General features: G+C 39.8%; 38 protein-coding genes and 3 pseudogenes (2 of these 41 running past the window's edge). 33 read left to right on the forward strand and 8 right to left on the reverse strand.

The window, feature by feature from the left end; all coding sequences use genetic code 11:
• The 20 genes and pseudogenes from AC6ER9_RS04770 to AC6ER9_RS04865 all read left to right on the forward strand — a co-directional run.
• Nucleotides 1-1930, forward strand: partial view of a Vomp family autotransporter gene (locus AC6ER9_RS04770; RefSeq protein ID WP_497075221.1) — the 3' end only. It extends 5171 nt beyond the left edge of the window; the window shows 1930 of its 7101 coding nt (coding positions 5172-7101); its start codon lies off the left edge, out of view; it ends in the stop codon at nt 1928-1930.
• An 841-nt stretch (nt 1931-2771) separates the two neighbouring features.
• Nucleotides 2772-16271 carry a Vomp family autotransporter gene (locus tag AC6ER9_RS04775; protein WP_497075222.1) on the forward strand — a complete coding sequence of 4500 codons (13500 nt, stop codon included), beginning with the start codon at nt 2772-2774 and terminating at the stop codon, nt 16269-16271.
• Between the two features lie 829 nt (nt 16272-17100).
• Complete coding sequence (locus AC6ER9_RS04780; RefSeq protein ID WP_497075223.1) at nt 17101-49620, forward strand: Vomp family autotransporter; 32520 nt, start codon at nt 17101-17103, stop codon at nt 49618-49620.
• A 1991-nt stretch (nt 49621-51611) separates the two neighbouring features.
• A pseudogene (locus AC6ER9_RS04785) lies at nt 51612-69215 on the forward strand (hypothetical protein); the annotation flags it as partial.
• A 144-nt stretch (nt 69216-69359) separates the two neighbouring features.
• Nucleotides 69360-70529 (forward strand): annotated as a pseudogene (locus AC6ER9_RS04790) (Vomp family autotransporter); the annotation flags it as partial.
• A gap of 17 nt (nt 70530-70546) precedes the next feature.
• A complete protein-coding gene (locus AC6ER9_RS04795) occupies nt 70547-71101 on the forward strand; it encodes an invasion associated locus B family protein (RefSeq protein WP_497075280.1) in 555 nt (184 codons plus the stop codon).
• A gap of 917 nt (nt 71102-72018) precedes the next feature.
• Nucleotides 72019-73326, forward strand: coding sequence for a Ppx/GppA phosphatase family protein (locus tag AC6ER9_RS04800; RefSeq protein ID WP_497075224.1), 1308 nt, complete (start codon nt 72019-72021; stop codon nt 73324-73326).
• Between the two features lie 29 nt (nt 73327-73355).
• Nucleotides 73356-74084: an RlmE family RNA methyltransferase gene (locus tag AC6ER9_RS04805; protein ID WP_497075225.1), complete on the forward strand. Its 729-nt coding sequence runs from the start codon at nt 73356-73358 to the stop codon at nt 74082-74084.
• Between the two features lie 171 nt (nt 74085-74255).
• Nucleotides 74256-75281: a GTPase ObgE gene (gene obgE / locus AC6ER9_RS04810; protein ID WP_497075226.1), complete on the forward strand. Its 1026-nt coding sequence runs from the start codon at nt 74256-74258 to the stop codon at nt 75279-75281.
• A gap of 1 nt (nt 75282) precedes the next feature.
• Nucleotides 75283-76422, forward strand: coding sequence for a glutamate 5-kinase (gene proB / locus AC6ER9_RS04815; RefSeq protein ID WP_497075281.1), 1140 nt, complete (start codon nt 75283-75285; stop codon nt 76420-76422).
• 45 nt (nt 76423-76467) lie between these two features.
• Complete coding sequence (locus AC6ER9_RS04820) at nt 76468-77724, forward strand: glutamate-5-semialdehyde dehydrogenase (protein ID WP_497075227.1); 1257 nt, start codon at nt 76468-76470, stop codon at nt 77722-77724.
• A gap of 29 nt (nt 77725-77753) precedes the next feature.
• A complete protein-coding gene (locus tag AC6ER9_RS04825; protein ID WP_497075228.1) occupies nt 77754-78347 on the forward strand; it encodes a nicotinate-nucleotide adenylyltransferase in 594 nt (197 codons plus the stop codon).
• Between the two features lie 110 nt (nt 78348-78457).
• On the forward strand, nt 78458-78847 hold the full coding sequence (gene rsfS, locus AC6ER9_RS04830) for a ribosome silencing factor (protein ID WP_497075229.1): 390 nt from the start codon (nt 78458-78460) through the stop codon (nt 78845-78847).
• Between the two features lies 1 nt (nt 78848).
• Nucleotides 78849-79331, forward strand: coding sequence for a 23S rRNA (pseudouridine(1915)-N(3))-methyltransferase RlmH (rlmH, locus tag AC6ER9_RS04835; protein ID WP_497075230.1), 483 nt, complete (start codon nt 78849-78851; stop codon nt 79329-79331).
• Nucleotides 79332-79427: 96 nt separating this feature from the next.
• Nucleotides 79428-80708 carry a murein hydrolase activator EnvC family protein gene (locus AC6ER9_RS04840; protein WP_497075231.1) on the forward strand — a complete coding sequence of 427 codons (1281 nt, stop codon included), beginning with the start codon at nt 79428-79430 and terminating at the stop codon, nt 80706-80708.
• Complete coding sequence (locus tag AC6ER9_RS04845) at nt 80698-82008, forward strand: S41 family peptidase (protein ID WP_497075232.1); 1311 nt, start codon at nt 80698-80700, stop codon at nt 82006-82008. The genes AC6ER9_RS04840 and AC6ER9_RS04845 overlap by 11 nt, the downstream gene beginning before the upstream one ends.
• A 39-nt stretch (nt 82009-82047) precedes the next feature.
• On the forward strand, nt 82048-82569 hold the full coding sequence (locus AC6ER9_RS04850; RefSeq protein WP_497075233.1) for an RNA pyrophosphohydrolase: 522 nt from the start codon (nt 82048-82050) through the stop codon (nt 82567-82569).
• A 98-nt stretch (nt 82570-82667) separates the two neighbouring features.
• Entirely contained in the window at nt 82668-83228 is a 561-nt protein-coding gene (locus AC6ER9_RS04855) for an invasion associated locus B family protein (protein ID WP_497075234.1), read from the forward strand.
• A gap of 336 nt (nt 83229-83564) precedes the next feature.
• Nucleotides 83565-83858: a YggT family protein gene (locus AC6ER9_RS04860; protein ID WP_497075235.1), complete on the forward strand. Its 294-nt coding sequence runs from the start codon at nt 83565-83567 to the stop codon at nt 83856-83858.
• 22 nt (nt 83859-83880) lie between these two features.
• On the forward strand, nt 83881-84195 hold the full coding sequence (locus AC6ER9_RS04865) for a DUF167 domain-containing protein (RefSeq protein WP_497075236.1): 315 nt from the start codon (nt 83881-83883) through the stop codon (nt 84193-84195).
• A 53-nt stretch (nt 84196-84248) separates the two neighbouring features.
• Here the strand turns inward: AC6ER9_RS04865 and ppa are convergent, their stop codons facing one another.
• The 3 genes from ppa to mgtE form a co-directional block, all read right to left on the reverse strand.
• Entirely contained in the window at nt 84249-84779 is a 531-nt protein-coding gene (gene ppa, locus AC6ER9_RS04870; RefSeq protein WP_497075237.1) for an inorganic diphosphatase, read from the reverse strand.
• Nucleotides 84780-84855: 76 nt separating this feature from the next.
• On the reverse strand, nt 84856-86676 hold the full coding sequence (gene typA / locus AC6ER9_RS04875; RefSeq protein ID WP_497075238.1) for a translational GTPase TypA: 1821 nt from the start codon (nt 86674-86676) through the stop codon (nt 84856-84858).
• Nucleotides 86677-87823: 1147 nt separating this feature from the next.
• A complete protein-coding gene (mgtE, locus tag AC6ER9_RS04880) occupies nt 87824-89200 on the reverse strand; it encodes a magnesium transporter (RefSeq protein WP_497075239.1) in 1377 nt (458 codons plus the stop codon).
• 990 nt (nt 89201-90190) lie between these two features.
• Between mgtE and AC6ER9_RS04885 the strand changes: the two genes are divergently transcribed.
• Complete coding sequence (locus AC6ER9_RS04885) at nt 90191-92215, forward strand: M3 family metallopeptidase (protein ID WP_497075240.1); 2025 nt, start codon at nt 90191-90193, stop codon at nt 92213-92215.
• Nucleotides 92216-92596: 381 nt separating this feature from the next.
• On the opposite strand, the gene AC6ER9_RS04890 is transcribed toward AC6ER9_RS04885, so the two are convergent.
• Nucleotides 92597-93673: an SGNH/GDSL hydrolase family protein gene (locus tag AC6ER9_RS04890; protein ID WP_497073698.1), complete on the reverse strand. Its 1077-nt coding sequence runs from the start codon at nt 93671-93673 to the stop codon at nt 92597-92599.
• Between the two features lie 15 nt (nt 93674-93688).
• A complete protein-coding gene (locus tag AC6ER9_RS04895; protein WP_497073699.1) occupies nt 93689-94945 on the reverse strand; it encodes a lytic murein transglycosylase in 1257 nt (418 codons plus the stop codon).
• A 264-nt stretch (nt 94946-95209) separates the two neighbouring features.
• Between AC6ER9_RS04895 and AC6ER9_RS04900 the strand changes: the two genes are divergently transcribed.
• Together AC6ER9_RS04900 and AC6ER9_RS04905 are read left to right on the forward strand one after the other, a co-directional pair.
• Nucleotides 95210-96100, forward strand: a complete 891-nt coding sequence (locus AC6ER9_RS04900) for a UTP--glucose-1-phosphate uridylyltransferase (RefSeq protein ID WP_497073700.1) — start codon at nt 95210-95212, stop codon at nt 96098-96100.
• Between the two features lie 39 nt (nt 96101-96139).
• Nucleotides 96140-97129 (forward strand): KpsF/GutQ family sugar-phosphate isomerase, encoded by a 990-nt coding sequence (locus AC6ER9_RS04905; RefSeq protein ID WP_497073701.1) that lies wholly within the window; start codon nt 96140-96142, stop codon nt 97127-97129.
• A gap of 295 nt (nt 97130-97424) precedes the next feature.
• Here AC6ER9_RS04905 and omp10 read toward each other — a convergent pair whose 3' ends face one another.
• On the reverse strand, nt 97425-97784 hold the full coding sequence (gene omp10, locus AC6ER9_RS04910; RefSeq protein WP_497073702.1) for an outer membrane lipoprotein Omp10: 360 nt from the start codon (nt 97782-97784) through the stop codon (nt 97425-97427).
• A gap of 266 nt (nt 97785-98050) precedes the next feature.
• Here omp10 and AC6ER9_RS04915 point away from each other — a divergent pair, with 266 nt between their 5' ends.
• The 3 genes and pseudogenes from AC6ER9_RS04915 (at nt 98051) to guaB (ending at nt 103056) form a co-directional block, all read left to right on the forward strand.
• The gene (locus AC6ER9_RS04915) at nt 98051-99436 is read left to right on the forward strand and encodes a sigma-54-dependent transcriptional regulator (RefSeq protein WP_497073703.1); all 1386 of its coding nucleotides are present in this window, start codon (nt 98051-98053) and stop codon (nt 99434-99436) included.
• Between the two features lie 389 nt (nt 99437-99825).
• A pseudogene (locus tag AC6ER9_RS04920) lies at nt 99826-101396 on the forward strand (phospholipase D family protein).
• Between the two features lie 160 nt (nt 101397-101556).
• Nucleotides 101557-103056, forward strand: a complete 1500-nt coding sequence (gene guaB, locus AC6ER9_RS04925) for an IMP dehydrogenase (RefSeq protein WP_497073704.1) — start codon at nt 101557-101559, stop codon at nt 103054-103056.
• Between the two features lie 176 nt (nt 103057-103232).
• On the opposite strand, the gene AC6ER9_RS04930 is transcribed toward guaB, so the two are convergent.
• Nucleotides 103233-103385, reverse strand: coding sequence for a hypothetical protein (locus tag AC6ER9_RS04930; RefSeq protein ID WP_497073705.1), 153 nt, complete (start codon nt 103383-103385; stop codon nt 103233-103235).
• Between the two features lie 536 nt (nt 103386-103921).
• Between AC6ER9_RS04930 and AC6ER9_RS04935 the strand changes: the two genes are divergently transcribed.
• The 7 genes from AC6ER9_RS04935 (at nt 103922) to AC6ER9_RS04965 (ending at nt 113142) form a co-directional block, all read left to right on the forward strand.
• On the forward strand, nt 103922-105208 hold the full coding sequence (locus tag AC6ER9_RS04935; protein WP_497073706.1) for an RsmB/NOP family class I SAM-dependent RNA methyltransferase: 1287 nt from the start codon (nt 103922-103924) through the stop codon (nt 105206-105208).
• A 134-nt stretch (nt 105209-105342) separates the two neighbouring features.
• Nucleotides 105343-106899: a glutamine-hydrolyzing GMP synthase gene (gene guaA / locus AC6ER9_RS04940; protein WP_497073707.1), complete on the forward strand. Its 1557-nt coding sequence runs from the start codon at nt 105343-105345 to the stop codon at nt 106897-106899.
• A 201-nt stretch (nt 106900-107100) separates the two neighbouring features.
• A complete protein-coding gene (locus AC6ER9_RS04945; protein WP_497073708.1) occupies nt 107101-107823 on the forward strand; it encodes a glycerophosphodiester phosphodiesterase in 723 nt (240 codons plus the stop codon).
• 1092 nt (nt 107824-108915) lie between these two features.
• On the forward strand, nt 108916-110250 hold the full coding sequence (gene ugpB, locus AC6ER9_RS04950) for a sn-glycerol-3-phosphate ABC transporter substrate-binding protein UgpB (protein ID WP_497073709.1): 1335 nt from the start codon (nt 108916-108918) through the stop codon (nt 110248-110250).
• 95 nt (nt 110251-110345) lie between these two features.
• Nucleotides 110346-111230, forward strand: a complete 885-nt coding sequence (gene ugpA, locus AC6ER9_RS04955; protein WP_497073710.1) for a sn-glycerol-3-phosphate ABC transporter permease UgpA — start codon at nt 110346-110348, stop codon at nt 111228-111230.
• 11 nt (nt 111231-111241) lie between these two features.
• The gene (gene ugpE / locus AC6ER9_RS04960; protein ID WP_497073711.1) at nt 111242-112093 is read left to right on the forward strand and encodes a sn-glycerol-3-phosphate ABC transporter permease UgpE; all 852 of its coding nucleotides are present in this window, start codon (nt 111242-111244) and stop codon (nt 112091-112093) included.
• Nucleotides 112094-112095: 2 nt separating this feature from the next.
• Complete coding sequence (locus tag AC6ER9_RS04965) at nt 112096-113142, forward strand: sn-glycerol-3-phosphate import ATP-binding protein UgpC (protein ID WP_497073712.1); 1047 nt, start codon at nt 112096-112098, stop codon at nt 113140-113142.
• A 1930-nt stretch (nt 113143-115072) separates the two neighbouring features.
• Here AC6ER9_RS04965 and AC6ER9_RS04970 read toward each other — a convergent pair.
• Nucleotides 115073-115343, reverse strand: partial view of a metal ABC transporter solute-binding protein, Zn/Mn family gene (locus AC6ER9_RS04970; protein ID WP_497073713.1) — the 3' end only. It continues 647 nt past the right edge of the window; 271 of the gene's 918 nt are visible here — the last part of the coding sequence; its start codon lies off the right edge, out of view — the gene reads right to left on this strand; it ends in the stop codon at nt 115073-115075.

Genomic DNA, 115343 nt, shown 5'->3' on the forward strand with positions numbered 1-115343 from the left:
ATCTTTAGGGGATAGCGCTAGCTATGAAAATGGTGAATGGAAAGCCCCAACATTTAAAGTTAAAAGAGTTAAAACTGATGGCACAGAAGAAGAGCAAAGCTATACGAGTGTCGCAGAAGCTTTTAAAGGTGTTGGAACCATTTTCACAAATATAAAAAATGAAATTATCAAACAGATTAATAATGTAGTTACCAAAATAGAGGATGAGAGTTTTATTCAGCAGGATAAGCAAACCAATCGCCTTACTATTGGTGCTAAAACAGAAGGTACAGAAATCAATATTGCCAACAAAAGTGGTGCAAATCGAATAATTTCTGGCGTAGATGATGCAAAGAGTAAAAATGATGCTGTTAACAAAGGTCAGCTTGATAGTGGCATCAAGAAGGTGACTGACCAAATAACAAATATTACAGAGAAAGTTCAAGGTGATGCCTTATTGTGGAGCGAAAGTGACGGTGCATTTTCTGCACAGCATGGCGCAGAAAAGAGCAAGAGTAAGATCACCTTTCTTGCGGATGGTAACATTACGAAAGACTCCACCGATGCGGTCACAGGCTCACAGCTTTATTCGATGAGTAATCAGCTTGCTGGATATTTGGAGAGTGGCGCAGGCTATGATGAGAATGGAGAATGGAAAAAGCCCATCTTTATGCTTAACACAGTTAAAGGTGATGGTACAGAAAGTGAAGAAAGTTATGATACTGTAGCGGATGCCTTTTCTGCTGTTGGTACATCTTTCAAGAATATTCAGAACAAAATCACCAATGAAATCACCAACGAGATTAATAAAACAAAAGGCGATGCTTTATTGTGGAATAATGAAAAAGAAGCTTTTGTTGCTCAGCATGGTGAAGAAAAAGCAAGAAGCAAGATCACCTTTCTTGCCGATGGTGACATTACGAAAGAATCGACCGATGCAATCAATGGTTCTCAGCTTTATTCAGTAATTGATTCCCTTTCCAAGTACTTTGGTGGTGAGGCAGGCTATCAGAATGGGCAATGGAAAGATCCCAAATTCGAGGTTGCACAATTCAATAAGGATGGTAATAACAAGAAAAGCTATAATAATGTTGCTGATGCGTTTGAAGGTGTTAATCAAAGCATGGAAAACATTAACGAGCGTATTAATAATGTGACTCAAAATGTCGCATCGAGTGGTTTAAATTGGAACGATAAAGAAAAAGCTTTCGACGCTAATCATGAAGAAACACCAAGTAGGATCACACATGTAGCGGATGGTGACGTATCTGAACATTCAACAGATGCTGTTAATGGTAGCCAACTTTATAAGACAAATCAGAGGGTTGAAAAGGTTGAAGAGCGTGTAGACAATATTAATCAACAGGTCAAAGATATTGAAAATACGGTTACGAATGATGCAGTGAAGTATGATAAAGGTGAAGATGGCAAGAAAAACGGTAAAATCACATTAGTGGGTGCAAATGAAAGTGATCCGGTTTTGATAGGCAATGTAGCAAGTGGTGAGGTATCGGAATTTTCCAAAGAAGCTGTTAATGGTAGTCAACTTTATCAGACAAAGAAACAGGTAGAGACAGTTCTTGATGATGCAAAAAAATATACGGATGAACGTTTTAATAGCATTATCAATGACACGATAGGTGATGTTATTCACGAAGCAAAATCTTACACGGATATAAAATTTGAAGCATTAAAGTACGATATTAAGACAGTTCAGAAAGAGGCAAGGCAGGCAGCGGCGATAGGTTTGGCAGTATCAAACTTGAGTTATTTTGATACACCAGGCGCTTTAAGTGTTTCGTTTGGTACGGGTCTATGGCGTAATGAAACAGCTTTAGCGATTGGAGCTGGCTATATGTCAGAAGATGGCAAGATCCGTTCTAATATATCTGCCGCGAACTCTGGTGGACATTGGGGAATAGGTGCGGGCTTAAGACTCAAGCTAAATTGATGGTAGAAAAGAACGTGTTATGAAGAAAAATATTCGCCTTGTCCCCACATGAATGAGGGCGAATACTCCACAGATACAAACATTACAATACAAATATTATTGTTTGTTAAATAATGTTTGTATCTGTCAATAATCATAGTCTTAATGATGCGGCCAACTTCAAAATTTTATTAAAAGCACTTCGCTTCCTTTATGGCAGAAATATTGTAAAAATATCACACTAGAATCCATAATGATTATTTTGATTGAAAATAATCATTTTTTTGTTGCCATTCTATTATAGAGTGGATATTGCTACATAAAGTATATTAGTAAGACTCATTTCGATTGAATAAATTTTCAAAGGGGGGGTAAGTAGTGCGTAAAGATAAAATATACACCAAAAGAGTGTATATACTTCCAGATATGTCTCATTGCATAACAATTAAAACAAAAATTTAGATAGAGAACATAATATCTGGAGAATATATATCCCTGTAATTAATATAATCCATTTTACTTCACTTATTATTAAGCAAATAGTGCTTTCTAATAAAACTAAAGTCTATAAACAGAAAAACATGCACTAAAAAACTTTATAAAGCATTTTATAGTAAAAACGACAAAGTAAAAAACAGTATTAATACAAAAAAATCTCTTTTCACGTTAGGTAGCTAAACAACATACGAACGATCAACAAACTAGGTTTCAGTATAAAAACACACAAAACAAAAAGACAAAAGACTCAAAATGTACACATTATAAACAATCGCTCCATCTCTCATCTCTCAAGCGAGAAACTAATGCTGAAATGTGTCTTTTTTATGTTTTGGAGGCGTTTTTCTTACTTGGAGAATTTATTATGAAGAAAATATATGCCACACGAACAGCAAACAAATTAAAAGATTCTCATTTTTCTTTTGTTAAAGTTCTGTCGTTGGCTACAGCAGCGACATTTTTATCAAATTTTTCTCCTGTTTTTGCAGCAAATACTGATTTTAGAAACACCTTTCTTGAAGGTGTTAACAGTGCTGTTATGTCTTATCCACAAAGCATCATCGCTGGTGCTGGTTTGAATACTTCTTCTGATAAATCAAAAGAAAATTATGTAACGGCGTTGAATGCAGCGCTAGCAGCAAAAGTGGCAGCAAAAGCGAATGCTTCTAATGACTATGTGAATTTTCTTACCAACACTCTTTTAAAGAGCAATAATGCTAAATCTATCGAGAATGTTTCAACAGCAGAAAACCGTGATCTGTCTCAAAGAATGGTAAATATCGCGGATAAAAATAAAAGACCTCTCCCTAATCCACAATGGTCTGTTGATAACAACTTTCCTCCCCAACTATTTAATCAGAATAGAGAAGATGCCGCGGTTATTGATGTTTCTAATAACTCGCGGAATGATTCATCTACAGGGTTAGGGAACGCTAGAATGGCACGCAGTGGTATCATGCCACGGGCAGCAAGTAATGATCTAATAGATAAGTCATTTAATGTTATGATAGTGGATCAAATGGTTTCGGTGGAGGCGGAAAGATCTGTTGTTATTGGTGTGGGAGCTATTGCAGGCAATGCGAGTCAAGTAGGATCAAGTGCAAGCGGGTCTTACACTGAACATTCTGTTATTATTGGTTATCGTGCAGAAGGCAGATTTAAAGAATCTGTTTCTGTTGGTTCAGAAGCAAAAACAGGGGGGAAATATGGGGTTGCAATGGGTAAAAAGGCACTCGCCTTGTCAGAAGGATCGATTGCTATAGGTTATAGGTCATGGACAGGTGGTGCCGGTAACTTTCAGGGTTTTTCAGGGCCATACAGCACGGCGTTGGGGTTTCAGGCTAAGGCTACGGTTGATTCCGCTGTTGCTCTAGGGGCGAATTCTTTTGTTGATACTGTTGCTAATGTTGATGGTTATATTCCTTTCGGAAAAGATATTAAAGGCGATAAAGGGTATATATGGAAAAGCACGCTAGGTGCTGTTAGTGTTGGTAATGTTCCAGATAGTAAAACACGACAAATTATCGGAGTAGCGGCTGGTACTAAGGACACGGATGCCGTCAACGTTGCGCAGCTGAAAGCAGTAGAAAGTACCGTAGGAAATTGGCAAGTTTCTGCTAATGGCAAAAACACCACAGTTGTGAGTACAGGCAAAGTAGTAGACTTTTCTGCCGGCAGTAGCAACCTTAACATTACCAAAGGCGATAAAAACAATAATGTAAAATTTGATTTAGCTCAAGACCTCACTTTAAATAGCATAAAAATACCCGCTACAGAGAAAGCTGGAAAATCTGGTTTATCCATAGAAGGCAGAGGAATAACTATGGGGGGGCTTACTTTTGATGATGATGGTTTTAGGATTGAGAATGGTCCCAAATTTACCACGAATGGTATTGACGTTGCAAATCAAAAAATCACGGGAGTAGCAACGGGTACCAACGACACCGATGCAGTTAACGTTGCCCAGTTAAAAGAAGCCGTATCTCAGTCTAAAGACAGCCTTTCTGATTGGTCTAAAGACAGGGTGAGAATAGGTGCTGGTGAAGCACTTAGTAAACCAGGAAGTGTTGTAATGGGAGCAGGCTGGTCGGATTACGTGGCTGGTCCTGGTTCTGGTGCTACTATATACCACGCTCCACAGGTATCCGCAGACTTTGGCATAGCTATAGGTACAGATGCTAAAGTTCGAAAGAATTCTAAAGGAGCAATTGCTCTTGGTTATTATGCGAGCGTGGAGGATAATGTTGAGGGAGCCATTGCTTTAGGCAAAAACTCTCAGGCTTTAGTTGCGGGGAAGATTGCAGGCTATGATCCGAAGACTGGAAAAGCTTCAACATCAAACAATATTGAATGGAAATCTGGTAGTTTTGGTGCGTTGAGTATTGGTAAATCTGGCATTTTTACACGGCAGATTGTGGGGGTTGCAGCTGGTACCAACGACACTGATGCCGTTAACGTTGCACAGCTAAAAGCGCTACGAGATTCTGTAAACGTAAATTGGGAGCTCTCTATTGACGGCAAAAACAAGACGAATGTTAATGCAACCAGCCCAATGGATTTAGCAGCTGGCAGTAGCAACCTTAGCATCACAAAAGGCGAGAAAGACAATAAGGTCAAATTTGATCTTGCAAAGGAAATTACACTCGATAAGGTTACAGCAGGGAAAAATGTCTTTGATGCCACGGGATTAGTCATTCAGAATGGTCCCCAAATAACCACCGATGGCATTAACGCCGCAAATAAAAAAATCACGGGAGTAGCAGCTGGTACCGATGACACCGATGCCGTTAACTTTTCACAGCTAAAAGCAGCCCAAGCGGCAGCAGCTATAAGAGGTTTAAAAATTAACGACACGAACAACGACCTTTCGTTTAAAGATCCTGAAGCTAAGGGAGAAGAGGCAATTGCCATCGGAAACGGCGCAAAAGCCAACGGATATGATGCAATTGCCCTTGGATACCGTGCAGAAGCCAGTTATACAAAATCGTTCGCCCTTGGGGATCAAGCAAAAGCTAGCGAAGATTATGCAGCTGCCTTCGGTACCTTAGCAAAGGCCAGTGGACGCAATGCAATTGCCTTTGGACACGGTGCAGAGGCCAGCAAAACCGATGCAGTTGCCTTAGGTTCAAGTTCTATCGCTGATGTTGATGCTGGTGTTGCGGGATATGATCCTAGGATTAGAGCAAATTCAAATGAACAGGACAAGGCTTGGAAATCCAGTTATGGCGCACTCAGCATTGGTAATACTGAGCAAGGTAAAACCAGACAGATTATAAATGTTGCTGCTGGTACCAACGACACTGATGCCGTCAACGTTGCACAGCTAAAAGCGCTACAAAACTCTATAAATCCGAGTTGGGATCTCTCAGTTAATGGTAAAAATAAAACGAATGTTAATTCAACCAGCTCAATGGATTTAGCAGCTGCTAGTGACAACCTTAGTATCACAAAAGGCGAAGACGACAATAATGTCAAATTTGATCTCGCAAAGAATATTACACTAGAGAGCATAAAAGCAGGCGAGAATACTTTAAACGCCACGGGTTTAATCATTGCAAGTGGTCCCCAAATAACCACCGATGGCATTAACGCCGCAAATAAAAAAATCACAGGAGTAGCAGAAGGTACCAACGACACCGACGCTGTAAATTTTTCACAACTGGAGAAAGTCAAAGAACAAGTGGCCGCCAGTAGCTTTGTGAAACAAAATCCTGACACGAAAGATATCACCATTGGTAAAGAAACAGGTGGTGATAAAATCGATATTGCCAACAATGAAAATGGTAAACGTACTCTTACAGGCATAAAAGATGCTATACTCTCAGCAGATTCAAGTGATGCCGTAAATGGTTCGCAGCTTTATGCTCTTGGTGATAATGTTGCCAAATATTTTGGTGGTGGTGCTAGTTATGAGGGTGGCACATGGAGTGCACCACAATTTAAATTTCAAAAGATTGACGCTGATGGAGAAATAGAAGATGGCAACTATGATAATGTAACAACAGCCTTTTCTGGTGTTGGTACAAGCTTTGAGAATATTGTTAACAATTTTGATAAAAAACTTGAAGCAGCGACACAACAAGTTGAAAACAATATCACCCAAATTACAGAGCAAGTCCAAGGCGATGCGTTATTGTGGAGCGATACCGATAGAGCTTTTGTAGCTAAGCATGTCAAAAATGGAGAAGATGACACAAAGGTTGCCAGCAAGGTCACATCTCTTGCAGAAGGCAATATTTCTGAAGGTTCTACAGATGCGATAACTGGTTCTCAGCTTTATGAAACGAATAGCAAGATTGCACAATATTTAGGTGGAGGAGCTGGTTATAAAGAGAGCACATGGAGTAATCCAACTTTTAAAGTGAAAATTGTTGATGCTGATGGTCAGGAAAAGGATGAAGACTATCAGAATGTCGCTGCAGCTTTTGAAGGAGTTGGTACATCCTTCACCAATATCAAAAAAGAGATAACCAAACAGGTTAACAACCTTCAGTCAGATGATTCAGCGGTTGTTCACTATGATAAGAAGAAGGATGAATCTGGAAGCATTGATTATACGAATGTCACCTTGGGTAAAGGTGCGAATGCTCCTGCTGTTGCGCTTCATAATATTGCAGACGGTCAGATTTCTCAGGATTCCCACGATGCAATCAATGGTTCTCAACTTTATGCTCTTGGTGATAATGTTGCTCAATTTCTTGGTGGTAGTGCTAGCTATAAAGATGGCTCATGGACTGCTCCGACATTTGCATTTAAAACTGTTGGTGAAGATGGTAAAACAGAAGAAGGCAGCTATGCTAATGTAACAACAGCTTTTTCTGGTGTTGGTACAAGCTTTGAGAATATTGTTAACAATTTTGATAAAAAAATTAAAGAAACGACACAAAAAATTGAAAATAATATCACGGAAATTACAGAGCATGTTCAAGGCGATGCCTTATTGTGGAGTGATACCGATGGAGCTTTTGTAGCCAAGCATAAAAAGGTTGGAACTGAAGAAGAACAGGAAAAAACCGCAAGTAAGATTACGTATCTTGCGAATGGTACGATCGCTCAAGACTCCACCGATGCGATAACTGGCTTCCAGCTTTATAGTCTGGGTAGCAATGTTGCCAAATATTTTGGTGGTGACGCTAGCTATGAAAATGGCGAATGGGTTGCACCACCATTTAAATTTCAAAAGGTTGACGCTGATGGTAAAACAGAAGAAGTCAGCTATAATAATGTAGCATCTGCATTTACCGGCGTTGGAGAGAGTTTCAAGAACGTTGTTGAAAAAATTAATAACAAAGTAGAACATATAACAGAGCAAGTCCAAGGCGATGCGTTATTGTGGAGCGATACCGATGAAGCTTTTGTCGCCAAGCATAGCAAGGCTGGAGAAGAAGGAAAAGAGAAGGTCGCAAGTAAGATCAAATCTCTTGCGAATGGTACGATCGCTCAAGACTCCACAGATGCAATAACTGGTTCTCAGCTTTATGCCCTTGGTGATAATGTTGCGCAGTCTTTAGGTGGTAGCGCTAGCTATAAAGATGGCACATGGACTGCTCCCAATTTCAAGCTCAAGATTGTTGATGTTGGTGATCAAGAAGGTGAGGAGAAGACATATCATGATGTTGCTTCTGCATTTTCTGGTGTTGATACAAGTATTCATAACGTTGTTAACAAGTTTGATGCTAAAATAGCAGATGTTACGAAATACATTCAGGATAATACTTTATTGTGGGACAAAAATGCCAATGCCTTTATTGCACAGCATGGTGAGGAAAAAAGCAACAGCAAGATCACATCCCTTGCCGATGGTTCTATTGTAGCAGGTTCAAGCGATGCGGTTACGGGTGGTCAGATTAATAGGATTGTTTCTGGTGTTACAAGTGCATTAGGTGGCGACGCATCATTGAGTCCCGATGGTACTTTTAAAGGACCTACCTATGGCTTATCGACGGTTTCTAAAGCAGGTGAGGTAACAAGTAAATCGTATGAAGGTGTTGAAAAAGCCTTTGAAGGACTTGATGATAATATCAAGACTGTGAACGATCGCATTAAGGAAGTCTCAGAGGGCGTTGCACAGGATTCTTTAAACTGGAGTGATGCTGATGGTGCTTTTGTTGCACAACATAAAGCGGAAGAAGGTAAAAAGGAAAACAGTAAGATAAAATTCCTTGCGGATGGAGATATTAAGGAAAACTCTACAGAAGCTGTAACTGGTGGACAGCTTTATAGCTTGAATCAGACGCTTGCAAAGTATTTTGGTGGTAGTGCTAGCTATAAAGATGGCGCATGGACTGCCCCGACATTTACATTTAAAACTGTTAACGCTGATGGTAAAACAACAGAAGGCAACTATGATAATGTAACAGCAGCCTTTTCTGGTGTTGGTACAGGCTTTGAGAATATTGTTAACAACTTTGATCAAAAACTTGAAGCAGCGACACAACAAGTTGAAAACAATATCACCAAAATTACAGAGCATGTCCAGGGCGATGCTTTATTGTGGGATAAAGAGCAGAACGCTTTTGTTGCACAACATGAGGAAGAAGGTAGCAAAGAAAAAGGTATTAAGAGCAACAGTCGGATCACCTTTCTTCAGGCAGGCAAAATATCAAGTGATTCCACAGATGCAATTAACGGTTCGCAGCTTTATGCTCTTGGTGATAATGTTGCTCAATCTCTGGGTGGTAGTGCTAGCTATAAAGATGGCACATGGGTTGCACCACAATTTAAATTTCAAAAGGTTAACGCTGATGGAAAAACAGAAGAAGGAAGCTATGATAATGTAGCATCTGCGTTTACTGGCGTTGGAGAGAGTTTTGATAATGTTGTTAAGCAACTTGATGACAAAGTAGAACATGTTACGCAAACAGTTCAAGGCGATGCCTTATTGTGGAGTGATTCTGATAAAGCATTTGTAGCGACACATGGTGAAGGTAAAGATAAAAGTAATCGCAAGATTACATCTCTTGCGGTAGGAAGTATTGTTGAAGGTTCCACGGATGCGATCACAGGTTCTCAGCTTTATGAAACAAATAGCAAGCTCGCACAATATTTAGGGGGAGGAGCTGGTTATACAGAGAGCACATGGCGTAATCCAACTTTTAAAGTGAAAACTGTTGACGCTGATGGTCAGGAAAAGGATGAAGACTATCAGAATGTTGCTGCAGCTTTTGAAGGAGTTGGTACATCTTTCACCAATATCAAAAAAGAGATAACCAAACAGGTTAACAATCTTCAGTCAGATGATTCAGCGGTTGTTCACTATGATAAGCAGAAGGATGAATCTGGAAGCATTGATTATACGAACATCACCTTGGGTAAAGGTGCAAATGCTCCTGCTGTTGCACTTCATAATATTGCCGATGGTAACATTGCAAAAGATTCAAAAGACGCAATTAACGGTTCGCAGCTTTATGATCTTGGTAGCAAAGTTGCGCAGTATTTTGGTGGTGATGCTAGCTATGAGGGTGGTACATGGGTTGCACCACCATTTAAATTTCAAAAGGTTGATAATGATGGTAAAACAACAGAAGGCAGCTATGCTAATGTAACAACAGCTTTTTCTGGTGTTGGTACAAGCTTTGAGAATATTGTTAACAATTTTGATAAAAAAATTAAAGAAACGACACAAAAAATTGAAAACAATATCACTGAAATTACAGAGCATGTTCAAGGTGATGCTTTATTGTGGAATAAAGAGCAGAAAGCTTTTGTTGCACAACATGAGGAAGAAGGTAGCAAAGAAGAAGATGTTAAGAGCAACAGTCGGATCACCTTTCTTCAGGAAGGCAAAATATCAAGTGACTCCACGGACGCAATTAACGGTTCTCAACTTTATGAAACGAATAGCAAACTTGCACAATATTTAGGTGGAGGAGCTGATTATACAGATAGAACATGGAGTAATCCAACTTTTAAATTTCAAAAGGTTAACGCTGAAGGTTATACAGAAGAAGCAAGTTACGATAATGTAGCATCTGCTTTTACTGGCGTTGGAGAGAGTTTTAAGAACGTTGTTGAAAAAATTAATAACAAAGTAGAACATATAACAGAACAAGTTCAAGGCGACGCCTTGTTGTGGAGCGATGCTGATAAAGCTTTTGTGGCCAAGCATAAAAAGGTTGGCGCTGAAGAAGAACAGGAAAAAACCGCAAGCAAGATTACGTATCTTGCGAATGGTGCGATCACTCAAGACTCCACCGATGCGATAACCGGTTCCCAACTTTATGAAACAAATAGCAAGCTTGCACAATATTTAGGTGGTGATGCTAGCTATAAAGATGGCACATGGATTGCACCAAGCTTTAAGGTTAAAACCATTAAAGGTGACGGCAATACTGGAGAAGAGGATTATACGAGTGTATCTGAAGCATTTGCCGGTGTAGGGACTTCTTTCACCAATCTTCATAATGAGCTTAACAAAGAGATTAGCCAAGTCGTCAGTGATAGTCTTGTTAAGCAAGAGAAAGAGGGTGATCCTATTACTATCGGTAAGGAAACAGAGGGTAGTATAATTAGCTTTCAAAATAAGAATAAAGAAAACCGAACTCTTTCCGGTTTGATAGGTGGAACAATCTCTAAAGATTCAGATGAAGCGGTCAATGGTTCCCAGCTTTATGATCTTGGTAGCAAAGTTTCTCAATCTCTTGGTGGTGATGCTAGCTATGAGAATGGCGCATGGAGAGCCCCAAGCTTTAAGGTTAAGACTATCAATGAGGATGGTACTAAAGTTGAAGATAAGGATTATACGAGTGTATCTGAAGCATTGGCTGGTGTAGGGACTTCTTTTGAGAATCTTCACAAAGAGTTTACCCAAAGCAATACAGAAGTTACTGAAAACATTAAACAGAATGCATTGTTGTGGAGCGATGAGAGCAATGCCTTTGTCGCTCAGCACGGGAAAGATGAAGCTGCAAAAACGAATAGCAAGATTACATTTCTTGCCGATGGTAATATTGCAAAGGATTCAAGTGATGCCATAAATGGTTCGCAGCTTTATGATCTTGGTAGCAGTGTTGCCAAATATTTTGGTGGTGACGCTGGTTATGAGGGTGGCAAATGGGTTGTATCACCATTTAAATTTCAAAAGGTTGACGCTGGTGGTGAAATAGAAGATGGCAACTATGATAATGTAACAACAGCCTTTTCTGGTGTTGGTAACAGCTTTGAGAATATTGTTAACAACTTTGATAAAAAACTTGAAGAAACGACACAACAAGTTGAAAACAAGATCACTAACATTACAGAGCATGTTCAAGGCGATGCTTTATTGTGGGATAAAGAGCAGAAGGCTTTCGTTGCCCAACATGTCCAAAAATCCACAGATGATAATGAAGAAGATGTTAAGAGCAACAGTAAGATCACGTCTCTTTTGAATGGAGATATTTCTGCCACCTCCACAGACGCAATTAACGGTTCCCAGCTTTATCAACTTGGTAGCAATGTTGCTCAATCTCTTGGTGGTAGTGCTAGCTATAAAGATGGTGCATGGACTGCTCCGGAATTTACATTTAAAACTGTTGGTGCTGATGGTAAAATAGAAGAAGGAAGCTATGATAATGTAGCATCTGCGTTTACTGGCGTTGGAGAGAGTTTTGATAATGTTGTTAAGAAACTTGATGACAAAGTAGAACATATAACAGAGCAAGTCCAAGGTGATGCTTTATTATGGGATAAAGAGCAAAAAGCCTTTGTAGCGCAGCATGGAGAAGGCGATAATAGAAAAGCAAGCAAGATCATGTTCCTTGCGGATGGAGATATTAAAGAAAACTCCATGGAAGCGATTAACGGTGGTCAGATCTATGATTTAAAGAAACAGTTTGCTGGGTACTTTGGCAATGGTGCTGGTTATAATGAGAAAGGCGAATGGAAAAATCCTGACTTCCAAATTCAGGCTTTCAATAATGATGGCACGAAAGGTGATAAAAAAAGCAGTGATAATGTTGCAAGTGCGTTTAATGACATTAATGACAGCATGAGCGCTATCAACAATCGCATTAAGGAAGTTTCAGAAGGCGTTGCACAGGATTCTTTAAATTGGAGTGATACTGAAGGTGCTTTTGTAGCGCGGCATGGTGAACAAGAAAAAACGAATAGCAAAATTAAATTTCTTGCTGATGGTGACATTACGAAAGAATCGACAGAAGCTATAACTGGTGGACAAATTCATACACTCACTCATGATGTATCAAAGATTTTAGGTGGAGGTGTTGAGTTTACAAATGGCCAATTGAGCAAAGATAAATTCACAGTTAAGGCTTTCAATTCAGAAAAGAATGAATCTGAAGATACAAGTTATGATAGTGTAGCAGAAGCGTTTGCTGGTGTAGGAAGTTCTTTTGAGAATGTGGTTAATGATTTTACTAAAAAAGTAGATGGTATTACTGAACATGTTCAGGGCGATGCATTGTTGTGGAGCGATAAGAGTAATGCCTTTGTTGCACAGCATGGTGAGGCAAAAAGCAATAGTAAGATCACATCTCTCGCAGCAGGAAGTATTTCTGAAGGTTCCACGGATGCGGTAATTGGTGGACAACTTTATGAAACGAATAGCAAGCTTGCACAATATTTAGGTGGTGGAGCTGGTTATAAAGATAGCACATGGAGTGCTCCAAGCTTCAAGGTTACAACCGTAAAGGAAGATGGGAGTGATGTTGAAGAGCAGAGCTATGCGAGTGTATCGGAAGCGTTTGCTGGTGTAGGCACTTCTTTCAAGAATATTCATCAAGAGCTTAAGAATGAGATTAATCAAGTTGTGGGGGATAGTCTTGTTAAACAAGAGAAAGAGGGTGATCCTATTACTATCGGTAAGGAAACAGAGGGTAGTATAATTAGCTTTCAAAATAAGAATAAAGAAAACCGAACCCTTTCCGGTTTGATAGGTGGAACAATCTCTAAAGATTCAGATGAAGCGGTCAATGGTTCTCAGCTTTATGAGACCAATGATAAGGTTGCAACCTATTTAGGGGGTGGTGCGCGTTATGAGAATGGCACATGGACTGCCCCAAGCTTCAAGTTTAAGACTGTCAATGAGGATGGTACTAAAGTTGAAGATAAGGATTATGCGAGTGTATCTGAAGCATTGGCTGGTGTGGGAAATTCTTTTGAGAATCTTCACAAAGAGTTTACCCAAAGCAATACAGAGGTTACTGAAAACATTAAACAGAATGCATTGTTGTGGAGTGATGAGAGCAATGCCTTTGTCGCTCAGCACGGGAAAGATGATGCAGCAAAAACAAATAGTAAGATTACGTTTCTTGCAAATGGTATGATTACTCAAGACTCCACAGATGCTGTAAATGGTTCCCAGCTTTATAGTTTGGGGAGCAGTGTTGCGAAGTCTTTAGGGGGTGGTGCGCATTATGAGAATGGTGCGTGGACTGCTCCAAACTTCAAGGTAAAAACCATTAAAGATGATGGTCATTCTGGAGAAGAGGATTATACGAGTGTATCTGAAGCATTTGCTGGTGTAGGGACTTCTTTTATCAATATTAAGAATGAATTTAACAAAGAGATTAGCCAAGTGGTTAGTGATAGTCTTGTTAAGCAGGATGCTGATACGAAAGTCATCAAGATAGGAGCAGAAAAAGGCGGCAGCACCATTAGTATTGCCAATAGTGGCGATGCACCACGGACGCTTTCAGGTGTGAAAGCAGGAGCACTTTCGGCAGAATCGAATGATGCGGTCAATGGTTCCCAGCTTTATTCAATGAGTAATACACTAGCGACCTATTTTGGTGGAGGTGCTGGCTATAAGAATGGAGAATGGAGCCAACCCAACTTCAAGGTTACCACAGTCAAGGAAGACGGCAGAGGTGTTGAAGAGCAAAGCTATGCGAGTGTATCTGAGGCGCTTTCTGGTGTAGGGACTTCTTTCACCAATCTTCATAATGAGCTCAAGAATGAGATTAAGCAAGTTGTGGGTGATAGTCTTGTTAAGCAAGATGCTCAGACACATGTTATTAGTGTAGGAGGAGAAAAGAGCGGTACTGAAGTTAACTTTGCCAATATTGATGGTGCCTCACGGACGCTTTCAGGTGTGAAGGCAGGAGCACTTTCGGCAGAATCGAGAGATGCAGTTAATGGTTCACAGCTTTTTGCCACCAATCAACATGTGAATGCTGTATCTGATGATTTACAAACAGCAGCCATGGATATAGCGAAATCGCTTGGTGGTGGTGCTGAATATAAAGAAGGTCAATGGAAAGCGCCAAGCTTTAGAGTTAAAATCATTAAGGATGATGGTCATTCTGGAGAAGAGGATTATGAGAGTGTATCTGAAGCGTTTGCTGGTGTAGGTACTTCTTTCACCAATCTTCATAATGAGCTTAAGAATGAGATTAACCAAGTTGTCAGTGATAGTCTTGTTAAGCAGGATTCAGACAGTAAGGTTATCCGCATTGGTTCAGAGAAAGAGGGTACAGAAATCAGCATTGCCAACAGTGCAGGTGCAGTGCGTAGTCTTTCTGGCGTAAAAGCGGCAACAGTTTCAGAAGGCTCGACAGAGGCAGTGAATGGTGGTCAGCTTTATTCTTTAAATCAGACGTTAGCGACGTATTTTGGAGGTGGAGCTCGTTATGAAGAAGGTCAATGGACCGCACCTACATTCACATTAACCAGCTTCAATTCTGATGGGAGTTCAGAAGAGAAGAGCTATAATAATGTTGCAGCAGCCTTTGCCGGTATGAATAGTTCCTTCACGCAGCTTCATGATACTATTTCTGACAATATTGAGCAGAATGCGTTGTTGTGGAGTGATGAAGATCAAGCTTTTGTAGCGCTTCATGGGAAAGGATCTCAAAGAAGCAAGAGCAAATTGAAGTCACTTTTAGATGGTGACATTTCAGAAGGTTCTACAGAAGCGATCACGGGAAATCAGCTTTATTCACTCAATCAGACGTTAGCGCTGTATTTAGGAGGAGGAGCGAGCTATGAAGGAGGGCATTGGACAGCACCCGAATTCAAGGTTGCACAATTCAATAGCGATGGCGGTTCGTCAGATAAGAAGGTTTATAATGATGTTGCTGGTGCCTTTGAAGGTGTTAGTGAGGGTATGACGAGTATCAACGATCGTATTACGGAGGTTGCGAACAATCTTGATACGAATGGCTTGAATTGGAATGAAGACAAGGGTGCGTATGATGCTGGTCATAAAGGAGAATCGAGTAAGATAACGAATGTTTCCGATGGTGCGGTAGAGGAAGGCTCGAAAGATGTTGTAAATGGCGGTCAGCTTTGGGATACGAATAATAGGGTTAGCAAGGTTGAAGACCGTGTAGATACGATAGATCAACATGTAAAAGATATTGAAACGGCCGTAACTGATGGCGCAGTTAACTATGATAAAGGAGCGGATGGTAAGAAGAGCAATAGCATCACGTTGGTCGGGGGAGATGAAAGTGCTCCGGTATTAATAGACAATGTGGGTGATGGTAAGATTGAGAAAGGTTCTCATGAAGCAGTTAATGGCGGTCAGTTGCATGATTATACGGAAGAGCAGATGAAGATTGTTCTTGATGATGCGAAGAAATATACGGATGAACAAGTAAGTAGTTTTGTCAACAATGGCATTAGCGAGGCTAAATCCTATACGGATATGAAGTTTGATACGTTGAGTTATGCGATTGAGGATGTTCGCAAAGAGGCAAGAAAAGCGGCAGCTATAGGTTTGGCAGTGGCAAATTTACGCTACAATGATACACCTGGAAAATTAAGTGTCGCAATTGGTAGTGGTATATGGGAGAATCAATCCGCTTTTGCTATTGGTGCTGGATATACATCACAGAATGGAGATATTCGGTCTAGTTTGTCTATAACCAGTGCGGGAGGTCGCTGGGGCATTGGTGCTGGATTTAGTATGACATTGAATTGATAATAAAAACACATTAGGAAAAACTATATTCACCTCTTCGGATTAGAGAGAGGTGAATCGTTTTTCGTAGGCAAAAAACGTTTATATGACCAACAGATGGGCACGTTTAATTATCAAATACTGTAGTAAAAACAATATAGAAAGACACACTTCATTTCTCATGAACAGTAATAATTTTTCCTCTACATAAAAGAAAATCTTAATAAATATCTAAAAAGACTCACTTTTTTCTTGCTATTCCCTTTAAAAGCTTATATTGGTACAAAAGGTACATTATTAAGACTCATTTTGTTTGAAAGAGATTTCTCTTGATTCGCGGGGAGATTTCTAAACATCTCAAAGGGGACTCACAATGCATTTAAATCAAGAGCGCAGCGCGTTAGCACATTTTTATTATAACGTCGCACTCAAACCCCTTCTGAGTAAAGAACGGGGCTTGTAAAGTATCTTGTTTCTAAAATAATGGCACCCCCACTTAGATGCTGCTAAGGTTTTAATTTACTAAAATTCAGTTAAAAAATTACATCTATCAATTGTTTAAGCGGTTTTGACACGTCGAAGTAAGCTTAACTCAGTGCAAAAACAGCATCTCAAAAGAGAAAAACCTCCATTATACAAACAATCCCTTATCTTTGCGATAAAAAGCAAAAAGGGAAAAGACTCAAAACGTTACTGCTTTCATTAAAGTATAACTCATAACCATAAATTCATTACAGCCTGAAAAAACATGTCAAAAACAACTCAAAACCTCATAGCTGGTAGATCCCTAATGTCAAAATATGTCTTTTTTATGTCGTTAGTTCGTTTTTTTCGTGGGGGAGATGATAAGATGAAAAAAATATCAACGATGCTTGTCGGCAGAAATTTAAATACGATTGGTTTATCTTATCAACGACCTTTTGTGAAAGTGCTTTTGGGGGCTTTAGTAGTTGTATTTTTCTCACATGTTTTTCCCAGTTTTGCGGAAAATATTGTTTCAAAAGAAATGTTTTTGGCAAGCGCTGAAAAATCTCAAATAGCTTATTCACAAAGCGGCATTGTTACGGATGGTGATGATGGCAGTACTCTAGATGTTTTGAGTTTATCAAAGAAAAATTATTTAACTATTTTGAATGCATCGTTAACACCAAAAGTTAATGCTTCTAATGGCTATGTGAATGTTTTTACGAATACTTTTGGGGATGAAAGCAATACTAGATCTATCGTGAATGTTTTAACAACAGACAGTCGTGGTTTATCGATTAGTGCTGGTGATAAAGCAGGGCTACAGAAGCCAGAGATGCAGAATCTTAAGAATGTTCCGTTGTTAAAAGAGCCCACAGTTAAGTTTGCTGATAACTCTTTAGCGGTAGGTTCAAATACAGTTCCTTTAAGTAGGGCTCTGAATAATGTGGCTGGTTTAGCTCGGGCTATACCAACATCATCATCAACCAAGCCGATTTTGCTCGGTGTTGGGGCGACTGGTGAGGGAAATTCTCCGATTGCTATAGGTAATGATGCCTCATCTAAACACCGGGCGGTTTCTATAGGTGAAATGGCGCACTCTTTCGCGAATAATGCAGTTGCTATAGGTCCAAACGCTAACGTTATGGCGACTGCTGATGCTGGTGTTGCTATTGGTTATCTGTCTAAAAGCAAGTATGTGGCGAATGTTCGTGGTGTGTATATTCCTTTCGGAAATAATATGAGTATGCCAGGATATGTGTGGACACCCAAATATGGTTCTGTTGCTGTTGGTGATCCGGGCGCAGGAATTACACGACGAATTACTGGAGTAGCGGCTGGTGGTCATGATACTGATGCGGTCAATGTTGCACAGCTGAAAGCTGTAGAAAAGGCTATAAGAGATCGTCTTGGTGGTAGCGGTGGCGGTGGTAGCAGTGGCGGTGGTAGCAGTGGCGGTGGTAGCAGTGGCGGTGGCGGCTGGAGGCTTGTTACTACAGCGGATGGTAGCAACCTTCAAATAACACAAGTTGATTCCAAACACGATTTATACTTTGAAAAAGGTGCTAATATCACGATTAGTAAAACAGGTCAGGGCGTAAGGTTTGATTTAGATAAGACCATTCAAGTAGATAACGTATATTTAGGAGGTTCTTTATTATCAGACAACGGTTTAATGATTGGAGATGGTCCAAGTGTAACGACAGATGGTATTAATGCTGCTGATAAAAAGATAACAAACGTATTAGCTGGGACTAAGGATACTGATGCCGTCAACTTTGCGCAGCTAAAAGCAGCAATAGGGGGAGGGCAAGGGGTCGGTGGAGCTCTAAAGGGTTTAGTTATTGACACATCGGATACAGCATTTACAGATCCTGTAGCCGAATCTCAAAATTCCGCTGCTCTTGGTTCATTCGCTAAGGTTGCTAAAGGGTCGCCTTATTCACTTGTCTTTGGTCCATTCGCCGAGATTGGTGCAGAGTCCCAGTTGTCGCTTGCCATTGGTTCGTTCTCCAAAGTTGGTCTCAACGCCGTTCAATCATCTGTCCTTGGTTATTCAGCCATAGTTGGTGATAACAGCAGTAATGGATTGTCCATTGGTTCGTTTGCCAAAGTTGGTCATTATGCCGGTCAATCGTCCGCCTTTGGTTATAAAGCCACTGTTGGTGATACCGCCAGTAATGCGTTGGCCTTTGGTTCTGAAGCCGTAGTTGGTGACAATGCCAACTATGCGATGGCTCTTGGTAGTGGGAGCAACGTGTCAGTTGAGGGTGGTATCGCATTAGGTTCACATTCTATCGCTGATGTTAGCGCTGGTATTGCAGGGTATGATCCAATCACCAAAACAGGCTCAACAAACGCAGATAAGGCATGGAAATCTGATTATGCTGCACTCAGCATTGGGAATATTAAGGAAGGCAAAACACGACAAATTACCGGATTAGCAGCAGGTACTCAAGATACTGATGCCGTCAACGTTGCACAGCTGAAAGCTGTAGCAAAGGCTGCAGGTGGAAGCTGGAAGTTCGTAGGTGTAAATAGTGATGGTGATTCCACAGTAATAGATGTTAATTCAGATAACAATCTAACCCTTGAGGCTGGTTCTAATGTAACGCTTAGCAAAGCATCCAAAGGAATAAAAATTGACTTGAGTGATATTCTCACAGTAAAGGGCATAAATTTAGGAAAAACGACACTAACAGAGAATGGTTTAATATTTGAAAATGGTCCACAAATAACCAACACTGGCATTAATGCTGGAGGGAAAATAATCACAGCTGTGACGCCTGGTAATATTTCTGAAAATTCCACAGAAGCAGTGACGGGTTCTCAGCTTTATGCAACGAATGAAACCGTTAAGGGAGTTCAAGGTGAACTTCAAACAGCTGCTGAGAATACTTCGAAATATTTAGGAGGTGGAGCCGATATCGTAAAAGGCGTTGCGCCAACTTATAAGGTGGATGATAAGGAATATCATGATATCTCAGGTGCTTTTGGTGGTGTTGATGAAGGCTTCAAAGACCTTAAAGACAAGGTTGCCAAGAACGAGACTGAGGTTTCTGATCGTCTGAAAGATGCGTTGTTGTGGGATAAGAGTAAAGATGCGTTTGTTGCACAGCATGGTGATGATAAGACCAACAGTAAGATCACATCTCTTGCAGCAGGAACAGTTTCGAAAGATTCAAGTGATGCGGTAACGGGTTCTCAACTTTATTCCATGAATGAACAGTTGGCTCAATACTTAGGGGGCGGTGCGGGCTATGATGGTTCAGGGAAGTTTAAAGGCCCTCAATTTAAGGTCAAAAGCTTTAAAGACGATGGCAGTGAGGAAACACAAAGCTATGATAATGTAGCGGCTGCATTTGATGGTGTTAATGTTGCATTCACAGGCTTTGAGAAAAAAGTTAGCCATGAGATTACCGAAAAGGTTAATAATGTCATTGGAGATAAGGTTGACGATATTGTTGGAGATAAGATTGATGAGGCTGTTGCTAAAGCCAATAAAAACGGCCTTGTTCAGCAAGATGAGAAGACACATCGTATCACGATTGGTTCATCGGTTGCCGGCAGTGAAGTCAATATAGCCAATAATTCAGGTGAAAACCGTGTTCTTTCCGGCCTCAAAGATGGCTCGCTTAAAGACGGTTCCACAGAAGCAGTAACGGGTTCTCAGCTTTATGCAACGAATGAAACCGTTAAGGGAGTTCAAGGTGAACTTAAAACAGCTGCTGAGAATACTTCGAAATATTTAGGAGGTGGAGCCGATATCGTAAAAGGCGTTGCGCCAACTTATAAGGTCGATGATAAGGAATATCATGATATCTCAGGTGCTTTTGGAGGTGTTGATGAAGGCTTCAAAGACCTTAAAGACAAGGTTGCCAAGAACGAAACTGAGGTTTCTGATCGTCTGAAAGATGCGTTGTTGTGGGATAAGAGTAAAGATGCGTTTGTTGCACAGCATGGTGATGATAAGACCAACAGTAAGATCACGTCTCTTGCAGCAGGAACAGTTTCGAAAGATTCAAGTGATGCAGTTACGGGTTCTCAACTTTACGGTTTGGGTAGTCATGTTGCACATTCTTTAGGTGGGGGTGCCCATTATGAGAATGGCGTATGGACAGATCCTCGCTTTACGTTCACAACAGTGAATGCAGATGGTCATGCAGAAGACAAGACCTATAATGATGTCGCAGTTGCCTTTGCTGGTGTTGGTAAGAGTTTTGATAATGTTATTAAGAGTTTTGATGAGAAACTCAAAGATATCACTTCTCCTGGCCAAGGCGATGGGTTGTTGTGGAGTGATGATGCTGGAGCATTTGTTGCGCAGCATAAACAAGGTGGTATTGTTAAAAACAGCAGAATAACCGCGCTTGAAGCCGGTAAGGTTACAAAAGATTCAAGTGATGCGGTAACGGGTTCTCAACTTTATTCCATGAATGAACAGTTGGCTCAATACTTAGGGGGCGGTGCAGGCTATGATGGTTCAGGGCAGTTTAAAGGCCCTCAATTTAAGGTCAAAAGCTTTAAAGACGATGGCAGTGAAGAAACACAAAGCTATGATAATGTAGCGGCTGCATTTGATGGTGTTAATGTTGCATTCACGGGCTTTGAGCAAAAAGTTAGCCATGAGATTACCGAAAAGGTTAATAATGTCATTGGAGATAAGGTTGACGATATTGTTGGAGATAAGATTGATGAGGCTGTTGCTAAAGCCAATAAAAACGGCCTTGTTCAGCAAGATGAGAAGACACATCGTATCACGATTGGTTCATCGGTTGCCGGCAGTGAAGTCAATATAGCCAATAATTCAGGTGAAAACCGTGTTCTTTCCGGCCTCAAAGATGGCTCGCTTAAAGACGGTTCCACAGAAGCAGTAACGGGTTCTCAGCTTTATGCAACGAATGAAACCGTTAAGGGAGTTCAAGGTGAACTTAAAACAGCTGCTGAGAATGCTTCGAAATATTTAGGAGGTGGAGCCGATATCGTAAAAGGCGTTGCGCCAACTTATAAGGTCGATGATAAGGAATATCATGATATCTCAGGTGCTTTTGGTGGTGTTGATGAAGGCTTCAAAGACCTTAAAGACAAGGTTGCCAAGAACGAGACTGAGGTTTCTGATCGTCTGAAAGATGCGTTGTTGTGGGATAAGAGTAAAGATGCGTTTGTCGCACAGCATGGTGATGATAAGACCAACAGTAAGATCACGTCTCTTGCAGCAGGAACAGTTTCGAAAGATTCAAGCGATGCGGTGACGGGCTCTCAACTTTACGGTTTGGGTAGTCATGTTGCACATTCTTTAGGTGGGGGTGCCCATTATGAGAATGGCGTATGGACAGATCCTCGCTTTACGTTCACAACAGTGAATGCAGATGGTCATGCAGAAGACAAGACCTATAATGATGTCGCAGTTGCCTTTGCTGGTGTTGGTAAGAGTTTTGATAATGTTATTAAGAGTTTTGATGAGAAACTCAAAGATATCACTTCTCCTGGCCAAGGCGATGGGTTGTTGTGGAGTGATGATGCTGGAGCATTTGTTGCGCAGCATAAACAAGGTGGTATTGTTAAAAACAGCAGAATAACCGCGCTTGAAGCCGGTAAGGTTACAAAAGATTCAAGTGATGCGGTGACGGGCTCTCAACTTTATTCCATGAATGAGCAGTTGGCTCAATACTTAGGGGGCGGTGCAGGCTATGATGGTTCAGGGAAATTTAAAGGCCCTCAATTTAAGGTCAAAAGCTTTAAAGACGATGGCAGTGAGGAAACACAAAGCTATGATAATGTAGCGGCTGCATTTGATGGTGTTAATGTTGCATTCACAGGCTTTGAGCAAAAAGTCACCCATGAGATTACCGAAAAGGTTAATAATGTCATTGGAGATAAGGTTGACGATATTGTTGGAGATAAGATTGATGAAGCTGTTGCCAAAGCCAATAAAAACGGCCTTGTTCAGCAAGATGAGAAGACACATCGTATCACGATTGGTTCATCGGTTGCCGGCAGTGAAGTCAATATAGCCAATAATTCAGGTGAAAACCGTGTTCTTTCCGGCCTCAAAGATGGCTCGCTTAAAGACGGTTCCACAGAAGCAGTAACGGGTTCTCAGCTTTATGCAACGAATGAAACCGTTAAGGGAGTTCAAGGTGAACTTAAAACAGCTGCTGAGAATACTTCGAAATATTTAGGAGGTGGAGCCGATATCGTAAAAGGCGTTGCGCCAACTTATAAGGTCGATGATAAGGAATATCATGATATCTCAGGTGCTTTTGGAGGTGTTGATGAAGGCTTCAAAGACCTTAAAGACAAGGTTGCCAAGAACGAAACTGAGGTTTCTGATCGTCTGAAAGATGCGTTGTTGTGGGATAAGAGTAAAGATGCGTTTGTTGCACAGCATGGTGATGATAAGACCAACAGTAAGATCACATCTCTTGCAGCAGGAACAGTTTCGAAAGATTCAAGTGATGCAGTTACGGGTTCTCAACTTTATTCCATGAATGAACAGTTGGCTCAATACTTAGGGGGTGGTGCAGGCTATGATGGTTCAGGGAAATTTAAAGGCCCTCAATTTAAGGTCAAAAGCTTTAAAGACGATGGCAGTGAGGAAACACAAAGCTATGATAATGTAGCGGCTGCATTTGATGGTGTTAATGTTGCATTCACAGGCTTTGAGCAAAAAGTTAGCCATGAGATTACCGAAAAGGTTAATAATGTCATTGGAGATAAGGTTGACGATATTGTTGGAGATAAGATTGATGAAGCTGTTGCCAAAGCCAATAAAAACGGCCTTGTTCAGCAAGATGAGAAGACACATCGTATCACGATTGGTTCATCGGTTGCCGGCAGTGAAGTCAATATAGCCAATAATTCAGGTGAAAACCGTGTTCTTTCCGGCCTCAAAGATGGCTCGCTTAAAGACGGTTCCACAGAAGCAGTAACGGGTTCTCAGCTTTATGCAACGAATGAAACCGTTAAGGGAGTTCAAGGTGAACTTAAAACAGCTGCTGAGAATACTTCGAAATATTTAGGAGGTGGAGCCGATATCGTAAAAGGCGTTGCGCCAACTTATAAGGTCGATGATAAGGAATATCATGATATCTCAGGTGCTTTTGGAGGTGTTGATGAAGGCTTCAAAGACCTTAAAGACAAGGTTGCCAAGAACGAAACTGAGGTTTCTGATCGTCTGAAAGATGCGTTGTTGTGGGATAAGAGTAAAGATGCGTTTGTTGCACAGCATGGTGATGATAAGACCAACAGTAAGATCACATCTCTTGCAGCAGGAACAGTTTCGAAAGATTCAAGTGATGCAGTTACGGGTTCTCAACTTTATTCCATGAATGAACAGTTGGCTCAATACTTAGGGGGTGGTGCAGGCTATGATGGTTCAGGGAAATTTAAAGGCCCTCAATTTAAGGTCAAAAGCTTTAAAGACGATGGCAGTGAGGAAACACAAAGCTATGATAATGTAGCGGCTGCATTTGATGGTGTTAATGTTGCATTCACAGGCTTTGAGCAAAAAGTCACCCATGAGATTACCGAAAAGGTTAATAATGTCATTGGAGATAAGGTTGACGATATTGTTGGAGATAAGATTGATGAGGCTGTTGCTAAAGCCAATAAAAACGGCCTTGTTCAGCAAGATGAGAAGACACATCGTATCACGATTGGTTCATCGGTTGCCGGCAGTGAAGTCAATATAGCCAATAATTCAGGTGAAAACCGTGTTCTTTCCGGCCTCAAAGATGGCTCGCTTAAAGACGGTTCCACAGAAGCAGTAACGGGTTCTCAGCTTTATGCAACGAATGAAACCGTTAAGGGAGTTCAAGGTGAACTTCAAACAGCTGCTGAGAATACTTCGAAATATTTAGGAGGTGGAGCCGATATCGTAAAAGGCGTTGCGCCAACTTATAAGGTCGATGATAAGGAATATCATGATATCTCAGGTGCTTTTGGTGGTGTTGATGAAGGCTTCAAAGACCTTAAAGACAAGGTTGCCAAGAACGAGACTGAGGTTTCTGATCGTCTGAAAGATGCGTTGTTGTGGGATAAGAGTAAAGATGCGTTTGTTGCACAGCATGGTGATGATAAGACCAACAGTAAGATCACATCTCTTGCAGCAGGAACAGTTTCGAAAGATTCAAGCGATGCGGTAACGGGTTCTCAACTTTATTCCATGAATGAACAGTTGGCTCAATACTTAGGGGGTGGTGCAGGCTATGATGGTTCAGGGCAGTTTAAAGGCCCTCAATTTAAGGTCAAAAGCTTTAAAGACGATGGCAGTGAAGAAACACAAAGCTATGATAATGTAGCGGCTGCATTTGATGGTGTTAATGTTGCATTCACAGGCTTTGAGCAAAAAGTTAGCCATGAGATTACCGAAAAGGTTAATAATGTCATTGGAGATAAGGTTGACGATATTGTTGGAGATAAGATTGATGAGGCTGTTGCTAAAGCCAATAAAAACGGCCTTGTTCAGCAAGATGAGAAGACACATCGTATCACGATTGGTTCATCGGTTGCCGGCAGTGAAGTCAATATAGCCAATAATTCAGGTGAAAACCGTGTTCTTTCCGGCCTCAAAGATGGCTCGCTTAAAGACGGTTCCACAGAAGCAGTAACGGGTTCTCAGCTTTATGCAACGAATGAAACCGTTAAGGGAGTTCAAGGTGAACTTAAAACAGCTGCTGAGAATGCTTCGAAATATTTAGGAGGTGGAGCCGATATCGTAAAAGGCGTTGCGCCAACTTATAAGGTCGATGATAAGGAATATCATGATATCTCAGGTGCTTTTGGTGGTGTTGATGAAGGCTTCAAAGACCTTAAAGACAAGGTTGCCAAGAACGAGACTGAGGTTTCTGATCGTCTGAAAGATGCGTTGTTGTGGGATAAGAGTAAAGATGCGTTTGTCGCACAGCATGGTGATGATAAGACCAACAGTAAGATCACGTCTCTTGCAGCAGGAACAGTTTCGAAAGATTCAAGCGATGCGGTGACGGGCTCTCAACTTTACGGTTTGGGTAGTCATGTTGCACATTCTTTAGGTGGGGGTGCCCATTATGAGAATGGCGTATGGACAGATCCTCGCTTTACGTTCACAACAGTGAATGCAGATGGTCATGCAGAAGACAAGACCTATAATGATGTCGCAGTTGCCTTTGCTGGTGTTGGTAAGAGTTTTGATAATGTTATTAAGAGTTTTGATGAGAAACTCAAAGATATCACTTCTCCTGGCCAAGGCGATGGGTTGTTGTGGAGTGATGATGCTGGAGCATTTGTTGCGCAGCATAAACAAGGTGGTATTGTTAAAAACAGCAGAATAACCGCGCTTGAAGCCGGTAAGGTTACAAAAGATTCAAGTGATGCGGTGACGGGCTCTCAACTTTATTCCATGAATGAGCAGTTGGCTCAATACTTAGGGGGCGGTGCAGGCTATGATGGTTCAGGGAAGTTTAAAGGCCCTCAATTTAAGGTCAAAAGCTTTAAAGACGATGGCAGTGAGGAAACACAAAGCTATGATAATGTAGCGGCTGCATTTGATGGTGTTAATGTTGCATTCACAGGCTTTGAGCAAAAAGTTAGCCATGAGATTACCGAAAAGGTTAATAATGTCATTGGAGATAAGGTTGACGATATTGTTGGAGATAAGATTGATGAAGCTGTTGCCAAAGCCAATAAAAACGGCCTTGTTCAGCAAGATGAGAAGACACATCGTATCACGATTGGTTCATCGGTTGCCGGCAGTGAAGTCAATATAGCCAATAATTCAGGTGAAAACCGTGTTCTTTCCGGCCTCAAAGATGGCTCGCTTAAAGACGGTTCCACAGAAGCAGTAACGGGTTCTCAGCTTTATGCAACGAATGAAACCGTTAAGGGAGTTCAAGGTGAACTTAAAACAGCTGCTGAGAATACTTCGAAATATTTAGGAGGTGGAGCCGATATCGTAAAAGGCGTTGCGCCAACTTATAAAGTGGATGATAAGGAATATCATGATATCTCAGGTGCTTTTGGTGGTGTTGATGAAGGTTTCAAAGACCTTAAAGACAAGGTTGCCAAGAACGAAACTGAGGTTTCTGATCGTCTGAAAGATGCGTTGTTGTGGGATAAGAGTAAAGATGCGTTTGTTGCACAGCATGGTGATGATAAGACCAACAGTAAGATCACATCTCTTGCAGCAGGAACAGTTTCGAAAGATTCAAGTGATGCGGTAACGGGTTCTCAACTTTATTCCATGAATGAACAGTTGGCTCAATACTTAGGGGGCGGTGCAGGCTATGATGGTTCAGGGAAATTTAAAGGCCCTCAATTTAAGGTCAAAAGCTTTAAAGACGATGGCAGTGAAGAAACACAAAGCTATGATAATGTAGCGGCTGCATTTGATGGTGTTAATGTTGCATTCACAGGCTTTGAGCAAAAAGTCACCCATGAGATTACTGAAAAGGTTAATAATGTCATTGGAGATAAGGTTGACGATATTGTTGGAGATAAGATTGATGAGGCTGTTGCTAAAGCCAATAAAAACGGCCTTGTTCAGCAAGATGAGAAGACACATCGTATCACGATTGGTTCATCGGTTGCCGGCAGTGAAGTCAATATAGCCAATAATTCAGGTGAAAACCGTGTTCTTTCCGGCCTCAAAGATGGCTCGCTTAAAGACGGTTCCACAGAAGCAGTAACGGGTTCTCAGCTTTATGCAACGAATGAAACCGTTAAGGGAGTTCAAGGTGAACTTCAAACAGCTGCTGAGAATACTTCGAAATATTTAGGAGGTGGAGCCGATATCGTAAAAGGCGTTGCGCCAACTTATAAGGTCGATGATAAGGAATATCATGATATCTCAGGTGCTTTTGGAGGTGTTGATGAAGGCTTCAAAGACCTTAAAGACAAGGTTGCCAAGAACGAGACTGAGGTTTCTGATCGTCTGAAAGATGCGTTGTTGTGGGATAAGAGTAAAGATGCGTTTGTTGCACAGCATGGTGATGATAAGACCAACAGTAAGATCACATCTCTTGCAGCAGGAACAGTTTCGAAAGATTCAAGCGATGCGGTAACGGGTTCTCAACTTTATTCCATGAATGAACAGTTGGCTCAATACTTAGGGGGTGGTGCAGGCTATGATGGTTCAGGGCAGTTTAAAGGCCCTCAATTTAAGGTCAAAAGCTTTAAAGACGATGGCAGTGAAGAAACACAAAGCTATGATAATGTAGCGGCTGCATTTGATGGTGTTAATGTTGCATTCACGGGCTTTGAGCAAAAAGTTAGCCATGAGATTACCGAAAAGGTTAATAATGTCATTGGAGATAAGGTTGACGATATTGTTGGAGATAAGATTGATGAGGCTGTTGCTAAAGCCAATAAAAACGGCCTTGTTCAGCAAGATGAGAAGACACATCGTATCACGATTGGTTCATCGGTTGCCGGCAGTGAAGTCAATATAGCCAATAATTCAGGTGAAAACCGTGTTCTTTCCGGCCTCAAAGATGGCTCGCTTAAAGACGGTTCCACAGAAGCAGTAACGGGTTCTCAGCTTTATGCAACGAATGAAACCGTTAAGGGAGTTCAAGGTGAACTTCAAACAGCTGCTGAGAATGCTTCGAAATATTTAGGAGGTGGAGCCGATATCGTAAAAGGCGTTGCGCCAACTTATAAGGTCGATGATAAGGAATATCATGATATCTCAGGTGCTTTTGGTGGTGTTGATGAAGGCTTCAAAGACCTTAAAGACAAGGTTGCCAAGAACGAGACTGAGGTTTCTGATCGTCTGAAAGATGCGTTGTTGTGGGATAAGAGTAAAGATGCGTTTGTCGCACAGCATGGTGATGATAAGACCAACAGTAAGATCACGTCTCTTGCAGCAGGAACAGTTTCGAAAGATTCAAGCGATGCGGTGACGGGCTCTCAACTTTACGGTTTGGGTAGTCATGTTGCACATTCTTTAGGTGGGGGTGCCCATTATGAGAATGGCGTATGGACAGATCCTCGCTTTACGTTCACAACAGTGAATGCAGATGGTCATGCAGAAGACAAGACCTATAATGATGTCGCAGTTGCCTTTGCTGGTGTTGGTAAGAGTTTTGATAATGTTATTAAGAGTTTTGATGAGAAACTCAAAGATATCACTTCTCCTGGCCAAGGCGATGGGTTGTTGTGGAGTGATGATGCTGGAGCATTTGTTGCGCAGCATAAACAAGGTGGTATTGTTAAAAACAGCAGAATAACCGCGCTTGAAGCCGGTAAGGTTACAAAAGATTCAAGTGATGCGGTGACGGGCTCTCAACTTTATTCCATGAATGAGCAGTTGGCTCAATACTTAGGGGGCGGTGCAGGCTATGATGGTTCAGGGAAGTTTAAAGGCCCTCAATTTAAGGTCAAAAGCTTTAAAGACGATGGCAGTGAGGAAACACAAAGCTATGATAATGTAGCGGCTGCATTTGATGGTGTTAATGTTGCATTCACAGGCTTTGAGCAAAAAGTCACCCATGAGATTACCGAAAAGGTTAATAATGTCATTGGAGATAAGGTTGACGATATTGTTGGAGATAAGATTGATGAAGCTGTTGCCAAAGCCAATAAAAACGGCCTTGTTCAGCAAGATGAGAAGACACATCGTATCACGATTGGTTCATCGGTTGCCGGCAGTGAAGTCAATATAGCCAATAATTCAGGTGAAAACCGTGTTCTTTCCGGCCTCAAAGATGGCTCGCTTAAAGACGGTTCCACAGAAGCAGTAACGGGTTCTCAGCTTTATGCAACGAATGAAACCGTTAAGGGAGTTCAAGGTGAACTTAAAACAGCTGCTGAGAATACTTCGAAATATTTAGGAGGTGGAGCCGATATCGTAAAAGGCGTTGCGCCAACTTATAAGGTCGATGATAAGGAATATCATGATATCTCAGGTGCTTTTGGTGGTGTTGATGAAGGTTTCAAAGACCTTAAAGACAAGGTTGCCAAGAACGAAACTGAGGTTTCTGATCGTCTGAAAGATGCGTTGTTGTGGGATAAGAGTAAAGATGCGTTTGTTGCACAGCATGGTGATGATAAGACCAACAGTAAGATCACATCTCTTGCAGCAGGAACAGTTTCGAAAGATTCAAGTGATGCGGTAACGGGTTCTCAACTTTATTCCATGAATGAACAGTTGGCTCAATACTTAGGGGGCGGTGCAGGCTATGATGGTTCAGGGAAATTTAAAGGCCCTCAATTTAAGGTCAAAAGCTTTAAAGACGATGGCAGTGAAGAAACACAAAGCTATGATAATGTAGCGGCTGCATTTGATGGTGTTAATGTTGCATTCACAGGCTTTGAGCAAAAAGTCACCCATGAGATTACTGAAAAGGTTAATAATGTCATTGGAGATAAGGTTGACGATATTGTTGGAGATAAGATTGATGAGGCTGTTGCTAAAGCCAATAAAAACGGCCTTGTTCAGCAAGATGAGAAGACACATCGTATCACGATTGGTTCATCGGTTGCCGGCAGTGAAGTCAATATAGCCAATAATTCAGGTGAAAACCGTGTTCTTTCCGGCCTCAAAGATGGCTCGCTTAAAGACGGTTCCACAGAAGCAGTAACGGGTTCTCAGCTTTATGCAACGAATGAAACCGTTAAGGGAGTTCAAGGTGAACTTCAAACAGCTGCTGAGAATACTTCGAAATATTTAGGAGGTGGAGCCGATATCGTAAAAGGCGTTGCGCCAACTTATAAGGTCGATGATAAGGAATATCATGATATCTCAGGTGCTTTTGGAGGTGTTGATGAAGGCTTCAAAGACCTTAAAGACAAGGTTGCCAAGAACGAGACTGAGGTTTCTGATCGTCTGAAAGATGCGTTGTTGTGGGATAAGAGTAAAGATGCGTTTGTTGCACAGCATGGTGATGATAAGACCAACAGTAAGATCACATCTCTTGCAGCAGGAACAGTTTCGAAAGATTCAAGCGATGCGGTAACGGGTTCTCAACTTTATTCCATGAATGAACAGTTGGCTCAATACTTAGGGGGTGGTGCAGGCTATGATGGTTCAGGGCAGTTTAAAGGCCCTCAATTTAAGGTCAAAAGCTTTAAAGACGATGGCAGTGAAGAAACACAAAGCTATGATAATGTAGCGGCTGCATTTGATGGTGTTAATGTTGCATTCACGGGCTTTGAGCAAAAAGTTAGCCATGAGATTACCGAAAAGGTTAATAATGTCATTGGAGATAAGGTTGACGATATTGTTGGAGATAAGATTGATGAGGCTGTTGCTAAAGCCAATAAAAACGGCCTTGTTCAGCAAGATGAGAAGACACATCGTATCACGATTGGTTCATCGGTTGCCGGCAGTGAAGTCAATATAGCCAATAATTCAGGTGAAAACCGTGTTCTTTCCGGCCTCAAAGATGGCTCGCTTAAAGACGGTTCCACAGAAGCAGTAACGGGTTCTCAGCTTTATGCAACGAATGAAACCGTTAAGGGAGTTCAAGGTGAACTTAAAACAGCTGCTGAGAATACTTCGAAATATTTAGGAGGTGGAGCCGATATCGTAAAAGGCGTTGCGCCAACTTATAAGGTCGATGATAAGGAATATCATGATATCTCAGGTGCTTTTGGAGGTGTTGATGAAGGCTTCAAAGACCTTAAAGACAAGGTTGCCAAGAACGAGACTGAGGTTTCTGATCGTCTGAAAGATGCGTTGTTGTGGGATAAGAGTAAAGATGCGTTTGTTGCACAGCATGGTGATGATAAGACCAACAGTAAGATCACATCTCTTGCAGCAGGAACAGTTTCGAAAGATTCAAGCGATGCGGTAACGGGTTCTCAACTTTATTCCATGAATGAACAGTTGGCTCAATACTTAGGGGGTGGTGCAGGCTATGATGGTTCAGGGCAGTTTAAAGGCCCTCAATTTAAGGTCAAAAGCTTTAAAGACGATGGCAGTGAAGAAACACAAAGCTATGATAATGTAGCGGCTGCATTTGATGGTGTTAATGTTGCATTCACGGGCTTTGAGCAAAAAGTTAGCCATGAGATTACCGAAAAGGTTAATAATGTCATTGGAGATAAGGTTGACGATATTGTTGGAGATAAGATTGATGAGGCTGTTGCTAAAGCCAATAAAAACGGCCTTGTTCAGCAAGATGAGAAGACACATCGTATCACGATTGGTTCATCGGTTGCCGGCAGTGAAGTCAATATAGCCAATAATTCAGGTGAAAACCGTGTTCTTTCCGGCCTCAAAGATGGCTCGCTTAAAGACGGTTCCACAGAAGCAGTAACGGGTTCTCAGCTTTATGCAACGAATGAAACCGTTAAGGGAGTTCAAGGTGAACTTCAAACAGCTGCTGAGAATGCTTCGAAATATTTAGGAGGTGGAGCCGATATCGTAAAAGGCGTTGCGCCAACTTATAAGGTCGATGATAAGGAATATCATGATATCTCAGGTGCTTTTGGTGGTGTTGATGAAGGCTTCAAAGACCTTAAAGACAAGGTTGCCAAGAACGAGACTGAGGTTTCTGATCGTCTGAAAGATGCGTTGTTGTGGGATAAGAGTAAAGATGCGTTTGTCGCACAGCATGGTGATGATAAGACCAACAGTAAGATCACGTCTCTTGCAGCAGGAACAGTTTCGAAAGATTCAAGCGATGCGGTGACGGGCTCTCAACTTTACGGTTTGGGTAGTCATGTTGCACATTCTTTAGGTGGGGGTGCCCATTATGAGAATGGCGTATGGACAGATCCTCGCTTTACGTTCACAACAGTGAATGCAGATGGTCATGCAGAAGACAAGACCTATAATGATGTCGCAGTTGCCTTTGCTGGTGTTGGTAAGAGTTTTGATAATGTTATTAAGAGTTTTGATGAGAAACTCAAAGATATCACTTCTCCTGGCCAAGGCGATGGGTTGTTGTGGAGTGATGATGCTGGAGCATTTGTTGCGCAGCATAAACAAGGTGGTATTGTTAAAAACAGCAGAATAACCGCGCTTGAAGCCGGTAAGGTTACAAAAGATTCAAGTGATGCGGTGACGGGCTCTCAACTTTATTCCATGAATGAGCAGTTGGCTCAATACTTAGGGGGCGGTGCAGGCTATGATGGTTCAGGGAAATTTAAAGGCCCTCAATTTAAGGTCAAAAGCTTTAAAGACGATGGCAGTGAGGAAACACAAAGCTATGATAATGTAGCGGCTGCATTTGATGGTGTTAATGTTGCATTCACAGGCTTTGAGCAAAAAGTTAGCCATGAGATTACCGAAAAGGTTAATAATGTCATTGGAGATAAGGTTGACGATATTGTTGGAGATAAGATTGATGAAGCTGTTGCCAAAGCCAATAAAAACGGCCTTGTTCAGCAAGATGAGAAGACACATCGTATCACGATTGGTTCATCGGTTGCCGGCAGTGAAGTCAATATAGCCAATAATTCAGGTGAAAACCGTGTTCTTTCCGGCCTCAAAGATGGCTCGCTTAAAGACGGTTCCACAGAAGCAGTAACGGGTTCTCAGCTTTATGCAACGAATGAAACCGTTAAGGGAGTTCAAGGTGAACTTAAAACAGCTGCTGAGAATACTTCGAAATATTTAGGAGGTGGAGCCGATATCGTAAAAGGCGTTGCGCCAACTTATAAGGTCGATGATAAGGAATATCATGATATCTCAGGTGCTTTTGGAGGTGTTGATGAAGGCTTCAAAGACCTTAAAGACAAGGTTGCCAAGAACGAAACTGAGGTTTCTGATCGTCTGAAAGATGCGTTGTTGTGGGATAAGAGTAAAGATGCGTTTGTTGCACAGCATGGTGATGATAAGACCAACAGTAAGATCACATCTCTTGCAGCAGGAACAGTTTCGAAAGATTCAAGTGATGCAGTTACGGGTTCTCAACTTTATTCCATGAATGAACAGTTGGCTCAATACTTAGGGGGTGGTGCAGGCTATGATGGTTCAGGGAAATTTAAAGGCCCTCAATTTAAGGTCAAAAGCTTTAAAGACGATGGCAGTGAGGAAACACAAAGCTATGATAATGTAGCGGCTGCATTTGATGGTGTTAATGTTGCATTCACAGGCTTTGAGCAAAAAGTCACCCATGAGATTACCGAAAAGGTTAATAATGTCATTGGAGATAAGGTTGACGATATTGTTGGAGATAAGATTGATGAGGCTGTTGCTAAAGCCAATAAAAACGGCCTTGTTCAGCAAGATGAGAAGACACATCGTATCACGATTGGTTCATCGGTTGCCGGCAGTGAAGTCAATATAGCCAATAATTCAGGTGAAAACCGTGTTCTTTCCGGCCTCAAAGATGGCTCGCTTAAAGACGGTTCCACAGAAGCAGTAACGGGTTCTCAGCTTTATGCAACGAATGAAACCGTTAAGGGAGTTCAAGGTGAACTTCAAACAGCTGCTGAGAATACTTCGAAATATTTAGGAGGTGGAGCCGATATCGTAAAAGGCGTTGCGCCAACTTATAAGGTCGATGATAAGGAATATCATGATATCTCAGGTGCTTTTGGTGGTGTTGATGAAGGCTTCAAAGACCTTAAAGACAAGGTTGCCAAGAACGAGACTGAGGTTTCTGATCGTCTGAAAGATGCGTTGTTGTGGGATAAGAGTAAAGATGCGTTTGTTGCACAGCATGGTGATGATAAGACCAACAGTAAGATCACATCTCTTGCAGCAGGAACAGTTTCGAAAGATTCAAGCGATGCGGTAACGGGTTCTCAACTTTATTCCATGAATGAACAGTTGGCTCAATACTTAGGGGGTGGTGCAGGCTATGATGGTTCAGGGCAGTTTAAAGGCCCTCAATTTAAGGTCAAAAGCTTTAAAGACGATGGCAGTGAAGAAACACAAAGCTATGATAATGTAGCGGCTGCATTTGATGGTGTTAATGTTGCATTCACAGGCTTTGAGCAAAAAGTTAGCCATGAGATTACCGAAAAGGTTAATAATGTCATTGGAGATAAGGTTGACGATATTGTTGGAGATAAGATTGATGAGGCTGTTGCTAAAGCCAATAAAAACGGCCTTGTTCAGCAAGATGAGAAGACACATCGTATCACGATTGGTTCATCGGTTGCCGGCAGTGAAGTCAATATAGCCAATAATTCAGGTGAAAACCGTGTTCTTTCCGGCCTCAAAGATGGCTCGCTTAAAGACGGTTCCACAGAAGCAGTAACGGGTTCTCAGCTTTATGCAACGAATGAAACCGTTAAGGGAGTTCAAGGTGAACTTAAAACAGCTGCTGAGAATACTTCGAAATATTTAGGAGGTGGAGCCGATATCGTAAAAGGCGTTGCGCCAACTTATAAGGTCGATGATAAGGAATATCATGATATCTCAGGTGCTTTTGGAGGTGTTGATGAAGGCTTCAAAGACCTTAAAGACAAGGTTGCCAAGAACGAGACTGAGGTTTCTGATCGTCTGAAAGATGCGTTGTTGTGGGATAAGAGTAAAGATGCGTTTGTTGCACAGCATGGTGATGATAAGACCAACAGTAAGATCACATCTCTTGCAGCAGGAACAGTTTCGAAAGATTCAAGCGATGCGGTAACGGGTTCTCAACTTTATTCCATGAATGAACAGTTGGCTCAATACTTAGGGGGTGGTGCAGGCTATGATGGTTCAGGGCAGTTTAAAGGCCCTCAATTTAAGGTCAAAAGCTTTAAAGACGATGGCAGTGAAGAAACACAAAGCTATGATAATGTAGCGGCTGCATTTGATGGTGTTAATGTTGCATTCACGGGCTTTGAGCAAAAAGTTAGCCATGAGATTACCGAAAAGGTTAATAATGTCATTGGAGATAAGGTTGACGATATTGTTGGAGATAAGATTGATGAGGCTGTTGCTAAAGCCAATAAAAACGGCCTTGTTCAGCAAGATGAGAAGACACATCGTATCACGATTGGTTCATCGGTTGCCGGCAGTGAAGTCAATATAGCCAATAATTCAGGTGAAAACCGTGTTCTTTCCGGCCTCAAAGATGGCTCGCTTAAAGACGGTTCCACAGAAGCAGTAACGGGTTCTCAGCTTTATGCAACGAATGAAACCGTTAAGGGAGTTCAAGGTGAACTTCAAACAGCTGCTGAGAATGCTTCGAAATATTTAGGAGGTGGAGCCGATATCGTAAAAGGCGTTGCGCCAACTTATAAGGTCGATGATAAGGAATATCATGATATCTCAGGTGCTTTTGGTGGTGTTGATGAAGGCTTCAAAGACCTTAAAGACAAGGTTGCCAAGAACGAGACTGAGGTTTCTGATCGTCTGAAAGATGCGTTGTTGTGGGATAAGAGTAAAGATGCGTTTGTCGCACAGCATGGTGATGATAAGACCAACAGTAAGATCACGTCTCTTGCAGCAGGAACAGTTTCGAAAGATTCAAGCGATGCGGTGACGGGCTCTCAACTTTACGGTTTGGGTAGTCATGTTGCACATTCTTTAGGTGGGGGTGCCCATTATGAGAATGGCGTATGGACAGATCCTCGCTTTACGTTCACAACAGTGAATGCAGATGGTCATGCAGAAGACAAGACCTATAATGATGTCGCAGTTGCCTTTGCTGGTGTTGGTAAGAGTTTTGATAATGTTATTAAGAGTTTTGATGAGAAACTCAAAGATATCACTTCTCCTGGCCAAGGCGATGGGTTGTTGTGGAGTGATGATGCTGGAGCATTTGTTGCGCAGCATAAACAAGGTGGTATTGTTAAAAACAGCAGAATAACCGCGCTTGAAGCCGGTAAGGTTACAAAAGATTCAAGTGATGCAGTTACGGGTTCTCAACTTTATTCCATGAATGAACAGTTGGCTCAATACTTAGGGGGCGGTGCAGGCTATGATGGTTCAGGGAAATTTAAAGGCCCTCAATTTAAGGTCAAAAGCTTTAAAGACGATGGCAGTGAAGAAACACAAAGCTATGATAATGTAGCGGCTGCATTTGATGGTGTTAATGTTGCATTCACAGGCTTTGAGCAAAAAGTCACCCATGAGATTACTGAAAAGGTTAATAATGTCATTGGAGATAAGGTTGACGATATTGTTGGAGATAAGATTGATGAGGCTGTTGCTAAAGCCAATAAAAACGGCCTTGTTCAGCAAGATGAGAAGACACATCGTATCACGATTGGTTCATCGGTTGCCGGCAGTGAAGTCAATATAGCCAATAATTCAGGTGAAAACCGTGTTCTTTCCGGCCTCAAAGATGGCTCGCTTAAAGACGGTTCCACAGAAGCAGTAACGGGTTCTCAGCTTTATGCAACGAATGAAACCGTTAAGGGAGTTCAAGGTGAACTTAAAACAGCTGCTGAGAATACTTCGAAATATTTAGGAGGTGGAGCCGATATCGTAAAAGGCGTTGCGCCAACTTATAAAGTGGATGATAAGGAATATCATGATATCTCAGGTGCTTTTGGTGGTGTTGATGAAGGTTTCAAAGACCTTAAAGACAAGGTTGCCAAGAACGAAACTGAGGTTTCTGATCGTCTGAAAGATGCGTTGTTGTGGGATAAGAGTAAAGATGCGTTTGTTGCACAGCATGGTGATGATAAGACCAACAGTAAGATCACATCTCTTGCAGCAGGAACAGTTTCGAAAGATTCAAGTGATGCGGTAACGGGTTCTCAACTTTATTCCATGAATGAACAGTTGGCTCAATACTTAGGGGGCGGTGCAGGCTATGATGGTTCAGGGAAATTTAAAGGCCCTCAATTTAAGGTCAAAAGCTTTAAAGACGATGGCAGTGAAGAAACACAAAGCTATGATAATGTAGCGGCTGCATTTGATGGTGTTAATGTTGCATTCACAGGCTTTGAGCAAAAAGTCACCCATGAGATTACCGAAAAGGTTAATAATGTCATTGGAGATAAGGTTGACGATATTGTTGGAGATAAGATTGATGAGGCTGTTGCTAAAGCCAATAAAAACGGCCTTGTTCAGCAAGATGAGAAGACACATCGTATCACGATTGGTTCATCGGTTGCCGGCAGTGAAGTCAATATAGCCAATAATTCAGGTGAAAACCGTGTTCTTTCCGGCCTCAAAGATGGCTCGCTTAAAGACGGTTCCACAGAAGCAGTAACGGGTTCTCAGCTTTATGCAACGAATGAAACCGTTAAGGGAGTTCAAGGTGAACTTAAAACAGCTGCTGAGAATACTTCGAAATATTTAGGAGGTGGAGCCGATATCGTAAAAGGCGTTGCGCCAACTTATAAGGTCGATGATAAGGAATATCATGATATCTCAGGTGCTTTTGGAGGTGTTGATGAAGGCTTCAAAGACCTTAAAGACAAGGTTGCCAAGAACGAGACTGAGGTTTCTGATCGTCTGAAAGATGCGTTGTTGTGGGATAAGAGTAAAGATGCGTTTGTTGCACAGCATGGTGATGATAAGACCAACAGTAAGATCACATCTCTTGCAGCAGGAACAGTTTCGAAAGATTCAAGCGATGCGGTAACGGGTTCTCAACTTTATTCCATGAATGAACAGTTGGCTCAATACTTAGGGGGTGGTGCAGGCTATGATGGTTCAGGGCAGTTTAAAGGCCCTCAATTTAAGGTCAAAAGCTTTAAAGACGATGGCAGTGAAGAAACACAAAGCTATGATAATGTAGCGGCTGCATTTGATGGTGTTAATGTTGCATTCACGGGCTTTGAGCAAAAAGTTAGCCATGAGATTACCGAAAAGGTTAATAATGTCATTGGAGATAAGGTTGACGATATTGTTGGAGATAAGATTGATGAGGCTGTTGCTAAAGCCAATAAAAACGGCCTTGTTCAGCAAGATGAGAAGACACATCGTATCACGATTGGTTCATCGGTTGCCGGCAGTGAAGTCAATATAGCCAATAATTCAGGTGAAAACCGTGTTCTTTCCGGCCTCAAAGATGGCTCGCTTAAAGACGGTTCCACAGAAGCAGTAACGGGTTCTCAGCTTTATGCAACGAATGAAACCGTTAAGGGAGTTCAAGGTGAACTTCAAACAGCTGCTGAGAATGCTTCGAAATATTTAGGAGGTGGAGCCGATATCGTAAAAGGCGTTGCGCCAACTTATAAGGTCGATGATAAGGAATATCATGATATCTCAGGTGCTTTTGGTGGTGTTGATGAAGGCTTCAAAGACCTTAAAGACAAGGTTGCCAAGAACGAGACTGAGGTTTCTGATCGTCTGAAAGATGCGTTGTTGTGGGATAAGAGTAAAGATGCGTTTGTTGCACAGCATGGTGATGATAAGACCAACAGTAAGATCACGTCTCTTGCAGCAGGAACAGTTTCGAAAGATTCAAGTGATGCAGTTACGGGTTCTCAACTTTACGGTTTGGGTAGTCATGTTGCACATTCTTTAGGTGGGGGTGCCCATTATGAGAATGGCGTATGGACAGATCCTCGCTTTACGTTCACAACAGTGAATGCAGATGGTCATGCAGAAGACAAGACCTATAATGATGTCGCAGTTGCCTTTGCTGGTGTTGGTAAGAGTTTTGATAATGTTATTAAGAGTTTTGATGAGAAACTCAAAGATATCACTTCTCCTGGCCAAGGCGATGGGTTGTTGTGGAGTGATGATGCTGGAGCATTTGTTGCGCAGCATAAACAAGGTGGTATTGTTAAAAACAGCAGAATAACCGCGCTTGAAGCCGGTAAGGTTACAAAAGATTCAAGTGATGCGGTAACGGGTTCTCAACTTTATTCCATGAATGAACAGTTGGCTCAATACTTAGGGGGCGGTGCAGGCTATGATGGTTCAGGGCAGTTTAAAGGCCCTCAATTTAAGGTCAAAAGCTTTAAAGACGATGGCAGTGAAGAAACACAAAGCTATGATAATGTAGCGGCTGCATTTGATGGTGTTAATGTTGCATTCACGGGCTTTGAGCAAAAAGTTAGCCATGAGATTACCGAAAAGGTTAATAATGTCATTGGAGATAAGGTTGACGATATTGTTGGAGATAAGATTGATGAGGCTGTTGCTAAAGCCAATAAAAACGGCCTTGTTCAGCAAGATGAGAAGACACATCGTATCACGATTGGTTCATCGGTTGCCGGCAGTGAAGTCAATATAGCCAATAATTCAGGTGAAAACCGTGTTCTTTCCGGCCTCAAAGATGGCTCGCTTAAAGACGGTTCCACAGAAGCAGTAACGGGTTCTCAGCTTTATGCAACGAATGAAACCGTTAAGGGAGTTCAAGGTGAACTTCAAACAGCTGCTGAGAATGCTTCGAAATATTTAGGAGGTGGAGCCGATATCGTAAAAGGCGTTGCGCCAACTTATAAGGTCGATGATAAGGAATATCATGATATCTCAGGTGCTTTTGGTGGTGTTGATGAAGGCTTCAAAGACCTTAAAGACAAGGTTGCCAAGAACGAGACTGAGGTTTCTGATCGTCTGAAAGATGCGTTGTTGTGGGATAAGAGTAAAGATGCGTTTGTCGCACAGCATGGTGATGATAAGACCAACAGTAAGATCACGTCTCTTGCAGCAGGAACAGTTTCGAAAGATTCAAGCGATGCGGTGACGGGCTCTCAACTTTACGGTTTGGGTAGTCATGTTGCACATTCTTTAGGTGGGGGTGCCCATTATGAGAATGGCGTATGGACAGATCCTCGCTTTACGTTCACAACAGTGAATGCAGATGGTCATGCAGAAGACAAGACCTATAATGATGTCGCAGTTGCCTTTGCTGGTGTTGGTAAGAGTTTTGATAATGTTATTAAGAGTTTTGATGAGAAACTCAAAGATATCACTTCTCCTGGCCAAGGCGATGGGTTGTTGTGGAGTGATGATGCTGGAGCATTTGTTGCGCAGCATAAACAAGGTGGTATTGTTAAAAACAGCAGAATAACCGCGCTTGAAGCCGGTAAGGTTACAAAAGATTCAAGTGATGCGGTGACGGGCTCTCAACTTTATTCCATGAATGAGCAGTTGGCTCAATACTTAGGGGGCGGTGCAGGCTATGATGGTTCAGGGAAGTTTAAAGGCCCTCAATTTAAGGTCAAAAGCTTTAAAGACGATGGCAGTGAGGAAACACAAAGCTATGATAATGTAGCGGCTGCATTTGATGGTGTTAATGTTGCATTCACAGGCTTTGAGCAAAAAGTCACCCATGAGATTACCGAAAAGGTTAATAATGTCATTGGAGATAAGGTTGACGATATTGTTGGAGATAAGATTGATGAGGCTGTTGCTAAAGCCAATAAAAACGGCCTTGTTCAGCAAGATGAGAAGACACATCGTATCACGATTGGTTCATCGGTTGCCGGCAGTGAAGTCAATATAGCCAATAATTCAGGTGAAAACCGTGTTCTTTCCGGCCTCAAAGATGGCTCGCTTAAAGACGGTTCCACAGAAGCAGTAACGGGTTCTCAGCTTTATGCAACGAATGAAACCGTTAAGGGAGTTCAAGGTGAACTTAAAACAGCTGCTGAGAATACTTCGAAATATTTAGGAGGTGGAGCCGATATCGTAAAAGGCGTTGCGCCAACTTATAAGGTCGATGATAAGGAATATCATGATATCTCAGGTGCTTTTGGTGGTGTTGATGAAGGCTTCAAAGACCTTAAAGACAAGGTTGCCAAGAACGAGACTGAGGTTTCTGATCGTCTGAAAGATGCGTTGTTGTGGGATAAGAGTAAAGATGCGTTTGTCGCACAGCATGGTGATGATAAGACCAACAGTAAGATCACGTCTCTTGCAGCAGGAACAGTTTCGAAAGATTCAAGTGATGCGGTAACGGGTTCTCAACTTTATTCCATGAATGAACAGTTGGCTCAATACTTAGGGGGCGGTGCAGGCTATGATGGTTCAGGGAAATTTAAAGGCCCTCAATTTAAGGTCAAAAGCTTTAAAGACGATGGCAGTGAAGAAACACAAAGCTATGATAATGTAGCGGCTGCATTTGATGGTGTTAATGTTGCATTCACAGGCTTTGAGCAAAAAGTCACCCATGAGATTACTGAAAAGGTTAATAATGTCATTGGAGATAAGGTTGACGATATTGTTGGAGATAAGATTGATGAGGCTGTTGCTAAAGCCAATAAAAACGGCCTTGTTCAGCAAGATGAGAAGACACATCGTATCACGATTGGTTCATCGGTTGCCGGCAGTGAAGTCAATATAGCCAATAATTCAGGTGAAAACCGTGTTCTTTCCGGCCTCAAAGATGGCTCGCTTAAAGACGGTTCCACAGAAGCAGTAACGGGTTCTCAGCTTTATGCAACGAATGAAACCGTTAAGGGAGTTCAAGGTGAACTTAAAACAGCTGCTGAGAATACTTCGAAATATTTAGGAGGTGGAGCCGATATCGTAAAAGGCGTTGCGCCAACTTATAAAGTGGATGATAAGGAATATCATGATATCTCAGGTGCTTTTGGTGGTGTTGATGAAGGTTTCAAAGACCTTAAAGACAAGGTTGCCAAGAACGAAACTGAGGTTTCTGATCGTCTGAAAGATGCGTTGTTGTGGGATAAGAGTAAAGATGCGTTTGTTGCACAGCATGGTGATGATAAGACCAACAGTAAGATCACATCTCTTGCAGCAGGAACAGTTTCGAAAGATTCAAGTGATGCGGTAACGGGTTCTCAACTTTATTCCATGAATGAACAGTTGGCTCAATACTTAGGGGGCGGTGCAGGCTATGATGGTTCAGGGAAATTTAAAGGCCCTCAATTTAAGGTCAAAAGCTTTAAAGACGATGGCAGTGAAGAAACACAAAGCTATGATAATGTAGCGGCTGCATTTGATGGTGTTAATGTTGCATTCACAGGCTTTGAGCAAAAAGTCACCCATGAGATTACCGAAAAGGTTAATAATGTCATTGAAGATAAGGTTGACGATATTGTTGGAGATAAGATTGATGAGGCTGTTGCTAAAGCCAATAAAAACGGCCTTGTTCAGCAAGATGAGAAGACACATCGTATCACGATTGGTTCATCGGTTGCCGGCAGTGAAGTCAATATAGCCAATAATTCAGGTGAAAACCGTGTTCTTTCCGGCCTCAAAGATGGCTCGCTTAAAGACGGTTCCACAGAAGCAGTAACGGGTTCTCAGCTTTATGCAACGAATGAAACCGTTAAGGGAGTTCAAGGTGAACTTAAAACAGCTGCTGAGAATACTTCGAAATATTTAGGAGGTGGAGCCGATATCGTAAAAGGCGTTGCGCCAACTTATAAGGTCGATGATAAGGAATATCATGATATCTCAGGTGCTTTTGGTGGTGTTGATGAAGGCTTCAAAGACCTTAAAGACAAGGTTGCCAAGAACGAGACTGAGGTTTCTGATCGTCTGAAAGATGCGTTGTTGTGGGATAAGAGTAAAGATGCGTTTGTTGCACAGCATGGTGATGATAAGACCAACAGTAAGATCACGTCTCTTGGCAATGGTGACATCAATGCCAATTCGAGTGATGCTATAGCTGGTAATCAGCTCCATGCCTTGGGTGACAGTGTTGCGAAGTCTTTAGGTGGGGGTGCCCACTATGAGAATGGTGTATGGACAGATCCTCGCTTTACGTTCACAACAGTGAATGCAGATGGTCATGCAGAAGACAAGACCTATAATGATGTAGCAACAGCCTTTGCTAATGTTGGTAGCAGCTTCACGAATGTTGTTAAGAGCGTCGATGAGAAAGTTGAAGGTGTTAAAAAAGACTTTGATGATAAAATCGAAGAAACGACAAAACACATTGAAAACAATATCAACAATATTACAGAGAAAGTTCAAGGAGATGCGTTGTTGTGGGATAGCAGTAAAGATGCGTTTGTCGCACAACATGGTGATGGAAAGACCAACAGTAAGATCACGTCTCTTGCCAATGGTGACATCAATGCCAATTCGAGTGATGCTATAGCTGGTAATCAGCTCCATGCTTTAGGTAACAGTGTTGCGAAGTCTTTAGGCGGAGGAGCTCGTTATGAAGGTGGACAATGGAAGACGCCCGAATTCAATGTTAGAACCGTTAAGGAAGATGGTAGTGATGTTGAAGAGAAATATGAGAATGTTGCTGAAGCATTTGCAGGCGTAGGTAGTTCTTTCACGAATATTAAAAATGAGCTTAACAAAGCCATTAGCCAAGTTGTCAGCGATAGTCTTGTTCAGCAAGATGAGAAGACACATCGTATCACGATTGGTTCATCGGTTGCCGGCAGTGAAGTTAATATAGCCAATAATTCAGGTGACAACCGTGTTCTTTCCGGCCTCAAAGATGGTTCTCTTCAAGAAGGCTCAACAGAAGCAGTAACGGGTTCTCAGCTTTATACAACGAATGAAACCGTTAAGGGTGTTCAAGGTGAACTTCAAACAGCTGCTGAGAATACTTCGAAATATTTAGGAGGCGGAGCTGATGTCTTAAACGGCGTTGCGCCAACCTATAAAGTGGATGATAAGGAATATCATGATATCTCAGGCGCTTTTGGAGGTGTTGATGAAGGCTTCAAAGACCTTAAAGACAAAGTTGCCAAGAACGAAACTGAGGTTTCTGATCGTCTGAAAGATGCGTTGTTGTGGGATAAGAGCAAAGATGCGTTTGTCGCACAACATGGTGATGGAAAGACCAACAGTAAGATCACGTCTCTTGGCAATGGTGACATCAATGCCAATTCGAGTGATGCTATAGCTGGTAATCAGCTCCATGCCTTGGGTAACAGTGTTGCGAAGTCTTTAGGTGGGGGTGCCCACTATGAGAATGGTGTATGGACAGATCCTCGCTTTACGTTCACAACAGTGAATGCAGATGGTCATGCAGAAGACAAGACCTATAATGATGTAGCAACAGCCTTTGCTAATGTTGGTAGCAGCTTCACGAATGTTGTTAAGAGCGTCGATGAGAAAGTTGAAGGTGTTAAAAAAGACTTTGATGATAAAATCGAAGAAACGACAAAACACATTGAAAACAATATCAACAATATTACAGAGAAAGTTCAAGGAGATGCGTTGTTGTGGGATAGCAGTAAAGATGCGTTTGTCGCACAACATGGTGATGGAAAGACCAACAGTAAGATCACGTCTCTTGCCAATGGTGACATTAGTGCAAACTCAAGTGATGCTATAGCTGGTAATCAGCTCCATGCCTTGGGTAACAGTGTTGCGAAGTCTTTAGGCGGAGGAGCTCGTTATGAAGGTGGACAATGGAAGACGCCCGAATTCAATGTTAGAACCGTTAAGGAAGATGGTAGTGATGTTGAAGAGAAATATGAGAATGTTGCTGAAGCATTTGCAGGCGTAGGTAGTTCTTTCACGAATATTAAAAATGAGCTTAACAAAGCCATTAGCCAAGTTGTCAGCGATAGTCTTGTTCAGCAAGATGAGAAGACACATCGTATCACGATTGGTTCATCGGTTGCTGGCAATGAAGTTAATATAGCCAATAATTCAGGTGAAAACCGTGTTCTTTCCGGCCTCAAAGATGGCTTGCTTAAAGACGGTTCCACAGAAGCTGTAACGGGTTCTCAGCTTTATGTGACGAATGAAACCGTTAAGGGAGTTCAAGGTGAACTTAAAACAGCTGCTGAGAATGCTTCAAAATATTTAGGTGGTGGAGCCGATATCGTAAAAGGCGTTGCGCCAACTTATAAGGTCGATGATAAGGAATATCATGATATCTCAGGCGCTTTTGGAGGTGTTGATGAAGGCTTCAAAGACCTTAAAGACAAAGTTGCCAAGAACGAAACTGAGGTTTCTGATCGTCTAAAAGATGCGTTGTTGTGGGATAAGAGCAAAGATGCGTTTGTTGCACAGCATGGTGATGGAAAGACCAACAGTAAGATCACGTCTCTTGGCAATGGTGACATCAATGCCAATTCGAGTGATGCTATAGCTGGTAATCAGCTCCATGCCTTGGGTAACAGTGTTGCGAAGTCTTTAGGTGGGGGCGCCCATTATGAGAATGGTGTATGGACAGATCCTCGCTTTACGTTCACAACAGTGAATGCAGATGGTCATGCAGAAGACAAGACCTATAATGATGTAGCAACAGCCTTTGCTAATGTTGGTAGCAGCTTCACGAATGTTGTTAAGAGCGTCGATGAGAAAGTTGAAGGTGTTAAAAAAGACTTTGATGATAAAATCGAAGAAACGACAAAACACATTGAAAACAATATCAACAATATTACAGAGAAAGTTCAAGGAGATGCGTTGTTGTGGGATAAGAGCAAAGATGCGTTTGTCGCACAGCATGGTGATGGAAAGACCAACAGTAAGATCACGTCTCTTGGCAATGGTGACATCAATGCCAATTCGAGTGATGCTATAGCTGGTAATCAGCTCCATGCCTTGGGTGACAGTGTTGCGAAGTCTTTAGGCGGAGGAGCTCGTTATGAAGGTGGACAATGGAAGACGCCCGAATTCAATGTTAGAACCGTTAAGGAAGATGGTAGTGATGTTGAAGAGAAATATGAGAATGTTGCTGAAGCATTTGCAGGCGTAGGTAGTTCTTTCACGAATATTAAAAATGAGCTTAACAAAGCCATTAGCCAAGTTGTCAGCGATAGTCTTGTTCAGCAAGATGAGACGACGCATCGTATCACGATTGGTTCATCGGTTGCCGGCAGTGAAGTCAATATAGCCAATAAGTCAGGTGAAAACCGTGTTCTTTCCGGCCTCAAAGATGGTTCTCTTCAAGAAGGCTCAACAGAAGCAGTGACGGGTTCTCAGCTTTATGCGACGAATGAAACCGTTAAGGGAGTTCAAGGTGAACTTAAAACAGCTGCTGAGAATACTTCGAAATATTTAGGAGGCGGGTCTGATGTCTTAAACGGCGTTGCGCCAACCTATAAAGTGGATGATAAGGAATATCATGATATCTCAGGCGCTTTTGGAGGTGTTGATGAAGGTTTCAAAGACCTTAAAGACAAAGTTGCCAAGAACGAAACTGAGGTTTCTGATCGTCTAAAAGATGCGTTGTTGTGGGATAAGAGCAAAGATGCGTTTGTCGCACAGCATGGTGATGGAAAGACCAACAGTAAGATCACGTCTCTTGGCAATGGTGACATCAATGCCAATTCGAGTGATGCTATAGCTGGTAATCAGCTCCATGCCTTGGGTAACAGTGTTGCGAAGTCTTTAGGTGGGGGTGCCCACTATGAGAATGGTGTATGGACAGATCCTCGCTTTACGTTCACAACAGTGAATGCAGATGGTCATTCAGAAGACAAGACCTATAATGATGTAGCAACAGCCTTTGCTAATGTTGGTAGCAGCTTCACGAATGTTGTTAAGAGCGTCGATGAGAAAGTTGAAGGTGTTAAAAAAGACTTTGATGATAAAATCGAAGAAACGACAAAACACATTGAAAACAATATCAACAATATTACAGAGAAAGTTCAAGGAGATGCGTTGTTGTGGGATAGCAGTAAAGATGCGTTTGTCGCACAACATGGTGATGGAAAGACCAACAGTAAGATCACGTCTCTTGCCAATGGTGACATTAGTGCAAACTCAAGTGATGCTATAGCTGGTAATCAGCTCCATGCTTTAGGTAACAGTGTTGCGAAGTCTTTAGGCGGAGGAGCTCGTTATGAAGGTGGACAATGGAAGACGCCCGAATTCAATGTTAGAACCGTTAAGGAAGATGGTAGTGATGTTGAAGAGAAATATGAGAATGTTGCTGAAGCATTTGCAGGCGTAGGTAGTTCTTTCACGAATATTAAAAATGAGCTTAACAAAGCCATTAGCCAAGTTGTCAGCGATAGTCTTGTTCAGCAAGATGAGACGACGCATCGTATCACGATTGGTTCATCGGTTGCTGGCAGTGAAGTCAATATAGCCAATAAGTCAGGTGAAAACCGTGTTCTTTCCGGCCTCAAAGATGGTTCTCTTCAAGAAGGCTCCACAGAAGCAGTGACGGGTTCTCAGCTTTATGTGACGAATGAAACCGTTAAGGGAGTTCAAGGTGAACTTAAAACAGCTGCTGAGAATACTTCGAAATATTTAGGTGGTGGGTCTGATGTCTTAAACGGCGTTGCGCCAACCTATAAAGTGGATGATAAGGAATATCATGATATCTCAGGTGCTTTTGGTGGTGTTGATGAAGGTTTCAAAGACCTTAAAGACAAGGTTGCCAAGAACGAAACTGAGGTTTCTGATCGTCTGAAAGATGCGTTGTTGTGGGATAACAGCAAAGATGCGTTTGTCGCACAGCATGGTGATGGAAAGACCAACAGTAAGATCACGTCTCTTGGCAATGGTGACATCAATGCCAATTCGAGTGATGCTATAGCTGGTAATCAGCTCCATGCTTTAGGTAATAGTGTTGCGAAGTCTTTAGGCGGAGGAGCTCGTTATGAAGGTGGACAATGGAAGACGCCCGAATTCAATGTTAGAACCGTTAAGGAAGATGGTAGTGATGTTGAAGAGAAATATGAGAATGTTGCTGAAGCATTTGCAGGCGTAGGTAGTTCTTTCACGAATATTAAAAATGAGCTTAACAAAGCTATTAGCCAAGTTGTCAGTGATAGTCTTATCAAGCAGGATTCAGACAGTAAGGTTATCCGCATTGGTTCAGAGAAAGAGGGTACAGAAATCAGCATTGCCAACAGTGAGGGTGCATCGCGTAGTCTTTCTGGCGTAAAAGCGGCAACAGTTTCAGAAGGCTCGACAGAGGCAGTGAACGGTGGTCAGCTTTATTCTTTAAATCAGACGTTAGCGACGTATTTAGGAGGTGGTGCTCGTTATGAAGAAGGTCAATGGACTGCACCTACTTTCACATTAACCAGCTTCAATTCTGATGGGAGTTCAGAAGAGAAGAGCTATAATAATGTTGCAGCAGCCTTTGCCGGTATAAATAGTTCCTTCACGCAGCTTCATAATACTATTTCCGACAATATTGAGCAGAATGCGTTGTTGTGGAGTGATGAAGATCAAGCTTTTGTAGCGCTTCATGGGAAAGGAGAGCACAGAAGTAAGAGCAAATTGAAGTCACTTTTAGATGGTGACATTTCAGAAGGTTCTAGTGAAGCGATCACGGGAAATCAGCTTTATTCTTTAAATCAGACGTTAGCGCTGTATTTAGGAGGTGGAGCGAGCTATGAAGGAGGGCATTGGAAAGCGCCTGAATTCAAGGTTGCACAATTCAATAGCGATGGTGGTTCGTCAGATAAGAAGGTTTATAATGATGTCGCTGGTGCCTTTGAAGGTGTTAGTGAAGGTATGACGAGTATCAACGATCGTATTACGGAGGTTGCGAACAATCTTGATACGAATGGCTTGAATTGGAATGAAGACAAGGGCTCGTATGATGCTGGTCATAAAGGAGAATCGAGTAAGATAACGAATGTTTCCGATGGTGCGGTAGAAGAAGGCTCGAAAGATGTTGTAAATGGCGGTCAGCTTTGGGAAACGAATAATAGGGTTAGCAAGGTTGAAGACCGTGTAGATACGATAGATCAACATGTAAAGGATATTGAAACGGCCGTGACCGATGGCGCAGTTAACTATGACAAAGGAGCGGATGGTAAGAAGAGTAATAGCATTACGTTGGTTGGCGGTGATGAAAGTTCTCCAGTATTAATAGACAATGTGGGTGATGGTAAGATCGAGAAAGGCTCACATGAAGCGATTAATGGTGGTCAGTTGCATGATTATACGGAAGAGCAGATGAAGATTGTTCTTGATGATGCGAAGAAATATACGGATGAACAAGTAAGTAGTCTTGTCGACAATGGCGTTAACGAGGCGAAATCTTATACGGATATGAGGTTTGATACGTTGAGTTATGCGATTGAGGATGTTCGCAAAGAGGCAAGACAAGCGGCAGCTGTAGGTTTGGCAGTGTCCAACTTAAGTTATGATGACACGCCTGGAAAAATCAGCTTATCATTTGGTAGTGGTTTATGGCGGAGCCAATCAGCATTTGCTTTTGGAGCTGGTTATATGTCTGAAAATGGAAAGATACGCTCGAATGTATCTGTTACCAGTGCCGGAGGTCATTTTGGGATAGGTGCAGGATTTAGGATAACATTGAATTGACAATAAAAACTCAAATCTCAAAGGTTTATCTTAGATAAGACACACAAACAGATTCTAACCATCAACTCCATTAAGCCTTTATTTTATATTGGTCGGAATGAGAGATTGATGGTTAGAGTATAATGAGCACAAGAGTATAATGAGCACAGATGATACAATAGAGTCGATGAACCTGTTTCAAGAGTGGTCGCTATAACAAATCTTTTACGATCACAACTGTAATACTGTAATCTTCCGTTCATGAATTTTGTTGCAAAAAAATCACATTAGAATCCATAATGATATCTTTTTTCTTGAAAAGACTCATTTTGTCTTGCTATTTTGTTGAAAGACCGATAGGGCTGAATACAGTGTATTAGTAAGACTCATTTTGATGGAATGGATTCCAAAAGGGGGGTAAGTAATGTGTAAATATAAAGAATATATCACAAAAACATGTATGTATTATCACACAATACTTAAAGAAAAGGCCTAGATAAAAAGCCAAGCACTTAATAAAAGCTTAAACCTTTAATATTATAACCTTCTCTATTTCACTTATTATTAAGATTACTAGAGAATAATACTCCCTACCATGGCTAAATATGCACGAAAAAACGCACTAAAACTTATTATGAAACATTTTATAACAATTACCACAAGTAAAAAATATTAACACACAACCTTTTTTTAAAAAGTTAGGCAACAAAACAACATACCAACAATGACTAAACTCTAAATATGTTATTTTTATGTCCAAAAAACATACAAAACAGAAAGACAAAAGACTCAAAACGTTCACACTTTGTCAAAAAGTGTTTTTTACCTAAGAGCTTAAACAGAATGCTAATGCTGAAATGTGTCTTTTTTATGTTTAAGAGTTTTTTTTGTTTGGGGAGATTATGATGACAAAAATATTGAGCATATGGACGGCAAAAAGTTTAAATTTAGCTCGACTGTCTTTTATGAAGGCATTTTTTTTGGTTTTGGCAGTCGTATTTTTATCAAATATTTCTCCTAGCCTTTTAAGGGATGCTGTTTCAAAAGAAACACTTCAGGCAACTGTTCAAAAAAGCAGGGAGGGTGATCCACAAAGTTTTACTGCTGTCGGTAATAACAATGACAATGTTTTGGATGTTTCCGATATATCAAGGGAGAGTTATTTAACGGCGCTGAATACAGCGCTAACATCAAAAAAGAATGCTTCGAGTGACGCTTCTAATGACTATGTGAATTTTCTCATCAACACTCTTTTAAAGAGCAGTAATACACCTCCTTTAAAGAGCAGTAATACACCTCCTATCGTGAATGTTTTAACAACACAGGGCGATTCTGTGCAAGTTGTTATACAAGATCTACTGAAAGCAGAGAGCAAGAAAAAATTCCCACAATTTGCGAAAGCTGCCGATGTTGAAGCGTTCAATCTTCCTATCGGCAGGCAAGCCACGAGTCTGGCCAATAATATTGGTGAAAACAATCAAATCTTGAATATCTCAGCGCTTAAAGCGGGTAAGGGAGGATACGAAAGCGCAAGTAGTCCCGGTAATGAGACTCCTGTGATGCGCGTTTTAGTCGATAGGATAGAGATAGGCAACGGAGGAGTATCCGCACAATCTGAGGGAAGTATTGTGATAGGTATTGGCGAGATCTTCCGTGGTGTAGATGGTAAGAGTTACTCTCCGCCAGTTATAGGTGAAGGGAGTAGCACTTCGGTGTTGATCGGTACTGCTGGTTCAATTCGATCCAACTCTAATAATGGCGTCGCTTTAGGTTATGGCACAATGATAAATGCGAATTCTCCGGCTGGTACGGCATTGGGTAGTTCGGCTTCTATTGGTCTTAATACAAGGTTTGCTACGGCTGTAGGTCAGCTAGCTAAGGTGGCAGAAAGGACTGAGGGCGCTGTTGCTTTGGGCGCGTGGTCACTGGCGAACAGAAGAGCAGGGGAAGCTGGATTTGACCCCAAAACTGGTGGAATCTCAAAAGTTTCAAATTATATATGGAAAAGCACCATGGGTGCAGTGAGTGTTGGTAGTTCTGTTGATCGTAGTACGCGACAAATTACCGGAGTAGCAGCGGGCACGCAAGACACCGATGCCGTCAACCTTGCACAGCTAAAAGCAGCAATGGGGATAATAGTAAAGCCTCCAGAAGGGCCAGAAAATCCAGAAAAGCCAGAAAAGCCAGAACAAGGGGCCGGCGGGGCTCTAAAAGGTTTAGTTATTGACACATCGGATACAGCATTTACAGATCCTGTAGCCAGTGCTCAAAATTCCGCTGCTCTTGGTTCATTTGCTGCGGTTGCTAAAGGGTCCGACTATTCGCTTGCCTTCGGTTCGTTTTCTGGTGTTGGTGAAGCGTCTAGGATGTCGCTTGCCTTTGGTACGTTTGCCACAATTGGTAAAAACTCTAATCAATCATCTGCCCTTGGTTTTTCAGCCAAAATTGGTGATAATACCGAGAATGCGTTGGCCTTTGGTGCTTCAGCCACAGTTGGTGACAATGCCAACTATGCGATGGCTCTTGGTAGTGAAACAAACGTGTCAGTTGAGGACGGTATTGCATTAGGTTCACATTCTATCGCTGATGTTAGCGCTGGTATTGCAGGGTATGACCCAATCACCAAAACAGGCTCAACAAACGCAGATAAGGCATGGAAATCTGGTTATGCTGCACTCAGCATTGGGAATATTAAGGAAGGCAAAACACGACAAATTACCGGATTAGCAGCAGGTACTCAAGATACTGATGCCGTCAACGTTGCACAGCTAAAAGCTGTAGCAAAGTCTGCCGGTGGAAGCTGGAAGTTTGTAGGTGTAAATAGTGATGGTGATTCCACAGTAATAGATGTTAATTCAGATAACAATCTAACCCTTGAGGCTGGTTCTAATGTAACGCTTAGCAAAGCATCCAAAGGAATAAAAATAGACTTGAGTGATATTCTCACAGTAAAGGGCATAAATTTAGGAAAAACGACACTAACAGAGAGCGGTTTAATATTTGAAAATGGTCCACAAATAACCAACACTGGCATTAATGCTGCAAATCAAAAAATTACGGGAGTAGCAGCCGGTGCTGAAGACACTGATGCCGTGAATTTTGGACAGTTAAGCAAAACCAAGGAAGAGGTCCAAGAACAAGTAGCAGAAAAAATTCAAGAAGTTGAAAAACAAGTTGCATCCAATAGCTTTGTTAAACAAAATTCCGAAACAAGACATATCACCATTGGTAAGGAAACAGATGGTGATAAAATCGATATTACCAATAAAGATGGTGGTGCTCGGATTGTTTCTGGGGTGAAGAATGGTATTGCAGAAACTGATGCAGTAAATTTTGGACAGTTGCAGAAAATTCAAACAGAAGTCACAGAGCAATTGGCTGCTAATAGCTTTGTAAAACAAGATTCCAATACAAGAGACATCACTATTGGTAAAGAAACAGATGGCAATATAATTAATCTTCAAAACAAGAATAATGAGAACCGAACCCTTTCTGGTTTGACAGGTGGGACAATCTCTAAAGATTCACATGATGCGGTAAATGGTTCTCAGCTTTTTGAGACCAATGATACGGTTGCGAAGTATTTTGGTGGTGATGCTAAGTATGAAAATGGCACATGGACCGCTCCTACTTTTAAGGTTGCATCAGTTGATGATAATGGTAATGTAACCACAAATACATACAATGATGTTGCTTCAGCGTTTGCAGGAGTTGGTGCATCTTTCACGAATATTGAGAATAAAATTATCAATGACATTAATAAAGGGATCGAAAAAACTAAAAGCGATGCTTTATTATGGAATGATGATGCCGGAGCGTTTGTAGCGCAACATAGTACAGCTGGCGAAGATCAGAAAAAAATCAATAGCAAGATCACGTCTCTGCAAGCAGGAACTATTTCAGAAACTTCCACCGATGCGATCAATGGTTCTCAACTTTACACTTTGGGTAGCGATGTTGCAAAATCTTTAGGGGGTAATGCAAGTTACGAGAATGGCACATGGAAAGCCCCTACTTTTTCGGTCTCATCAGTTGATGATAATGGTAATGTAACCACGAATACATACAAGGATGTCGCAACAGCCTTTGCTGGTGTTGGTACCTCTTTCACGAATATTGAGAATAAAATCACCAAGGATATTAATAAAGGGATCGCACAAGCCAAAAGCGATGCTTTATTATGGAATGAAGAACAAAACGCCTTTGTAGCCAAGCACAAAAAGGCTGAAGACGAAGAAGGTGCAGAAAAAACCGCAAGCAAGATAACGTCTCTCGCACAAGGTGATATTAACGCCGATTCCACTGATGCAATCAATGGTTCTCAACTTTATACTTTAGGGAGCAATGTCGCAAAATCTTTAGGGGGTAACGCAAGTTATGAGAATGGTACATGGAAAGAACCAAGTTATACGGTCTCATCCGTTGATGGTGAAGGTAATGTAACCACGAATACATACCAGAATGTTGCAGATGCCTTCACAGGTGTTGATAGCAACTTCAAAAATGTCGTTAAAAACGTTGATAAAAAAGTCGATGATGTAAAAAAAGGCTTTGATGAGAAAATCAATGATATAACAGCAGAAGTTCAAGGTGATTCCTTGCTGTGGAGCACGGAAGATAAAGCCTTTGTAGCCAAGCATAAAAAGGCTGGAGATAAAGAAGGCAATGAGAAAGTTGCAAGCAAGATCACGTCTTTGCAAGCAGGAACTATTTCAGAAAATTCCACTGATGCAATCAATGGTTCTCAACTTTACACTTTGGGTAGCGATGTTGCAAAATCTTTAGGGGGTAATGCAAGTTACGAGAATGGCACATGGACCGCTCCCAAATTCACGGTTAAGACCTTCAGTGAAGAAGGTACGGAAGGTACGAAAGAGTATGACAATGTAGCTTCGGCTTTTTCTGGTATTGATAGCAACTTTACAAATGTCGTTAAGAACGTTGATAAAAAAGTCGAGGATGTAAAAAAAGACTTTGATAAGAAAGTCAAAGATATAACCGCAGAAGTTCAAGGAGATTCCTTGCTGTGGAGCACGGAAGATAAAGCCTTTGTAGCCAAGCATAAAAAGGCTGGAGACCAAGAAAATCAAGATAAAGTTGCAAGCAAAATCACCTCTCTTGCAAATGGCGATATTTCAAAAACTTCCACTGATGCAATCAATGGTTCTCAACTTTTTGAGACCAATGATACGGTTGCGAAGTATTTTGGTGGTGGTGCTAAGTATGAAAACGGTGAGTGGAAAGCTCCTACTTTTTCGGTCTCATCAGTTGATGATAATGGTAATGTAACCACGAATACATACAATGATGTTGCTTCAGCCTTTGCTGGTGTTGGTGCATCTTTCACGAATATTGAGAATAAAATCACCAATGACATTAATAAAGGGATCGCACAAACCAAAAGCGATGCTTTATTATGGAATGATGATGCCGGAGCCTTTGTAGCGCAACATAGTACAGCTGGCGAAGATCAGAAAAAAATCAATAGCAAGATCACGTCTCTGCAAGCAGGAACTATTTCAGAAAATTCCACCGATGCCATCAATGGTTCTCAGCTTCATGCTTTGGGCACGAATGTCGCAAAATCTTTAGGGGGTAATGCAAGTTATGAGAATGGCACGTGGAAAGATCCTACTTTCACGGTTAAGCAGCTTAGTGAGGATGGCACGTTTCAAGATAAGACATACCAGAATGTTGCTTCAGCCTTTGCTGGTGTTGATAGCAACTTCACGAATGTCGTTAAGAACGTTAAGGACCAAGTCGAGGATGTAAAAAAAGACTTTGGTGATAAAATCGATCATATAACCGCAGAAGTTCAAGGCGATTCCTTGCTGTGGAGCACGGAAGATAAAGCCTTTGTAGCCAAGCATAACAATGATGGGGATGAAGAAGGTAAGAAAACCGCAAGCAAGATCACCTCTCTTGCACAAGGCGATATTTCTGCTGCCTCCACTGATGCAATCAATGGTTCTCAACTTTTTGAGACCAATGATACGGTTGCGAAGTATTTTGGTGGTGGTGCTAAGTATGAAAACGGCACATGGAAAGAACCTACTTTTGAGGTCTCATCAGTTGGTACTGATGGTAAGGTAACCACGAATACATATCATGATGTTGCTGCAGCCTTTGCAGGAGTTGGTACCTCTTTCACGAATATTGAGAATAAAATCACCAATGAAATTAATAAAGAGATCGCACAAACCAAAAGCGATGCTTTATTATGGAGTGATGAAGATGGAGCGTTTGTAGCGCAACATAGTGCAGCTGGCGAAGATCAGGAAAAAACCAATAGCAAAATCACGTTTCTGCAGGCAGGAACTATTTCAGAAGATTCCACCGATGCGATCAATGGTTCTCAGCTTCATGCTTTGGGCACGAATGTCGCAAAATCTTTAGGGGGTAATGCAAGTTATGAGAATGGCACGTGGAAAGATCCTACTTTCACGGTTAAGCAGCTTAGTGAGGATGGCACGTTTCAAGATAAGACATACCAGAATGTTGCTGATGCCTTTGCTGGTGTTGATAGCAACTTCACGAATGTCGTTAAGAACGTTGATGACAAAGTCAAAGATGTAAAAAAAGACTTCGATAAGCAAGTAAAAGATATAACCGCACAAGTTCAGGGCGATTCCTTGTTATGGAATGAAGAAACTGGAGCCTTTGTAGCCAAGCATAAAAAGGCTGGAGACCAAGAAAATCAAGATAAAGTTGCAAGTAAAATCACCTTTCTTGCAAATGGCGATATTTCAGAAGATTCCACTGATGCGATCAATGGTTCTCAGCTTCATGCTTTGGGCACGAATGTTGCAAAATCTTTAGGGGGTAGTGCAACTTACGAAAACGGCAAATGGATCGCTCCCAAATTCACGGTTAAGACCTTCAGTGAAGAAGGTACAGAAGGTACGGCAGAGTATGACAATGTAGCTTCGGCTTTTGCTGGTATTGATAGAAACTTCACGAATGTCGTTAAGAATGTTAAGGATGTTGATAAAAAAGTCGATGATGTAAAAAAAGACTTTAATGAGAAAATCGAAGGTATAACCGCACAAGTTCAAGGTGATTCTTTGTTATGGAGTAAGAGTGAAGGGGCTTTTGTGGCCAAACATAACAAGGAGGCGGATGAAGAAGGCCAAGCGAAAACTGCAAGTAAGATTAAGTATCTTGCACAAGGTGATATTTCTGTCACCTCCACTGATGCCATCAATGGTGCTCAACTTTTTGAGACCAATGATAAGGTTGCAAATTATTTTGGTGGTGGTGCTAAGTATGAAAATGGCAAATGGACAGCACCAAGTTATACTGTCTCATCAGTTGATGGTGAAGGTAAGGTAACCAAAAAAGAATACCATGATGTTGGTGCAGCCTTTGCTGGAGTTGATAACAATTTCACAAATATTAAAAATGAGCTTAACCAAGTTGTCAGTGATAGTCTTGTTAAGCAAGCGAAAGAGGGTGGTCTTATTACCATCGGTAATGAAACAGATGGCAATATAATTAATCTTCAAAACAAGAATAATGAGAACCGAACCCTTTCTGGTTTGACAGGTGGGACAATCTCTAAAGATTCAAGTGAAGCGATCAATGGTTCTCAGCTTCATGCTTTGGGCACGAATGTCGCAAAATCTTTAGGGGGTAATGCAAGTTATGAGAATGGCACATGGACAGCCCCTACTTTTGAGGTCTCATCAGTTGATGATGAAGGTAATGTCACCAAAAAAGAATACAAGGATGTCGCAACAGCGTTTGCAGGAGTTGGTACCTCTTTCACGAATATTGAGAATAAAATCACCAATGAAATTAATAAAGAGATTACAAAAACCAAAAGCGATGCTTTATTATGGAGTGATGATGCCGGAGCCTTTGTCGCACAACATATTCAAAAATCCGAAGGTGATACTGAAGTCAAGAGTAACAGCAAAATCACCTTTCTTGCACAAGGCGATATTTCTGCCACCTCCACCGATGCGATCAATGGTTCTCAACTTTATACTTTGGGTAGCAGTGTTGCGAAATCTTTAGGGGGTGATGCAGCTTACGAGAATGGCAAATGGACCGCTCCCAAATTCACGGTTAAGACCTTCAGTGAAGATGGTACGGAAGGTACGAAAGAGTATGACAATGTAGCTTCGGCTTTTTCTGGTATTGATAGCAACTTTACAAATGTCGTTAAGAACGTTGATAAAAAAGTCGATGATGTAAAAAAAGGCTTTGATGAGAAAATCAATGATATAACAGCAGAAGTTCAAGGTGATTCCTTGCTGTGGAGCACGGAAGATAAAGCCTTTGTAGCCAAGCATAACAATGATGGGGATGAAGAAGGTAAGAAAACCGCAAGTAAGATTAAGTATCTTGCACAAGGCGATATTTCTGCTGCCTCCACTGATGCAATCAATGGTTCTCAACTTTTTGAGACCAATGATACGGTTGCGAAGTATTTTGGTGGTGGTGCTAAGTATGAAAACGGCACATGGAAAGAACCTACTTTTGAGGTCTCATCAGTTGATGATGAAGGTAATGTCACCAAAAAAGAATACAAGGATGTCGCAACAGCTTTTGCTGGTGTTGATAGCAACTTCAAAAATGTCGTTAAAAACGTTAAGGACCAAGTCGAGGGTGTAAAAAAAGGTTTTGATGAGAAAATCAAAGATATAACTGCAGAAGTTCAAGGAGATTCCTTGCTGTGGAGCACGAAAGATGAAGCCTTTGTAGCCAAGCATAAAAAGTCTGGAGACGAAGAAGGTGCAGAAAAAACCGCAAGCAAAATCACCTCTCTGCAAGCAGGAACTATTTCAGAAAATTCCACTGATGCAATCAATGGTTCTCAACTTTACATTTTGGGTAGCGGTGTTGCAAATTATTTTGGTGGTGGTGCTAAGTATGAAAACGGCACATGGAAAGAACCTACTTTTGAGGTCTCATCAGTTGGTGCTGATGGTAAGGTAACCACGAATACATATCATGATGTCGGTGCAGCGTTTGCAGGTGTTGGTGCATCTTTCACGAATATTGAGAATAAAATCACCAATGACATTAATAAAGGGATCGCACAAACCAAAAGCGATGCTTTATTATGGAATGATGATGCCGGAGCCTTTGTAGCCAAGCATAACAAGGCTGGAGATAAAGAAAGCGATGAGAAAGTTGCAAGCAAGATCACGTCTCTTGCAAATGGTGAAGTTTCTATTACGTCAACCGATGCGATCAATGGTTCTCAACTTTATACTTTGGGTAGCAGTGTTGCGAAATCTTTAGGGGGTAATGCAGCTTACGAGAATGGCAAATGGACCGCTCCCAAATTCATGGTTAAGACCTTCAGTGAAGATGGTACGGAAGGTACGGCAGAGTATGACAATGTAGCTTCGGCTTTTGCTGGTATTGATAGCAACTTTACAAATGTCGTTAAGAACGTTGATAAAAAAGTCGAGGATGTAAAAAAAGATTTTGATGATAAAATCGAAGGTATAACCGCACAAGTTCAAGGCGATTCCTTATTGTGGAGTAAGCGCGAAGGAGCTTTTGTAGCCAAACATAACAAGGATGGGGATGAAGAAGGTAAGAAAACCGCAAGTAAGATTAAGTATCTTGCACAAGGCGATATTTCTGCTGCCTCCACTGATGCAATCAATGGTTCTCAACTTTTTGAGACCAATGATACGGTTGCGAAGTATTTTGGTGGTGGTGCAAATTACGAAAATGGCAAATGGACCGCTCCCAAATTCACGGTTAAGACCTTCAGTGAAGAAGGTACGGAAGGTACGGCAGAGTATGACAATGTAGCTTCGGCTTTTTCTGGTATTGATAGCAACTTTACAAATGTCGTTAAGAACGTTGATAAAAAAGTCGAGGGTGTAAAAAAAGACTTTGATGATAAAATCAAAGATATAACTGCAGAAGTTCAAGGAGATTCCTTGCTGTGGAGCACGGAAGATAAAGCCTTTGTAGCCAAGCATAACAATGATGGGGATGAAGAAGGTAAGAAAACCGCAAGCAAGATCACCTCTCTTGCAAATGGCGATATTAATAACACTTCCACCGATGCGATCAATGGTTCTCAACTTTTTGAGACCAATGATACGGTTGCGAAGTATTTTGGTGGTGGTGCTAAGTATGAAAACGGCACATGGAAAGAACCTACTTTTGAGGTCTCATCAGTTGGTGCTGATGGTAAGGTAACCACGAATACATACAATGATGTTGCTTCAGCGTTTGCAGGTGTAAGTAGCTCTTTCACGAATATTGAGAATAAAATTACCAATGAAATTAATAAAGAGATCGCACAAACCAAAAGCGATGCTTTGTTATGGAGTGAAGAACAAAGTGCGTTTGTAGCGCAACATAGTACAAAAGTTGGAGAAGAACAGAAAAAAAACAATAGCAAGATCACGTCTCTGCAAGCAGGAGCTATTTCAGAAGATTCCACTGATGCCATCAATGGCTCCCAGCTTCATGCTTTAGGGAGCAGTGTCGCAAAATCTTTAGGGGGTGGTGCAGCTTACGAGAATGGTGCGTGGAAAGAACCAAGTTATACGGTCTCATCCGTTGATGATAAAGGTAATGTAACGACGCAAGAATACCATGATGTTGGTGCAGCGTTTGCTGGAGTTGATAGCAACTTCACGAATGTGGTTAAGAACGTTAAGGACCAAGTCGATAGTGTAAAAAAAGACTTTAATGAGAAAATCGAAGGTATAACCGCACAAGTTCAAGGCGATTCTTTGTTATGGAGTAAGAGTGAAGGGGCTTTTGTGGCCAAACATAACAAGGAGGGGGATGAAGAAGGCCAAGCGAAAACCGCAAGTAAGATTAAGTATCTTGCACAAGGTGATATTTCTGTCACCTCCACCGATGCAATCAATGGTTCTCAACTTTTTGAGACCAATGATACGGTTGCGAAGTATTTTGGTGGTGGTGCTAAGTATGAAAACGGCACATGGAAAGAACCTACTTTTGAGGTCTCATCAGTTGGTGCTGATGGTAAGGTAACCACGAATACATACAATGATGTTGCTTCAGCGTTTGCAGGTGTAAGTAGCTCTTTCACGAATATTGAGAATAAAATTACCAATGAAATTAATAAAGAGATCGCACAAACCAAAAGCGATGCTTTGTTATGGAGTGAAGAACAAAGTGCGTTTGTAGCGCAACATAGTACAAAAGTTGGAGAAGAACAGAAAAAAAACAATAGCAAGATCACGTCTCTGCAAGCAGGAGCTATTTCAGAAGATTCCACTGATGCCATCAATGGCTCCCAGCTTCATGCTTTAGGGAGCAGTGTCGCAAAATCTTTAGGGGGTGGTGCAGCTTACGAGAATGGTGCGTGGAAAGAACCAAGTTATACGGTCTCATCCGTTGATGATAAAGGTAATGTAACGACGCAAGAATACCATGATGTTGGTGCAGCGTTTGCTGGTGTTGATAGCAACTTCACGAATGTCGTTAAGAATGTTAAGGACGTTGATAAAAAAGTCGAGGATGTAAAAAAAGACTTTGGTGATAAAATCGATCATATAACTGCAGAAGTTCAAGGTGATTCCTTGCTGTGGAGCACGAAAGATGAAGCCTTTGTAGCCAAGCATAAAAAGTCTGGAGACGAAGAAGGCCAAGAGAAAACCGCAAGTAAGATTAAGTATCTTGCACAAGGCGATATTTCTGCTGCCTCCACTGATGCCATCAATGGTGCTCAACTTTTTGAGACCAATGATAAGGTTGCAAATTATTTTGGTGGTGGTGCTAAGTATGAAAATGGCACATGGACAGCCCCTACTTTTGAGGTCTCATCAGTTGATGGTGAAGGTAATGTAACCACGAATACATACAATGATGTTGCTTCAGCGTTTGCAGGTGTAAGTAGCTCTTTCACGAATATTGAGAATAAAATCACCAATGAAATTAATAAAGAGATCACAAAAACCAAAAGCGATGCTTTATTATGGAGTGATGATGCCGGAGCCTTTGTCGCACAACATATTCAAAAATCCGAAGGTGATACTGAAGGAGAAGGTGTCAAGAGTAACAGCAAAATCACCTCTCTTGCACAAGGTGATATTTCAGAAACTTCCACCGATGCGATCAATGGTTCTCAACTTTATACTTTAGGTAGCAGTGTTGCGAAATCTTTAGGGGGTGATGCAGCTTACGAGAATGGCAAATGGACCGCTCCCAAATTCACGGTTAAGATCTTCAGTGAAGATGGTACGGAAGGTACGAAAGAGTATGACAATGTAGCTTCGGCTTTTTCTGGTATTGATAGCAACTTTACAAATGTCGTTAAGAACGTTGATAAAAAAGTCGATGATGTAAAAAAAGGCTTTGATGAGAAAATCAATGATATAACAGCACAAGTTCAAGGCGATTCTTTGTTATGGAGTAAGAGTGAAGGGGCTTTTGTGGCCAAACATAACAAGGAGGGGGATGAAGAAGGCCAAGCGAAAACCGCAAGTAAGATTAAGTATCTTGCACAAGGTGATATTTCTGCCACCTCCACTGATGCGATTAATGGCTCCCAACTTTATACTTTGGGTAGTGGTGTTGCAAAGTATTTTGGTGGTGGTGCAAGTTACGAGAATGGCAAATGGACAGCACCAAGTTATACGGTCTCATCCGTTGATGATAAAGGTAATGTCACCACGAAAAAATACCATGATGTTGGTGCAGCCTTTGCTGGAGTTGATAACAATTTCACAAATATTAAAAATGAGCTTAACCAAGTTGTCAGTGATAATCTTGTTAAGCAAGCGAAAGAGGGTGGTCTTATTACCATCGGTAATGAAACAGATGGCAATATAATTAATCTTCAAAACAAGAATAATGAGAACCGAACCCTTTCTGGTTTGACAGGTGGGACAATCTCTAAAGATTCAAGTGAAGCGATCAATGGTTCTCAGCTTCATGCTTTGGGCACGAATGTCGCAAAATCTTTAGGGGGTAATGCAAGTTACGAAAACGGCGAGTGGAAAGAACCAAGTTATACGGTCTCATCCGTTGATGGTGAAGGTAATGTCACCACGAAAGAACACCATGATATTGGCTCAACAGTTACAGATCTTGATAAAAGTATTAATAGTGTCAATGACCATTTATCGAATACTGTTAAGGATTTTGATAAGAAAGTAGAAGAAGTTTCTAAAGGTGTTAAAGATGATGCCTTGTTGTGGGATAAGGCTAAAGGAGCCTTTGTAGCGACACATGGCGAAGAAGGTAAAGAGAAGACGGCAAGTAAGATCACGTCTCTTGCCAATGGTGATATTAGTGCAAGCTCAAGCGATGCTATAGCCGGTAATCAGCTCCATGCCTTGGGTGACAGTGTTGCGAAGTCATTAGGAGGTGGTGCTCATTATGAGAATGGCGTGTGGACAGCCCCAAGTTTCACGGTCTCATCAGTTGATGATGAAGGTAATGTAACCACGAATAAATACCAAGATGTCGCAACAGCTTTTGCAGGTGTTGGTACATCTTTCACGAATGTTGTTAAGAGCGTTGATGAGAAAGTCAAAGATGTTAAGAAAGACATTGATGATAAAATTGACGAAACGACAAAAAAGATTGAAAACAATATCACCCATATTACAGAACAAGTCCAAGGCGATGCGTTGCTGTGGAGCAAGGATGATGGAGCTTTTGTTGCCAAACATAACAAGGATGGAGATGAAGAAGGCCAAGCGAAAACCGCAAGTAAAATTAAATATCTTGCACAAGGTGATATTTCTGCTGCCTCCACCGATGCCGTCAATGGCTCTCAGCTTTTTGAGACCAATGATAAGGTTGCAAATTATTTTGGTGGTGGTGCTAAGTATGAAAATGGCACATGGACAGCCCCTACTTTTGAGGTCTCAGCAGTTGATGATAAAGGTAATGTCACCAAAAAAGAATACAAGGATGTTGCTTCAGCGTTTGCTGGTGTTGGTACCTCTTTCACGAACATTGAGAATAAAATTACCAATGAAATTAATAAAGAGATCGAAAAGACCCAAAGCGATGCTTTATTATGGAGTGATGAAGATGGAGCGTTTGTAGCGCAACATAGTACAGCTGGCGAAGATCAAGAAAAAACCAATAGTAAGATCACGTCTCTTGCCAATGGTGATATTAGTGAAAGCTCAAGCGATGCTATAGCTGGTAATCAGCTTCATGCTTTGGGCACGAATGTCGCAAAATCTTTAGGCGGTAATGCAAGTTATGAGAATGGTGCGTGGACAGCCCCAAGTTACACAGTCTCATCAGTTGATGATAAAGGTAATGTAACGACGCAAGAATACCATGATGTTGGTGCTGCGTTTGCTGGTGTTGATAAAAATTTCACGAATGTCGTTAAGAATGTTAAGGACGTTGATAAAAAAGTCGATGATGTAAAAAAAGGCTTTGATGAGAAGATCAAAGATATAACCGCAGAAGTTCAAGGTGATTCCTTGCTGTGGAGTAAAGAATCCGGAGCCTTTGTAGCTAAGCATAAAAAGGCTGGAGCTGAAGAAAGCGATGAGAAAGTTGCAAGTAAGATTACGTCTCTCGCACAAGGTGATATTTCTGCTGCCTCCACTGATGCGATCAATGGTTCTCAACTTCATGGTTTGGGTAGCGATGTTGCAAAGTATTTTGGTGGTGGTGCAACTTACGAGAACGGCACATGGACAGCCCCTACTTTTGAGGTCTCATCAGTTGGTGCTGATGGTAAAGTAACCACGAAAGAATACAATGATGTTGCTTCAGCCTTTGCAGGTGTTGGTACCTCTTTCACGAATATTGAGAATAAAATTACCAATGAAATTAATAAAGAGATCGAAAAGACCCAAAGCGATGCTTTATTATGGAATGATGAACAAAGGGCCTTTGTAGCACAACATAGTACAGCTGGCGAAGATCAAGAAAAAACCAATAGTAAGATCACGTCTCTTGCAAATGGTGATATTAGTGAAAGCTCAAGCGATGCTATAGCTGGTAATCAGCTTCATGCCTTGGGCACGAATGTCGCAAAATCTTTAGGGGGGAATGCAAGTTATGAGAATGGTACGTGGACAGCCCCAAGTTATATTGTCGCATCAGTTGATGGTGAAGGTAATGTAACCAAGAATGAACACCATGATATTGGCTCAACAGTTACAGATCTTGATAAAAGTATTAATAATGTCAATGACCATTTATCGAGTACTGTTAAGGATTTTGACGATAAAATTGAAAAAACGACGAAAGAAATTCAAAACAATATCACTAATATTACAGAGCAGGTTCAAGGTGATGCATTGCTGTGGAGCAAGGATGATGAAGCCTTTGTTGCCAAGCATGGTGAAAAAGGCAAAGAGATGGCAAGTAAAATCACGTCTCTCGCACCAGGTGATATTAATAACACTTCCACTGATGCGATTAATGGTTCTCAGCTTCATGCCTTGGGTGACAGTGTTGCGAAGTCTTTAGGAGGTGGTGCTAGTTATGAGAATGGTACGTGGACAGCCCCAAGTTTAAAGGTCTCATCCGTTGATGATGAAGGTAAGGTAACCACGAACGAATACCAAGATGTCGCAACAGCTTTTGCTGGTGTTGGTACCTCTTTCACGAATGTCGTTAAGAGTGTTGATGAGAAAGTCAAAGATGTAAAACAAGACATTGATGATAAAATTGACGAAACGATAAAAAAGATTGAAAACAATATCACCCATATTACAGAGCAGGTTCAAGGTGATGCGTTGCTGTGGAGCAAGGATGATGGAGCTTTTGTAGCCAAGCATGGTGAAGAAGGTAAAGAGAAAACGGCAAGTAAGATCACGTCTCTTGCAAATGGTGACATTAGTGAAAGCTCAAGCGATGCTATAGCTGGTAATCAGCTTCATGCCTTGGGCACGAATGTTGCGAAATCTTTAGGAGGTAATGCAAGTTACGAAAACGGCGAGTGGAAAGAACCAAGTTATACGGTCTCATCCGTTGATGGTGAAGGTAATGTCACCACGAAAGAACACCATGATATTGGCTCAACAGTTACAGATCTTGATAAAAGTATTAATAGTGTCAATGACCATTTATCGAATACTGTTAAGGATTTTGATAAGAAAGTAGAAGAAGTTTCTAAAGGTGTTAAAGATGATGCCTTGTTGTGGGATAAGGCTAAAGGAGCCTTTGTAGCGACACATGGCGAAGAAGGTAAAGAGAAGACGGCAAGTAAGATCACGTCTCTTGCCAATGGTGATATTAGTGCAAGCTCAAGCGATGCGATCAATGGTTCTCAGCTTCATGCCTTGGGTGACAGTGTTGCGAAGTCTTTAGGGGGTGGTGCTAGTTATGAGAATGGTACGTGGAAAGAACCAAGTTATACGGTCTCATCCGTTGATGATAAAGGTAATGTAACGACGCAAGAATACCATGATGTTGGTGCAGCTTTTGCAGGTGTTGGTACATCTTTCACGAATGTCGTTAAGAGTGTTGATGAGAAAGTCAAAGATGTAAAACAAGACATTGATGATAAAATTGACGAAACGACAAAAAAGATTGAAAACAATATCACCCATATTACAGAGCAGGTTCAAGGTGATGCGCTGCTGTGGAGCAAGGATGATGGAGCTTTTGTTGCTAAGCATGGCGAAGAAGGTAAAGAGAAAACGGCAAGTAAGATCACGTCTCTTGCAAATGGTGATATTAGTGAAAGCTCAAGCGATGCTATAGCTGGTAATCAGCTTCATGCCTTGGGCACGAATGTCGCAAAATCTTTAGGGGGGAATGCAAGTTATGAGAATGGTACGTGGACAGCCCCAAGTTATATTGTCGCATCAGTTGATGGTGAAGGTAATGTAACCAAGAATGAACACCATGATATTGGCTCAACAGTTACAGATCTTGATAAAAGTATTAATAATGTCAATGACCATTTATCGAGTACTGTTAAGGATTTTGACGATAAAATTGAAAAAACGACGAAAGAAATTCAAAACAATATCACTAATATTACAGAGCAGGTTCAAGGTGATGCATTGCTGTGGAGCAAGGATGATGAAGCCTTTGTTGCCAAGCATGGTGAAAAAGGCAAAGAGATGGCAAGTAAAATCACGTCTCTCGCACCAGGTGATATTAATAACACTTCCACTGATGCGATTAATGGTTCTCAGCTTCATGCCTTGGGTGACAGTGTTGCGAAGTCTTTAGGAGGTGGTGCTAGTTATGAGAATGGTACGTGGACAGCCCCAAGTTTAAAGGTCTCATCCGTTGATGATGAAGGTAAGGTAACCACGAACGAATACCAAGATGTCGCAACAGCTTTTGCTGGTGTTGGTACCTCTTTCACGAATGTCGTTAAGAGTGTTGATGAGAAAGTCAAAGATGTAAAACAAGACATTGATGATAAAATTGACGAAACGATAAAAAAGATTGAAAACAATATCACCCATATTACAGAGCAGGTTCAAGGTGATGCGTTGCTGTGGAGCAAGGATGATGGAGCTTTTGTAGCCAAGCATGGTGAAGAAGGTAAAGAGAAAACGGCAAGTAAGATCACGTCTCTTGCAAATGGTGACATTAGTGAAAGCTCAAGCGATGCTATAGCTGGTAATCAGCTTCATGCCTTGGGCACGAATGTTGCGAAATCTTTAGGAGGTAATGCAAGTTACGAAAACGGCGAGTGGAAAGAACCAAGTTATACGGTCTCATCCGTTGATGGTGAAGGTAATGTCACCACGAAAGAACACCATGATATTGGCTCAACAGTTACAGATCTTGATAAAAGTATTAATAGTGTCAATGACCATTTATCGAATACTGTTAAGGATTTTGATAAGAAAGTAGAAGAAGTTTCTAAAGGTGTTAAAGATGATGCCTTGTTGTGGGATAAGGCTAAAGGAGCCTTTGTAGCGACACATGGCGAAGAAGGTAAAGAGAAGACGGCAAGTAAGATCACGTCTCTTGCCAATGGTGATATTAGTGCAAGCTCAAGCGATGCGATCAATGGTTCTCAGCTTCATGCCTTGGGTGACAGTGTTGCGAAGTCTTTAGGGGGTGGTGCTCATTATGAGAATGGCGTGTGGACAGCCCCAAGTTTCACGGTCTCATCAGTTGATGATGAAGGTAATGTAACCACGAATAAATACCAAGATGTCGCAACAGCTTTTGCAGGTGTTGGTACATCTTTCACGAATGTTGTTAAGAGCGTTGATGAGAAAGTCAAAGATGTTAAGAAAGACATTGATGATAAAATTGACGAAACGACAAAAAAGATTGAAAACAATATCACTAATATTACAGAGCAGGTTCAAGGTGATGCATTGCTGTGGAGCAAGGATGATGAAGCCTTTGTTGCCAAGCATGGTGAAAAAGGCAAAGAGATGGCAAGTAAAATCACGTCTCTTGCAAATGGTGACATTAGTGCAAGCTCAAGCGATGCGATCAATGGTTCTCAGCTTCATGCCTTGGGTGACAGTGTTGCGAAGTCTTTAGGAGGTGGTGCTCGTTATGAAGGTGGACAATGGAAAACGCCAGACTTCAAGGTTACGACAGTCAAGGAAGATGGGAGTAATGTTGAAGAGAAATATGAGAATGTTGCTGAAGCGTTTGTAGGTGTTGGTAGCTCTTTCACGAATATTAAAAATGAGCTTAACAAAGCGATTAGCCAAGTGGTTAGTGATAGTCTTGTTAAGCAGGATGTTGATACGAAAGTCATCAAGATAGGAGCAGAAAAAGGTGGCAGCACTATTAGTATTGCCAATAGTGGCGATGCACCACGGACGCTTTCAGGTGTGAAGGCAGGAGCGCTTTCGGCAGAATCAAATGATGCGGTCAATGGTTCACAACTTTATTCAATGAGTAATACACTAGCGACCTATTTTGGTGGAGGTGCTGGCTATAAGAATGGAGAATGGAGCCAACCCAACTTCAAGGTTACCACAGTCAAGGAAGACGGCAGAGGTGTTGAAGAGAAAAGCTATGATAATGTGGCAAAAGCCTTTGCAAGTGTAGGTACTTCTTTCACCAATCTTCATAATGAGCTTAAGAATGAGATTAACCAAGTTGTGGGTGATAGTCTTGTTAAGCAAGATTCTAAGACACATGTTATTAGTGTAGGAGGAGAAAAGAGCGGTACTGAAGTTAACTTTGCCAATATTGATGGTGCCTCACGGACGCTTTCAGGTGTGAAGGCAGGAGCGCTTTCGGCAGAATCGAGTGATGCAGTTAATGGTTCACAGCTTTTTGCCACCAATCAACATGTGAATACTGTATCTGATGATTTACAAACAGCAGCTATGGATATAGCGAAATCGCTTGGTGGTGGTGCTGAATATAAAGAAGGCCAATGGAAAGCGCCAAGCTTTAGAGTTAAAACCATTAAGGATGATGGTCATTCTGGAGAAGAGGATTATGCGAGTGTATCTGAAGCGTTTGCTGGTGTAGGGACTTCTTTCATCAATCTTCATAATGAGCTTAACAAAGCTATTAGCCAAGTTGTCAGTGATAGTCTTGTCAAGCAGGATTCAGACAGTAAGGTTATCCGCATTGGTTCAGAGAAAGAGGGTACAGAAATCAGCATTGCCAACAGTGAGGGTGCAGCGCGTAGTCTTTCTGGCGTAAAAGCGGCAACAGTTTCAGAAGGCTCGACAGAGGCAGTGAATGGTGGTCAGCTTTATTCTTTAAATCAGACGTTAGCAACGTATTTAGGAGGTGGTGCGAAATATGAAGAAGGTCAATGGACTGCACCTACTTTCACATTAACCAGCTTCAATTCTGATGGGAGTTCAGAAGAGAAGAGCTATAATAATGTTGCAGCAGCCTTTGCCGGTATAAATAGTTCCTTCACGCAGCTTCATAATACTATTTCCGACAATATTGAGCAGAATGCGTTGTTGTGGAGTGATGAAGATCAAGCTTTTGTAGCGCTTCATGGGAAAGGAGAGCACAGAAGTAAGAGCAAATTGAAGTCACTTTTAGATGGTGACATTTCAGAAGGTTCTAGTGAAGCGATCACGGGAAATCAGCTTTATTCTTTAAATCAGACGTTAGCGCTGTATTTAGGAGGTGGAGCGAGCTATGAAGGAGGGCATTGGAAAGCGCCTGAATTCAAGGTTGCACAATTCAATAGCGATGGTGGTTCGTCAGATAAGAAGGTTTATAATGATGTCGCTGGTGCCTTTGAAGGTGTTAGTGAAGGTATGACGAGTATCAACGATCGTATTACGGAGGTTGCGAACAATCTTGATACGAATGGCTTGAATTGGAATGAAGACAAGGGCTCGTATGATGCTGGTCATAAAGGAGAATCGAGTAAGATAACGAATGTTTCCGATGGTGCGGTAGAAGAAGGCTCGAAAGATGTTGTAAATGGCGGTCAGCTTTGGGATACGAATAATAGGGTTAGCAAGGTTGAAGACCGTGTAGATACGATAGATCAACATGTAAAGGATATTGAAACGGCCGTGACCGATGGCGCAGTTAACTATGACAAAGGAGCGGATGGTAAGAAGAGCAATAGCATCACGTTGGTCGGCGGTGATGAAAGTGCTCCGGTATTAATAGACAATGTGGGTGATGGTAAGATCGAGAAAGGCTCACATGAAGCGATTAATGGTGGTCAGTTGCATGATTATACGGAAGAGCAGATGAAGATTGTTCTTGATGATGCGAAGAAATATACGGATGAACAAGTAAGTAGTCTTGTCGACAATGGCGTTAACGAGGCGAAATCTTATACGGATATGAGGTTTGATACGTTGAGTTATGCGATTGAGGATGTTCGCAAAGAGGCAAGACAAGCGGCAGCTATTGGTTTGGCAGTTTCTAATTTACGTTACTATGATATACCAGGGTCTTTAAGTGTCTCATTTGGTAGTGGTTTATGGCGGAGCCAATCAGCATTTGCTTTTGGAGCTGGTTATACATCTGAAGATGGAAATATTCGCTCGAATGTATCTGTTACAAGTGCGGGAGGCCATTGGGGTATTGGTGCTGGGATTACTCTGAGGTTGAGATGATAATAAAAAAGAAAAGTATGTTCATGAAAATTCTGTTCGCTCTTGTCTTAATAGGCAAGGGCGAAGGTTCTGCTAACGAGAATAATAGTGTTTATACAGTTCATCCACCACACTTATCGATACCTAAGGGAGAACCTGGTGAAACACGTCGAATTATTATGCAGTTTTATGACTGGACTTTGATTTGTGATGAAAAACAAAAGCTTAAACAAGGTATATGTAATGTAACGCAGACTGTTCATGATCAGGAGGGAAATACTATTTTTAGTTGGTCTCTTGTTTCTACAACAAATGGTCAAGCAGTAATGCTGTTTCGAACATTACCAAATTCTGATATAAATGTTCCAATTCAAATGTTTGTGAAAGGTGTTAAAAAACCTATTCTTATTCGTTATACACAATGTAATGAAACGGTTTGTTTAGCACAATCACCTATAGGTCCAGTTTTGACTAAACAAATAGAGCAGAATAATAAAGTACGTATTTCCTATAAGATTAAAGAAGGAAAGGTATTTTCTTTTACTGTACCATTTAAAGGGTTAAACGCAGCACTTAATTCTTTGCGCCGTTAGAAACCCATCGAATATATTAATAAGAGTTATTTTGTTATAAATCGTTGCATTATATATTTTTTAATGTCAATGATAAGGTCAAACAAGTAAGAAGTTTCGTGTGATATGACTGAGAGGTGATTTATTCGAAAGAGTGAGCATTTTAAGAAGTTAAATTCACGATAAGTTATTTATATGTAATAGAAAATGATTACGTTTGTTATTAGAAGAAAAAATATTAGAAATACTCAATTTTAAATAAAATATGGCTATTCTCACAATAGGGATGAAGTCAAAGTCCTTTTTTAAGCTTCATATGGATTTTTATAATGATTTGATTAAGCACTAATATTTTTCAATTGAAGTTTTATAATAATAGATAAATTTATAAGCCTAGAGAATCTTTTGAGCGATAGTTTTTCTTTCTATTCATGCGCTAACAGCTATTGGAATTTCATTTTGTAGGACCCTGGAATTTTTATTCCAGTATAATCGAAACCATTGTGTTTCATGTAACAAACGAGGCTCCATGTGTGGATAAAACTATTGAAGAAAAAAGTAAATTTTTTCTTATAACCTATTTAAATACAGGTTATTTCAACCTCAGGCGTTAGTAAAGAGTATGATAATGCTGGTTTTACCATAGAGTATGCTTTGTATAAACGGTATAAAAAGAGCGTATAATGTACAAAATTTATGTGAACGTAAACGATTAATTTATAGTTTTAAGTTTATAAAGAAAAACATTACTTTATGAATACAACCAAAACATTATACACAATCTGAATGATGTGAGCATGGAAAATTTTGATGATGAGAAAAAGGGGAATAGTTTCTTATATTTTATCATTTGATGCCACATTGTTGCTTTATTTAGGAATGAGCTAAAGATTTTTTTGCGTTTATTTATTGGGGGAATCGCTCAAGGGATAAGAGAAATGACCCTGTTAAATTATGCTTCAAAAGAGTCAAAGCAAGGAGAATCATATGATACAGAAGAAAATCAGTTGTATGATCGGTGTGGGAATAAGAAAAGTAATCATTCTGCATTGTTACGAACAGAGCCATGCTCTGCCCTTGTTGATATAAAGAAACAACAGAAAAAAAATTATAAACAAAAACAGTTTTTAATTCAATCTAAGACAGCTTTTGAGTTTCACCGTCAGACAATGATAGGTTCTCAAAAAACAAAAAAACGTCAAGCATCTTTTTTTCGACGGTTTTCTCAAGTAAAATTTCCACCTCTTTATGCGGCTCTTGATTTGGGAACAAATAATTGTCGTCTTCTTATCGCATCTCCTAGTGAACCTGGAAATTTTCGTGTTGTTGATGCTTTTTCTCGTATTGTACGATTGGGAGAAGGTTTGATAAGTAATGGCTTTCTTAATACACAAGCTATAGATCGTGCGATTGAAGCATTAAAGATTTGTCATTTAAAGCTAAAACAAAAGCATATTAAGCGTTATCGCTTGGTTGCAACGGAAGCTTGTCGTTCAGCAGAAAATGGTAGACATTTTATTCAGCGTGTTTTGGATGAGACAGGTCTTGAATTAGAAATTGTTGATCGGCAAACCGAAGCACGTTTTGCTGTTACAGGATGTAGTACACTTATTGAACCAAATACTGAGGCAATTGTGCTTTTTGATATTGGAGGAGGATCATCAGAAATTGTGCTCCTTGATGTTTCTCAAAAACGTTCTTTTCGTTTAACGAGACAAATTACTGCTTGGACTTCTCTTCCGGTTGGTGTTGTTACGCTTGCTGAGCGTTTTGGAGGGCATAATGTTAGTTTAGACGATTTTGAAAAAATGAAAAATTATGTGCGAGAGTTGCTAAATAATTTTTCAGATCGTCATAAATTAGGAAAGTTAGCGCAAGGATCGAAGTTTCATCTTTTGGGAACCTCTGGTACAGTTACGACGTTAGCGGGGATATATCTTAATTTAGAGCGTTATGATAGAAGAAAAGTGGATGGCATTTGGATGACTGATGCAGACATTACACTTATGATAAAACGCTTATTGTCATGGGATATAGAAAAACGTATCACAACTCCTTTTATTGGACGAGAGAGAGCAGATTTAGTTTTAGCTGGTTGTGCAATTTTAGATGTTATTCGAGAGGTTTGGCCAAGTCAGCGTTTAAGAGTTGCTGATCGTGGGGTAAGGGAAGGAATTTTGATAGAGTTGATGTTACGTGATGGTGTGTGGTGTCGTCGTAGAAAGAGCAAAGATTTCAAGTATTAGAGAGTTCAATGTGGAGATAATGAATAACGATGAAAAAAATAACAAAAACTCCAAGGGGTGGCTATGGAGGTTCAGGATCCCATGAATTATATCAGCGTGTCAAAAAGAAAGCTGGGACCATTAAGGCTTCGTCACGGCGATGGTTAGAAAGGCATTTGAATGATCCTTATGTTCATCAATCGAAAGTAGATGGTTATCGTTCGCGCGCGGCTTATAAACTCATTGAAATTAATGAGCGTTATAAGTTTTTGAAAAAAGGTCAAAAGGTTATTGATCTAGGAGCAGCACCAGGAGGGTGGTGTCAGGTGGCTGAGCGTATCGTAGGGTCAAGTAATGAAAAGCCTAGTGTCGTTGGCATTGACTATTTGCATGTCGATCCATTGCCTAGAGTTGCGATGTTGGAAATGGATTTTTTGCATACAGATGCACCGCAGAAATTAATTGAAACTTTAGGGACAAATCCGGATGTGGTTCTTTCTGATATGGCTGCACCAACAACAGGTCATCGTCAGACGGATCATTTAAGAACGATTTATTTATGTGAAGTTGCGGCTGATTTTGCTCTTTCGGTTCTTAAGCCTGGGGGGCATTTTTTAGCAAAGGCGTTTCAAGGAGGAGCAGAAAATACGCTTCTCGCAGTATTAAAACAAAATTTTCAAAAAGTTTATCATGTTAAACCACCTGCAAGCCGATCAGAATCAGTGGAGCTTTATCTTCTCGCACTTGAGTTTAAGGGAAAAACAAACATACAAGAATAGCGTCTTCTTTTAAGAAGACTTAAACTTTATTTAACTTATTTAAATTGTGATTTTTTCTCAAAGAGTTATCAGCAATAGGGATAGTTTTTCTGTTATCAATGATGAAAAACTGGTAAAATTAATGTATTGCCTATAGAGGTAGAGAAACTAATTCCTCAGTGAGTGCTTCCAATGAAATTTCTTGATCAAGCTAAAGTTTATATTCGTTCTGGGAATGGAGGTTCTGGAGCTGTATCATTTCGTCGTGAAAAATTCATAGAGTTTGGAGGACCTGATGGAGGGAATGGGGGGCGGGGTGGTGATGTCTGGGCTCTTGTTGTTGATGGACTTAATACGCTGATTGATTATCGCTACCAACAGCATTTTAAAGCAAAAACAGGGGGGCATGGCAAGGGGCGTAATATGACGGGTGAAAAGGGTGATGATATCATCCTTAAAGTGCCAGTTGGGACACAAATTTTTGAAGAAGATAATACAACATTAATCTGTGATTTAACACAAGTTGGACAGCGCTATCGCCTTGCAAAAGGAGGGAATGGCGGTTTTGGCAATCTTCATTTTACAACATCGACAAATCGGGCTCCACGTCGTGCAAATCCAGGTTTGGCTGGAGAAGAACGTGCAATATGGCTTCGTTTGAAGTTAATTGCTGATGCGGGACTTGTTGGTTTACCCAATGCTGGAAAATCAACTTTTTTAGCTTCTGTAACGGCAGCAAAGCCAAAAATTGCAGATTATCCTTTTACCACTCTCCATCCTCATCTTGGTGTTGTACGGATTGATGGTCGTGAATTTGTTTTGGCTGATATTCCAGGGTTAATTGAAGGAGCCCATGAAGGGATTGGAATTGGAGACCGTTTTTTAGGACACGTGGAACGTTGTCGCGTACTCCTTCATTTGATTTCTGCTCAAGAGGAAGATGTAGCAAAAGCCTATCAAATTGTGCGTCATGAACTCGAAGCATATGGACATAGTCTCAGTGATAAGATTGAAATTGTTGCTTTAAGCCAGATAGATACCCTCACCGTTGAAGAGCGTAAAGCTAAACAGGAAGCTTTGCAAAGAGTAGCGGGTCAACCTGTTATAATGTTTTCTGCGGTTAGCCGCGAAGGTTTAGAAAATGTGCTGCGGGCTGGTGCACATATTATTGAAATGTCACGTAAAGAGGAGATTGGTGGGGATAGCAGGATTGATTGAGATGACTGTTGAATTGCAAAAACTCACACACTATAAACGTATCGTGGTCAAGATTGGATCTGCACTTTTGGTTGATCCTCAGACAGGTTTACGCGTTGAATGGCTTAAAAGCTTGATCCATGATGTTGTTGAATTGCACAAAGGAGGCGCAGAGATATTGTTGGTGTCTTCCGGCGCCATTGCTTTAGGAAGGACCTTGCTACAGCTTCCTAAAGGAGCTTTGAAACTGGAAGAAAGTCAGGCATGTGCAGCTTTGGGGCAAATTGAATTAGCAAAAACCTACGGTGATGCGCTTGCACAACATGGACTCAAAACAGGGCAAATTTTGCTCACTTTATTTGATACGGAAGAGCGAAGGCGTTATCTTAATGCACGTGCGACGATTAATGTGCTTTTACGTTTTGGAGCAGTACCTGTTATTAATGAGAATGATACTGTTGCGACAAATGAAATTCGTTATGGTGATAATGATCGTTTAGCTGCACGTGTGGCAACAATGATGGGGGCGGATCTTTTAATACTTTTATCTGATATTGATGGTCTTTATACAAAGTCTCCTCATTGTGATCCGACGGCTGAATTTATTCCTTTTGTGGCGTCCATTACGCATGAGATCGAAAAAATGGCAGATGGTGCTGCTTCAGAGTTTTCACGAGGCGGAATGAAGACCAAGCTTGATGCTGGAAAGATAGCGAATGCTGCTGGAACAGCAATGATTATCACGTCAGGCAAACGCATGAATCCTCTTGCGGCGATTGATAAAGGTGAACGCAAGACTTTTTTTGCGGCAAGTAAGAAGTCTGTCAATGCTTGGAAAACATGGATTTCTGGTCATTTAGATCCGTCTGGTATTTTGACGATTGATCAAGGAGCCATTAGGGCTCTTGAAACAGGGAAATCATTATTAGCAGCAGGGGTTATTGCTGTTAAGGGAAATTTTCAGCGTGGGGATACGGTTGCTATTGTTGATACAAATGGAGTTGAGATTGCGCGTGGACTTGTAAACTATGACAAAGATGAAGCTGTACGTATTATAGGACATAAAAGCGAAGCAATTGAATCGATTCTTGGGTATGAAGCGCGCTCTGCGATGGTGCATCGTAATGATATGATTTTACGCCGCGTAACGAGTTTTGTTTAAAAAAGTTGTTTTTATTTTGATTGTTTTGGCAAAGTGGATGGTACAATGACTTTAGAAGAACAAATGAAAGATATGGGGCAAAAAGCACGCACTGCTGCGGCAGTGTTAGCCGTTGCTTCTTCTGAGCAAAAGAACAATGCATTAGAAATGATCGCTTTAAGCTTAGAGTCTTACTCAGATGAAATTTTACGGGCGAATTGTCTAGATTTAGAGAAGGCTTCTCAGAATCATTTGAAAGCCGCAATGGTGGATCGGCTCAAATTAGATGAATTGCGTTTGAGTGCAATAATAGATAGTGTTCGCCAAGTTGCGCGTTTGTCTGATCCTATTGGGCAGGTCATGAGTGCGTGGACACGCCCTAATGGGCTTCATATTAGTCGTGTACGGACACCTCTTGGTGTTATTGGCATTATTTATGAAAGTCGTCCAAATGTTACTGTTGATGCGAGTGCTTTATGCTTAAAAGCGGGTAATGCTGCGATTTTGCGTGGTGGTTCAGATAGTTTTCATTCTTCACATGCTCTTCATTGTGCGTTGGTAAAAGGTTTAGAACGTTCTGGTTTACCAAAAGATGCAATTCAAATGGTTAAAACAACAGATCGTGCTGCCGTTGGGGAGATGCTCAAAGGATTGGATGGAGCGATTGATGTGATCGTTCCACGTGGTGGGAAGAGTCTTGTTGCGCGGGTTCAATCTGATGCACGTGTTCCAGTTTTTTCTCATTTAGAGGGACTTTGTCATATTTATATTGATAAATCGGCAGATGTGGATATGGCGCGCAATATTGTTTTAAATGCGAAGTTACGGCGGACAGGGGTATGCGGTGCTGTTGAAACGGTTCTCATTGACAGACAGGCATTAAAAAAGTTTCTTCCTGTTTTGATGGCTTTACAGGAGAAAGGGTGTGAAATCCGTGCTACGAAAGATATTGCATTTCTTATGCCAGATGTAAAATTAGCTTCTGAAGAAGACTGGTCACATGAATATCTTGATGCTATTCTTTCTGTTAAAACAGTTGAGGGGATTGAGGGAGCCATTGCTCATATTAAGCGTTATTCATCAGGACATACGGAATCGATTATTGCTGAGGATACGGAAGTGGTGAAGAAATTTTTTAATCATTTGGATTCAGCTATTTTATTGCACAATGCGTCCACACAATTTGCTGATGGAGGTGAATTTGGTTTTGGAATGGAAATTGGTATCGCAACAGGAAAAATGCATGCACGTGGCCCTATTGGTGTTGAACAACTAACATCATTTCAATATCATGTTAAAGGAAATGGTCAGGTTAGAGCTTGAAAAATCCATTTTTTCCATGGAAAGATCGTATGCCACATGTTGAAAGATCCAATGTTGTGGGTCTTTTTGGTGGTTCCTTTAATCCGCCGCATGCGGGGCATCTTCTTGTTGCCAAAATTGCTATTCGTCGTTTGCATCTGGATCAATTATGGTGGATGGTCACTCCAGGAAATCCTTTAAAGGACTGTACACAGTTACTCCCTTTAGAAGAGAGAATGCGATTAAGTTTTAAACTTATTGACCATCCGAAGATTCGCTTAACAGCTTTTGAACAAGCTATAGGAAGCAAAGTATCAGTCGATACAATTTTTCATATTCTTACCCATTACACTGGTGTAAATTTTGTATGGATTATGGGAGCCGATAGTTTTACAACGATTCATCATTGGTATCGATGGCGTGATATCATCTCTATGCTGCCCATTGCAATTATTGATCGTCCTTTAAACAATAGGTCAGCTCTCTCGTCTCCTATGGCACACATTTATCATCAGTTTCGTTTGGATGAGAGAAAAAGTGGGCAACTACCTTTTATCAAACCACCAGTTTGGACTTATTTGCATGGACCTTTATCTTTTCAATCTTCAACCAACCTTCGTTTGAAAAAGAATGATTTTTCTTGAACAATTTATAAGTTTCTGCTTTTCTTTGGAAAAATCTCTCTTTTTATATTTTATAACAATAAGAAAGGAATATTGATCTGAAAAACATTGCACAAAATCGCTCTTATAGTATGAAACCTTTAACAGAAAAAAAAGTTTTTTCTGTGGGTGAGAGTCTTGAAATTATTCTCAAAAGTTTAGAAGATACAAAAGCAGAAGATATTGTTGCTATTAATATTCAGGAAAAGTCATCTTTAGCTGATTATATGATCATAGCTTCAGCAAATTCGCAGCGTCATGTATCTTCTGTTGCTGATCATTTGTTACGCACTTGGAAAGATAGTGGGCAGGGACTTGCGTATGTAGAAGGGCTTTCTGGAGGTGATTGGGTATTGATTGATACGGGTGATATTATCATCCACCTTTTTCGTCCGGAAATTCGTCTTTTTTATAATTTAGAAAAAATATGGATGGCTCCAGATTTAAATAATACACCATCGATTCTCTTCGGAGATCATTAAAATGCAAATTTCTATTTTTGCTGTTGGTCGTATGAAAAGCGGAGCGGAGCAAAAATTGGTTCAACATTATTTGGGTCGTTTTTCTAAAAGTTCTGGAGCTATAGGATTTCATTTAAAAAAGTTACAGGAAATACCAGAAAGCCGTGCTCAAACAGCGTGTCAACGTATGGAGGAAGAGGGCAGGAGACTTATTGAATTTTTACCTGAAAAATGTCGATTAATTGTGTTGGATGAGCGAGGAGAGTTGATTTCTTCAGTTGCTTTTGCTGAAAAATTGGGGTGTTATCGTGATGAAGGTGTTCGAGATGTCGTCATTGCTTTAGGGGGGCCTGATGGGCATAATGAACAAATAAGAAATCGTGCTGATTTTCTGTTATCTTTTGGTTTTATGACGTGGCCACATCAAATTGCACGTATTCTTCTTACAGAACAGCTTTACCGTGCCGTAACAATTGCAAATCATCATCCATATCATCGTTTTTAAATATTTTTTTCAATTTTTAGCACTTATTTATATATTTATTAATATAGTTTTAGCCGACACCATTTAAAGCATTTCTCGTGTATACGATGAGGTGTGATGGTTGGCAAAATGAAAAAACTTCTTCATAGAAAGATGCTCTATTTATATGGGGAATACGTGATATTTGTCATTTTGCTTTTGAGTATATTTTTTTGCTTTTCTGTATCGCATGCGGAAGATACAATGAGTAGTACGGCGGCACATAAGGCTTTGGGAGAAATTCGTCAAAATATTTCACTTTCGCGTGAGCGTGTTATTTTTCTTACGCGTCAAGTTGAGAATTTAAAAAAAGATCAACGTGTTTTGAGTGATGCACTCATAAAAGCTGCACAAGAAGAGCGGAAAGTTACAGATGATATTGCTGAAAGGGAAGAAAAGCTTAAAAAAATGATAGAAACGCGGGTACAAGTCTATCAAAGTTTAAAAAGTCGTCGCACTGAATTTGCAGAAGTTCTTGCAATTTTAGAGCGTATGGGATTAAATCCCCCTCCAGCTCTTATGATACAGCCAGAGGATGTGTTGGCTTCTATGCGCAGTTCTGTTTTATTAGGGGCTGTCATTCCTCAGATGCAGGAGAAAACACGAGATTTAACAGAAAAACTCAAGGAGTTGACCAATTTAAGTAATTCCATTACTACGGAATATACAGCGTTAAAAATAAAACTGCAAAGTCAAGCAGAGCAGCGAAAACGTCTAGAGCTTTTATTAGACCAAAAAAATAAACTACAAAAAAAATCAGAAAAAGAACTTACAGAACAGCAACAAAAGAATATGGCTCTTGCTAGAAAAGCGCAGTCTTTAGAAGAATTGATTTTAGAGCTTGATCGTCAGTCAAAATTGAACTCTGATGCATCGCTACAAGTCCGGAAAAGTTTACAATTGTTAGAGCAGTCTAATTTTGAAAGCCGAAAAGGTTCTTTACTTTTTCCTGTTTCAGGAAAAAGAATAAAGCACTCTAACAAAAATTCGCAAATTACGCGCTTTGGTGAAATGATAGAAACAGAGTCAGGAGCTGTTGTTATATCGCCTACGGATGCTTTTGTTGCTTTTGCTGGGCCATTTCGTTCTTATGGACAATTGATCATTCTCAGTGTTGGAAATGGTTATCATATCATTCTTACGGGAATGTCGAGAATTAATGTAAAACAGGGGCAGTTTGTTCTTTCAGGTGAGCCTCTGGGTATGATGGAAATGCAATTTATTGCAAATAGTGTTGCATTGGATATAGGAAAAAATTCTCCAATGCTTTACATTGAGTTTAGAAAGCAGGGAAAGCCTGTAAATCCAACTCCTTGGTGGCAGACTGAAAAGATAAGAAGGAGCCAAAATGATTCGTAAAGTTATTCTTTTGGTCGCTGGGGTATTGCTCGGCGCCTGTTCAATGATTATGGTGCAGTCTGTTGCTGCGGATAATGAAGATAATGCCTATAAAAAACTATCCATATTTGGCGATGTTTTTGAGCGTGTGCGTAAGCAATACGTCACAGTGCCAGATGATAAAAAGCTCATTGAAAATGCTATCAATGGTATGCTGTCATCACTGGACCCCCACTCATCTTATTTGAATGCTGAAGAAGCTAAAGATATGCGGGATATTACGAAAGGAGAATTCGGAGGTCTTGGTATTGAGGTCACTATGGAAAAAAACTTAATTAAAGTTGTTTCACCAATGGATGACACTCCTGCTTCGAAGGCAGGTATTCTAGCAGGAGATCTTATTTCAAAAATTGATGATGTACAAACGAATGGTCAAACATTGAATGAAGTTGTTAATAAGATGCGAGGGGCTCCTGGAACACCAATTACCTTGACAATTATTCGTTCTGGCGTTGATAAGCCATTTGAAGTCAAGATTGTTCGTGATATTATCAAGGTAAAAGCGGTAAAATATCGCGTTGAGGGGGATATTGGATATTTAAGAGTTATCCAGTTTTCTGAGCAGACCTTGAGTAATCTTCTGGCGGCAATTAAAGATATCCAATCTAAAATTCCTGAAGATAAGCTAAAAGGTTATGTCCTTGATTTGCGGCTTAATCCGGGAGGTCTTTTAGATCAAGCTGTTAATGTGTCGAGTGCTTTTCTCAATAAAGGTGAGGTTGTGTCAACTCGTGGACGCAAAAAGAGTGATGTGACGCGATTTGATGCTAAGCCGGGTGATGTTACAAATGGAAAACCACTCATTGTTCTTATTAATGGAGGTTCGGCAAGTGCTTCCGAAATTGTTGCAGGGGCACTACAAGATCATCGTCGTGCAACAATTTTAGGAACGCAGTCTTTTGGTAAAGGGTCTGTTCAAACGATTATTCCTTTGGGTGAAAACGGAGCTTTACGCTTAACAACAGCACTTTATTATACGCCGTCAGGCGCCTCTATTCAAGGAACAGGGATCACACCTGATATTATTGTAGAGCAACCACTTCCTGAAAAATATAAGGGTTATGATGTAAAAATTGGTGAATCTGCATTAAAAGGGCATATCAAAGGGAAACGAGAAAACAAGAAAGGATCTGGTTCAGCTGCTTTTGTTCCCAAAGACCCTAAAGATGACATTCAATTGAATGAGGCTTATAAACTGTTACGGGGTGAACTGGTCAATGCTGCCTTTCCACCAGACCCCAATAAGGATATATTAAAATGAGAAACGATATTGATAGCTTGCATTTTTGAGGGATATTAAATGGATGCAGGTATTAATTTGAAGACTCTTCCTTATCGCAAATGTGTTGGAATTGTTGTCTTTAATCGTGAGGGTAAAGTTTGGGTTGGGCGTCGTTTAATGACGCCTGCGCATGCAGATATTGACATATCTCATCGTTGGCAGCTTCCTCAAGGAGGAATTGATGGAGGTGAACAGCCATTAGATGCAGCCTATCGAGAACTCTATGAAGAAACGGGTATTCGATCTGTAAAGTTGATCAAAGAAGCACAAAATTGGCTCCACTATGATTTTCCACAAGAACTTGTTGGAAGCACATTAAGCAACAAATATCGTGGGCAAATGCAAAAATGGTTTGCTTTTCAGTTTATGGGAGAGCTTTCTGAAATTGCAATTAATCCACCGCCAGATGGTAATAAAGCAGAATTTGATCAATGGAAGTGGATGGATCTAGAAATGCTTCCTTTAATTGTTGTTTCTTTTAAAAAGCATGTTTATATGAAAGTAGTTAGCGAATTTCGAGGTAGCTTTAGACTATTATAAAAGCTATAGATTATGAGAAAGCTATTTTATTAAGGTGCTTTATAATATTTATAAATAATAAGCATGTTTCTCTTTTATGTAAAGAACAGGAATATAAAATGAAAAAGTTATTTAATTTACTTATAGTTTTTACTCTTTTGAGTATTTCATCTGTTGCGTTTGCAACAAATTCAAAGCCTTCTACATCCAAAGATGCAGCGGAAACATTGCCAAATGGCGCTTCTTCTTTAACTGAAACCTACGGGTTATGGACCATTAACTGTGGATTACAAGAAGGAAAGAAAATTTGTTTTATGCACCGTCAAGAAGTCAATGAGCAGGGGCGTGTTGTTGTGGCTATAAGCCTTCTTCTCAATTCTGAGGGTGTTGTCTCTGGTAATTTAACTGTTCCTTTTGGCATTTTGGTTTCGAAGCCTGTTCGTTTACAAGTTGATGAGGGAAAAACTGTTATTGAAACCGGTATACGGACTTGTGTACCGGCAGGTTGCATGGTTCCAGTTGTTTTTGACAAAAGTCATGTAGCAGCTTTACGTTCTGGCAAAAAGTTAAAGTTGGCAATGACAATCGCTGCCGCAGGAGAACCAGCTTTAAATGATTTATTTGTTCAACTCGATGGTTTTAGTAATGCTCTTAACCGTTTGACTGCTCTGCAGAAGTAATTAAAAAATAAAAGCGGCCTTTTAAGGCCGCCTTTAGTTTGAGCATATAGATTATTGATTAAAAAGATGAGATTTAAGATTAATTCTATAAGGAATATTCAGCGCTTTTAAAATTCTCAGATTATTTGCTGTTTTTTCTATTTTTACACACTATTTTTAATTTTGATATTTGTATTTTGGGGTCATCGTCATTAAATAGAAAGACGAAGAATTTTGGCTGTTTAGTTTTTTATTCATGGGATGTTGGGATATAAAACTATTTATTCAATATATAGACTCATTTTAATGAAGGCTTTCTGTCCACTTTTTTATTTCCTTGATTGAAAGGGATAACGCATGGTTTATGCATTGCTTCAAACGATTGATTTGATGTTTGATATTTATATTGATATTTTAATCGCCAGTGTTATTTTTTCTTGGCTTTATGTCTTTAATATCATAAATTCGCGTCATCGCTTTGTTGTTTTGATAGGAAATTTTCTATATCGCCTTACAGATCCAGTTCTAAGCCGCATTCGGCGGATTTTACCAAACCTTGGAACGATTGATATTTCACCTATTGTGGTATTTATCCTTATTTATTTTATTCGTACTTTCATGTGGCATGCTTACGCAAACGCGTATCTATAGAAGCATTATTTGGGACGGATACATGTTTTATCAAGTTGATAAAAATAGCTTTGTTTTGTTTGTATACCTCATTCCCAAGTCATCAGTTGATAAAATAATAGGAGTTGAATGCAAAGATGGTGAGAAACAATATCTGGTTATACGTCTTCGTGCCGTTCCTGAAGATGGAAAGGCAAATAAAGCTCTCATTAAATTTCTTGCGAAGCAATGGAAAGTTCCATCTTCTTCTATTTCTCTGAAAAGTGGTGCAACATCTCGCTACAAACAACTTTACTTTTCAACACATTTAGAAGAGCTAAAGCAGATATGGCAATTCTTTAAAGATGGTATCTCGTAGGAAAAACAAATAATAAAGCCTATTTTTTAATAGGCTTTATTTTATAAAAATTATTATATTTCTTTATTGCGCTCAACAGCTTGTTTGATCAATTCATGAGCAAAGCTTTTATCACGCCATCCTTCAATTTTAGCCCATTTTCCAGGTTCCAAATCTTTGTAATGTTTGAAGAAATGTTCAATTTGCTTGAGTGTAATTTCGGGAAGGTCTGTGTAGTCATGAATATTGAGATAGCGCTTTGTTAATTTTGGTGTGGGGATGGCAATAATTTTTTCATCTTTACCACCATCATCTTCCATAATCAGCGCACCGATGGGGTGAACATTGATCACACAACCAGGAAGGAGAGGGCGGGTATTGCAGATAAGGACGTCAATAGGGTCACCATCCTCTGAAAGCGTATGAGGAACAAAACCGTAATTTCCAGGATAAACCATTGAGGTATGAAGAAAACGGTCAACAAATAACGCACCTGACTTTTTATCCATTTCATATTTTATGGGTTCTCCCCCAACAGAGACTTCCACAATAACATTAATATCTTCTGGTGGATTGTTGCCCACGGGTATTTCCTTAATATTCATAGAGACATCCTTTCTTAAGATAGAGCGAGTCTTAGTACAGCCAAATGTTTTATCAAAGAGATTTCTGAAATTAGCTTTAAATTGATGACCGTGTTTTTTCAAAACGTTTACGTTCATTGGGATCAAGATAAAGCTTACGAAGACGAATATTTTTAGGGGTTACCTCCACAAGTTCATCATCTTGTATCCATGATAAGGCACGTTCTAATGTCATTTTAATGGGAGGCGTTAACTTTACGGCTTCATCTTTTCCAGAAGCGCGCATATTAGTGAGCTTTTTTCCTTTTAAAACATTGACTTCTAAGTCGTTATCCCGCGAGTGGATGCCAATAATCATACCTTGATAGACTTTTACACCGGCATCAATGATCATAGGTCCACGATCTTCAAGATTAAAGAGAGCATAAGCGACAGATTCACCGTTGTCATTTGAAATCATAACACCATTAACACGACCGGCAATATCTCCTTTGTAAGGCTCATAACCATGGAAAAGGCGATTCATAATGGCTGTACCACGGGTATCGGTTAAAAGTTCAGATTGATAACCAATGAGTCCTCTCGTTGGTGCGTAAAAAACAAGGCGGACACGATTCCCTCCAGAAGGACGTAATTCCACCATTTCGGCTTTACGTTCAGACATTTTTTGTACAACAGTGCCAGAATATTCTTCATCAACATCGATAACGACTTCTTCGATTGGTTCAAAAGTGGTCCCATTTCCATCTTTTTGCATCACAACACGTGGACGTGAAACACTAAGCTCAAACCCTTCACGGCGCATATTTTCAATCAGAACCGCAAGTTGTAATTCTCCTCGTCCTGAAACGTAGAAAGAATCCTTATCGGCTGATTCTTCAATTTTAAGAGCAACATTGCCTTCTGCTTCTTTTAACAAACGATCACGGATAACGCGGCTTGTTACTTTATCCCCTTCCGTTCCGGCAAGGGGACTATCGTTAACGAGAAAGCTCATCGTAACAGTGGGGGGGTCAATTGGTTGAGCAGTCAAGGGTTCATTAACAGTAGGATCACAGAACGTATCCGCAACAGTCCCTTTTTGTAGACCTGCAATTGCAACAATATCACCAGCATTTCCTTCTTCAATAGGTTGTCGTTCTAACCCACGAAATGCTAAAATTTTTGAGATACGCCCAGTTTCTAAAAGCTTTCCATCTTGTCCAAGAACCTTGACATTTTGATTAGGCTTTAGAGAGCCGGAATGAATACGCCCTGTAATAATTCGTCCCAAAAATGGATCAGCTTCAAGAATAGTTCCAATCATGCGAAAGGGTCCTTCTGCGACACAAGGAGAAGGAACATGTCTTGTTACAAGATCAAATAAAGGCCCCAATCCTTGATCTTTTGGTCCCTCAGGGGCCTCAGCCATCCATCCATCGCGCCCAGACCCATAAAGAATAGGAAAATCAAGCTGTTCATCGGTTGCATCAAGAGCGGCAAAAAGGTCAAAAACCTCATTAATGACTTCATCAACGCGTGCATCGGGTCGATCAATTTTATTAATAGCAACAATAGGACGCAATCCTACTTTCAATGCTTTGCCAACGACAAATTTTGTTTGTGGCATTGGTCCTTCAGCAGCATCAACAAGTACGATGGCACCATCAACCATGTTTAAAATACGTTCAACTTCTCCACCAAAGTCAGCATGTCCTGGTGTATCGACAATATTAATTCGGGTATCTTTCCAAACAACAGAGGTTACTTTCGCTAGAATTGTAATTCCACGTTCTTTTTCAATATCGTTTGAATCCATCATGCGTTCGCTTGTACGCTGATTATCACGGAAGTTTCCTGATTGCTTGAGAAGTCCATCTACAAGCGTTGTTTTCCCATGGTCAACGTGGGCAATGATGGCAATGTTACGCAATTGCATAAATTTTCTTCTTTTCGTTTAATGAAATTTCATTTGAGGCAAAGTCTTTACATTCTTTGCCTGACTATTAAAAAACCTTTTACATGTTTTTTTATCATTTTGGAAGACGGAGTCCATATTTTTATGGCAAAACGATACACCTAGGTTTTGAATGCTCTATTGAGAGTTAATTGGTGCGGTTTCATAAAAGAATTTTTATAATATGGGGTGTGTTGTTATTCTCGAGCTGAAGAATTATCCATACCTCACCCTTAATTGGAGCTTTATCAATATAACGCAAGGAATTTATGTGAACGTCTACAAGAATAAGTGAGGTTACAGCGAGGTGTGTTATGTTTATTGTTTTACAAAGAGATTGATAAAAGTTCGAAATATCTCTTAAATCTTATAGCTAATCTATTAATTGCTTTACGACATTGTCACTCTCAATAATGCTTTTGCTTATTCTATAGCTAATGAATCAACATACAGATTTAATGCCACTGATATTTGAGATAAATATTGAAATGATGAAGAGTTTTATATGAAGTTCCAATTTTGTATACTAAATTAGAGGAAGTGTTATTATTTTTTATTGATTTATAAAACGGGAACATAGCCTGATTGATAAAGTCAAGGATCTGAAGAAAAATTCTTTCTTTGTCGATATTTTAATTCAAATTTATAGTTTCAAAAACACTACATTTAAAACCGGAAAGAGTGTCTTGTTCTCTCTCTAAAAGGGGGGACATGACAAACAGAACAAATATACTTATTGTTGCACAGTTATGACTTTGATTTTAAAGAGTGATACCTTAACACTACGCATCTATTTCGTGATGGGCTTGTGGTATAATATAAGTGTATGATACATGATCAGAGTTTTTATGAAGCGTATAAAGGCCATTGGACAGCATTTTAATTACTCTTTTCTCGAAGTTTCTAGCCACACACTTATCTTGCTTTTAGATAGACAAGAAGGAAGATTTATGATGAGGTAGTTTTACAGTATTCGAAGTTATAATTTAATATAAAAATATCTTTATAAAGCAATGTATTATCTATGAAATGGCGCACTGGAAAACAAATACTAGAGCTTGTTTTTAGGGAAAGATCTGAAGAGATATGACAAGATTTTTCCCTAGCGAATTGTTTTTACTTCACACATTTAAAGAAGTTTTCCGGACAAAATGAGGGAAGCGACAGAAAAATAAATTATAATGCCCATGACATCAACTAAAGTGGCTACAAAAGGAGCAGAAGCACTTGCTGGATCAAATTTTAAACCTTTAAGAACAAAAGGTAGCATAGATCCAGAAAGAGAACCAAATGTCACGATCCCGACTAAAGCTGTGCCTACTGTTGTTGAAACAGCAATCCAATGTTGGCCATAATCATAGATACCGAGTTTTTGCCAAAGCGTAATGCGCATAACGCCAATAATTCCCAGTAAAAGACCAAGGGATAGTCCTGTTGGAATTTCACGAACAATAACTTTCCACCAGTCTTTCAGCGTGAGTTCACGTAAAGCCAACGCACGGATAATAAGAGATGTCGCCTGTGAGCCAGAATTTCCTCCAGAGCTCATAATGAGAGGAATAAACAGAGTAAGGATAATCGCTTTTTCAAGTTCTGTTTCGAAATATTGCATAGCGCTTGCGGTTAACATTTCACCAACAAAGAGTAAAGCGAGCCAACCGCCGCGTTTTTTCATCATTTCAGGAAACTTGATTTGCATATAGGGCTTATTAAGCGCTTCCATACCCCCAAATTTATAGGCATCTTCATTCATCTCATCGACCATAGTATCAAGTACGTCGTCAACGGTTACAATGCCAATGACATGGTTATTTTCATCAACGACGGGCACAGAGAGAAGGTCATGACGCTGGAAAAGGCGCGCAATATCTTCATGGTGTGTGAAAGGCGATATTGTAACCGGTGAGTCATGAGTACGGACATTAAGAATTTGTTCATCAGGTGAGGCAAGAATAAGATTACGCAGTGAAACAGCTTTGAGGAGAATCCCTGTTTTAGGGTCAATCACATAGCTAGTATAAACTGTTTCACGTGTTCGCTCGACCTCACGAATGTGATCCAAAGTTTTTTGTATAGTCCAATTTGAAGGAACCGCTATAAACTCTGTTGTCATCAGTGCTCCTGCTGTATGATCAGGATAACTGGTGAGTTTTTTAAGTTCAGCACGCGTTAAGGGTTTCAGCAAAGCATAAAGTCGCGTGCGGGTTTCTTTATCCATTTCTTGAAAGACGTCTGCAGCAGCATCTGCAGACATGCCATCAAGAATTTCAACGGCGCGATTTATGGGCAGAAGTTCTAAAATTGCAGCAGGTTGCTCAAGCTCTGGTTTATCAAAAAGTTCGATAACATACTCAAGAGGCAGAAGACTAAGAATAGTTACACGCTCCATGATATCGAGGTCATTGATGATATCAATAGAGTCTGCAAAATGCTGACTTTTTAATTTTTCAGCGAGAGCTTCAGGAGAAAAATTTTTAAAATCGAAGGTCGTTTTAATTTCAGTCATGATAAAATACCTCCTGAAGAGTTGGAGAATTGTCAATCTAGATAATAGATGAGATAAAAAATAAAAGCTTATGGAAGATTCGAAAAAAAACCTCCCCGACTATACTCCCAATTGTTAATATTTTAAGTAAAGTCAAGGGAAAAATATAAATTATAAACAATTTTCTAAATTGCTTAAACGAGAATACAGCTTAATTTAAAGATAATATAAAGGTGTAAATATAAAAATTAATTTTCATAATGCTTTAATGTAGTTGTGCGATTTTCAAAAGATTTTACAGTTGTATCTGGAGTTGGAGATTATACTTTTCTTTAGAATTTTGTTTTTTACGTTTTTTTAATAGAAGTACATCTTCCAATGTTACAATAGGCTTTGGCACTTGAGAGGGAGGGGCCATTTTAGTCTTTTCTTTCTTAAACGTTTTCATGGGAGTATTTCTCAAAAAAATAGAATACTCTTATGTTACAAATTCATACACTTCTTTTAAAAAATATCTCGCTGGACACGTTACACATCATTTCATGATGCTACGCGCAAATGGTATAAAATCTATAAAAGATTATCATCTTTACGTTTAAATAAAAGGTAAAAGCTGGTATCATCAGACTGTTTTCCAGCTCCCAATATTATAACAGCGCTTGTATTTTAAAAATTTATAAGAAGCATTTTTATGTTTTTCTTCAAGTATTCTTATCAATAGGCAATTTCATTTGTGATGTATATGAGCGAATAATTTTTATTACTTCGATATAATATGGTTCAGAATAAAAGAATCCTACGATATTTCAGTTTCTCATTCAATATAAAAAACGATAAATTATCATTATAAATCAAATGGTTTATTTGATAATTGTAGAAATATTTATTTTTTTATTCGATAGAGCTTTGAAAAGTCATTTCGAAACGCGTGAAATAGTCTTAGTATATTATCAATTTGTGTCGTAAAGATAATGATGACAGCTTAAATTTATAATGGAGATATAACGTATTATGACAACAACAGCAGTGCTGGACTGGAAGGGATTTTCAGGTCTTCCTGATTTTTCTTCTATAGGAGATGAAGATTTTAAACCTGCGTTTGAACAGGCACTTCAAGAAGCTGAAGAAGAATTAGAAGCGATTGCGATGGTGCAAGAGCCACCAACGCTTGAGAATTTTTTGCAACCTTTTGAGCTTTGTGGCAAAGCACTTGATCGTGTCTGTTCAGTATTTTTCTTGCGCACCAGTGCTCATACGAATGCGTTGATTCAACAGCTAGAACAAGAGTTCGTTGTAAAACTTTCCCGTTATTCTTCAAAAATAATGATGGATACGCGGATATTTGCAAAAATAGATGTACTTTATCAACAGGCACAGCAGGGCCTATTTGAGAGTGAAACAACACGCGTTCTGGAACTGTGGTGGAAAAAGTTCATTTGTCATGGTGCAAAACTAGATGATAAAGCTAAAAAACGGCTTGTGGAAATTAATGAAAAACTTGCTTTTTTAAATGCTACTTTTGGGCAGAATGTCTTAAACGATGAAGCTGAGTGGATTCTATTTTTAAAACAAACAGATTTATCCGGTTTACCGGAAGATCTTATTGCTTCAATGAAGGAAATTGCGTGCGAACGAGGCCATGAAGAAGCCTATGCATTAACACTCGCACGCTCGATTGTTGAGCCTTTTTTAAAATTCTCTGATCGTCGTGATTTGCGTGAGATTGCGTTCCAAGCTTGGGCTAAACGTGGTGAAAATAATAACAAGAATGATAATCGAACCATTATTTTAGAGATTATTGCGCTTCGAGATGAGCAGGCTAAATTATTGGGATATCAATCTTTTGCAGATTTAAAACTCGATAATACCATGGCTAAAAGTGTTGATTCTGTTATGAATTTGCTTATGCCTGTATGGGAGCGCGCAAGAACGAAGGCTTCTAGTGAGCAAAGTGAACTACAAAATTTTGCCAACAATCAAGGAAGCAATGAATCTTTAGCTGCTTGGGATTGGCGTTATTATGCTGAAAAGCTTCGCACTAAAAAATTTGCTTTCGATAGCGCTGAAATTAAATATTATTTTCAACTGGACCGTATGATTCAAGCGGCTTTTGGAGTCGCAGAAAAACTCTTTAGCATTACCTTTGAAGAAAAAAATGCTGTTGCACTTTGGCATCCTGATGCACGTTTGTGGAAAGTAAAGAAATCTGATGGAAGTTTACTTGGGCATTTCATAGGTGATTATTTTGCACGTTCTTCAAAACATTCTGGTGCATGGATGAGCCAATTACAATCGCAGCATAAATTGGATGGTGGACAAAGACCGATTATCTACAATATTTGTAATTTTGCTAAACCTTCTAAAGGGGAGCCTGCTCTTTTATCGCTTGATGATGCTCGGACACTTTTTCATGAATTTGGGCATGCATTGCATGGTTTGCTTTCTGATGTTACATGGCCCTCTGTAGCGGGAACATCTGTTTCACGTGATTTTGTTGAACTTCCCTCTCAACTTTATGAACACTGGTTAACCGTACCAGAGATATTAAAATCTTATGCTATACATACAAAAACAGGGCATCCGATGCCACAAGAGTTGATTGATAAAGTTTTAGCGGCGCAGACATTTAATGCGGGATTCTCAGCAGTTGAATTTATCTCATCAGCTTTAGTGGATATGGCTTTTCATCAAGGAGAAAAAGTCACGGATCCAACAGTCTTTGAACGTAAAGAATTAGAAAAATTGCAAATGCCTGATACAATTATTATGCGTCATCGTCCTCCACATTTTATGCATGTGTTTGCAGGGGATGGTTATGCTGCTGGTTACTATTCTTATATGTGGGCAGAAGTACTTGATGCCGATGCTTTTCAAGCATTTGAAGAAACAGGTGATGTCTTTAATTTAGAGCTTGCTGATCTTTTAAAGCGTTTTATTTATTCTGCTGGGGGAAGCCGCGATCCAGAGGAACTGTATAAAGCTTTTCGGGGACGGATGCCTTTACCAGAGGCAATGATGAACAAACGTGGACTATAAGCTATAACGGTATGGTTAATACCATGCTGTTTTTTGGATAATAGATTGATTTATAATGATAATATAGCGTTATTCAACTTGGATAAGAAACCCGAATAACGTAAGATTCTCTGATCTCAAATTTGTTTATCTTGAAACAATCAAAATCACTTGTTTACACATCACAGGCGGGTGGGCCATGTAGGGCAAAATTGTATAAGCAAGAAATAAAAATGGCGCTTATGAATCGTTTTAAGCGCTAAGGGCTGTTGCAACATTGGATAGGGTTGCGATTAATGCAAGTCTTCTCTTCAATATGGCTATATTATAGCTCTATAAAAAGAGTATTTTATCTTCTTTTCGTTTATGGAAAAAAATGACAATTTATATTTTTAAGAGATATTATGGGAAAGAAAAATTATCAGCGCGATCTTTTTGATGCCCATTTGGTGGAATCCATGATTTTTTGATAAAGCTTGACATTCTTTTTCCTAAGAGGTGGGTATTTTGTTGTGCCATATCATCCAGACTCATTGGAGATTGACGCATAATATGACTTAGCGTTTGTTTATCTGAATCTTGTATGAGTTTTTGAATAGCTTTATCGGTTGAGTATGGCTCTTCATGAGAAAGGGTATGAAAATTTAAAATATTGTTCAATGGTTTTTCTAAATAAGAGGCGAGTTTTTTCTTTCCCTCAGAGGTGAAATGAATGCCGTTATTGGTGCGTAATTTGACGATTTTTCCATTGATATCATCGCCTGAAAAAGAAAAGATTCCTTCTTTATCACTAAAGCCGTTCCAAATATCGAGGAAATAGCCACCCGCTGTTTCTGTTTCTTGTTTGTAGAGCGCATTAAAAATTTTCATTTTTTGTGTCAAAAGGTCGTTGCCAAAAGAAGGCTGACCTATCCATATCCACGATTTTCCAGAGGCATGAAGACTTTCAGCAATTTCAATAATTCTTTGTTTGTAGATGCGCATCCATTCTGACTGATCTGTGTTAATTATGCTATCAGAGTCCTTGATCGGTTGATTATCATTGGCACCGATCATCATGATAATGACATCGGGGTTATTTTGATTAATGAGTTTAGAAATATTGCTTTGCCAAGAATAATAATCTATTCGCACGAGACCGGAAGCGGGCATTGTGTTGTTCATGATAACGATATCATTATTATCCGTAAAAAATTTTTTGAGTGCGTCGGCAACAGCAGAAGCTGTAAAATCCCCTATAACAAGAATGCGCTTTGCATACTCGTTTTTCGGTTTTTTTATGTTTTTTTGTGTTACGATTTTTTTTGGCGGCTTGCCTATTTTTTGTTCTATAATTTGCGGTGGTTGTTGTGTCTGTTTGTTTTGTTGTGACAACCATTTAAAGAAATTGGTCGCGTGACTTGGGGATGGCTGTATGATCCCCATACCAGCAAGTAAAAAAAGCCATAACATCCAGTATAATAGACGAAAAAGAGACAAAACCTCAATTCTCCATTATTGTTTACGCAGAAGAAAAAGCACTTGAGATGATGGATACCCATTTGCTTTTAGACCGTGACGCATCTGAAAAGCTGTAATTGCTTTGCGAGAGGCTGTTCCGATTTTTCCATCAATGTTTCCTTTATAATACCCTAGGGCACTTAAGCGAGATTGTAGTTCTTTACATTCTTGGAAGCTAAGAGGTTGAAAAGGTCTTTGCCAATCGTGCACCAATCTAGGATGTCCAGCAATGCGATCAGCAAGAAGAGACACAGCAAGAGCATAACGATCTGCATTATTATAACGTTTTAGAACAAAGAAATTTTTTGTGACTAAGAATATAGGACCTTTGGCTCCATCTGGATATTTTAATATTGCTTGTTCAGCTAATGGAGGAAGAGGTGTCCCATTTGCGTGTTTTACACCTAATTTTTTCCATTGTTCAAAAGAATACCAACGTTCAGGAAGGTTTTTCCCCTGCGGAACTTTCACTTCTACACCCCAAATAAGATGAGGTTGCCAGCCATTTTTGTGAAGAAGATTAGCAGCTGTCGCCAGAGCATCTGGAACAGAGGTCCAAATATCTCGCCGTCCATCTTTATCCATATCAATGGCATAGGCAAGATAACTACTTGGAATAAATTGCGTATGCCCCAATGCACCAGCCCAAGATCCAGTGAGTTGAGAACGTTTAATTTCACCACTTTGTAGAATTTTCATAGCGGCAATTAGTTGTGTATGTGCATATTTTGCACGTTTTTTATCAGCATAGGCTAAGGTTGCAAGCGAGCGAATGGTATCACGCATGACACTTTTATTGGCTAAAACTTTCCCGTAATTGCTTTCCATTGACCAAATAGCAAGCAGAATATTGCGGTCAACACCAAAACGTTTTTCAATTTTAAGAAGCCATTGATTCCATTTTTTTGCTTGGCGTTGTCCTTCTACAATTGCGATATCATGGACACGATTATCGAAATAATTCCATGAAGGTGCAACAAACTCCGGTTGGTATGCAGCGCTTTTTAAAACTTCTGGATCAATGGCATTAACACCTTTAAAAGCCATATGAAACGTAGAGGGGGTAATATTGTGAGAAAGAGCTATTTTTTTAAACTCTTTAATCCAGTGGTTAAATCCGTTATTAGCATATGAAAAGGAGGCAAAAAATATTAAAAAAGCAGACAACAGAACGACAGAGCCAGTGATAAGCGTTCTCTGATTTATTAACTTCTCTAAAAAAGAGAAAGTCTTCAATTCTGTTTTTTGCATTTTGAAATCCCCATTAATATTCAATTTATTAGATGTATAATAGCTCTATTTTGTATGTAGTTTAATCGATAATATGGTCAAGAAGAGGAAAAAACTGAAATAACAAATTCGTTAATACTTTCAATAAATCTTCATATCCTCTTTTACATTTATGATTGATCATTATGATGGTCATAAAAACAATAAGATATCTTTTTTACTATTTCGTAAAAACATATGATAAATAAAATAAAAGGTTATATGAATTCACGGAGGAGGGTGAGTATGCGTAAAATTCGGAAAGCAGTATTTCCCGTAGCAGGTCTTGGAACACGTTTTCTTCCTGCGACAAAAACGATACCTAAAGAAATGCTCACAGTTGTTGATAAGCCTGTTATTCAATATGTTGTGGATGAGGCACGGGACGCTGGTATTGAACATTTTATTTTTGTGACTGGACGTAACAAAGCAGTCATTGAGGATTATTTTGATACGCAAGTCGAATTATATACAACACTTGCTGAATGTGGAAAGAAAGAAGAACTTGCGCGTTTACACCGTTTACAGCCGTTGCCTGGGACAACTTCTTTCACACGGCAACAGCAACCTTTAGGGTTAGGGCATGCGCTTTGGTGTGCGCGTGAATTAGTTGCAGGCGAACCTTTTGCTTTATTATTACCTGATATGTTGATACAAGCAAGAAAGGGATGTCTTTCTGAAATGATAAGCCTTTATGAAAAGGTGGAGGGAGGGAATATTATTTCGGTTCAAGAGTGCGATCCTAGAGAAACACATAAATATGGTATTGTTGGAAAAGGTAGACATTTTGCCAATGGTTTTGAAATTACAAAAATGGTAGAAAAACCAGCGCAAGGGATGGCACCATCAAATTTGTACATCAATGGACGTTATATTTTGCAACCAGAAATTTTTAATATTCTTTCCACTCAAGAACGAGGAGCAGGCAATGAAATTCAACTAACAGATGCGATGATAAGGCTTTCAAACGAACAGGATTTTTGGGGGGTTCAATTAGAAGGACGAACTTTTGATTGTGGTTCTAAAGCTGGTTTTATTGAAGCTAATGTTGCATTTTCTTTGGCACGCGCTGATATGCACAACCATATTTCTGCCTCATTGAAAAATTTATTGGAAACCGTTAAAGTTGAAAAATGATGTAGATCTCTCATTTAATTTTATCGATCGAATTTGATTATGACAATATCATCTCTTAAGGCATTGCAGGGCTCTGTTACATCAGCGCTTAAAACAGTTGCGAGTGAAAAACAAGGGCTTGAAGCCCTTGAAGCAGCTCTTCTTGGCAATCTTTCATCTTCTTTTCAGGCGGCTGTTCAAACCATTAAAAGTGCTCGTGGACATGTGATTATTACGGGTCTTGGAAAAAGTGGTCATATAGGGACAAAAATTGCAGCAACCTTAGCTTCAACGGGAACCCCTGCCTTTTTTGTTCACGCTGCAGAAGCTAATCACGGTGATCTTGGTATGATTGGATCGGATGATGTTATTCTTGCGTTATCATGGTCTGGTGAAACGCAAGAATTAAGCGGTATTATGAGTTATGCCGCACGTTTTCGTATTCCTCTTATTGCCATGACATCAAGTGAATACTCTGTTTTAGGACGACAAGCTGATATTGTTCTTTTATTACCAAAGGTAGAAGAGGCTTGTCCCCATGGTTTAGCACCTACAACGTCAACAATTATGCAATTGGCAATGGGAGATGCCTTAGCGGTTTCTCTTTTAGAAATGCGTGGTTTTACTGCAACGGATTTCAAAATATATCATCCTGGTGGTTCTCTTGGTGCAAGCCTTAAATACGTACGTGATATTATGCATGAGGGTGATCGTATTCCTTTGGTTATGCAGGGAACAGCCATGACTGAAGCGATGAATGTTTTGGTAGAGAAACATTTTGGTTGTGTTGGTGTTATCAACACAAAAGATGAACTCATTGGAATTGTGACTGATGGTGATCTTGCACGGAACATTCATTTTAATTTATCAAAATTTAATGTTGATGAGGTAATGACCAAGGATCCAAAAGTTGTAAAGCCAAATACACTTGTTGGTGCAGCAATGGCTTTTATTAATGATCATCATATTGGTACATTTTTCGTGGTTGAAGATAAAAAACCGATAGGCATTGTTCATTTTCATGATCTTTTGCGCATCGGTGCTGCTTAGATTAAAGTTTCCTATCAGATCAAATATTATTTTAGGCTAAAATAGATTGAACGATACAAAGTCACAATTTTATTAGGAAGTTTTATTGTGAAGAGATTTTTTGCTGATATTTTGTAAAAGAAAAAGATTATTTTACGCATTTTATCATGTTTAGAAAATTCTACGGATAGAGATTATATCTGTATTGTTGCGTATTATGAGAGGAGACTTTCTATCAGGAGGCGAAGAATCACCTCCTGTTTTATGTATGTTCTTCCTCTATTTTTAATTAAGAGAAGCTTCACTTTTATTTTATTTAAGATTTCCGCTTAAGGAAAAACTGTGATCCGGTATGTGAGGTACAGAGAAGTTGTGTGGCGTCATATGACATGGTACAATTGACTCTAGAAATTGTTCCACGAAGAATAGAGCGTATTTCAATTTCTATATTTTGAGTATTGAGATAATTATATGCTCCTTCTGACAGTTTTTCTTCTGTATCTGCTGCGCGCGTTTCAAAGATACCATTGTGGAAAGAAGAAATAATACCATTCTCATCAATCCATTTTCCATCAATTCCAGTTGGCATATTGGAGTTATAATATTGCGAAAAGCTACAGGCACTTAATAGCAAAGCGGTGATTGTAAGACATAAAGTATGATAGGTATGTTTCATTTATTTCACTCTATTTAGATTATTTTGCTCTCTATTTTCTATAGAGTTATTAAATTACGTCATGAGTCAATATGAAAAATTTGATGAAAATCAATGAAAAGGCAAAAAAAATGGAAAAAAATGCCTTAATGTTGTATTTTATTAACGGCTTGATGAAGTTCGTAAGTGAAACACAAGAGGTGAAATATTTCTTATGGTTTACAACAATTGTTACATTAAGCCGCTGAATAGTCTCATGAGTAGTCTCAAAGGAGATTATTGACATTATGGTTGGTCCCATTCTTGTTGCGAGTGAAGATTATGGAAGGCGTATAGAGCTTTCTTCTATGCTCCGAGGTTTTGGTTACCGTGTCATTGAAGCAGAAAATGGTCTCCGTACGATTGATCTTTTACACAGACGTAAAAACATTGTGCTTGCACTCCTTGATGTTGTTATGAGTGATTTGAGTATAAGTGATTTGATTAAAATGATTAGAGTTGCTGGTGTTTCTGTTCCTATTATTGTGATAGCACAACAAGAGAATCAGAATTTACTCCAGAAAGCTTTAACCGCTGGTGCTACTGATTATTGGATTCATCCAGTAACATTATTACGCGTAAGAGTTACTTTGGATATTCTTGCTTTTATCTCTGCTTTGGAGCATGAGGTTCGAGATATGCGACGAAAGAAAGAGAATCATTTAAGGTTTTCTGACCTTTGCATAAAAAGTAGAGCGATGCAGATCGTTTTAGAACAATCAAGAATAGCAGCAACGACTTCACAGAATCTTTTGATAGAAGGTGAAGTTGGAACAGGCCGTGAGACATTAGCTCGGATTATTCATCATGAGGGTTTATTCTCGAAGGGCACTTTTATTCGCTTTCAATGCTCAGCGATTGTTGATCCAGAAAAAGAAAATCAGCATTGGTTTCAAGAATTCCTCCCATTGGTTTCTTCGCTTGAAAAAGGGACACTTTGCCTTTGTGATATTGATCGACTTGAACCCATACAGCAAAAGCGGTTAGCTCATTACCTTAAAGAAAGAGAAAGCAATACAAAAGGAGAACTTTTTCCCTTCCGGATTATTGCTATTTCAACATCGCGTTTAAAGGACTTAGTTAAAGAGAACTTTTTTTCGCATAGTTTGTTTGAACAATTTTCCCATTCGTCTATTAGTGTTCCTGCTTTACGAGAATTAAGAGATGATTTTCCAGAGATCATCCAATGTTTGATTAATCGCATTATTACAGAAACAGGACGATCACATGTTCATGGTTTAGCAGGATCGGCTCTTTCCTTGCTTATGCAGTATGATTGGCCAGGCAATAGAAATGAACTTGAAAAATTTTTATTTCGTGCGATTTTGCTCAGTGAAGGACCGTTATTAACTGTTCGAGATTTTCCGCAATTAATGGGAAATTCATTAATGAGTGTTCCAAATATTATTGAGGGTAATATGAAGGAAGATGATGAACAAGAGTCAATACAATTTTTGAATACTGATGGGCATGTGCGCACTTTTGCAGAGATGGAAAATGATATTATCGAGAAAGCAGTTAAACATTATAAGGGACATATGAGTGAGATTGCGCGCCGCCTTCATATCGGTCGCTCTACACTTTATAGAAAGATGGAAGAATTAAGAGCCGTAAGAGGTCAAGAACGAAAGTAAAGTTCATAACAACTCTCTATTTTATGACAAGCATGAGTTTCAAAAAGGTAGCGAGACTTTTAATACAGTCTATGGGTAGAAGATTTAAGAAAACAATTATTTATTGTAAAATTTATCTATAGAGATAGAGGATGATGTTATAGGTTTACATCAAATATAAACTTCATTTTACGCAAATTTATTTAAATTTATATCCAGTAAAGAAAAGGCCGATGTTTTTAAAGGCTGTTTAAAATTACTGCTAAATTTTTTGTATCATCAATATTAAATTTATACTCTCTTAAGCAAGAAGTGGCATTTTATCTTCTATACGGTTAAGATAAAATGATGAGTATAGCAGTTTGTATCACTGGTGATACGATGGCGTAAAAATAGAAAGTTTATCCTCTTTGACTCTTGTACAGATTATTATTGGCTTTATTCTCTTTTTTTTATTGCGTCTATGTTGGCAATTTATACCTATGGGCGTTTTGTGAAAAGTGCTAGAGGGCAATGTTCTTATGCATTGCCTATTAAGAAAGATGAAACAAGGCTTGATCGTATTGTCGGTCAATTAGCTGAGGAAGAAAATGGGCTGGGAGTTGATAAAGATGCTCTTTCTCTTATCATCAGCAATTTAGATGCGTTTTGTGTTCGTGCACTGGGAGCCGCTGAGGCTGGTCGTAGCCTTGACTTGATGTATTATATTTGGGACGATGATTTAACGGGACGCCTCCTATTAAGTGAAATCGTTGAAGCCGCTGATCGGGGCGTTCGGGTACGGCTTCTTTTGGATGATATTAACGCTCAGGCACGTGATCCAGCTTATATTGCGCTTGATAAACATCCTCATATTGAGGTGAGAATGTTTAATCCAGGGCGATCACGTAAAGGTGGTTTGCGCCGTGGTTTAGAGATTATATTACGGGCCATTACTGTAACTCGTAGAATGCATAATAAAGCTTTTATTGTTGATGGCAGGGTCGCTTTTGTAGGAGGACGTAATCTTGCAGATTCTTATTTTGATGCTGGTGAAGAATCTCATTTTCGAGATTTAGATTTGATGTTAATCGGTCCCTCTGTGAAAAAGGTGGAAAGTATTTTTGATGATTTTTGGAATAGTGCTGTTGTTTTACCCATTCATACTTTGGTTGTTCCTAAAAGTGCAAGCGACCTTAGCTATTGGAAAGATAAATTACGGAAATTTCGGGGTTCCAAGGTTGCAAAAGTTTATTTAGATTATGTCAAAGAGCACATTAACTTTGATGGCTTTATCCAAACAGGAAAGCGGTTATTTTTAGCCGATAAGGTTGTTGTTCTTTCTGATCCTCCAGAAAAAGCACTGCGTAAAAAAGCAGGTAATTGGCTTATGAAGGTCCTCTCAAAGGTCATTGGCAATGCCCAAAAAACAGTTCAGATTACATCACCTTATTTTGTTCCCGGTAAAGTCGGTACGCAGAATTTTAGCAATTTAGTTTCAAAAGGTGTTGATGTCAAAATTTTAACGAACTCTTTGTCCGCGACCGATGTAGCATTGGTGCATGGTGGTTATGTCCCATATCGTAAGGCACTTTTGAAAAGTGGTGTTAAACTTTATGAATTAAAAGCGGGAGGCAATACCCATGGGTTACGATTATTTCGATCGAGTAAGGCAAGTTTACATGCTAAAGCTTTTTTAGTTGATCGTAAAACAGCTTTTATTGGATCTTTAAATTTTGATCCCAGATCAGCAGCGCTCAATACAGAGATGGGCATTCTTTTTGAATGTGCTCCCATTACAGCAAGACTAGATTTGTTGTTTTCTGAAGAAACAACCAAGGAAATGAGTTATCATCTTCGTCTTGGTGATAATAATCGTATTTATTGGGATTTTATTGAAAATGAAAAAAAATATAGCACTGATTATGAGCCAGAAAGTAATTTTTGGCGTCGCGCTTTTGCAAAAATAATAAGTTGGTTACCTATTGAATCACAATTGTAAATTTTTATAAACCACACTTAAAAAAAATATTTATTTTTCTTTTCATTTTGTTTGTAGCATGGCATAATTTTTTGCCAATCTACCTTGTATGAGAACCGCAGTTGTATTTTAGCTCCTTGCGGTGTTTTATTATAATATTTTATTATAAAGGAATTTTGCTATGGCAAAGATTGTTGAAACGGGGACAGGTGCATTGGCGCTAACTTTTGATGATGTACTTTTACAGCCCGGTCATTCTCTTGTTATGCCTAGTCAAGTGGATCTTAGGACGCGCATTGCAGCTGATATTCAGCTGAATTTGCCATTACTTTCCGCTGCTATGGATACGGTAACAGAATCGCGTTTGGCAATTGCTATGGCTCAAGCGGGTGGTCTTGGGGTTATCCACCGTAATATGTCTCCTGCAGAGCAGGCAGAAGAAGTCCGGCAGGTAAAAAAGTTTGAATCTGGTATGGTTGTTAATCCAGTCACAATTGGACCCGATGCGACACTTGAAGAAGCAAAAGCATTGATGCGCTTTCATGGTATTTCAGGTATTCCAGTTGTTGAAAATAGTGCTAAAGGCGATTCCGCAGGACGACTTGTTGGAATTTTGACCAATAGAGATGTCCGTTTTGCATCGGATCCAAAACAAAAAATTTATGAATTAATGACGCATGAAAATTTGATTACGGTGCGTGAAAATGTCCAACTCAATGAAGCAAAATATCTTTTACATCATCATCGTATTGAAAAATTATTGGTTGTAGATGAACAAAATCGTTGTGTCGGCTTGATAACAGTTAAAGATATTGAAAAAGCAAAATTAAATCCAAATGCGGCTAAAGATTCTCAAGGGCGCTTGCGTGCCGCAGCGGCGAGTAGTGTTGGGAATGATGGGATTGAACGTGCTGAACGCCTCATTGACGCAGGTGTTGATGTATTGGTTATTGATACAGCGCATGGACATTCTCAGCGTGTACTAGAAACTGTTGAACGAATTAAAAAGATGGCTTCTTCTCCAGCTGTTATTGCTGGGAATGTCGCGACTGCTCAAGCAACGCAAGCATTGATTGACAGTGGCGCAGATGCGGTAAAAGTTGGTATTGGTCCTGGTTCTATTTGTACCACGCGTATTGTTGCAGGTGTTGGTGTCCCTCAACTTGCAGCTATTATGAATGCGGCAGAAGTTGCTGAAAAAGCAGGCATTCCTATCATTGCAGATGGTGGGATCAAAGCATCGGGTGATTTTGCTAAAGCTTTAGCGGGTGGGGCTTGTGCAGCGATGATCGGTTCTCTCCTTGCGGGGACAGAAGAAAGTCCTGGAGAAGTTTATCTTTATCAAGGTCGGTCTTTTAAAGCCTATCGCGGTATGGGGTCTGTTGGTGCTATGGCACGAGGATCAGCAGATCGCTATTTTCAAGATGATGTTCGTGATGAATTGAAGTTGGTTCCGGAAGGTGTAGAGGGGCAGGTGGCTTATAAAGGTCCTATAGCATCAGTTCTCCATCAACTTGCTGGTGGATTGCGTGCTTCTATGGGCTATGTGGGGGCAAAAGATCTCGTAGAGTTTCGTAAAAAAGCAACGTTTGTTCGTATTACCAATGCGGGACTCCATGAAAGCCATACGCATGATGTTTCGATCACACGGGAGAGTCCAAATTATCGGGGCCCAGTTTAAAGGAATAAGAGCCAAGAAACATATCGCATAGATATAAAATCTTCTAAGAACAAGAAAGGCGCTTCTTTTTTCTATTTGTAATTTGGTGTAATAACCCCAGAAAAGAAAGAATTAGATGCTAAAGCTCTAATTCTTTCGGTTGGGATTTATGTGAAGTCAATTATATAAAGTTAGAATTAACTTTTTGTTGTCTTGCGTCCCGTCTTTGATGCGCGTTGGTGATTGTTTGTCTGATCACTTTGGACGGATTTCTTTCCGTTGTTTGAGGGCATTGTATTATGACGGCTTTTAGATGAAGTTGTTTTTTCATTATTATAATTATAAGTCATTATTTTCTCCTTTAAAATTATCTGGCAGTTGCCAGTATGGTAAAAACGGTCATGCCAAATAGTGGTTCCAAGCATTTTCTAAAAAGTTAATTTTTTATAGAGAAGAAGGTGAGCCTATCTTATTTTGTTAGAAGCTTTTTCTATTTTTTCTAAAGGGATAACATTTTTAAGATGGAAGGTTCTTTGATTTTTTCTGTTGTTTAGATAAGTTGAGAAAATTTCACTTTACGCAATAATTAAAGAACTTTGTTTTTTTGTAATGTATAGCGGAAAACAGATCTTTATAGAGGCAACGTATTTTTTTAGCACAAGAGGATCTTATGTCTTTTAGAAGGATAAAAAACCAATGGTAAAAAATGACAGGAAAAATCTAGAGACACTCAATTGGATCTTATAAACTTATAAAGAAGTATGATCAGATCATTTTGATATTGAATGTAATTTTTTAATGGTTTTGAATAGGTTTTATTGGCAAAAAGAAGATCATACTATTTTCTAAATGGCTTAGAGTTTTATGATATTGATGGGAGAAATGAATGCGATTAGGTGGGCGTTTGCAAGCAGCAATAGATGTTCTCAAAGAGATAGAAATGAGGCATCGCCCTGTCGGAGAAGTTTTAAAGGATTGGGGGCTTTCTCATCGCTTTGCTGGAGCAGGTGATCGTGCAGCCATTGGTACAGTCGTTTATGATGTTTTAAGACGACGATATTCTTTACAATGGCGTATGGAAAGTGATGATATTCGGGATATTGTTTTTGCTACCTTATTAGATACTGGAAAAATGACGCTAGAGCAAATTGATAGTGCGTTAGAAGGAGACCGGTTTGCACCACAGTTATTAGAGGATAAACAGCGCAAATCGTGGCAAAGGCGACAATTAGCAGATGCACCAGATTATATTCGTGGTGATATTCCTCAATGGTGTCAAGCGCATCTTTATCCTTTGTTTGGTAATCATTGGATCGTGGAAGCGGCTGCGTTAGCAACGCGTCCTTCTTTAGATTTACGGGTAAATAACCTAAAGGCAACACCAGAAAAGGTACTAAAAGAGTTAGCAAAAACCAAACTTCAATCTTTTGCGTGGTTTCGGCAAGCTTTAAGAGTTGCTCCGATTGAAAAATTTGATCGCCATCCCAATGTTCAAGTGGAACCAGCTTTTCAAAAAGGGCACTTTGAAATACAGGATTTAGGATCTCAAATTGTTGCTCATCTTGTGGAAGCGCAAGAAAGTATGCAAGTATTAGATTATTGTGCAGGTGCTGGTGGCAAAACATTAGCTTTAGCTTCCGATATGAAAAACCGTGGGCAAATTTATGCTTATGATTGTGATAAAGCACGCCTAGCGCCTATTTTTGATCGACTTCGACGTGCTGGTGTTCGTAATGTACAAACACGTGCACAAAAAGAAGAATTGAAGTTCTTAATAGGGCAGATGGATAGAGTTTTATTAGACGCACCCTGTAGTGGGACAGGAACATGGCGTCGTCGTCCTGATGCAAAGTGGCGTTTAACATTAGAGCAGGTAAAACAACGCCAAACAGAACAGAGGGCTATTTTGAATGAGGCGATAGATTATCTTAAGCCAAATGGACGCTTAGTTTATATTACTTGTTCTCTTTTTGCAGATGAAAATGAGGAACAAATTTCCCATTTTCTTCAACAGCACTCCCATTTTTATCCAATAGATATGCAAGCACTTTGGCAGAAACATTTTAGTTCTTCGCCGGTGCAACCCGTTTTTTCCACTTATGGACTGACTTTATCGCCTGCAACAACACAAACAGATGGTTTCTTTTTATCTGTGCTGCAAAAAAAATATTGATCCATATTTTTGCATTTTTTATCATAAATTTTACGAGAATAATCTTTTTCTTCAAAAAAACAGGCTTGTGAAAAGAGAAAGATTGAATCATAACTCTCATGAAGTTCTCTTTTTCAATTGTTGATTGGTTTTCTATGAGCATATCACATTCAGACACTGTTCTTATTATTGACTTTGGTTCACAAGTTACACAACTTATTGCACGACGGGTCCGAGCAATGGAGGTATACTGTGAAATTATTCCTTTTCAATTGGCTTTAGAAGCTTTGCACCGCATCAATCCTAAAGCTATTATTTTATCCGGGAGTCCTTATTCCGTTATTGATGAAGGTTCTCCGCGTGCTCCAATGGAAATTTTTAAGGCCGGTATTCCTATTTTGGGGATTTGTTATGGGGAGCAAGTCATGTGTGTTCAGCTTGGAGGAAAGGTTGAAGCTGGACATGAGCGTGAATTTGGGCGTGCTTTTTTGGAAATCCAAGAGGAGAGTGTCCTTTTTGATGGAGTATGGGAAAAAGGTTCTCGTTATCAAGTATGGATGAGTCACGGTGACCGTGTGGCAGCGCTACCGGAAGGTTTTCGTGTCATAGGAACCTCGAAAGGAGCGCCCTATGCGGCCATTGCTGATGAAAAAAGACATTTTTATGCGGTACAGTTTCATCCTGAAGTGATCCATACACCGGATGGTACAAAACTTTTACAAAATTTTATTCATAAGGTCTCTGCGATTAAAGGTAATTGGTCAATGGCTTCTTATCGCGAGCAGGCCATTGCCACAATACGACAAAAAGTTGGAAAAAGTCGTGTGATTTGTGGTCTTTCAGGGGGGGTGGATTCATCCGTTGTCGCGGTGCTCCTTCATGAAGCCATAGGAGACCAGCTGACATGCATTTTGGTTGACCATGGCTTAATGCGTAAGAATGAAGCGCAGGAAGTTGTTACATTATTCCGCGATCACTATAACATAGAGCTTATTCACGTTGATGCTACCGATATATTTCTCAATGCTTTAAAAGATGAGACAGATCCAGAAAAAAAGCGCAAAACGATCGGTCGCCTTTTTATTGAAGTTTTTGAAGAAGAAACTAAAAAAATCGGCGGTGCAGAGTTTTTAGCACAAGGAACACTTTATCCAGATGTTATTGAGAGTGTCTCTGCCATTGGTCAATCGGTCACCATAAAAAGCCATCATAATGTAGGTGGGCTACCAGAACAGATGAAACTAAAACTTGTAGAACCGTTACGTGAGCTCTTTAAGGATGAGGTTCGCATGCTGGGACGAGAGTTAGGGTTGCCTGAGCAGTTTATTGGTCGTCATCCTTTTCCAGGTCCTGGTCTTGCAATTCGCTGCCCAGGGGCTGTGACCCGTGAAAAATTAGAAATTTTACGGGAAGCAGATGCTATCTATCTTGAGGAAATCCGTAAAGCCGGTCTTTATGACGAAATTTGGCAAGCTTTTGCTGTCCTTCTTCCTGTCCAGACTGTTGGGGTGATGGGAGATGGTCGCACGTATGAATTTGTTTGTGCGCTTCGCGCTGTTACGTCTGTTGATGGAATGACTGCGGATTTTTATCCCTATGATATGGCATTTTTAAGCAAGACAGCATCACGTATCATTAATGAAGTTAGAGGCATTAATCGTGTTGTTTATGATGTCACTTCAAAACCTCCTGGTACCATTGAATGGGAATAATTGAAATGAAGGACAAGCTTTTTAAACATAAAATATGATTGAGAGCTGGATATTTAGAAAAATGTAGAAAAGATCTTAAAAGAAATAATTGTTCTCGTTTATGAGCGTATAAGCCTTTCTGAAAATCTGTGCACTCATATCATTGAGAGTCCAAGTCTTTTAAATCATTGTCATTTAAAATTGAGAAGTGTGAAATTTTGCATGTCTGAGAAAAAAATTGTTGCACACCGTGGTGGAGCCCATCTTTATCCTGAAAATACCTTTTCAGCTTTTAGTAACGCTATAGCGTTAGGTGCTGATGAAATTGAATGCGACGTTCATTTATTGAAAAGTGGTGAAGTAGTTGTTTTTCATGATTTCCGTTTAGAGCAATTGGTTGGAAAAAAGGGATATATCCACGACATTGATAATGAAACACGCAAACAACTCTGCGTGAAGGGGAGCCGCGAGGCACCTCCTTTGCTAGAAGAAGTTCTTGATCTTTTAGCACCAACCAATGTTGGTTTGCATCTTGAAATCAAAACATGTGGTGAAGTGGAGCGTGAAACAATATTATCTCAAAAAGCGCTTGCACTCATAAAAAGCCGAAATTTAACAGAACGGGTTTCTGCCATTAGTTTTGATCCTTTGGTCCTTCGTCCTTTTATTGAAGCAGGAATGCCGTCTGGTCCATGTGTTGATAATTTTGAAGGTGATATGAACCGTCATTTTTCTGAATGGAAACAATTAGGCTATTCTGATCTCAGTTTAGATGGTTCCATTGCCTCACAGGACTTTATTGAAGCAGCTCTTGAAGCTGGTTTTACCGTAGGGGTATGGACAATCAATGGGAAAGCTCGGTTATCGCACTGGCTTGATATGCCTGTACATTATATTACGACCGATCAACTTGATCTTGCATTACAATTGCGTGCACAAAGATAAACTATACATTTATAAAATCTTTCTACCTTCATAAAGCCAGCATAATGGAGGAAGGAAATATTGTCGAATACATAAAATGACATATTAATTTATAATGATAATTCATAGATTTTATGTTGAATGAGAGAGTTTAATACGTAAGATTTTCTTACTTTAAATCTTGTGATAATGTGAAAATTATTTTCTTGCACATTACAAATGGGGGTGGTGTGTGAACAAAAACTATTGAGAAAAGAATAAAATATTCATTTAAACGCATTTCAAATGCAAAGTGCGTTGCATTATTAGGGGCTTATTTATGGTACTGTTTTTCATTTTTACGAAGTCTAAAAATGATGACATGCAAAAAGTCTTATATACTGTAACAGGGAGACTTTTTGTGTCCTATTTTATAGGAACTCTTAATAGATGCATTGAAAGGTTTCTTAATAACATGAAAATGCGTAAAATAATGTCATTTTGTTTTGCATGCAAAACATAATTTCATTGAGAGCGGAGATTATTAAAGCGCTTTACAATGGTTCTTTATTTTAAGACAAAAGTCCATGTCTCTTTGATTAAATGTAGTATTAATATCGTAACTTTAATAAGAGTATCAAAAATTTAAGATGCCAATAACCTCTTAACAAATTTAAAAACTCTGCTTCAACAATGATGTTGTAAGTATGAATAATTCACTTAAAAATTGTAAGTGAGAAGTTGTAGGACAAAAATAAATACAAGAATAAACAGCTCTTTTTTGAAACAAGTCAATTCAGATATTATAATAGCCCCCCAATAATCGCTATTGTCCCCAAATAATAACCATTGAATGGCACTGATGAGCGATAGCTTTTTACTTTTTTACGGATTACTTTTCTTATTGAACCCTTCTGATTTTTTTCAGATACTTACAAGCGCGCATTTCGTCAATACATTGAGAAAGATGATATAAGGAAAACGAATAAATCGAAACAAATTCATTTGACCTTTTGGTGGTTCCTGTTTAAATGAGGCGATATATTATTTAAATAAAACAATCATAGTATATTCATGTGTAATACGATAAATTTAAGGATAGTTTGTATTCCATCACTTCAGAAAGGGTAAACCATGAGTCGTTTTTATCTTTCCATAGCGGCCACGGTTGCTATCCTCATGACAACAGCGGGAATAACAGAAGGTTTTGCGCAGACAAAAATTAGCTTTTGGCATTCTATGAGTGGTGAACTAGGAAAGCAAACAGAAAGTCTCATTAACGATTTTAATGCAAGCCAATCTGAGTATAAAATTGTGCCTTCATTTCGCGGTGAGTATGAAGAGGGATTGATTTCACTCATTGCAGCATTTCGTGGAAAGAAACAACCAGTGCTCGCTCAAATTTATGACGTTGGTACTGGAACGATGATGGCAGCAAAAGGCGCGATCTATCCATTTTATCAACTTATGGCTGACACAAAACAAGAATTCGATCCAACAGATTATTTTCCTGCTATCAGCGGTTATTACTCCGATGAACAGGGGCATATGGTCTCTATGCCGTTCAATGTTTCAACACCTGTTCTTTATTATAATAAAGATATTTTTAAAAAAGCAGGACTTGATCCAGAACAGCCCCCTAAAACGTGGCAAGATATAGAAGACTTTTCCAAAAAAATTCTTGAGACTAAAGCGGCTTCATGTGGTTTTACAATGGCTTATGCAGCGCAATGGATTGGTATAGAGAATTTTTCAGCGTTGCATAATGTTCCTTTTGGAACGAAGGAAAATGGCTTTAAAGGGCTCGATGCAGAACTTACATTTAATGGACCTTTACAAGTGCGTATGTGGACTGATTTGAAAAGATGGTCTGATCAAGGTATTTTCCGCTATGGTGGTCCAGCAGGTGCACTCGATTCAGCGCCAATGTTTATGGCACAAAGCTGTGCAATTTTTATGCAATCTTCAGGATCATATGGTGGAATTGTTTCTGAAGCTCAGTTTGATGTGGGTGTTGGTATGCTACCGTACTATAAAGATGTAGAAGGAGCGCCGCAAAATTCAGTTATTGGGGGCGCTTCTATTTGGGCATTTAAGGGACATACTCCAAAGGAGTATGCTGGAGCAGCGGCTTTTCTTAAATTTCTGTCAAGAACAGAAAATCAAGCAAAATGGCATCAAAAAACGGGTTATCTTCCAACCACAAAGACAACTTATGAATTGAGCAAAAAGCAACATTTTTATGAAAAAACGCTAGGGGCTGATATCGCGATCAAACAGATCAATCTTAATCCACCAACAGTTAATTCGAAAGGAATAAGGTTTGGTAATTTACCACAAATTCGTACCATTCTTGATCAAGAGTTAGAAGCTGTTCTTAGTGGTTCAAAAACACCGAAAGATGGTTTAGATGAGACCGTTAAACGTGGAAATAAACTCTTGCGTGAATTTGAAAAATCCAATCATTAGTTTCGTTTTTTTGTTAAACATTAAAGACTCAACAAAAACAGTTGAGTCCTTTTTGTTTATCTTTTTAAAGTCTCTACATTTAAAGAGCCCTACGAATGCAAGAAAAACAAGCATATTTTAAAAATAGTTTCCTTCCTTATGGACTACTTTTCCCTCAGCTTTTTGTGACTTTTTTGTTTTTCTTTTGGCCTGCTGCTCAAGCCATAAAATCATCCTTTGAGCGTGAAGATCCTTTTGGCTTTACAACAACCTTTATTGGTTTTGAAAATTATTTAACCGTTCTTTCTGATCCTATTTATCTGCAATCACTTCTTACAACGGCCGTATTTTCTATCTCAGTTACTGTCGCTTCAATGACAATATCACTTCTTTTGGCTGTCTGTGTTGATCGTGTTATCTGTGCAAAAAAAGCTTATACAATGCTTTTGCTCTGGCCCTATGCTGTTGCTCCGGTATTGGCAGGTATATTATGGTTGTTTATCTTTCATCCTACCATCGGGATTATCCCTTTTCTTCTCGAGAAAATAGGGGTGCTATGGAATTATCGTATGAACAGTACTCAGGCGATGATTCTGATTGTTATTGCGGCTAGCTGGAAACAGATTTCTTACAATTTTCTCTTTTTTCTTACGGGCCTTCAGTCTGTTCCGCGTTCTCAAATAGAAGCGGCAGCCATTGATGGTGCTGGTCCTTTTAAACGATTTTGGACAGTGGTCTTTCCGCAAATTTCACCAACGACATTTTTCCTTCTTATCGTCAATATCAATTATGTTATGTTTGACACTTTTGGTATCATTGATAACACAACTTCTGGAGGCCCTGCACGTGCAACGAGCACTCTCGTCTATAAAGTGTATGACGATGGCTTTAGAAATCAAATAATCGGTGCATCAGCAGCACAATCAACACTCTTGATGTTAATGGTTATTGTCTTAACGTTTATCCAATTTCGCTGGATTGAGCGTCGTGTACAATATTAGGAAAACACATTATGGTTGAAAATCGCCCTGTTTTAAAATTTCTAACCCATATTACGCTGATTGTTGGCATTATCATTATTTGCTTTCCAGTTTATGTTGCTATCATTGCGTCAACCCATAGTTCAGCAACATTTAATGCCGGAACAATTCCTCTTTTACCTGGGAAATATGCTCTGGAAAACTATAAAACAATTTTTGGGGATGGCCTTGCACAGCGCGGTCTACCTAATCTTTGGCCACTCTTAATGAATTCACTCATTATGGCTTTAGGGATTAGCATTGGCAAAATTATTATTTCACTTTTGTCTGCTTATGCCATTGTCTACATGCGTTTTCCCTTCCGAAAAACGGCTTTTGTTCTTATTTTTGTTACCTTAATGCTCCCTGTTGAAGTTCGCATTCTTCCAACCTATGAGGTTGTTGCGAAATTAGGGATGATCGATACCTATAGTGGAATGATTATTCCACTTATTGCATCCGCAACCGCTACATTTTTATTTCGCCAATTTTTTTTGACTGTTCCTGATGAACTCTTAGAGGCAGCTCGTGTTGATGGTGCAGGACCATTTAAATTTTTTAAGGATATTCTTCTTCCTCTCAGTAAAAGTAATATCGCTGCTTTATTTATCATTATGTTCATTTATGGATGGATACAATATCTCTGGCCTCTTATCATCACAACGGATCAAAATCATCAAACGATTCTCGTTATTTTAAAACAGCTTATTATCGAATCACTACAACATGATCCTCAATGGAATATCCTCATGGCAGTATCGGTTGTTGCCATGGTACCCCCTGTTCTTGTTGTTATCTGCATGCAGCGGCTTTTTATCAAAGGCCTTATTGAAACGGAGAAGTAATTGTGGCCATAATCCAGTTATCAAATATAAAAAAACAGTATGACAATGGTATTCTGGTCATTGATGATTTAAATTTAACTGTTGCTGATAAAGAACTTCTTGTTCTTGTTGGTCCTTCAGGATGCGGAAAATCAACGTTATTACGTATTATTGCAGGACTTGAACAAATCACCTCAGGTGACTTGTGTATTGATAATGAACGTATCAATGATCGGGAACCAGCTGATCGTGATATTGCTATGGTTTTTCAAAACTATGCTCTTTATCCTCATATGACAGTTCGTGGAAATTTAGAATATGGTCTGAAAAACCGTAAAACCCCTAAGGAAGAAATAAAAAAACGTATTGCGCATGCTGCAAAACTTTTGGAAATAGAACCATTTCTTGATCGTAAACCACGACAATTATCAGGGGGACAACGCCAGCGTGTTGCGATGGGACGTGTGATTGTACGTCAACCCCGAGTTTTTCTATTTGATGAGCCTCTTTCAAATCTTGATGCAAAATTACGGGCACAAATGTGTATTGAGATAAAAACGCTACAGCGTTCGTTAGGAACAACGAGTCTCTATGTTACCCATGATCAACTAGAAGCCATGACATTAGCCGATAGAATAGTCGTTTTGAATAAAGGAGTTATCGAGCAAATTGGAACACCAATGGAAATTTATGACACTCCAGCAACCACATTTGTTGCCGATTTTATTGGTTCTCCTCCTATGAATTTTCTTGATCGTCATATCCTAGAACAACATTTAGGGCATGCATTTTCTTATAGCGAAGAAACTGATCTTTTAGCCTTCAGACCCGAAATAATCTTATTAGGTGAACACCCCGATAAAGGACCTGTCTTTCACACACAAATTGAGTTAATTAAGCCAATTGGAACAGGTTGCCATGTTTTAACGCGTTGGAATGATATCATTTTTACGATTGAAATAAAAGAACGCTTAACACACGACTATGGTCAAAAACTAAGTTTTACTGTCGCTCATCAAGATTTTCATACCTTTAACAAAAATACTGGAAAACGGACAAAGAATAAGTAAATATTCGTTGATGTAACAAGACTTTTTTATGCTGTGTCGTGATAATTGCATCGTGATAATATTTTTGAGCTCTCTTGATTACATTCACAAAATCAGCGTGTGACTGATGAAATAAAAAAATGAAAAGTTTTTGTAATGATCTATTGTCATCGGATGCTGGAAATGTCGAAACACTCATATGAAGAAACTCTCTCTTTTTACGGCCTGTAAGAAGAATATTATTTTTGAACATAATAGTTTTTTCACTGAAATTAATATGGATAACAATTTATCGACCATATTTTTGCTAATTTAGAAAAGTATTTTTTTATAAAAAAAACAATATCTTATAATCTATTTTTCTGTTGAGATAATTTATACCTCTTATAAAGAATGAAAAAGCAAAATAGAGAGAGAAAATTATTCGCAAATGGTAGCGTTAAGGACTCCATATCTTAGCTTTGATCGGTGATATGAAAAGTCAATTTTATTCATAAAAACAGGACAGTGTTTTAAATAGTTTGTACAAGAATAGGAAGATTCTACTTTACCGTTACTCCTATGTCTTAAAAATTTTTCTACCTTTTCATAAGAGGCATTGGTTGTTCTACCAATTAATCTTGTAAAGGAGAGAAAACACCATGTGAACATGCTATAAGTTTATTTTTTTCATGTAAATTACCATGCAACTCTCAAGGAGGGGGGCGATCAGTTGAAAAAAGTTCTCACAAGATAGAAAGAAGATAAGCTTGCTCTGGAATTTTTATCACTTTTAATAGTAAAGGCAGGAAAAATTGCGTTGTAACATTCCAGCGACCTTTCGTATTTTCAAGCAAAAAATTGTCTATAGATTCTCCTAACACTAATCTTTATGAGTATAATCATAAGGAATTTATGCGCACACCTGTAAGAAACAGTAGAGGAAAGCTAGTTGTGTCGCTGTTTTGCAGAGCATTTTATAAAAAATTGTATATTTCTTCAATATATTTAAGGTTGTATGGTGTTTCTTGCTTTGTAAAGCGCGTGCTTTTTTGTTGTCTATAAATCAATGCCGAAATCTAATACAGCAATACCTTTGAGATAAAATACAAACAATAGAGAGTTTTATATATGTCATTTCTGCTGTTGTATGCCAAATGAGAGTGAGCATATTGGGTATTTTGTTTGTGTAATCTCTACAATGGGAAAGACAGTCTAATTTAGGGAGAATATGAAAGCATAATGGTAAACAGTTCCCATCCTTAGTATTATCTTTTAATTTATCATTATGATTTTTAAAAGCATTTAGAACAATGTCTTTATAAATAATGGAGATTACGCATTGACGTACGTTTTTGTTTATCACCTACTTTGATAGGGGGGCAGCTCTCATGCAAAATCAGAGCTTCCTAAAACAAAATATTATGGGATTTCTAATTAACGCGCTTGTTTTCAAGAAATACTTTTCAAGATCAATCCAACAATGTGTAAGCTATCGCCTATAAATAGTGTAACATAAAATTCATTGTGCATCGCCATTTATGTTTATACAAAGGTAAATGAATACCATTAAATTCTGCCAAACCTCAATATTGAGACTCTTTATAAGAAGCACTTTTTTGAAGTGTTTTTATTTATACGCTAATCTTAATTTCATGTCATAAATGATGCTTTTGTGTAGCTGAAAACGCTTTAATAAGAAAATACTGCTTATGAATTGTTTCAAGTGTTGAGAAATATTGCAAAAGAAACATTATAAAATAGAATAATAATGTTTGTGGTTTTGTCTCCGTAAGGCAATAATTTCACTTATGATTTCATCTATCTGAGTATCTATAAGGTATAACTTTTTTCTGTAAAATTAACTTGATTTCATATCATTGTTATCAATCATAGATGTTGGACATCGTTGTGGTTATATAATCATAAGCCTATGATTATATAAGACTTTCTTCTTCTATAAAAAGATTTTTTAATGTTTTGTAATGGCATTAATGATGGTATTCACATTATGTTCCATCATATCGAGATAAGTGGCTGCAGGGCCATTTTCGTTTGACAATGCATCAGAATAAAGTGTTCCACCAATTTTTAAACCTGTTTCTTTTGAAATTTGTTTTATGAGACGGGGGGCAGAGATATTTTCAACAAATAGTGCCGCTGCCTTATTTTCTTTAATTTGTGTGATAAGTTTAGCAACATCAGCGGCAGTTGCTTCAGCCTCTGTTGAAGCGCTTTGAGGG

The sequence above is a fragment of the Bartonella sp. SL317 genome, from assembly GCF_059687655.1.

Bases quoted from the DNA above. Each gene is read 5' to 3' on its own strand.
- AC6ER9_RS04820 (WP_497075227.1), top strand. From the start codon at position 76,468: ATGACTTTAGAAGAACAAATGAAAGATATGGGGCAAAAAGCACGCACT.
- AC6ER9_RS04850 (WP_497075233.1), top strand. From the start codon at position 82,048: ATGGATGCAGGTATTAATTTGAAGACTCTTCCTTATCGCAAATGTGTT.
- obgE (WP_497075226.1), top strand. From the start codon at position 74,256: ATGAAATTTCTTGATCAAGCTAAAGTTTATATTCGTTCTGGGAATGGA.
- rsfS (WP_497075229.1), top strand. From the start codon at position 78,458: ATGAAACCTTTAACAGAAAAAAAAGTTTTTTCTGTGGGTGAGAGTCTT.
- ugpB (WP_497073709.1), top strand. From the start codon at position 108,916: ATGAGTCGTTTTTATCTTTCCATAGCGGCCACGGTTGCTATCCTCATG.
- ugpA (WP_497073710.1), top strand. From the start codon at position 110,346: ATGCAAGAAAAACAAGCATATTTTAAAAATAGTTTCCTTCCTTATGGA.
- AC6ER9_RS04915 (WP_497073703.1), top strand. From the start codon at position 98,051: ATGGTTGGTCCCATTCTTGTTGCGAGTGAAGATTATGGAAGGCGTATA.
- typA (WP_497075238.1), bottom strand. From the start codon at position 86,676: ATGCAATTGCGTAACATTGCCATCATTGCCCACGTTGACCATGGGAAA.
- rlmH (WP_497075230.1), top strand. From the start codon at position 78,849: ATGCAAATTTCTATTTTTGCTGTTGGTCGTATGAAAAGCGGAGCGGAG.
- AC6ER9_RS04840 (WP_497075231.1), top strand. From the start codon at position 79,428: ATGGTTGGCAAAATGAAAAAACTTCTTCATAGAAAGATGCTCTATTTA.
- ugpE (WP_497073711.1), top strand. From the start codon at position 111,242: ATGGTTGAAAATCGCCCTGTTTTAAAATTTCTAACCCATATTACGCTG.
- AC6ER9_RS04795 (WP_497075280.1), top strand. From the start codon at position 70,547: ATGTTCATGAAAATTCTGTTCGCTCTTGTCTTAATAGGCAAGGGCGAA.
- mgtE (WP_497075239.1), bottom strand. From the start codon at position 89,200: ATGACTGAAATTAAAACGACCTTCGATTTTAAAAATTTTTCTCCTGAA.
- AC6ER9_RS04845 (WP_497075232.1), top strand. From the start codon at position 80,698: ATGATTCGTAAAGTTATTCTTTTGGTCGCTGGGGTATTGCTCGGCGCC.
- AC6ER9_RS04775 (WP_497075222.1), top strand. From the start codon at position 2,772: ATGAAGAAAATATATGCCACACGAACAGCAAACAAATTAAAAGATTCT.
- ppa (WP_497075237.1), bottom strand. From the start codon at position 84,779: ATGAATATTAAGGAAATACCCGTGGGCAACAATCCACCAGAAGATATT.
- AC6ER9_RS04895 (WP_497073699.1), bottom strand. From the start codon at position 94,945: ATGCAAAAAACAGAATTGAAGACTTTCTCTTTTTTAGAGAAGTTAATA.
- AC6ER9_RS04945 (WP_497073708.1), top strand. From the start codon at position 107,101: ATGTCTGAGAAAAAAATTGTTGCACACCGTGGTGGAGCCCATCTTTAT.
- omp10 (WP_497073702.1), bottom strand. From the start codon at position 97,784: ATGAAACATACCTATCATACTTTATGTCTTACAATCACCGCTTTGCTA.
- AC6ER9_RS04865 (WP_497075236.1), top strand. From the start codon at position 83,881: ATGTTTTATCAAGTTGATAAAAATAGCTTTGTTTTGTTTGTATACCTC.
- AC6ER9_RS04860 (WP_497075235.1), top strand. From the start codon at position 83,565: ATGGTTTATGCATTGCTTCAAACGATTGATTTGATGTTTGATATTTAT.
- AC6ER9_RS04855 (WP_497075234.1), top strand. From the start codon at position 82,668: ATGAAAAAGTTATTTAATTTACTTATAGTTTTTACTCTTTTGAGTATT.
- AC6ER9_RS04800 (WP_497075224.1), top strand. From the start codon at position 72,019: ATGACCCTGTTAAATTATGCTTCAAAAGAGTCAAAGCAAGGAGAATCA.
- AC6ER9_RS04900 (WP_497073700.1), top strand. From the start codon at position 95,210: ATGCGTAAAATTCGGAAAGCAGTATTTCCCGTAGCAGGTCTTGGAACA.
- guaB (WP_497073704.1), top strand. From the start codon at position 101,557: ATGGCAAAGATTGTTGAAACGGGGACAGGTGCATTGGCGCTAACTTTT.
- AC6ER9_RS04905 (WP_497073701.1), top strand. From the start codon at position 96,140: ATGACAATATCATCTCTTAAGGCATTGCAGGGCTCTGTTACATCAGCG.
- AC6ER9_RS04935 (WP_497073706.1), top strand. From the start codon at position 103,922: ATGCGATTAGGTGGGCGTTTGCAAGCAGCAATAGATGTTCTCAAAGAG.
- guaA (WP_497073707.1), top strand. From the start codon at position 105,343: ATGAGCATATCACATTCAGACACTGTTCTTATTATTGACTTTGGTTCA.
- proB (WP_497075281.1), top strand. From the start codon at position 75,283: ATGACTGTTGAATTGCAAAAACTCACACACTATAAACGTATCGTGGTC.
- AC6ER9_RS04825 (WP_497075228.1), top strand. From the start codon at position 77,754: ATGCCACATGTTGAAAGATCCAATGTTGTGGGTCTTTTTGGTGGTTCC.
- AC6ER9_RS04805 (WP_497075225.1), top strand. From the start codon at position 73,356: ATGAAAAAAATAACAAAAACTCCAAGGGGTGGCTATGGAGGTTCAGGA.
- AC6ER9_RS04885 (WP_497075240.1), top strand. From the start codon at position 90,191: ATGACAACAACAGCAGTGCTGGACTGGAAGGGATTTTCAGGTCTTCCT.
- AC6ER9_RS04930 (WP_497073705.1), bottom strand. From the start codon at position 103,385: ATGACTTATAATTATAATAATGAAAAAACAACTTCATCTAAAAGCCGT.
- AC6ER9_RS04780 (WP_497075223.1), top strand. From the start codon at position 17,101: ATGAAAAAAATATCAACGATGCTTGTCGGCAGAAATTTAAATACGATT.